Source organism: Nocardioides ganghwensis, from assembly GCF_014779655.1.
Taxonomy (GTDB): Bacteria; Actinomycetota; Actinomycetes; order Propionibacteriales; family Nocardioidaceae; genus Nocardioides; species Nocardioides ganghwensis.
In genome coordinates, this window is the sequence record NZ_JACXYX010000016.1 from 56,413 (window position 1) to 144,476 (window position 88,064).

77 protein-coding genes and 3 tRNA genes (1 of these 80 running past the window's edge) are annotated in these 88,064 nt (G+C 72.0%); 43 read left to right on the forward strand and 37 right to left on the reverse strand.

Annotation, left to right across the window (positions count from 1 at the left end; genetic code table 11):
* Nucleotides 1–535, reverse strand: partial view of a fatty acid desaturase gene (locus IEZ24_RS22430; RefSeq protein ID WP_129455834.1) — the 5' end (the start) only. It extends 950 nt beyond the left edge of the window; the window shows 535 of its 1,485 coding nt (coding positions 1–535); its start codon is at nucleotides 533–535; its stop codon lies beyond the left edge, outside the window.
* Between the two features lie 198 nt (nucleotides 536–733).
* On the opposite strand from IEZ24_RS22430, the gene ppgK reads away from it, so the two are divergent.
* Nucleotides 734–1,489 carry a polyphosphate--glucose phosphotransferase gene (gene ppgK / locus IEZ24_RS17095; protein WP_129455835.1) on the forward strand — a complete coding sequence of 252 codons (756 nt, stop codon included), beginning with the start codon at nucleotides 734–736 and terminating at the stop codon, nucleotides 1,487–1,489.
* Between the two features lie 22 nt (nucleotides 1,490–1,511).
* Here the strand turns inward: ppgK and IEZ24_RS17100 are convergent, their stop codons facing one another.
* Nucleotides 1,512–1,997, reverse strand: coding sequence for a MarR family winged helix-turn-helix transcriptional regulator (locus IEZ24_RS17100; protein ID WP_129455836.1), 486 nt, complete (start codon nucleotides 1,995–1,997; stop codon nucleotides 1,512–1,514).
* Between the two features lie 153 nt (nucleotides 1,998–2,150).
* On the opposite strand from IEZ24_RS17100, the gene IEZ24_RS17105 reads away from it, so the two are divergent.
* Entirely contained in the window at nucleotides 2,151–4,247 is a 2,097-nt protein-coding gene (locus IEZ24_RS17105) for an MMPL family transporter (protein ID WP_242498530.1), read from the forward strand.
* A gap of 162 nt (nucleotides 4,248–4,409) precedes the next feature.
* Here IEZ24_RS17105 and IEZ24_RS17110 read toward each other — a convergent pair whose 3' ends face one another.
* A complete protein-coding gene (locus IEZ24_RS17110) occupies nucleotides 4,410–5,789 on the reverse strand; it encodes an NAD-dependent malic enzyme (RefSeq protein ID WP_129455837.1) in 1,380 nt (459 codons plus the stop codon).
* A 61-nt stretch (nucleotides 5,790–5,850) separates the two neighbouring features.
* Here IEZ24_RS17110 and IEZ24_RS17115 point away from each other — a divergent pair, with 61 nt between their 5' ends.
* From IEZ24_RS17115 to IEZ24_RS17135, 5 genes are all read left to right on the forward strand, one after another.
* Entirely contained in the window at nucleotides 5,851–6,129 is a 279-nt protein-coding gene (locus IEZ24_RS17115; protein WP_129455838.1) for a GNAT family N-acetyltransferase, read from the forward strand.
* A gap of 88 nt (nucleotides 6,130–6,217) precedes the next feature.
* The gene (locus IEZ24_RS17120) at nucleotides 6,218–6,787 is read left to right on the forward strand and encodes a potassium channel family protein (RefSeq protein ID WP_129455839.1); all 570 of its coding nucleotides are present in this window, start codon (nucleotides 6,218–6,220) and stop codon (nucleotides 6,785–6,787) included.
* Nucleotides 6,784–7,170: a hypothetical protein gene (locus tag IEZ24_RS17125; RefSeq protein ID WP_129455840.1), complete on the forward strand. Its 387-nt coding sequence runs from the start codon at nucleotides 6,784–6,786 to the stop codon at nucleotides 7,168–7,170. The genes IEZ24_RS17120 and IEZ24_RS17125 overlap by 4 nt, the downstream gene beginning before the upstream one ends.
* Before the next feature lie 52 nt (nucleotides 7,171–7,222).
* On the forward strand, nucleotides 7,223–7,681 hold the full coding sequence (locus IEZ24_RS17130) for a DUF350 domain-containing protein (RefSeq protein WP_129455841.1): 459 nt from the start codon (nucleotides 7,223–7,225) through the stop codon (nucleotides 7,679–7,681).
* 18 nt (nucleotides 7,682–7,699) lie between these two features.
* Nucleotides 7,700–8,965 (forward strand): glutathionylspermidine synthase family protein, encoded by a 1,266-nt coding sequence (locus tag IEZ24_RS17135; RefSeq protein WP_129455842.1) that lies wholly within the window; start codon nucleotides 7,700–7,702, stop codon nucleotides 8,963–8,965.
* An 18-nt stretch (nucleotides 8,966–8,983) separates the two neighbouring features.
* On the opposite strand, the gene IEZ24_RS17140 is transcribed toward IEZ24_RS17135, so the two are convergent.
* Both IEZ24_RS17140 and IEZ24_RS17145 read right to left on the reverse strand, forming a co-directional pair.
* The gene (locus IEZ24_RS17140) at nucleotides 8,984–9,460 is read right to left on the reverse strand and encodes a glutathione peroxidase (protein ID WP_129455843.1); all 477 of its coding nucleotides are present in this window, start codon (nucleotides 9,458–9,460) and stop codon (nucleotides 8,984–8,986) included.
* A gap of 25 nt (nucleotides 9,461–9,485) precedes the next feature.
* Nucleotides 9,486–10,091 (reverse strand): nitroreductase family protein, encoded by a 606-nt coding sequence (locus tag IEZ24_RS17145; protein ID WP_242498531.1) that lies wholly within the window; start codon nucleotides 10,089–10,091, stop codon nucleotides 9,486–9,488.
* A 743-nt stretch (nucleotides 10,092–10,834) separates the two neighbouring features.
* Between IEZ24_RS17145 and IEZ24_RS17150 the strand changes: the two genes are divergently transcribed.
* A complete protein-coding gene (locus IEZ24_RS17150) occupies nucleotides 10,835–11,323 on the forward strand; it encodes an SAF domain-containing protein (RefSeq protein ID WP_129455844.1) in 489 nt (162 codons plus the stop codon).
* A 101-nt stretch (nucleotides 11,324–11,424) separates the two neighbouring features.
* Here IEZ24_RS17150 and IEZ24_RS17155 read toward each other — a convergent pair whose 3' ends face one another.
* A complete protein-coding gene (locus tag IEZ24_RS17155) occupies nucleotides 11,425–11,718 on the reverse strand; it encodes a biopolymer transporter Tol (RefSeq protein WP_129455845.1) in 294 nt (97 codons plus the stop codon).
* 59 nt (nucleotides 11,719–11,777) lie between these two features.
* Nucleotides 11,778–11,864 (reverse strand) — tRNA-Leu (locus IEZ24_RS17160).
* Between the two features lie 197 nt (nucleotides 11,865–12,061).
* Between IEZ24_RS17160 and IEZ24_RS17165 the strand changes: the two genes are divergently transcribed.
* The 7 genes from IEZ24_RS17165 to pknB are packed head-to-tail and all read left to right on the forward strand — an operon-like array spanning nucleotide 12,062 to nucleotide 20,655.
* Nucleotides 12,062–12,778, forward strand: coding sequence for an FhaA domain-containing protein (locus tag IEZ24_RS17165; RefSeq protein ID WP_129455846.1), 717 nt, complete (start codon nucleotides 12,062–12,064; stop codon nucleotides 12,776–12,778).
* Nucleotides 12,771–13,247: an FHA domain-containing protein FhaB/FipA gene (locus tag IEZ24_RS17170; RefSeq protein WP_129455847.1), complete on the forward strand. Its 477-nt coding sequence runs from the start codon at nucleotides 12,771–12,773 to the stop codon at nucleotides 13,245–13,247. The genes IEZ24_RS17165 and IEZ24_RS17170 overlap by 8 nt, the downstream gene beginning before the upstream one ends.
* Entirely contained in the window at nucleotides 13,247–14,494 is a 1,248-nt protein-coding gene (locus IEZ24_RS17175) for a PP2C family protein-serine/threonine phosphatase (RefSeq protein WP_129455848.1), read from the forward strand. Before IEZ24_RS17170 ends, IEZ24_RS17175 begins: the two co-directional genes overlap by 1 nt.
* Nucleotides 14,495–14,508: 14 nt before the next feature.
* Nucleotides 14,509–15,915, forward strand: a complete 1,407-nt coding sequence (locus IEZ24_RS17180) for an FtsW/RodA/SpoVE family cell cycle protein (RefSeq protein ID WP_129455849.1) — start codon at nucleotides 14,509–14,511, stop codon at nucleotides 15,913–15,915.
* The gene (locus tag IEZ24_RS17185) at nucleotides 15,915–17,375 is read left to right on the forward strand and encodes a peptidoglycan D,D-transpeptidase FtsI family protein (protein ID WP_129455850.1); all 1,461 of its coding nucleotides are present in this window, start codon (nucleotides 15,915–15,917) and stop codon (nucleotides 17,373–17,375) included. The genes IEZ24_RS17180 and IEZ24_RS17185 overlap by 1 nt, the downstream gene beginning before the upstream one ends.
* Nucleotides 17,372–18,850, forward strand: coding sequence for a serine/threonine protein kinase (locus IEZ24_RS22435; protein ID WP_129455851.1), 1,479 nt, complete (start codon nucleotides 17,372–17,374; stop codon nucleotides 18,848–18,850). The genes IEZ24_RS17185 and IEZ24_RS22435 overlap by 4 nt, the downstream gene beginning before the upstream one ends.
* On the forward strand, nucleotides 18,847–20,655 hold the full coding sequence (gene pknB, locus IEZ24_RS17195; protein WP_129455852.1) for a Stk1 family PASTA domain-containing Ser/Thr kinase: 1,809 nt from the start codon (nucleotides 18,847–18,849) through the stop codon (nucleotides 20,653–20,655). Before IEZ24_RS22435 ends, pknB begins: the two co-directional genes overlap by 4 nt.
* Here the strand turns inward: pknB and IEZ24_RS17200 are convergent.
* The gene (locus IEZ24_RS17200; protein ID WP_129455853.1) at nucleotides 20,642–21,394 is read right to left on the reverse strand and encodes a DUF881 domain-containing protein; all 753 of its coding nucleotides are present in this window, start codon (nucleotides 21,392–21,394) and stop codon (nucleotides 20,642–20,644) included. The two genes, pknB and IEZ24_RS17200, sit on opposite strands and share 14 nt — an antisense overlap.
* A 92-nt stretch (nucleotides 21,395–21,486) precedes the next feature.
* Here IEZ24_RS17200 and IEZ24_RS22440 point away from each other — a divergent pair, with 92 nt between their 5' ends.
* The gene (locus IEZ24_RS22440; protein ID WP_129455854.1) at nucleotides 21,487–21,939 is read left to right on the forward strand and encodes a cell division protein CrgA; all 453 of its coding nucleotides are present in this window, start codon (nucleotides 21,487–21,489) and stop codon (nucleotides 21,937–21,939) included.
* A 660-nt stretch (nucleotides 21,940–22,599) separates the two neighbouring features.
* On the opposite strand, the gene IEZ24_RS17210 is transcribed toward IEZ24_RS22440, so the two are convergent.
* Together IEZ24_RS17210 and IEZ24_RS17215 are read right to left on the reverse strand one after the other, a co-directional pair.
* Nucleotides 22,600–23,559, reverse strand: a complete 960-nt coding sequence (locus IEZ24_RS17210; RefSeq protein WP_129455855.1) for a rhomboid family intramembrane serine protease — start codon at nucleotides 23,557–23,559, stop codon at nucleotides 22,600–22,602.
* Nucleotides 23,560–23,591: 32 nt separating this feature from the next.
* The gene (locus tag IEZ24_RS17215; protein WP_129455856.1) at nucleotides 23,592–24,104 is read right to left on the reverse strand and encodes a peptidylprolyl isomerase; all 513 of its coding nucleotides are present in this window, start codon (nucleotides 24,102–24,104) and stop codon (nucleotides 23,592–23,594) included.
* Nucleotides 24,105–24,232: 128 nt separating this feature from the next.
* Here IEZ24_RS17215 and IEZ24_RS17220 point away from each other — a divergent pair, with 128 nt between their 5' ends.
* On the forward strand, nucleotides 24,233–25,048 hold the full coding sequence (locus IEZ24_RS17220; RefSeq protein ID WP_129455857.1) for a hypothetical protein: 816 nt from the start codon (nucleotides 24,233–24,235) through the stop codon (nucleotides 25,046–25,048).
* 95 nt (nucleotides 25,049–25,143) lie between these two features.
* On the opposite strand, the gene IEZ24_RS17225 is transcribed toward IEZ24_RS17220, so the two are convergent.
* From IEZ24_RS17225 to leuE, 5 genes are all read right to left on the reverse strand, one after another.
* The gene (locus IEZ24_RS17225) at nucleotides 25,144–26,154 is read right to left on the reverse strand and encodes a lysophospholipid acyltransferase family protein (RefSeq protein ID WP_129455858.1); all 1,011 of its coding nucleotides are present in this window, start codon (nucleotides 26,152–26,154) and stop codon (nucleotides 25,144–25,146) included.
* Nucleotides 26,151–26,981: a patatin-like phospholipase family protein gene (locus IEZ24_RS17230; protein ID WP_129455859.1), complete on the reverse strand. Its 831-nt coding sequence runs from the start codon at nucleotides 26,979–26,981 to the stop codon at nucleotides 26,151–26,153. Before IEZ24_RS17230 ends, IEZ24_RS17225 begins: the two co-directional genes overlap by 4 nt.
* Before the next feature lie 36 nt (nucleotides 26,982–27,017).
* Entirely contained in the window at nucleotides 27,018–27,398 is a 381-nt protein-coding gene (locus tag IEZ24_RS17235) for a DUF3817 domain-containing protein (RefSeq protein ID WP_129455860.1), read from the reverse strand.
* Between the two features lie 24 nt (nucleotides 27,399–27,422).
* Nucleotides 27,423–28,151, reverse strand: a complete 729-nt coding sequence (locus tag IEZ24_RS17240; RefSeq protein WP_165356123.1) for an SURF1 family protein — start codon at nucleotides 28,149–28,151, stop codon at nucleotides 27,423–27,425.
* 100 nt (nucleotides 28,152–28,251) lie between these two features.
* Complete coding sequence (gene leuE, locus IEZ24_RS17245) at nucleotides 28,252–28,923, reverse strand: leucine efflux protein LeuE (RefSeq protein ID WP_129455862.1); 672 nt, start codon at nucleotides 28,921–28,923, stop codon at nucleotides 28,252–28,254.
* Nucleotides 28,924–29,184: 261 nt separating this feature from the next.
* Between leuE and IEZ24_RS17250 the strand changes: the two genes are divergently transcribed.
* The gene (locus IEZ24_RS17250; protein WP_129455863.1) at nucleotides 29,185–29,661 is read left to right on the forward strand and encodes a hypothetical protein; all 477 of its coding nucleotides are present in this window, start codon (nucleotides 29,185–29,187) and stop codon (nucleotides 29,659–29,661) included.
* Between the two features lie 15 nt (nucleotides 29,662–29,676).
* Here the strand turns inward: IEZ24_RS17250 and IEZ24_RS17255 are convergent, their stop codons facing one another.
* The 12 genes from IEZ24_RS17255 to dnaA form a co-directional block, all read right to left on the reverse strand.
* On the reverse strand, nucleotides 29,677–29,871 hold the full coding sequence (locus tag IEZ24_RS17255; RefSeq protein WP_129455864.1) for a hypothetical protein: 195 nt from the start codon (nucleotides 29,869–29,871) through the stop codon (nucleotides 29,677–29,679).
* Nucleotides 29,872–30,060: 189 nt separating this feature from the next.
* Nucleotides 30,061–30,136 (reverse strand) — tRNA-Ala (locus tag IEZ24_RS17260).
* Nucleotides 30,137–30,167: 31 nt separating this feature from the next.
* Nucleotides 30,168–30,293 (reverse strand): DLW-39 family protein, encoded by a 126-nt coding sequence (locus IEZ24_RS21800; RefSeq protein WP_210428882.1) that lies wholly within the window; start codon nucleotides 30,291–30,293, stop codon nucleotides 30,168–30,170.
* Nucleotides 30,294–30,339: 46 nt separating this feature from the next.
* Nucleotides 30,340–30,413, reverse strand: a tRNA-Ile gene (locus IEZ24_RS17265).
* Nucleotides 30,414–30,482: 69 nt separating this feature from the next.
* Nucleotides 30,483–31,028, reverse strand: coding sequence for a DUF3566 domain-containing protein (locus IEZ24_RS17270; protein ID WP_129455865.1), 546 nt, complete (start codon nucleotides 31,026–31,028; stop codon nucleotides 30,483–30,485).
* A 7-nt stretch (nucleotides 31,029–31,035) separates the two neighbouring features.
* Nucleotides 31,036–33,708: a DNA gyrase subunit A gene (gene gyrA, locus IEZ24_RS17275; protein WP_129455866.1), complete on the reverse strand. Its 2,673-nt coding sequence runs from the start codon at nucleotides 33,706–33,708 to the stop codon at nucleotides 31,036–31,038.
* A gap of 60 nt (nucleotides 33,709–33,768) precedes the next feature.
* On the reverse strand, nucleotides 33,769–35,970 hold the full coding sequence (gene gyrB / locus IEZ24_RS17280) for a DNA topoisomerase (ATP-hydrolyzing) subunit B (protein ID WP_129455908.1): 2,202 nt from the start codon (nucleotides 35,968–35,970) through the stop codon (nucleotides 33,769–33,771).
* Between the two features lie 303 nt (nucleotides 35,971–36,273).
* Complete coding sequence (locus tag IEZ24_RS17285; protein WP_129455867.1) at nucleotides 36,274–36,852, reverse strand: DUF721 domain-containing protein; 579 nt, start codon at nucleotides 36,850–36,852, stop codon at nucleotides 36,274–36,276.
* A complete protein-coding gene (recF, locus tag IEZ24_RS17290) occupies nucleotides 36,842–38,068 on the reverse strand; it encodes a DNA replication/repair protein RecF (protein ID WP_129455868.1) in 1,227 nt (408 codons plus the stop codon). The genes IEZ24_RS17285 and recF overlap by 11 nt, the downstream gene beginning before the upstream one ends.
* Nucleotides 38,069–38,078: 10 nt before the next feature.
* A complete protein-coding gene (gene gnd, locus IEZ24_RS17295) occupies nucleotides 38,079–39,074 on the reverse strand; it encodes a phosphogluconate dehydrogenase (NAD(+)-dependent, decarboxylating) (protein ID WP_275938089.1) in 996 nt (331 codons plus the stop codon).
* 15 nt (nucleotides 39,075–39,089) lie between these two features.
* Complete coding sequence (gene dnaN, locus IEZ24_RS17300) at nucleotides 39,090–40,229, reverse strand: DNA polymerase III subunit beta (RefSeq protein WP_129455870.1); 1,140 nt, start codon at nucleotides 40,227–40,229, stop codon at nucleotides 39,090–39,092.
* A 508-nt stretch (nucleotides 40,230–40,737) separates the two neighbouring features.
* The gene (dnaA, locus tag IEZ24_RS17305) at nucleotides 40,738–42,201 is read right to left on the reverse strand and encodes a chromosomal replication initiator protein DnaA (RefSeq protein WP_129455909.1); all 1,464 of its coding nucleotides are present in this window, start codon (nucleotides 42,199–42,201) and stop codon (nucleotides 40,738–40,740) included.
* Between the two features lie 560 nt (nucleotides 42,202–42,761).
* On the opposite strand from dnaA, the gene rpmH reads away from it, so the two are divergent.
* The 8 genes from rpmH (at nucleotide 42,762) to IEZ24_RS17345 (ending at nucleotide 48,043) form a co-directional block, all read left to right on the forward strand.
* Nucleotides 42,762–42,899 (forward strand): 50S ribosomal protein L34, encoded by a 138-nt coding sequence (gene rpmH, locus IEZ24_RS17310; RefSeq protein WP_011758123.1) that lies wholly within the window; start codon nucleotides 42,762–42,764, stop codon nucleotides 42,897–42,899.
* A gap of 25 nt (nucleotides 42,900–42,924) precedes the next feature.
* Nucleotides 42,925–43,278, forward strand: coding sequence for a ribonuclease P protein component (gene rnpA, locus IEZ24_RS17315; protein WP_129455871.1), 354 nt, complete (start codon nucleotides 42,925–42,927; stop codon nucleotides 43,276–43,278).
* Entirely contained in the window at nucleotides 43,275–43,553 is a 279-nt protein-coding gene (yidD, locus tag IEZ24_RS17320; RefSeq protein WP_129455872.1) for a membrane protein insertion efficiency factor YidD, read from the forward strand. The genes rnpA and yidD overlap by 4 nt, the downstream gene beginning before the upstream one ends.
* Entirely contained in the window at nucleotides 43,554–44,525 is a 972-nt protein-coding gene (gene yidC, locus IEZ24_RS17325) for a membrane protein insertase YidC (protein ID WP_129455873.1), read from the forward strand.
* Nucleotides 44,526–44,589: 64 nt separating this feature from the next.
* Nucleotides 44,590–45,153 (forward strand): Jag family protein, encoded by a 564-nt coding sequence (locus tag IEZ24_RS17330; RefSeq protein WP_165356124.1) that lies wholly within the window; start codon nucleotides 44,590–44,592, stop codon nucleotides 45,151–45,153.
* A gap of 29 nt (nucleotides 45,154–45,182) precedes the next feature.
* Nucleotides 45,183–45,881, forward strand: a complete 699-nt coding sequence (gene rsmG, locus IEZ24_RS17335; protein ID WP_242498532.1) for a 16S rRNA (guanine(527)-N(7))-methyltransferase RsmG — start codon at nucleotides 45,183–45,185, stop codon at nucleotides 45,879–45,881.
* A 294-nt stretch (nucleotides 45,882–46,175) separates the two neighbouring features.
* Nucleotides 46,176–47,030, forward strand: a complete 855-nt coding sequence (locus IEZ24_RS17340; protein ID WP_242498533.1) for a ParA family protein — start codon at nucleotides 46,176–46,178, stop codon at nucleotides 47,028–47,030.
* Nucleotides 47,027–48,043, forward strand: a complete 1,017-nt coding sequence (locus tag IEZ24_RS17345; RefSeq protein WP_129455876.1) for a ParB/RepB/Spo0J family partition protein — start codon at nucleotides 47,027–47,029, stop codon at nucleotides 48,041–48,043. The genes IEZ24_RS17340 and IEZ24_RS17345 overlap by 4 nt, the downstream gene beginning before the upstream one ends.
* A gap of 132 nt (nucleotides 48,044–48,175) precedes the next feature.
* Here the strand turns inward: IEZ24_RS17345 and IEZ24_RS17350 are convergent, their stop codons facing one another.
* Nucleotides 48,176–48,955 carry a lysophospholipid acyltransferase family protein gene (locus IEZ24_RS17350; protein ID WP_129455877.1) on the reverse strand — a complete coding sequence of 260 codons (780 nt, stop codon included), beginning with the start codon at nucleotides 48,953–48,955 and terminating at the stop codon, nucleotides 48,176–48,178.
* A gap of 46 nt (nucleotides 48,956–49,001) precedes the next feature.
* Nucleotides 49,002–50,216, reverse strand: a complete 1,215-nt coding sequence (locus tag IEZ24_RS17355; RefSeq protein ID WP_129455878.1) for a pyridoxal phosphate-dependent aminotransferase — start codon at nucleotides 50,214–50,216, stop codon at nucleotides 49,002–49,004.
* 42 nt (nucleotides 50,217–50,258) lie between these two features.
* On the opposite strand from IEZ24_RS17355, the gene IEZ24_RS17360 reads away from it, so the two are divergent.
* On the forward strand, nucleotides 50,259–50,924 hold the full coding sequence (locus IEZ24_RS17360; RefSeq protein ID WP_129455879.1) for a GNAT family N-acetyltransferase: 666 nt from the start codon (nucleotides 50,259–50,261) through the stop codon (nucleotides 50,922–50,924).
* A 136-nt stretch (nucleotides 50,925–51,060) separates the two neighbouring features.
* On the opposite strand, the gene trxA is transcribed toward IEZ24_RS17360, so the two are convergent.
* Nucleotides 51,061–51,384, reverse strand: a complete 324-nt coding sequence (gene trxA, locus IEZ24_RS17365) for a thioredoxin (RefSeq protein ID WP_056603764.1) — start codon at nucleotides 51,382–51,384, stop codon at nucleotides 51,061–51,063.
* 363 nt (nucleotides 51,385–51,747) lie between these two features.
* Between trxA and IEZ24_RS17370 the strand changes: the two genes are divergently transcribed.
* The 16 genes from IEZ24_RS17370 to IEZ24_RS17445 all read left to right on the forward strand — a co-directional run bounded on the left by IEZ24_RS17370 (nucleotide 51,748) and on the right by IEZ24_RS17445 (nucleotide 78,721).
* Nucleotides 51,748–54,051, forward strand: a complete 2,304-nt coding sequence (locus IEZ24_RS17370; protein ID WP_129455880.1) for a sensor histidine kinase — start codon at nucleotides 51,748–51,750, stop codon at nucleotides 54,049–54,051.
* 34 nt (nucleotides 54,052–54,085) lie between these two features.
* Nucleotides 54,086–54,730: a LuxR C-terminal-related transcriptional regulator gene (locus IEZ24_RS17375; RefSeq protein WP_129455881.1), complete on the forward strand. Its 645-nt coding sequence runs from the start codon at nucleotides 54,086–54,088 to the stop codon at nucleotides 54,728–54,730.
* A gap of 166 nt (nucleotides 54,731–54,896) precedes the next feature.
* Complete coding sequence (locus tag IEZ24_RS17380) at nucleotides 54,897–60,938, forward strand: Ig-like domain-containing protein (protein ID WP_129455882.1); 6,042 nt, start codon at nucleotides 54,897–54,899, stop codon at nucleotides 60,936–60,938.
* Between the two features lie 28 nt (nucleotides 60,939–60,966).
* A complete protein-coding gene (locus tag IEZ24_RS17385; RefSeq protein WP_129455883.1) occupies nucleotides 60,967–61,941 on the forward strand; it encodes an AAA family ATPase in 975 nt (324 codons plus the stop codon).
* A 22-nt stretch (nucleotides 61,942–61,963) separates the two neighbouring features.
* A complete protein-coding gene (locus IEZ24_RS17390) occupies nucleotides 61,964–63,310 on the forward strand; it encodes a DUF58 domain-containing protein (protein ID WP_129455884.1) in 1,347 nt (448 codons plus the stop codon).
* Nucleotides 63,307–65,631 (forward strand): transglutaminase family protein, encoded by a 2,325-nt coding sequence (locus IEZ24_RS17395; protein WP_129455885.1) that lies wholly within the window; start codon nucleotides 63,307–63,309, stop codon nucleotides 65,629–65,631. The genes IEZ24_RS17390 and IEZ24_RS17395 overlap by 4 nt, the downstream gene beginning before the upstream one ends.
* Complete coding sequence (locus IEZ24_RS17400; protein ID WP_129455886.1) at nucleotides 65,628–66,650, forward strand: RDD family protein; 1,023 nt, start codon at nucleotides 65,628–65,630, stop codon at nucleotides 66,648–66,650. The genes IEZ24_RS17395 and IEZ24_RS17400 overlap by 4 nt, the downstream gene beginning before the upstream one ends.
* On the forward strand, nucleotides 66,647–67,513 hold the full coding sequence (locus tag IEZ24_RS17405; protein ID WP_207206858.1) for a PP2C family protein-serine/threonine phosphatase: 867 nt from the start codon (nucleotides 66,647–66,649) through the stop codon (nucleotides 67,511–67,513). Before IEZ24_RS17400 ends, IEZ24_RS17405 begins: the two co-directional genes overlap by 4 nt.
* A complete protein-coding gene (locus IEZ24_RS22445; protein ID WP_191192876.1) occupies nucleotides 67,510–69,003 on the forward strand; it encodes an FHA domain-containing protein in 1,494 nt (497 codons plus the stop codon). The genes IEZ24_RS17405 and IEZ24_RS22445 overlap by 4 nt, the downstream gene beginning before the upstream one ends.
* Nucleotides 69,000–70,583 (forward strand): serine/threonine-protein kinase, encoded by a 1,584-nt coding sequence (locus IEZ24_RS17415; RefSeq protein WP_129455888.1) that lies wholly within the window; start codon nucleotides 69,000–69,002, stop codon nucleotides 70,581–70,583. Before IEZ24_RS22445 ends, IEZ24_RS17415 begins: the two co-directional genes overlap by 4 nt.
* 8 nt (nucleotides 70,584–70,591) lie before the next feature.
* Nucleotides 70,592–71,305 carry an FHA domain-containing protein gene (locus IEZ24_RS17420; protein WP_129455889.1) on the forward strand — a complete coding sequence of 238 codons (714 nt, stop codon included), beginning with the start codon at nucleotides 70,592–70,594 and terminating at the stop codon, nucleotides 71,303–71,305.
* The gene (locus IEZ24_RS17425; protein WP_165356125.1) at nucleotides 71,302–75,714 is read left to right on the forward strand and encodes an FtsK/SpoIIIE domain-containing protein; all 4,413 of its coding nucleotides are present in this window, start codon (nucleotides 71,302–71,304) and stop codon (nucleotides 75,712–75,714) included. Before IEZ24_RS17420 ends, IEZ24_RS17425 begins: the two co-directional genes overlap by 4 nt.
* Nucleotides 75,715–75,805: 91 nt before the next feature.
* A complete protein-coding gene (locus tag IEZ24_RS17430) occupies nucleotides 75,806–76,072 on the forward strand; it encodes a WXG100 family type VII secretion target (protein WP_165356126.1) in 267 nt (88 codons plus the stop codon).
* Between the two features lie 71 nt (nucleotides 76,073–76,143).
* Nucleotides 76,144–77,112, forward strand: a complete 969-nt coding sequence (locus IEZ24_RS17435; protein ID WP_129455892.1) for a WXG100 family type VII secretion target — start codon at nucleotides 76,144–76,146, stop codon at nucleotides 77,110–77,112.
* 11 nt (nucleotides 77,113–77,123) lie between these two features.
* The gene (locus IEZ24_RS17440; protein WP_129455893.1) at nucleotides 77,124–77,747 is read left to right on the forward strand and encodes a hypothetical protein; all 624 of its coding nucleotides are present in this window, start codon (nucleotides 77,124–77,126) and stop codon (nucleotides 77,745–77,747) included.
* Between the two features lie 8 nt (nucleotides 77,748–77,755).
* Nucleotides 77,756–78,721 carry a hypothetical protein gene (locus IEZ24_RS17445; protein WP_129455894.1) on the forward strand — a complete coding sequence of 322 codons (966 nt, stop codon included), beginning with the start codon at nucleotides 77,756–77,758 and terminating at the stop codon, nucleotides 78,719–78,721.
* Between the two features lie 43 nt (nucleotides 78,722–78,764).
* Here IEZ24_RS17445 and IEZ24_RS17450 read toward each other — a convergent pair whose 3' ends face one another.
* The 7 genes from IEZ24_RS17450 to IEZ24_RS17480 form a co-directional block, all read right to left on the reverse strand.
* Nucleotides 78,765–79,274 (reverse strand): hypothetical protein, encoded by a 510-nt coding sequence (locus IEZ24_RS17450; protein WP_129455895.1) that lies wholly within the window; start codon nucleotides 79,272–79,274, stop codon nucleotides 78,765–78,767.
* A gap of 112 nt (nucleotides 79,275–79,386) precedes the next feature.
* Entirely contained in the window at nucleotides 79,387–80,400 is a 1,014-nt protein-coding gene (gene trxB / locus IEZ24_RS17455) for a thioredoxin-disulfide reductase (protein WP_129455896.1), read from the reverse strand.
* A 123-nt stretch (nucleotides 80,401–80,523) separates the two neighbouring features.
* Nucleotides 80,524–81,255, reverse strand: a complete 732-nt coding sequence (locus tag IEZ24_RS17460) for a hypothetical protein (RefSeq protein ID WP_129455897.1) — start codon at nucleotides 81,253–81,255, stop codon at nucleotides 80,524–80,526.
* Nucleotides 81,256–81,322: 67 nt separating this feature from the next.
* Nucleotides 81,323–81,991 (reverse strand): RNA polymerase sigma factor SigM, encoded by a 669-nt coding sequence (gene sigM, locus IEZ24_RS17465; RefSeq protein ID WP_129455898.1) that lies wholly within the window; start codon nucleotides 81,989–81,991, stop codon nucleotides 81,323–81,325.
* Entirely contained in the window at nucleotides 81,988–83,955 is a 1,968-nt protein-coding gene (locus IEZ24_RS17470; protein ID WP_129455899.1) for a protein kinase family protein, read from the reverse strand. Before IEZ24_RS17470 ends, sigM begins: the two co-directional genes overlap by 4 nt.
* 54 nt (nucleotides 83,956–84,009) lie before the next feature.
* Nucleotides 84,010–85,641, reverse strand: a complete 1,632-nt coding sequence (gene murJ / locus IEZ24_RS17475) for a murein biosynthesis integral membrane protein MurJ (RefSeq protein ID WP_129455900.1) — start codon at nucleotides 85,639–85,641, stop codon at nucleotides 84,010–84,012.
* Entirely contained in the window at nucleotides 85,638–87,929 is a 2,292-nt protein-coding gene (locus IEZ24_RS17480; protein ID WP_129455901.1) for a DUF6049 family protein, read from the reverse strand. Before IEZ24_RS17480 ends, murJ begins: the two co-directional genes overlap by 4 nt.
* Nucleotides 87,930–88,064: the final 135 nt, after the last annotated feature.

An 88,064-nucleotide genomic window follows, 5' to 3' on the forward strand; every position in this document is an offset into this window, starting at 1 on the left:
GCGCGAGCGCGATCTTGGACAGCCAGCGCTCGTTGGCCTCCTTCTTGTGGCCGAGCTCGTGGGCGGTGTTGATGCCGATGCCGCCGATGCAGCCGATCGAGACGGCCATGCCGATCTTGTCGAGCGTCGACAACGGCTGGTCGGCGAGCAGCCCGAAGTAGTCCCAGCCGCCGACCACGGCCATCGCGCCGAGGAAGCCGGCGTACTGGATCGGGAGGAAGAGGTAGGTGATCCAGCGGTAGTAGCGGTCCTGCTCCAGCGCCTCGATCACGTCGTCCGGCGGGTTGGAGCGGTCGAGCCCGGCGACCAGGTCGATCGCCGGCACGATGCCGAGGATCACGATCGGACCGATCCAGAACCAGACGCTCCACCCCGTGGCGAGGTAGCCGCCGAAGGCGACGAAGGCCAGGCTCGGCACCACGAGCCCGATGAGCCAGAGGTAGCGCTTGCGGTCCTTCCAGAGCTCCGTCGTGCCGTCGGGCACCGTTCCGCTGGGGGCGAGTCGGCTGGGAACTCGGGTGGGGTAGCCGGGCATCTGCGGACCTCCTGCCGTGGGGTTTACAAGACCATACGATCTGTAAACTCCTTTGACAAGAGGCCGCTTTCTGTCAAGCCAGCCGTGGGGTCGGGCGTCCGTCAGGCGTTCCGGCCGAGCCGCGGCCCCACCGCGGCGCTGTCTCGTCGGGTGTTGCCCCCGTCACATCCTCCGAGTGCTGGCGATAGGTTGTGCGCCATGGAACACCCCTTCGGCATCGACTTCGGCGGCACCGGCATCAAGGGCGCCCCCGTCGACCTCGAGGTCGGCGACTTCGCCGCCGACCGGGTCCGGATCGACACCCCCAAGCCGGCGACCCCGCAAGCGGTGGCCCGCGTCTTCGGCGAGATAGTCGGCAGCTTCCCCGTCTCGACGAAGCCCGTCGGGGTGACGGTGCCGGGCATCGTCCGCCGGGGCGTCGTGCTCTCCGCGGCCAACATCGACAAGTCGTGGATCGGCGAGGACGCCGACGCGATCTTCACCGAGGCGCTCGGCCGGGAGGTCCACGTCGTCAACGACGCGGACGCCGCCGGGCTCGCCGAGGCCGAGTACGGCGCGGCCAAGGGCCGCGGCGGCCTCGTCATGGTCATCACGCTCGGCACCGGCATCGGCTCGGCGATGATCTGGGACGGCCAGCTCGTCCCCAACTCCGAGATGGGCCACCTCGAGCTCGACGGCGCGGTCGCCGAGGTCACCACCGCCACCAGCGCGCGTGAGCGCGAGGGGCTGAGCTGGGAGGCGTGGTCGGAACGGCTCACCGCCTACTTCCGCCACCTCGAGCGGCTGTTCTCCCCCGACCTGTTCGTGGTCGGCGGCGGGGTCAGCAAGTCCTGGGACAAGTTCGGCCACCTGATCAAGGTGGAGACCGAGATGGTGCCCGCGACCCTGCAGAACCGCGCCGGCATCGTCGGCGCCGCGCTCGTCGCCCACCGCAAGGCCGGCAGCCCGGACTGAGTCCCGTACGGCCTCCCGGCGCCTACGGCTCCAGGACCCGCTCGAACGCGGCGGTGGCCCCGCGCAGGTAGCGCTCGACCACGGCCTTCTCCTCCTCGCTGAAGGAGGCGTCGTGGCGGTCGAGCGCGGCGAACATCGGCATCAGGTGGCCGACGACCTCGCCGCGCCCGGAGTCGGTGATGTGGAGGTCGGTGCGCCGGCGGTCGAGCTCGTGCGGGCGGCGCTCGACGTGGCCGCGGGCGACCAGTCGGTCGACGATGCCGGTCGCGGCGGCGGTCGACACCTCGAGGCGTCGCGCCACCTCGGCAGGGCCGATCTGCTCGCGGCTGAGGTGCTCGAGCGTCACCAGCTCGGTCTCGCTGAGTCCCGCCCGGCGCGCCACCACGTGGGTGACCCGGCTCCCCGCTGCGACGAGGTCGCGCAGCGCCAGGAGGGTCGGCGGCTGCGTGCGCTCCTGACCGCGCTCGGCCCACGCGGGAACCGTGTCGGACGGGTGCTGGTCGGTCACGCGAGGGCTCTCCGCTGTCGGGGTCGTCTGGTGCGGCGGTCCAGGGGTGGCGGTGCCGCGGCTTGCCACCGTACCCACTCTACCGTTAACTTGATAAGTAACTTGGTTAGCAATCACCTTCCCTAGCGATCTCCCAGCATCCCGAGGATTCCCGTGTCCCAGCCCCGCCCTCCCGCGCCCGCTCGCGCCATCACCGGTCCTCGCGTCGCGTGGCTCGTGGCCCTCGTGCCCCTCCTGATGGCACTCGCCGTGATCGCCTTCCTGCCCGAGGGCGAGAGGGAGGGATCCCCGGTCGACACCCTGCCCGCGGGCGCCGACAGCACGCTCGCGGTCGAGCTCTCCGAGCAGCTGCCCGAGGACGAGGGACAGGTCGCCATCGTGCTGTGGACGGCCGAGTCCGGCGAGCTCGACGAGTCCGTGCGCGGCGAGCTCACCGAGCAGGGGCTCGCCCTCCTCGCCGCCGCCGGCGGCGAGGGCCAGGGCGGGGCTCCCGACGGGCCGCCCGGAGGAGGCGAGGGCCAGCAGTCCCCCGTCGTCGTGGCCGAGGACGGGACGGCCGCGTTCGTCGCGGTCCCCGTGACCTCCACGTCCGCGACCGACAACATCGACAAGGTCGAGGAGCTGCGCGACCAGCTGCGCGACGACGCCCCCGACGGCGTCGAGGTCCAGGTGACCGGGCCGGCCGGCATCCAGGCCGACATCGGCCAGGTCTTCGACGGCGCGGACATCCGGCTGCTCGCCGCCACTGCCGCGATCGTGGCGCTCCTGCTGATCATCACCTACCGCAGCCCGGTCCTCTGGCTGGTGCCGCTGGCCGTCGTGGGCATCGCGGACCGCTTCGCGGCCATCATCGCCACCAACGTGCTCGAGGTCGCGGGCGTCGCCTGGGACGAGTCGACCGTCGGCATCCTGAGCGTGCTGGTCTTCGGCGCGGGCACCGACTACGCCCTGCTGCTCATCTCCCGCTACCGCGACGAGCTCAAGACCACCGACTCGCGCCACGACGCGATGGCGCGGGCGCTCTCGCGGACCTTCGAGGCCGTGCTCTCCAGCGCGACGACCGTCGTGCTCGGCCTGCTGACCCTGCTGCTCTCCGCGATCCCGACCACCCGCGGACTCGGGCTGGCCTGCGCGGTCGGCGTGGTGATCGCCGCGACCTTCGCGCTCGTGGTGCTCCCGGCCGCGCTCGTGCTGTTCGGCCGGTGGGTGTTCTGGCCGCGGGTGCCGCACGTCGGCGACGCCGTGCTGGTCGACTCGCGCGGCGTGTGGCGCCGCGTCGGCGATGCCGTGGCCCGCCGCCCGCGCACGTTCGTGGCCGGCACGGTGGCCGGTCTCGCCCTGCTCGCCGTCGGCACCACCTCGATCACGACCGGCCTCGACCCGGCCGACCAGTTCCTCCAGCGGCCCGAGGCCATCGCGGCCGCCGAGCGCCTCGGCGAGTCCTTCCCGGCCGGCACCTCCGACCCGGTCCAGGTCGTCAGCCGCGCGGAGCCCGAGCAGGTGCTCGCCGCGGTGGAGGGGGTCGACGGGGTCGACTCCGCCCGGATCTCGACCAGCGCCGACGGCATCGCCCGCATCGACGCCGTCCCCGACGCCGCGCCGGGCAGCGACGCCGCCCAGACGGTCGTGCTCGACGTCCGCGACGCGGTCGCCGACCTCGACGACACCCACGTCGGCGGGGGTGACGCCGAGGCGCTCGACGCCGCCGACTACGCCGCCCAGGACCGGCTGCTGATCCTCCCGCTCATCCTGCTGCTCGTGCTCGGAGCCCTCGTGCTGCTGCTGCGCTCGGTGGTGGCACCGCTCCTACTCGTCGCGACGGTCCTAGCGACGTACGCCGCGAGCATGGGCGCGTCCTGGTGGCTGTTCCAGTGGGTCTTCGACTTCCCGGCGATGGACACCGGGGTGCCGCTCCTGGCGTTCCTGTTCCTCGTCGCGCTCGGCGTCGACTACAACATCTTCCTCGTCACCCGGGCCCGCGAGGAGGCGCGCGAGCACGGCACCCGTACGGGCATGCTCCGCGCGCTGACCGCCACCGGCGGCGTCATCACCAGCGCCGGCATCCTGCTCGCCGCGGTCTTCGCCGTCCTCGGCGTGCTGCCGCTGGTCGTGCTCGCCCAGCTCGGCGCGATCATCTTCGTCGGCGTGCTGCTCGACACGCTCGTCGTCCGCACGGTGCTGGTCCCGGCCCTCGCCCTGACCCTCGGCGAGAAGTTCTGGTGGCCTCGGAAGGTCGGGCCCGCCGCCTGACCCGGGGGCGCGGCCCGGCCTCCCGGGGACTCCCCGCTCGAGCGGGGAGTCCGCCACTTCGAGGCCTTCACAACCCCCACGAAGTGTCGGACTTCCCCACCAGGTGGGACGTCACGCGGGCATCGCGAGGCCCGTACGACGCCGCGCGGGCGCCGGCGTACGTCAGCCCTCGCGGCCGCTGATCGCGGCGGCGACCCGCTTGGTCACGTCGGGGTGGAAGACGCTCGGGATGATGAAGGCGGCGTGCAGCTCCTCGGCGCTGACCGTGTCGGCGATCGCCTGCGCCGCACGCAGCAGCATGTCGGTCGTCACCTCGGAGGCACCCGCGTCGAGCAGTCCGCGGAAGACGCCGGGGAAGGCCAGCACGTTGTTGATCTGGTTGGGGTAGTCGGAGCGGCCCGACGCGACCACGGCGGCGTACTTGTCGGCCTCGGCCGGGTCGACCTCCGGGTCGGGGTTGGCCAGGGCGAAGACGACCGGCTTGGCCGCCATCGTGGGGATCCACTCCGGGTCGAGGATGCGGGGGGCCGAGACGCCGACGAAGACGTCGGCGTCGACGAGCACCTCCTGCAGCGAGCCGCGGACGCGACGCGGGTTGGTCGCGGCGGCCAGCTCGGCGTGCGCGGTCGAGAGCGACTCGTCGCCCGCGGCCAGGGCGCCCTCGCGGTCGACGACCACGACGTCGGCGGCCCCGGCGGCGAGCAGCAGGGTGACGATGGCGGTGCCGGCGGCACCCGCACCGGAGACCACGATGCGTACGTCGGCGAGCTGCTTGTCGACGCAGCGCAGCGCGTTGGTGAGCGCGGCGAGCACGACGATCGCCGTGCCGTGCTGGTCGTCGTGGAAGACGGGGATGTCGAGCGACTCGCGCAGCCGGGCCTCGATCTCGAAGCAGCGGGGCGCGGCGATGTCCTCGAGGTTGATGCCGCCGAAGCCGGGGGCGATCATCTCGACGGCCCTCACGATCTCGTCGGTGTCCTGGCTGGCCAGGCAGATCGGCCACGCGTCGATGTCGGCGAACCGTTTGAACAGCGCGGCCTTGCCCTCCATCACCGGCATCGCGGCACCCGGGCCGATGTTGCCGAGGCCCAGCACGGCCGAGCCGTCGGTGACGACGGCGACGGAGTTGCCCTTGATCGTGAGCTTGCGGACGTCCTCGGGGTTGTCGTGGATCGCCATCGACACCCGGCCGACGCCGGGGGTGTAGGCCATCGACAGGTCGTCACGGGTTCGCAGCGGCACCTTGGACTGGACCCCGATCTTGCCGCCGAGGTGCAGCAGGAACGTCCGGTCGCTGACCTTGTGGACCGTCACGCCCTCGACCTCGGAGACCGCGGCCACCAGCTCCTGGGAGTGCTCCGCGTCGGCGGCCGAGCACGTCACGTCGACGGTGAGGCGGTCGTGGCGCGACTCCGCGACGTCGATCGCGGTGACCACGCCCCCGTTGTGCGCGATGGTGGTCGCGACCGCGCCGACGACGCTGTGGTCGGCCGCGGTGTACAACCGCATGGTGATCGAGTACGACGACGCGGTTGCTGCCATGCCCCAGACCCTCCCCCGCTCGCGGGGTTACGGGCAAGTCACCTCGGTCTAGGCTCGGGTTGTGGACACAGAGTTCATCGACGCCCCCGACCACCACCGCTACGAGCTGCGCTCCGGCGACGAGCTGGTCGGCTTCATCGACTACCGCGTGCACGGCGACCTCATCCGTCTCCTGCACACCGAGGTGCTGCCCGCCTTCAACGGCCAGGGCCACGCCGGCACGCTCGCGCGCTCCGCGCTCGACGACGCCCGCACCCGCGGCCTGTCGGTGGACCCCGTCTGCCCCTACGTCGCGGCCTACATCGACAAGCACCCGGAGTACGCCGACCTCCGCGCCTGAGCACCCTGCGGCTCGCGGGTCTGCCCGGCCGCCCCCGGGGGAAGCCCTATAGTCGCCGCGACAGCGCGGTGAGAGCGGGGGGTACGCCATGGCCGAGGTGGCCGACGAGGTCGACGAGGCGGACGCGGTCGTCGCGCGACGACTCGGGTTCGTGATCCGTCCGTTGCAGGCGCTGGTCAACGCGCCGCACCTGCTCGTGCTGCTCATCGTCGGCATCTGGGTGGCGTGCTCGCTGGTCTACGCCCTCCTCGAGGACAAGGGCCCGATCGAGGGCCTCTGGTGGGGCATCGTCACCGGCTCGACGGTCGGCTACGGCGACTTCTACCCCTCCTCGACCACCGGTCGGGCCGTAGGCGCGGTCCTCATCGTGTCGATGCTGGTGCTCGTGCCGATCGCCATCGGCCACGTCATCGCCAACCTCGTCTTCGACAAGGAGTCGCTCGCCGTGGCGACCGTCCTCGAGGACGTCCACGAGCGCATCGACCGTCTCGAGCACCTGACGCTGGCCTCGCTGGAGGCGCAGCACGGTCGCGAGTGGCTCGAGCAGCGGCTCGCCGAGCACGAGGCCGCGGACGCGGCCACCGTCGACGTCGCCGAGCAGATGCTCGCGATGTTCCAGCCCAAGCACGACCAGGACCCCTCCGGAGGCTCCCGATGACCACGCCCGCCCGTCGCCGCATGCGGTCCTCCAGCATCTCGCTGGGCATCACCGCGCTGATGGCCAGCAGCCTCACGGGGTGCTCCTCCAGCGCCGACTACGCCGCGGTGTGCGTCGACCCCGAGACCCAGGAGCGCGTCGACGACGACCAGTGCGACGACGACTCCGACTACAACGGCGGCGGCTCCGGCTTCTTCTGGTACTACCTGGGCGCCAGCTCGCGGATCCCCGCTGTCGGCCAGACGACCTCGGGCGGCACCTTCAGCGGCAGCACGCTCAACGGCACGGTGCAGCGCGGCGGCCTGCCCACCACCGGCGGCTCCACCGTCAAGTCCGCCACCACCAAGGGCGGGTTCGGCGGCAGCTCGCGCGGCTTCGGCTGAGCCCACCTGCCCCGTCCCGACCACCACGACAGCCCGCTCCCAGGAGACACCCGTGACCGACCTGATCAACGCCCTGCTCCACGCCGTCGCGTACGCCCTCGTCGGCGGCGCGATGCTCGTCGTCGCCTACTACGTCCTCGACCTGGCCACTCCCGGCCATCTCGGCACCCACCTGCGCGGCGTCGACGAGAACGGCAACGAGTCGGTGCACGCCCACTCCAAGGGCGCCGGCGTCGTGACGTCGGCCTGGCTGGTCTCCAACGCGGCGGTGCTGTTCACCGCGATCTGGACCAACGGCGCGACCTCGCTCGGCTGGGCGCTGGGGTGGACGGTGTCCTTCGGCATCGTCGGCATCGCCCTCAACACGCTGATGTTCTTCGCCGTCGAGGCGATCACCCCGGGCAACCTGCGCCAGATCGTCACCGAGCCCGGCCCCGTACGCCCGCTCGCGCACGTCGCGGCGGCCGTCGCCCTCTCCGTCGGCGCCATCGTGTGCGCCAGCATCGCCTGAGCGGGCGGGCACCGACACATGTGGCGGCACCGGTCGCGGGCGCGTGAGGGCTGGCGCGACACCGTCGTGGAGCAGGGGCTGGTCTTCCCCGTCACGAAGATGCCCGACGGATCCGAGCTGCCCTACTGGAACGAGGACGCCTGGTACGAGGTGACCATGGAGGAGGTCGAGGCCCTCGAGGCCGCGACCGAGGAGCTGTGGGCGATGTGCCTGCAGGCGGTCACCCACATGGCCACCACGATGACCGACGAGCGGCTCGGCCTGCCGCCCGGCTCGCTGGAGGTCGTACGCCGCTCCGTCGAGGCGGGCGACCCCGCGCTCTACGCGCGCTTCGACCTGGCGTACGGCGCCGACGGGTCGATCAAGATGCTCGAGATCAACGGCGACACCCCGACCGGCCTCGTGGAGACCGGGATCATCCAGTGGAACTGGATGGAGGACGTGATGCCGGAGATGGACCAGTGGAACTCCGTCCACGACCGCCTCGTCGCGGGTTGGCGCAAGCTGCGCCGCTCCGGCCACTTCGACGGCGACCGCCTGCACTTCCTCTACGACCTCGGCGAGGAGGACTCCTACGACGGCGGCGAGATGGAGATGACGGTCCACTACCTGATGGACACCGCTGTCCAGGCCGGCTGGATCGCCCTCGCCCACCCGGTCGCCGAGGTCGGCTGGAACCCCGACACCCGCGACTTCCGCGACGTCCACGACGAGCCGCTGCGCAACGCGTTCAAGCTGTACGCCTGGGAGGAGATGCTCGCCGAGCCGTTCGGGCGCTTCGTCGTCGACCGGGCCGAGGCGCGGCCCACGAAGTGGATCGAGCCCGCGTGGAAGGTGCTGCTCAGCACCAAGGCGCTGCTGCCCGTGCTGTGGGAGCTCTTCCCCCGCCACCGCCTGCTGCTGCCGGCCTACTTCGACGTGCCCCGCGACCTCGAGCGCTGGGTCGCCAAGCCCCTGCACGGGCGCGAGGGCGACAACATCCGCATCCACCTCGACGACATGCTGGAGGACGTCGTGATGCCCGGCGGCTACGGCGCGGAGGGCTGGGTCTACCAGGCCTACACCGAGCTGCCGAGCTTCGAGGGCAACCGCGTGGTGCTGGGGTCGTGGATCGTCGACGGCGAGGCCGCGGGGATGCTGGTGCGCGAGTCCGACAACATGGTCACCGACTACTTCTCCCGCGTCGCGCCACACGTCATCAGTGACGGGCTCGCGCCGTCGGAGGCGCAGGTGGCGCAGTGGCTCGCCGAGCGGGTCGGTCCCGACGCGCCCACCCTCACCTGACTGACGCAGGTCCGCGCGTCACAGCGCCTTCTCGATGTCCTTGCTGAGCTTCTCCGGCTCGGTGGTCGGCGCGTACCGGTCGATGACCTGGCCGTCGCGGCCGACGAGGAACTTGGTGAAGTTCCACTTGATCTTGGACCCGAGCAGGCCGCCCTTGGCGTCCTTGAGCCACTGGAAGAGCGGGTGCGCCTCGTCTCCGTTGACGTCGACCTTGGAGAACAGCGGGAACGTCACGCCGAAGTTGCGCTCGCAGAACTCCGAGATCTCCGCCTCGCTGCCGGGCTCCTGGTTGCCGAACTGGTCGCACGGGAAGCCGAGCACGACCAGGCCCTGGTCGGCATAGGTGTCGTGGAGCTCCTGGAGTCCCTTGTACTGGCCGGTGAAGCCGCACTGCGAGGCGGTGTTGACGACGAGCACGACCTTGCCGTCGTACTGCGAGAGGTCGGTGTCGGTGCCGTCGATCGCGGTGGCCGAGAAGTCGGAGAGAGTCGTCATGCCCCAGAGTCTGCCAGCGGTGCTGTCACGCCGGCTCGTCGTACCGGCCGTGCCGCACCCACTCCCCGAGCGGCTTGCGCACGCGGTCGCGGTGGTCGCGGGCGGCGGTTCGTTCGTCGACCTGCGCGGGGTCGCCCGGGACCCCGATCGCGATGCCGGTGAGCAGCCGATGGGTGGCGGGTACGCCGAGGGCGTCGGCGAGCGCGTCGTGGTCGAAGCCCGCGAACTGGTGGGCGTGCAGCCCCATCGCGGTGGCCTGGAGGGTGAGGTGGGCCGCGGCCTGGCCGACGTCGTACAGCGCGTAGTCGCTGAACGCCGGCGCCTCCGGTTCGTCGCCGGAGCGCACGTGCGCCGCGGTGACGAACACCACCGAGGCGCGGGGCACCCAGCCGGAGTTGCCCCGGCTGAGCGTCGCGACCAGCCGGTCGTGGTTGGCCGTTCCCGGGACGCACACGAAGAACAGCCACGGCTGGCTGTTGCCCGCGCTCGGCGCCCACTGGGCGGCGTGCAGCAGGGTCTCGATCTCGTCGTCGCCCAACCGGTGCGCGTCGTCGTACACGCTCGCGCTCCAGCGTGACCGCATCGGCTCGGCGAGGTGCTCGGCGGAGGGCTGCGGTGCCTGCGGGGTCACGGCGGCGAGTATGCCGATAACGAGGTCAGGTCCCGCCGGCCGGTGCTTCACTGGCCCGGTGCACGGGGGTACGGCACGGGCGGGCCTGTGCGCGGTGGCGCTGGCGGTGTGCCTGTCGGGGGCGCTGTCCGCGTCCGAGGACGAGGCCCCGCAGTCCGGGACGGCCAGCGAGCCGACCCCGGCCACGCAGGACCCCGACCCCGGTTCCGACGCCGGTTCCGACCCTGGTTCCGACCCCGGTTCCGACCCCGTGCAGCCCGCTGACTACGACGCGTGGCAGCCGACCTACCGCGACGTACGCGCGGCGACGGCGGACGACGTCCTGGAGCTGAGCGATCGGGTGGACGGGCTCGCCGCGACCGCGTACACCGTGCAGGTGCCGGCCATGGGCATCGAGATCGCCCGGAGCCCCGAGCACGTGAGGGTGTCGACAGGGGCCGGGACGCCGGACGTCTACGAGCTGCACCTCGATCCCCGTGCGACGGGCGGCGGCCTGTTCGACATCGGCCCCTTCGTCGTCTGCTCGGTCGCGGACGACTCCTGCACCGCGGTCGGTCAGGAGCAGCCGAGCAACGGAGGTCCGCACCTCTTCAACAACGGCATGGACACCTTCGTCCTCACCGCGGGCACCATCGTGCGGGCTCAGGGATCGGTCGCCGGCGTTCTCCTCGCGACCGACGTCGAGGAGGCGTCGATGGCCACGGTCGACTCCCCGACCGGTCCGTTGGACTGCCTCGTCTCGGGTGGAGCGGCCCACCTCCCCGAGCAGCTCGAAGGACGGGGCGCTCGCGCTCGAGTCCGACCCGCTGCAGCGGGACGACCGCGAGCCGTTGTCGACGACCTGCGTCGACGAGCGCGGCCTGGTGGTGCTCACCCTGCCGTCGCTCCTGGCGCCGGTCGTGCCGTACGCCTCGTTCGAGGACGGGGTGCCGGACGACTTCGACCAGCACGCCGACCCCGTCCCGTACGGCGCCTCACCGTCACCGACGCCGACGCCGACGGAGCCCGCGACGTCGGACGCCGAGGGCATGCAGGAGGTCCTCGTGGCGGCGGGGCCGATCGGCGCGGGTGAGTCGCTGGCCGAGGCCCAGGCGGCCGGCAGGTTCGAGCTGACCTTCTTGCTGGGCAGCGAGCTGCTGCCGGGCGCGGTCTCGTCGACGTCCGGGCTCGACGGGGTCGCGCTGCGCGACATCGGCGAGGGCGAGCAGATCACCGCCGACCTCTTCGGGTGAGGCGCCAACTGACGAGTTGGCGTGCCAACTGGTGAGTTGGCGACTTGGGGGCCGAATTGACCCCCGCAACGTCACCCAGTTCGCCAACCGACGAGTAGCCCTCACTCGTCGAGGGCGTCCAGCGCCACCAGCGCCGACTCCCAGCGCTCCCGGCGCTCGGCGACCGTCTGCTCCCACCACGGCGTGCCCCGCTCGCCGAGTCCGACCTTGGCCAGCTGGGTCCGGTGCCGGGTGGCCGCGAGCTCGGCCTCGTCGCGCGCCGTGCGTACGCCCGACCGGCCGCGGCCGAGGTGGGACTTCAGCCGCGCGAGCTCGTCGGCCGGGATCGCGGGATCCGTACGCCGCCACCGCCGGCCGTCGACGACGAGCCACTTCTCCTCGTCGGTGGGCTCCATCCCCCGAGCATGCCCGAGCACGACGAAGGCCCCGGACCTGGGTCCGGGGCCTTCGATGGTGGTGCGCGAGGGGGGAGTTGAACCCCCACGTCCTTTCGGACACACGGACCTGAACCGTGCGCGTCTGCCTATTCCGCCACTCGCGCGAGAAGCGGGCTCAGGCTACCCCACGCCTGACGCGGCCTCCCAATCGGCCAGACCTCACCGCCGACCACCCCTTCGACGGGGCGGCACCCGCACTCACCGACGCCCGGCCGGTACGCTCGGCCGCACCGGCCGGGCGGTCTGTGAAGCCTGCCCACCACGACGGTGCGAACCCAGCGCGACGAGAGGAGGCCTGACGATGAACCCGCTGCAGCGATTCGAGCACCGGCTGGAGACCGTCATCTCCGGCGTCTTCGCCCGCGCCTTCCGCAGCGCCGTGCAGCCGGTCGAGATCGCCGCGGCGCTCCAGCGCGAGTGCGACAACAACGCCCAGGTCCTCAGCCGCCAGCGCCGCCTGGTGCCCAACGACTTCCACGTCGAGCTGTCCAGCACCGACCTCGACCGCATCGTCGGCCTCGGCCGCGCGCTCGAGCAGGACCTCGTGGACCAGCTCCAGGACCACGCCGACGCGCAGGGCTACGTCTTCACCGGTCCGGTGAGCATCGCGTTCGAGTCCGCCGACGACCTCACGACCGGCCGCTTCCGGATCCGTTCCAAGGCGCAGGCGAGCGTGACCGACAACGACCAGCGCACCCGTACGCGCTCCTCACATGCCACCCTCGAGGTCAACGGCACCCGGCACCCGCTCCGACCGCCGGGCCTGGTGATCGGGCGCGGCACCGAGGCCGACCTGCGGATCAACGACCCGGGCGTCAGCCGGCGCCACCTCGAGCTCGAGGTCAGCATCGACGGCGTCGAGGCGGTCGACCTCGGCTCCACCAACGGCATCCTGGTCGACGGCACCAAGGTGCCCCGCGCGCGGCTGCGCGACGGCTCGACCATCAAGATCGGCCACACGGAGATGACGGTGCGCATCGACGGCGGACGAGACGAGGCCGGGGGCTGGAATGTCTGAGCTCACCCTGTTCCTGATCCGGGTGGCCTTCCTGGCCATCCTCTGGATCTTCGTGCTGTCGGCGATCTCGGTGATCCGCTCCGACATGTTCGGCGCGCGCGTCCCCGAGACCGCCCGCGGCGGCGCCCCCGCTCCGCAGCGCAAGGGCAACGGCAAGCCCCGGAAGCCGCGCCGCGGCGCCCCCACCCACCTGCTCGTCGTCGAAGGCGCCGAGGCCGGCACCCGTGCCGAGCTCGCCGACGCCCCGCTGCTCATCGGCCGTGGCAGCGACGCCGCCATCAAGCTCGACGACGACTACGTCTCCACCCGCCACGCGCGGGTCGCGGCCAGCGGCGACGAGTGGTTCGTGGAGGACCTCGGCTCCACCAACGGCACCTACGTCGGCCCGGTCCGCATCACCCAGCCCACCACCATCGGCCTCGGCGTCCAGGTCCGCGTCGGCAAGACCATCCTGGAGCTGCGGAAGTGATGTACCTCCACTACTCCGCGATCTCCGACGTCGGGCGCGTGCGCCGCGAGAACCAGGACAGCGGCTACGCCGGGCCCTGGCTGCTCACGGTGTGCGACGGCGTCGGCGGTGCGGTGCGCGGCGACCTCGCCTCGAGCACCGCCGTGCAGGCACTGCGCAAGCTCGACCAGGAGCCCGACGACGACATCCTCGGCCAGGTCGCGGGTGCGGTGCACCGCGCCGACGACCGCATCGCCGAGCTCGTCGAGGAGGACCCCGACCTCAACGGCACCTCCACCACCGCGACGGTCGCGCTCTTCGACGGCACCCGCTTCGGCATCGGCCACATCGGCGACAGCCGGGCCTACCTCTACCGCCGCGGCGAGCTGCGCCAGCTCACCCACGACCACACCTTCGTCCAGTCGCTCATCGACGAGGGCCGCATCACCGAGGAGCAGTCGCGGACCCACCCGCACCGCAACCTCATCCTCAAGGCCCTCGACGGCGTACGTCACGAGGAGCCCGACCTCTTCGAGTTCCCCGCCGAGGCCGGCGACCGCATCTTCGTGTGCAGCGACGGTGCCTGCGGCACCCTCAGCCACGAGCAGATGGCCGACATCCTCTCCGGCGGCACCCCCGACTTCGCGGCCGTCGAGCTCGTACGTGCCAGCCTCGAGGCCGGCAGCACCGACAACGTCACCTGCATCGTCGCCGACGTCTCCGACGAGGCACCGCCCGAGGACCTGCAGCCGCTGCTCGTGGGCGCGGCCGCCGACCTGCCCCGGCGGATGCCGCTCGGCGGCGCGGTGGGCGGGCTCTTCCGCGGTCACCGCTCCGGCGACACCGGCGAGATCCCCCCGGTCCCCGACGACGTGCCGCCCGGCGCCTACGTCGCCGACCCGATCGACCCCGAGGCCGCCCGCTACGCGCCGCGCGAGCCCAGCCGCCACCCGGTGCTGCGCCGACTGCTGATCGCAGCCGTGCTCCTCGGCCTGGCGTGGGTGGTCCTCGCCGCTGGCTGGTCGTGGAGCCAGCAGCAGTTCTACGTCGACGAGCACGACGGCCGGGTCACGATCTTCCGCGGTGTCGACGCCGACCTGCCCGGCCTCTCGCTCTCCCACCCCTACGAGACCACCGACGTCGAGCTCGACCGGCTCAGCGACATCGACGCCGAGGCGGTGCGCGAGGGCATCGAGGCCGACGACCTGGACGAGGCCCGCCTGACCGTCGACAACTACGCCGCGCGCCAGGACGTCAGCCCAGAGTGAGGGGTGGCGAGACGATGAGCCAGACCGGGTCCCTGATGGGCTTCGTGCACCGGCGGCGCCGGGGCGCGGAGCTGTTCCTGCTCGTGCTCGCCCTGATGGTCGGCATCGGCGCCTACGCCGCCGTCGGCCTCGGGGTCGAGGGCGTCGTGCCCGCCGACCTCGTCGGCTACGGCGGGTGGCTGACGGCCCTGATCGTCGGTGCGCACGTCACGGTGCGCCTCGTCGCGCCGTACGCCGACCCGGTGCTGCTGCCCCTCGTGGCCGCCCTCAACGGCCTGGGCCTGGCCGTGCTGCGCCGCCTCGACCTCACCTACGAGGCCAACGGCCTCGACCAGCACACCTTCGCCCGTCAGCAGCTGATCTGGATGACGCTCGGCGTGGTGCTGTTCATCGCCGCGCTCGTCCTGCTCCGCGACCACCGCGTGCTCCAGCGGTTCACCTACACCGCCGGCCTGACCGGCATCCTGCTGCTGATCCTGCCCTTCCTCCCGTTCATCGGTCGCGAGATCAACGGCGCGCGCATCTGGATCAACGTCGCCGGCTTCAGCTTCCAGCCGGGCGAGGTCGCCAAGGTGATGCTGGTGATCGCGTTCGCCGGCTACCTCGTGCTCCACCGCGACGCGCTCGCGCTCGCGGGTCGCCGCGTGGTGTTCGTCGACCTCCCGCGCGGGCGCGACCTCGGCCCGATCATGGCGATGTTCGGCGTCTCGATGATGATCCTGGTCCTGCAGAACGACCTGGGCTCCTCGCTCCTCTTCTTCGGCCTGTTCCTGGTGATGCTCTACGTCGCCACCGAGCGTCCCGGTTGGCTCGTCGTCGGTGGCCTGCTGTTCGGCGCGGGCGCGCTGGCGGCGTACACCTTCGTCGGCAACGTGCAGAACCGCTTCAACTTCTGGTTGCGCCCGATGGACTACTACGACCAGTCGCCCGGCAGCTTCCAGCTCGTCGAGGCGCTGTTCGGCCAGGGCTGGGGCGGCCTGATCGGCCGCGGCTTCGGCAACGGCTTCCCCGAGCGGGTCCCGTTCGCCTACTCCGACTTCATCGTGTCCACCATCGGCGAGGAGCTCGGCCTGACCGCGGTGATGGCGATCATCCTCTGCTACGGCCTCATCGTGGAGCGGGCGCTGCGCATCGCGCTGATCTCGCGCGACGGCTTCGGCAAGCTCCTCGCGGTCGGCCTCGGTGCGATCGTCGCCCTCCAGGTCTTCGTCGTCATCGGCGGCGTCACCGGGCTCATCCCGCTGACCGGCCTGACCACCCCGTTCCTGTCCTACGGCGGCTCGTCGCTCGTGGCCAACTGGGTCGTGGTCGCGCTGCTGCTGCGCGTCTCCGACCAGGCCCGCCGCCCCGCCCCACGGCTCGAGCCGGTCGACGACTCCGGCGCCGACAGCGAGAGCACCCAGGTGGTGAAGCTCAAGTAATGAACAAACCGATCAGAGTCGTCTCGGTCTTCTGCCTCGTGCTCTTCATGGCACTGCTCGTCAACTCGACCTACCTGATGTACGTCCGGGCGGACAGCCTGTCCGACGACCCCCGCAACCGCCGGATCATCACCGCCACCTTCTCCCGCGAGCGCGGCGCGATCCTGGTCGGCAAGGAGGCGATCGCGCGCAGCGTGCCGTCCGACGACCAGTACAAGTTCCAGCGCACCTACTCGCAGCCGTTCAAGTACGCCCCGGTCACCGGCTACTTCTCGTGGTTCAGCCAGACCGGGGTCGAGCGCTCCCAGAACGAGGTGCTCGCCGGCGACGACTCGCGCCTGTTCGTCACCCGCCTGGTCGACCTGCTGAGCAACTCCGACCCCAAGGGCGGCAACGTGCTGCTGACGATCGACGCGGCCGCGCAGGACGCCGCGTGGGCGGGCCTCGAGGCCCTGCCCGGTGACGCGCAGGGAGCGGTCGTCGCCCTCGAGCCCACGACCGGTCGGGTGCTGGCGATGGCGTCGACGCCGACCTTCGACCCCAACAACTTCGCCTCCCACGACTTCGGTGCCGTGGCGGACCTCGACGAGCAGCTCAACAACGACCCCCGCGAGCCCCTCATCAACCGCGCGATCGGTACGACCCTCCCGCCGGGGTCGACGTTCAAGCTGGTCACCGCGGCCGCGGCGATCGAGTCCGGCAACTACGACGCCGAGTCGATGGTCCCGGGCGGCTTCCGCTACCAGCTGCCGCAGTCGACGACGACCATCGGCAACTACGACGACGGCAACTGCGGCGGTCGGCGGATCACGATGACGCAGGCCCTCCAGGTCTCGTGCAACGTGACCTTCCTCAGCCTGGCCAACGAGCTCGGCACCGAGGCGATGGCCGACCAGGCCGAGGCGTTCGGCTTCAACTCCACCTCGCTGGAGGACCTCCCCGGTCAGGCGACGTCGCTCTACCCCCGGGACATGGACGCGCCGCAGACCGCCATGTCGGGCATCGGCCAGTCGAGCGTCACCGCGACGCCGCTGCAGATGGCGATGGTGGCCGCGGCGATCGCCAACGGCGGTGACGTGATGCGCCCCTACGTCGTCGAGGAGGTGCGGGCGCCCAACCTGTCGGTGCTCGACCGCACCGACCCGCAGAGCATCAGCAAGGCGATCTCGAGCAGCACCGCCGACGAGCTCACCGAGATGATGGTCGCCACCGTCGCCGACGGCACGGCCTCACCGGCCCAGATCCCCGGGATGGACGTCGCCGGCAAGACCGGCACCGCCGAGTCGACCGGGGACCGGCCGCCGTACGCCTGGTTCGTCTCCTTCGCTCCCGCCGACGACCCCCAGGTCGCCGTCGCCGTCCTCGTGCAGTCGAGCGACACCTCTCCCGACGAGATCGGCGGCGGGCGCCTCGGCGGCCCGATCGCCAAGTCGGTCATGGAGGCGGTGATCAACCGGTGACCGCCCTCGCCCCGGGCGGCCACGTCGACGAGGCGCGCCGCTACGTCCTCGAGTCCCGCATCGCCACCGGCGGCATGGGCGAGGTGTGGTCCGCGCGCGACACCGTCCTCGACCGACCGGTCGCGGTCAAGGTGCTGAAGAGCGAGTACGCCGACGACGCGCTCTTCCGCACCCGGTTCGAGACCGAGGCCCGGCACGCCGCCGCGCTGCACCACCCCGGCATCGCCGCCGTCTTCGACTACGGCCAGGGCTCCCTCGACGACGGCTCGGGCACGCCGCGGCCCTACCTGGTGATGGAGCTCGTCGAGGGACAGCCGCTGTCCGCGCTGCTGCGCCCGGGCGCACCGCTGGACCCCGCGGCCACGCAGGAGCTGCTCGCCCAGGCCGCCGTCGCGCTCGGTGTCGCCCACGCGGCCGGCATCGTGCACCGCGACGTCAAGCCCGCCAACCTGCTCGTCACCCCGGACCGCCGGGTCAAGGTCACCGACTTCGGCATCGCCCGCGCGGCCGAGGGGATGGCGCTGACGCAGACCGGCGAGGTCATGGGCACCCCCGCCTACATCTCCCCGGAGCAGGCCGAGGGCGGCACGGCCACGGCCGCCTCCGACGTCTACTCCCTCGCGGTCGTGGCGTTCGAGTGCCTGGCCGGGCGCAAGCCCTTCGTCGCCGACACGCCCGTCGCGACCGCCGTCGCCCACCTGCGCAACCCCGTGCCCGAGCTGCCCGACACGGTGCCCGCGGACCTCGCGGCCGTCGTACGCCGGGCGCTGGCCAAGGCGCCCGAGGAGCGCTTCGCCGACGGTGCGGCGTTCGCCCGCGCGTTGCGCGACCCGGCGTCGGTCGCCGGAGCCGCGGCCACCGTCGCGGCGCCCGCCGTCGCGGCGGCCGGGAGCTCCACGCAGGTCATGCCGGCGACCCGGCCGGACCCGACCCCCGCGCCCCCGCCCGCACCCACTCCGGCCTCGGCCTCGCGCAGCCGTACGACGCCGTGGCCGCTGCTGCTCGGCATCGCGGCGGTGCTGGTCGCGGTCCTGCTGGCGATCTGGCTCGGCACCCGGGACGACGAGCCCACCGGATCGACCGACGGCGCGACCACCTCACCGAGCGGGTCGCCGTCCGAGACCCCCAGCGAGACCCCGACCGAGACGCCGTCCGAGACCCCCACCGAGACCCCCACCGAGACGCCCACCGAGACCCCGACCGAGACCCCGACCGAGCCGGAGGCCGCCACGGTGGAGGTCGACCCGGCGGCCTACGTGGGTCGCGACCGCAAGGACGTGGAGAAGGAGCTGCGCGACCTCGGCCTCGAGCCCACGTCCGTCGAGCTGGAGAACCCCGGCGACCAGCCGGAGGGGATCGTGGCGTCGGTCGAGCCGAGTGGCACCCTGCAGGAGGGCGACACGGTGACGGTCAGCTACTGGGCGAAGATCCCGCCCGGCCAGGAGAAGGACGACGAAGGGAGCGACGAGGGATGACGCAGCCGGAGCCGACACTGATCGGCGGCCGCTACGAGCTCGGCGAGCTCCTCGGACGCGGCGGCATGGCCGAGGTCCGCAAGGGCAAGGACCAGCGCCTGGGCCGTACGGTCGCGGTCAAGCGGTTGCGCACCGACCTCGCCAGCGACGCCACCTTCCAGGCCCGGTTCCGTCGCGAGGCCCAGTCCTCGGCGTCCCTCAACCACCCCGCCATCGTGTCGACCTACGACACCGGCGAGGAGATGGCCACCGACGGCTCCGGCGTCGCGCAGCCCTACATCGTGATGGAGTGCGTCGAGGGACGTACGCTCCGCGACATCCTCCGCGAGGGCCGCAAGATCCTGCCCGAGCGGGCGCTCGAGATCACCGCGGGCGTGCTGTCGGCGCTCGACTACAGCCACCGCGCCGGCATCATCCACCGCGACATCAAGCCCGGCAACGTGATGCTCACGCCGTCGGGCGACGTGAAGGTGATGGACTTCGGCATCGCCCGGGCCATCTCCGACGCGTCCTCCACGATGACCCAGACCGCGGCCGTCGTCGGGACCGCCCAGTACCTCTCGCCCGAGCAGGCGCGCGGCGAGACGGTCGACTCGCGCTCCGACGTCTACTCCACCGGCTGCCTGCTCTACGAGCTCCTCACCGGTCGTCCGCCGTTCGTCGGCGACAGCCCCGTGGCCGTGGCCTACCAGCACGTGCGCGAGCAGGCCTCCCCGCCGTCCGACCTCGACGACCAGCTCGACCCCGAGATCGACGCGATCGTGATGAAGTCGCTGGCCAAGCGCGTCGAGGACCGCTACCAGAGCGCCGCGGCGATGAAGGCCGACATCGAGCGCTACCTGTCGGGCCACCCGATCCAGGCGCCGGCGGTCGTGCCGCCGCCCGCGGACACCCAGTACGTACCCCCGGTGCCGCCGGCCGACGCGACCTCGACGATGGCGGCGGCCCCGCCCCCGCGGCGCGACGAGCCCTCCCGCGGCCGCACGGGGCTGTGGATCCTCGGCGGCCTCCTGCTCCTCGCGCTCCTCGCCGGCGGCGCCTACCTGCTCAACGGAATGCTCTTCGAGGACGCCCCGGAGCGCGACGCCGTGCCCAACGTCGTCGGCCTCACCGAGGAGGAGGCACGCCTCGCGATCGTCGAGGAGGGCTTCCGGGTCGGCCGGATCGACCGCGAGACCTCGGAGACGGTCGAGGCGGACACGGTCATCTCGCAGGACCCCGCCCGCGACACCTTCGTCGACCCCGGCAGCTCGATCGACTTCGTGCTCTCCGTCGGCCGCCCGGAGGTCGAGGTCCCGTTCGTCGTCGGCACGCTCCGCAAGGAGGCCCGCGCCGCGATGCTCGACCAGGGGCTGAAAGTGCGCTTCCAGGAGGAGGACTCCGACGAGCCGCGCTTCCAGGTGCTGAGCACCGCCCCCGCCGCCGGGACCTCGGTGGCCGAGGGCACCACGGTGACCATCGTGTTCTCCGACGGGCCCGAGCAGGTTCCCGACGTCCGCGGGCTCCGGCAGGGCGAGGCCGAGCGGGCGATCCGCGAGGCGGGCTTCGTGCCCGACGTGCGCATCGATGCGGCGTCCACCGAGCCCAAGGGCACGGTCGTGGACCAGATCATCCCGCCCGGCGGCACGGCCGACCAGGGCGCGACGATCACCATCTTCGTCTCCGCCTACGAGGAGCCGGCGGAGCCGGAGGTGCCCGAGGTCCCCACGGAGACGCCGCCGACCGAGACCCCTCCGACCGAGACACCCCCCACCGAGACGCCGACCGAGACGCCGGTGCCCCGCCAGCCGGTCAGTCGGCCATAGGGGTGGCGTACGTGAGGTCGAGCAGGCCGGTGTACGCCGGGGCGACGGCCGACTCGAGCCCGACCATGTCCCACGAGACGCCGCCGCCGGCGATCTGCGTGTAGTCGCGGTAGGTCGCGAGGATCGGGTCGGTGGTCAGCTCGGCCTCGAGGCGGGCCGGGTCGCCGATGCCGACGATGACGTAGGGCGGTGAGTAGGGCAGGCCGTGGAGGGTGACCTGGTTGCCCTCGCACTTGATGCCGGTCGTGGAGATGAGCCGTTGGCCCTGGATGGTGACGGCCACCGCGCCGGCGTTCCACATCGCGTTGGCGACCGCCTGGATGTCCTGCTGGTGCACGACGAGGTCGTTGGGGTTGCCCTCGTAGGCCAGCCGCGCCTCCTCGGAGGCGTCGTCGAGGGTGACCTGGACGGCCGGGCCGGACTTCTCGGTCAGCCCGGCCGGGTCGACGAGGGTCGCGATCTCCTCCTGGACCCGCCCGACCGAGCGGTCGCCGAGCTGGGTGCTGAGCGCCTCCACCTCGGCGTTGAGCGTCGCGACCTGCTCGGTGAGGTCGCCCGCCTCGTCACGCTCGGCACGGACGACGGAGGCGAGGTCGGTGAGCCTGCCGCCGCGCAGGTCGAGGCCGTCGCTCTGCTCCGCGCTCACCGCGAAGAGCACCCCGATCAGCAGCACGACGACGGGCGTCGCGAACCGCCACGCGCGGCGACGCGCGGGGGACGAGTGGGACGGGGGCGGCATGACGACTACGCTAACCCCCCGGCGGTCGCTGCGGCGCCCGCGGCCGGCGCCGTGACTCGCCGGGACCGATCAGCCGAGCCACAGGAGCAGCAGTGTCGAAGTCCAAGACGATCACCACCGAGGAGAAGAGCAGCCTCTTCACCCCCAGGTTCCTGATCGCCCTGCTCCTCATCGTGGCCGGCATCGCCTGGCTCGTCTTCTACTACGCGCAGGCCCGCGGCAACCCGCTGGCGTTCCCGCCCGTCGAGGGCAGCCCGAAGGCCGTCGCCGACCTGGGTCGCTGGAACTACGTGATCGGCTTCGGCCTCCTCATGGTCGGCCTGATGGTCTCCGCCCACCCCTCGACCCCGCTGGGCCGCGGTCGCGGTGTCGTGGCCGGCATGCTGGGCTGCTTCCTGGTCGGTCTGATCTGGATCTGCACCTTCTACGTCTTCTCCGACGACCTCTCCCGGCTGTGGATCCTCAACGACCTCGGCCAGTGGAACCTGGTCGTCGGCATCGCCTTCATGGCGGTCGGCTTCAGCTTCGCCACCAAGTGGGAGTAGGTTCTCCCTCAGCTCCATGAGCTCGGTCCGGTGGTCCGGGCCGGATCCATTCGTCGCCTCGAGCGGTGAGTGAGGCGCCTTCCTGGGGAAGGGAAGGCGTCTCTCTCACCGCTCGAGTCGATTTCGGGCGTCCGCGGGTGCTCTCGACGGCTCCGTCGCCCCCGCGCCCGATCGACCACACGCTCGATTTCCACACTGGGGATAACTCCTGTGGAGAATTACACGGGTGTAGTTATCCACAGCTGTGTGCACACCTGTGGGAATCCGGCGGGCGGGCTGCGTCATACCGACCCGACGCCATACGTGCGAGTTCGCATGACGCTGGGCGGGGGCGGGCGGCTGGGTCATACCGACCCGATGCCATACGTGCGAGTTCGCATGACGCTGGGCGGGGGCGGGCGGCTGGGTCATACCGATCCGGCGCCATAGGTGCGGGTTCGCATGACGCTGGGCGGGGCGGCGGCGCGCGCACGACACAGCCCCCGCCCGCAGGTCGTACGACGGGGGCGGGGGCTGCGGGAGATCCGACCCGCTGCGTCATACGGATCCGCCCACATGGGTGCGGGTTCGTATGACGCGGGGGCGGGCGGTCAGGCGTGCGCGGTCAGGGGTGCGCGGTCAGGGGTGCGCGGTCAGGGGTGCGCGGTCAGGGGTGCGCGGTCAGGCGAGGGCCGCGGCGCGCACCAGCGCGAGGACGACCAGGACGACCGCGAGGACGCCCAGCCCCACCCATTGCACGAGGGAGCGGCGGGCCTGCGGGGCGTACGCGACGACCGCCGCGGCCAGCGCGCCGCCGACGAGGCCGCCGAGGTGCCCCTGCCAGGAGATGAAGCGCCAGCCGACCACGGTGATGACCACACCGAGGACGAGGTTCTGCACGAGCCACTGGGAGTTGACGCGGGCCTTGCGTGCCACGACCAGCAGCGCGCCGAGCAGACCGAAGATCGCGCCGGAGGCGCCGACCGTCGAGCTGAACTCGGAGCTGAGCCACATCACCAGGGCCGACGAGGCCAGCCCGCTGATGAGGTAGACCGCGAGGAACCGGGTGCGACCGACGATGCCCTCGAGCATGGGCCCGAGGATGAACACGGCGAGCATGTTGAGCGCCAGGTGCCAGATCTCGACGTGCGTGAACACGCTCGTCATCAGCTGCCACCAGGCACCGTCGGCCACGCCCGCGTGCCACTGGGTGAAGGGGAGGGTCGAGCACGTCGCCTCGTCCGGAACGCCCGGGTAGAAGCGGCCCGACCCGTCGGTCAGCTCGCACCGCCCGGTCGGCGTCAGCGAGAACAGGTTGGCGAGTCGTGACGACCCGCCCCCGGTCGCGGTGATGGCCAGCCAGACGAGCGCGTTGATGCCGATGAGGACGAAGGTCGTCAGCCGCGGGTCGGCGCTGCGCTCCCCGCCGTAGAGCGCACGGTTCTGGCGGGAGCCCTTGTTGGCCTGCTTGACGCAGTCGGGGCACTGGAAGCCCACCGCGGCGTCGCGCATGCAGTCGGGGCAGATCGACTTGTCGCAGCGCTGGCAGCGGATCCAGGTCTCGCGGTCGGGGTGCCGGTAGCAGGTCGGCACCCCGGCCGCGGCCTGGTCCTCAGTCGGCCTCTCGGGCGGCTGGGTCATCGGGTCGTCGGGTCGGTCAGGTCGGACAGGTGTCAGCGCTCGATGGTGACCGACTCGATGACGACCGGCTCCTGCGGGCGGTCCATCGCACCGGTGGGGGTCGTGGCGATCGCGTCGACGACGTCGCGGCTGGCCTGGTCGGCGACCTCGCCGAAGATGGTGTGCTTGCGGTTGAGCCACGGGGTCGCGCCGACGGTGATGAAGAACTGCGAGCCGTTGGTGCCGGGGCCGGCGTTGGCCATCGCGAGCAGGTAGGGCTTGTCGAAGACGAGCTCGGGGTGGATCTCGTCCTTGAAGGTGTAGCCCGGGCCGCCGGTGCCGGTGCCCAGCGGGCAGCCGCCCTGGATCATGAAGCCGTCGATGACACGGTGGAAGCCGAGGCCGTCGTAGTACTTCTCGCCCGACCGGCCCGCGTCGTCGCGGTAGTCCTTGGTGCCCTCGGCGAGGCCGACGAAGTTGTCGACGGTCTCGGGCGCGTGGTGGGGGAACAGGTCGATGACGATGTCGCCCCGGTTGGTCTTCAGGGTCGCCTTCAGGTCGGCCATGGGATGTGCCTCTCGAGTGATGTCTGTGTGCGACCCGATCCTGCCACGCGCCGCCCACACCCTGACGGGGCTGGTCGCGTCAGGTGGGCCGTGGTGAGATGGGGACACACTGACTGAGGAGGTCACGCATGCCTTTCGGCCGCAAGAAGTCCCTGATGGACCGGGCCCACGACTACGTCGAGCAGGTCACGGAGACCGTCACCGACACCGTCATCCCCCAGCTGGAGTCTGCGTGGGAGCAGGCCGTCGACAAGGCCGGACCCGCCATCTCCGACGCTCGCGAGAAGGCGCAGCCCCTGATCGAGGAGGGCCGTACGCGCGCCGCCGGAGCGGCCACCGCCGGTGCCGCGGTGGCGGCCGCCAAGTCGGCCGAGGCCCGGGAGAAGGCCGCCCCGCTGCTGGCGGAGGTTCGTGCCAACGCCGCCGAGAAGGCGGCCGTCGCGGCCGCACTCGCCTCCGAGCGTGCCGCTGAGGGGCGCGACCTCGCGGCGGCCAAGGTCAACGAGCTGCGCGGCGTCGAGCCCGAGCCCAAGGGCGGCAAGCTCAAGAAGTTCCTGCTCGTGACCGGCCTGCTCGCCGTCGGCGGCTTCGTGTTCAGCAAGCTCAAGGGCAAGCAGGACGCGGAGGCCAACTGGCAGTCGACCTACGTGCCCCCGGCGCCCCCGAAGCCGTCCACGCCCACGACGTCCACCACCCCGCCGCCGACGCCCGCCTCGCCGGCGACCACCTCCGCGGCCCCCGGCGGCGATCCGCTCACCGACCCGCTGCCCGACGAGGTCACCGCGGACGACGTGGTGACCGTCGACCCGCCGGCCTCCGACGACACCGGCGGCGGCGAGCCGGGCGAGGCGATCAGCGACTCGGTCGAGGAGGCGCACGAGGCCACCACGCCCGATGCGCCGGCCGACGTCATCGACATCGACGACGTGCCGAAGAAGAACTAGCTCCGACAGGCCGTACGCCGCACCGGGCGGTGTCCCACCCACGATCCGCGCGACGCGGAGGTGGGTGGGGCACCGCCCGAGTCGTGTCCGGGGTCTCAGGCGGGGCGGTTCTCCTCGACCCACGCGTCGATCCGCTCCCACCACCCGTAGAGCCAGTCGATGCGCTCGTCGCGGTCGGCGGGGATCTCGTCGCGCGCGACCCGCCACCAGCGCATGGTGATCTGCTTGTCCATCGGCAGCTCGCGCCAGAGGTCGCCGACGGTGAGCAGGTGGTCGAGCCCGGTGTGGGCCACCATCAGCACGTCGGCGTCGGGGGCGGCCTCGAGCGCTGCCAGTACGCCGCCCGGCCGCGGCGCGAGCACGTGCACCATCTCCTCGGCGCGCACCGCCATCCGGTCCAGGCCGAGCTTGTGGAGCCGGGCGATGGCCCGGTCACGGCGCTGCGGGGTGAAGTTGCCACCCTCGGGGAAGATCACGAAGGCGTCGTTGGCGTCGAGGCCGGTCGCCAGGGACGCGATCTGCGACTCGAGGTCCTCGCCCGCCGCCGGGTTCGGCGAGATGAACCGCGCCGGGACGCGGTTGAGGATCACGTCGATGGCGGGATCCCAGGCGAGGGTGTTCTTCAGGACCACGCGCGGCTCGCGGTGGTACCAGTGCAGCAGGGCGTACATCAGCATGAACGAGTCGCCCGGGCCGGCGTGGCGGCACATCACGATCACCGGGCCGTCCGCCACCCGCGACGGGTGGGGGCCGTCGGTGCGGATGCGCAGGGCCAGCACCCGCCGGGCCTCGCGGACGAAGACGATGAGCGTGCCCTGCACGAGGTCGTAGTGGATGCCGGCGAAGTACGGCGACCGGATCCGCCAGCCGAAGCCGCTCGCCAGCCACAGCCCGAGCAGGACCGCGAGCAGCAGGGTCTCCAGGGTGGCGTAGAGCAGCACCAGCCACAGCACGCGCAGCGCCCGCCAGCGGCCCGGCAGCACGGGCGCCAGCGCCGCCGCCACCAGCAGCCAGCCCGGGAGGGTCACCCACATCAGCGCCGTCAGCGCGACCACGGCCGGTGCGACGACCAGCCGGCGGAACGCCCACACGACGGGGTGGCTCATGGTCGGCCCAGGTGCTCGTCGAGGTAGGCCCGGGAGGAGGCGTACGTCGCGTCGATGCGGGCCTGCACGCGAGAGAAGTCCCGGTGGGCACGCAGCGAGTCGTCGCGCGGCGACGTGCCGGCGGCCGGGAGCACGTGGGCCTCGACGTCGGCCGGGATCGACGCCATCTCCCGCATGAAGCGGTGCCGTCGCGCGACCTCGAAGCTCACCCGGGCGACCTGCCACGGGCGCGTCGGCGCCTTCAGCGGCCGGTCGATGCGACCGACCTGGAGCACGAAGACGCGCGTCGCGCCGAGCTCGACCGCACGTCCGACCGGGATCGAGTTGACCAGGCCGCCGTCGAGGAAGTGCTCGCCGTCGACCTCGGCGGGCGGGAGGAGGCCTGGCACCGCGGCGCTGGCCAGCACCGCCGGGACGATCGGACCGCTGGTGAACCAGTGCTCCGCGGCCCGCTCGATGCTCGCGGCGCAGACCTCGAGGCGCACCGGGAGGTCCTCGAACCGGGTCTCGCCGAACTCCTCCTCCAGCCGGGTGCGCAGCGGCTGGGAGGAGTAGATGTGGGTGCCGGTCGACACCGCGCGCCGGACCGTACGCAGGGGGCGGTCGCCGTAGACGTCGCGGCTCTCGGCCGTCGCGGTCCACAGCTCGGTGAGCCGCTCCACGACCCCGAGGTCGGGCTGGCGCGCCACCATCGCGCCGTTGAGCGCGCCGACGCTGGTGCCGAGGACCAGGTCCGGGACGAGGTCGCGCTCGAGCAGCGCACGCAGCATGCCGACCTCGACGGCGCCGAGGACACCGCCGCCGCCGAGGACGAACGCGGTGACCATGGCGTCGACTCTAGGGGGCGGAGCCTCGGGGGCGGCTCAGGCGAGCTGGGGGTGCTCGGCCCGTACGCGCCGGGTCGCGCGACGCTCGGCCCAGAACGACAGCAGCGGGATCGTTCCGCACACCAGCGTCACCAGCGTGAACGGCAGGTCCCAGCCGGCACGACGCGAGAGCAGGAACGCGCTGAACAGGAAGATCATGTAGAGCCAGCCGTGCGCGACGCCGAGATAGGTCGTGATCAGCTCGCCCACGTGCTGGGCGTCGGAGCCGGTGGCGAACCAGGTCGGCGTGCTGTCGAAGACGCCCCACATCGGGGATCCGTCGAAGTTGGCCAGCGGGACGCCGACCAGGCAGAGCACCACGAGCAGGACGCCGACGATCGCGGCCATCACGCGGTAGGCGGTGAGGTTGCGGGACACGGCGCCCAAGGTATCCGGCGCCGCCTACCCGGCCGCCGGGGAGGGCAGCTGCGGCGCGGTGGCGTCGCGCCGCCAGCGCCACCAGATGAAGGCGGCGAAGGCACCGAAGACCCACCACTCCACCGCGTAGAGCAGGTTGCGGATCCCGGTCGTGCGGCTCGGGGTCGGCAGCGCCTCGAGCTCGGCCTCCTGCAGGCCCGGCGCGGGCTCCTGGCTGATCAGGTAGGCGGAGTAGAGGTCGACGTCCACGCGCTGCACGGCGTCGGCGACGCGGATCTCGGGGAAGACGTCGTCGGTGGGGTCGTCGTCGGTGACCAGGGTGCCCTCGGGCGCCTGGAGCCAGCCGGTGACGTCGGCGGCGCCGCTCACGGCGAGGAGGTCGGCGTCGGGCTGCGGCGCCCACCCGCGTACGACGAGGACGGCCGCGTCACCGGTCTGCAGCGGCGCGACCGCCCAGTAGCCCGGCTCGTCCCCGCGGTCGCGGTCGGAGACCCAGAAGCCACCGTCCAGCCACTCGCCGGCGACCTCGACGGGGCGGCCGAGGTCGGGGGCGGGGAACGGGTCGTCGTTGCCCATCACGTCGCCGAGCGGCACGGGGGCGATCCCGGTGAGGTCGCGCGCCTCGGCCTCGCGCGAGGCCTGCCACGCGTCGTACTGCCACTTCCCGAGCATCCCCGCGATGCCGACCAGCACGAGCGCCAGGGCCGCCGCGCCGAGGTCGGTCAGCAGGCCGGGTCGGCGGGGCGCGGTCACGGGCTCGATTGTCCCAGCCCGGCGGTGACCGGCCTGCGGTGGCCGTACGGACGTGGGCGTGCGCGTGACCCGCGCCATGTGCGCGCCGGGCAGGCAGCCCTCACGCGGAGGCGACGGCGAGCTTGACCGCGAACCCGACGAACACCGCGCCGACCGCCGACGTCGCGCCCGCCGACAGCGCCTTGCGCCTGCGGAAGGCGGCCGCGAGGTGGGTGCCGCCGAAGATCAGGAGGCTGAGGTACGCCGCGCTGGCGAGGGTCGCCAGCGTGCCGAGCACCAGGAAGGACAGCACCGGGTGGGCGTACGCCGGGTCCACGAACTGCACGAAGAACGCGACGAAGAACAGGATCGCCTTGGGGTTGAGCAGGCTGATCACCAGCGCGCGGCGGTACGGCCGCTCGCCGCGTGCCTGCGGTTCGACGCCGGCCTCGACGGCGGCGTCGGCGAGCTGGTCGGCGACCGGGACGCGCGAGCGCCACATCCCCCAGGCAGCCCGGAGCATGCCGATCGCGAGCCAGAGCAGGTACGACGCGCCGGCCCACTTCACGGCGGCGAACGCCGCGGGATTGGCCTGGAGCAGCGACGCCACGCCGGCCGCGGACAGCGTCATGAGCACCGCGTCCCCCGTCCACACGCCCGCCGCCCCGGCGTACCCGCTGCGGACCCCGCGGCGCGCGGCGACGGAGAGGACGTAGAGCGAGTTCGGGCCCGGCAGCAGGATGATCAGGACCAGGCCGACGAGGTAGGTCGGGAGGTCGGTGATGCCCAGCATGGGACCAGTGTGGGGCCGGCCAGGGGGCACCGCGTGCCGATTTCGAGGGGTGGGCCCGACGTCACAGCCGGGGCTCCGCGGCAAGGAGCCGGCCCGCACCGGCCCACCTGCGATGTGAGACGGCGAGCAGGTCGTTCGCCGGGAGTGGCGTGGGATGTGTGCCGGACCTCGCCCGGATGCGCGAAGATCGTGCATGCGGCGACGGGACGACCACCCCATCCGCACAATGTCCTGTAGGGCCGCACTCACATGGGAGAAGACATGACGAGCTTTGACCAGCAGTCGGGCGAGAGCACCACCTCGCCGACAGACCACGACGGGGCCACGCCCGGACGCGACGGCGGTGACGGGTCCGCTTCGACCAACCCGTCACGCATGCTGGAGGTCGCCGCACGCACCGCGGACGAGCTCGTCGCCAACGCGAGGACGGAGGCCGAGTCGCTGGTGGCGTCGGCACAGGCCGCTGCCCAGCAGATCGGGGAGGCCAGCCGCGACGAGGCGGCGACGATGGCGGCCGAGCTGTCCCGCACCAGGGCGGAGCAGGTCGCGGAGCTCGAGAGCGAGCGCGCAGCGGCCCTCGGTCAGCTGGCCGACGAGAAGGCGAACCTCGAGGCCGAGATCGCCACGCTCCGCGAGATGGAGGCCGACCAGCGCAGCCACATGAGACGCCTCCTCAGCGAGCAGCTCTCGCAGCTCGACGCAGCACCCCCTGGCTCGCCCACCGACGACCACGAGTGACGCCGGGGCGGCGGGTCATCCCCGCCGCTCGTCGTCGTCCGTGTCCGGCGCCGCCTCCGCACGCTCGCGGTACTGCTCGGTGCTGAGGTAGTGCTTCAGCGCCGCCGCGACCTCGTCGGTGCGGCTGCCGGGGTGTCGCTGCGCAGACCCGACGGCGTCACGAGCCTCGCGGGCCGCCGCGGCCTTCTCGATCCTGTCGCCGTTGTTCACCGGTGCCACCTCCCTGGAGAGCTCCTCGACCACGCGCGTGCGTGACCACGACCTGGTCCTGCTACCAGCCTCTGCGTACGCAGGCGATCGCGCCAGTGCCGAAGGGCCCGGTCCACAGGTCCTTCGGCGGTTCGCGTGGGCGGCGGGAGGTCTCGCCGCCCTGTCGTCACGACACGGCGGTCGGAGCGGTGGTGGAGCCTAGGGGACTCGAACCCCTAACCCCCTGCTTGCAAAGCAGGTGCGCTACCAATTGCGCCAAGGCCCCGTGAGCGCCGAACGCTCGGTGGAGGAGAGCGTCAGGCCTTCTCGACGGTGTCGGTGGCCTCGGCCCAGAGGGCCTGCTCGTTCTTGCCCTCGTCCAGCTTCTTCTTCGCGAGCACAGCGCCGGCTGCGGCGAGGACGACCAGCAGGAGCTTCTTCATGGACTCTCCTCGGTGGCGGGGCGAAGGGTGGGACGAAGATGTGGAGTGGGCCTAACAGGACTTGAACCTGTGACCTCTTCCTTATCAGGGAAGCGCTCTAACCGTCTGAGCTATAGGCCCGCACTCGCCGCAAGCGGCGACGCCGAAGATTACCTGACCGCGGTCAGGCGGTGCCAATCGGGGATCGACTCACTTCTCGTCCTCGGCGAGGGTCACCTCGATGCCGCCGAGCAGGGCGGCCGCGAGGTTGTAGAGGAACGCCGTCAGCGTGGCGATCGCCGTGATCAGGATGACGTCGAGCACGGAGACCAGGAGCGTGAAGCCGAGCACCCGGGACATCCCGACGTAGTCGGTGACGTCGAAGGTCGAGTTGCCGCTGTCACCCTCGACGATGCTCGCAACCGCGGAGTTGATCGAGTCCCACACACCGGCGGCACCGAGGACCGACCAGACCATGAAGATCGCGACGAAGGTGACGACACCGAAGGCGACCGAGAGCAGGAACGACGTCTTCATCACCGACCACGGGTCGATGCGGGTCAGCCGCAGGCGGGCCCGGCGCGGCTGCCGGCCCGGCACTCGGCGGGCGCGGCTGCCCCTCGCCTCGCGGGGTCCGGCGTTCGCCCGGTGCTCCTCGGCGGCGCTGGAGAAGGTGTCCTGCAGCCGGTCGGTCAGGGACCGCTTGGCGGGCTCGTCCCCGGACGTACGTCGGGGAGTCGCGGTGCGTTCCGACATGGATCACTCACTCCTCGGTGGTGTCGGCAGGGGCGTCCTGACCGTCGATTGTTGCACCGTCGGCCACAACGGGCGATTCCTCGTCCTCCTCGGTCGCCTCCACCGAGCGAGCCACGACGGCGACGGTGTCGCCCTTCTTGGGCGTCACGAACTTCACGCCCTGGCTGTCGCGACCGGTGGCCCGGAAGTTGGCGTCGATGGGGCTGCGTACGACCTGGCCGCCGCTGGTGATCGACAGGACCGCGTCGCCCTCCTCCACGATGAACGCGCCGACCAGGCCGCCGCGGTCCTCGTTGCTGAGCCTGACGGCACGGATGCCGACGCCGCCGCGGTTGGTGATGCGGTAGTCGGTGATCCGCGTGCGCTTGGCGTAGCCGCCGTCAGTGATCGTGAAGACGTACTGCTCCTTCACGTCCGGCAGGTCGCCGGGCGCGATGTCCGCCGGCGCCTCGCCGTCCTCGACGAGACGTGCCTCGGCGGCCTCCTCAGCCGCGACCTGCGCGGCCCGGATCACCGAGAGGGAGAGCACGGAGTCCTCGTCGTGCTTGAACTTCATGCCCCGTACGCCGCCGGTGGCGCGGCCCATCGGGCGCAGCTGGTCGTCGCTGGCCTGGAAGCGGATCGCCTGGCCCTTGCGGGACACCAGCAGGATGTCGTCGTCGCCGTTGACCAGCTCGGCGCCGATCAGCTCGTCGTCCTCCTCGCGGAAGTTGATCGCGATGACGCCGGCCTGGCGCGGGCTGTTGTAGTCGCCCAGCTTGGTCTTCTTCACCAGGCCGTTGCGGGTGGCGAGCACCAGGTAGGGGGCCTGCTCGTAGTCGCGGATCGCCAGCACCTGCGCGATGTCCTCGTCGGGCTGGAAGCTCAGCAGGCCGGCGACGTGGCCGCCCTTCGCGTCGCGCGCCGCCTCGGGCAGGTTGTAGGCCTTGGTGCGGTAGACGCGACCGGCCGTGGTGAAGAACAGCAGCCAGTGGTGGTTGGTGGTCGCGATGAAGTGCTGGACGACGTCGTCGCCGCGCAGCGTGGCACCACGTACGCCCTTGCCGCCGCGCTTCTGCAGGCGGTACTGGTCGGCGCGGGTGCGCTTGGCGTAGCCGCCGCGGGTGATGGAGACGACCAGGTCCTCGTCGGGGATCAGGTCCTCCATCGAGAGGTCGCCGTCGGCGGCGATGATCTGCGAGCGCCGGTCGTTGCCGTACTTGTCGACGATCTCGGTGAGCTCGTCGGAGACGATCTGCCGCTGGCGGGCCTCGTTGGCGAGGATGTCCTCGAGGTCGGCGATCACGCGCTCGAGCTCGGCGAGGCGGTCCATGATCTTCTGGCGCTCGAGGGCGGCGAGGCGACGCAGCTGCATCTCGAGGATCGCGTTGGCCTGGACCTCGTCGATGTCCAGGAGGTCGATGAGGCCGGTGCGGGCCTCCTCGACGTCGGGGCTGCGGCGGATCAGCGCGATGACCTCGTCCAGGGCGTCGAGCGCCTTGGCGAGCCCGCGGTAGATGTGGGCCTGGCGCTCGGCCTCCGCGAGGCGGAAGCGCGTACGCCGCTGGATGACCTCGATCTGGTGGGTCACCCAGTGGGAGATGAACTGGTCGATCGGCAGCGTGCGCGGCACGCCGTCGACCAGCGCCAGCATGTTGGCGGAGAAGTTGGTCTGGAGCTCGGTGTGCTTGAACAGGTTGTTGAGCACGACCCGGGCGACGGCGTCGCGCTTGAGGATGATGACCAGCCGCTGGCCGGTGCGCGAGCTGGTGTCGTCGCGGACGTCGGAGATGCCCTGGATCTTGCCGGAGTCGGCGAGCTCGGCGATCTTCAGCGCGAGGTTGTCCGGGTTGACCATGTAGGGGAGCTCGCTGATGACCAGCATGACGCGGCCCTTGGCGTCCTCGTCGATCTCCACGACCGCGCGCTGGGTGATCGAGCCGCGCCCGGTGCGGTAGGCCTGCTCGATGCCCTGGCGCCCCACGATGAGCGCGCCGTTGGGGAAGTCGGGGCCCTTGATGCGCTCGACGAGCGCGTCCTGCAGCTCCTCCTTGGTGGCGTCGGGGTGCTCGAGCGCCCACACGGCGCCCTCGGCGACCTCGCGCAGGTTGTGCGGCGGGATGCTGGTCGCCATGCCGACCGCGATGCCGGCCGAGCCGTTGACCAGGAGGTTGGGGAACCGCGAGGGGAGGATGGTCGGCTCCTGCGAGCGACCGTCGTAGTTGGGGCGGAAGTCGACGGTGTCCTCGTCGATGTCGCGCACCATCTCCATCGCCAGCGGCGCCATGCGGCACTCGGTGTACCGCATGGCGGCGGCGGAGTCGTTGCCCGGCGAGCCGAAGTTGCCCTGGCCGTTGATCAGCGGTGCGCGCAGCACCCACGGCTGCGCGAGGCGGACCATGGTGTCGTAGATCGCGGTGTCGCCGTGGGGGTGGTACTGGCCCATCACGTCGCCGACGACGCGCGAGCACTTCGAGAAGCCGCGGTCGGGTCGGTAGCCGCCGTCGTACATCGCGTAGAGGATGCGGCGGTGCACCGGCTTGAGCCCGTCGCGTACGTCGGGCAGCGCGCGCCCGACGATCACGGTCATCGCGTAGTCGATGTAGGACTGCTGCATCAGCGTCTGGAGCTCGATCGGCTGGATGCGGTCGTCGCCGAACCCGAAGCCGCCTGCTCCGGTGCCGGTGGGGGTCTCAGTCATCTCTGTCCTTCTCCTGCGTTCTATCGATGTCTAGGGCTGGTCGTAGATCCGGCTAGCGACCTAGATATCGAGGAAGCGGACGTCCTTGGCGTTGCGCTGGATGAACGAGCGGCGCTGCTCGACGTCCTCGCCCATGAGGATCGAGAAGATCTCGTCGGCCTGGGCGGCGTCCTCGAGCGTGACCTGCTTCATCAGGCGGGCGTCGGGGTCCATCGTGGTCTCCCACAGCTCGTCGGCGTTCATCTCGCCGAGACCCTTGTAGCGCTGGACCGGGTTCTCCTTGGGGAGCTTCTTGCCCTGCGCCTGGCCGTCGGCGAGCAGCGCGTCGCGCTCGGCGTCGGAGTAGACGAACTCGTGCTCGGCGGGCTTGTTCCAGCGCAGGCGGTAGAGCGGGGGCTGGGCCATGTAGACGTAGCCGTGCTCGATCAGCGGCTTCATGAAGCGGAACAGCAGCGTGAGCAGCAGGGTGTTGATGTGGTGGCCGTCGACGTCGGCGTCGGCCATCATCACGACCTTGTGGTAGCGCAGCTTCTCGAGGTTGAACTCCTCGTGGATGCCGGTGCCGAGCGCGGAGATGATCGCCTGGACCTCGGAGTTGGCGAGCACCTTGTCGATGCGGGCCTTCTCGACGTTGAGGATCTTGCCGCGGATCGGGAGGATCGCCTGGATGCGCGGGTCGCGGCCCTGGCGGGCCGAGCCGCCGGCCGAGTCGCCCTCGACGATGAAGACCTCGCACTCGGCGGGGTTGGTCGACTGGCAGTCGCTGAGCTTGCCGGGCAGTCCGCCGCCGCCGAGCAGCCCCTTGCGGTTGCGGGCGAGCTCGCGGGCCTTGCGTGCTGCGATGCGGGCGCTCGCCGCGGCCTGCGACTTGCGGACGATCTCGCGACCCTCGGCGGGGTTCTGCTCGAGCCACGCGCCGAGCTGGTCGTTCATGATCCGCTGGGTGAAGCCCTTGGCCTCGGTGTTGCCGAGCTTGGTCTTGGTCTGGCCCTCGAACTGCGGCTCGCCGAGCTTGATCGAGATGATCGCGGTCAGGCCCTCGCGGATGTCGTCGCCCGAGACGCGGTCCTCCTTCTTCTTGATCAGGCCCCACTCCTCGCCCCAGTTGTTGACCAGGGAGGTCAGCGCGGCGCGGAAGCCCTCCTCGTGGGTGCCGCCCTCGTGGGTGTTGATGTTGTTGGCGAAGGTGTGGACCGACTCGGTGTAGGAGGTGTTCCACTGCATCGCGACCTCGAGGCTCATGTGCTGCCCCGCGGCTCCCTCGGCGGTCTCGGCCTCGAAGGAGATGACGCTCGGGTTGGCCGCGGTCTTGCGACGGTTGAGGTGCTCGACGTAGTCGACGAGGCCGCGGTCGTACTTGAAGACCTGCTCGAGGCCGCCGGTCTCGGCGCGCTTGATCGCGTCGTGGCCGGCGTTGTCGACCTCGTTCTCGATGGTGTCGTCCTGGACGGCGTCGACGCGCGCCTCGGCGTCGGGGCGCTCGTCGCGCACGATGAACTCGACGCCCTTGTTGAGGAAGGCCATCTCGCGCAGCCGGGAGGTGATGGTCTCGAGGTTGTAGTTGGTGTGCTCGAAGATCTCCTCCGAGGCGTACCAGGTGACGGTGGTGCCGGTCTGCTCGCCGTCCTCCATCGGGCGGACCTGCTCGAGGTCGGCGTCGGGCACGCCGAGCTGGAAGGTCTGGCGCCACAGGTGGCCCCGGTTCTTCACCTCGGCGACGAGCCGGGTGGACAGCGCGTTGACCACGGACACGCCGACGCCGTGGAGGCCGCCGGAGACCTTGTAGCCGCCGCCGCCGAACTTGCCGCCGGCGTGGAGCATGGTCAGCGCCATCGTGAGCGCGGGCATGTCCTGGCCGGGGGCGGTGTCGGTGGGGATGCCGCGGCCGTTGTCCTCGACGCGCACGCCGCCGTCGGCCTGGAGGGTGAGCACGATCCGGGTCGCGTAGCCGGCGAGGGCCTCGTCGACGCCGTTGTCCACGATCTCCCAGATCAGGTGGTGCAGGCCTCGCTCGCCGGTGGAGCCGATGTACATGCCGGGGCGCTTGCGGACCGCCTCGAGGCCCTCGAGTACCTGGATCGCGGAGGCGTCGTACTCGACGCTGCCGTCGACGGCGGTGGTGGAGCGCTTCTCCTCGACGGCCTCGACCGCCTCCTCGACGGCAGCGGCGAGCGCCTCGGCGCGCTCGCTCTCGCTGGGCGATCCGTCGGAGGGAGGGGAGGGCTGTGGAGTGGGGTCAGAATCGGGGGTGGTGGCCGGGATGGACTCGTGATTCTGTTCGCTCAAGGCACAGCCTTCTGCTCATCGCCGCGGAACTCGTCCGAGGGCGTTCGACATGAGTCGAGTCGCTGCGGTTGCGCCTGCAACACGACGTGCGACTCGTACGCTCATATTACCTGTCAGGAGCCCTGAACCGAAGCGCACACCCCGGACTGGGGATGGATCAGCGCGAAAAAGTGCCCCCAGCGGCCCCGTGGGAGCCGTTCAGCCGCTCGAACAGGGGGGTCGGTGGGGCCCCATGTGGTCGTACGGCTCCCAGATCGGCAGAACGAGGCTCTCGCGCGATCACCCGTAGGTGTCGCGCGGGCCGCGCCCGTCACGGCTCGAGAACCGGCCCTTCGTCCAGCTCGGCAGGTGCGGCCCGAGCACCTCGATCACGGTGACGGTGCCGTGGCCGAGCTCCTCGTTGAGCCGGCGCACGATGCTCGGCGCGAGCAGCTTGAGCTGCGTGGCCCAGGCCGTGGAGTCCGTGCGGACGACGAGCCGTCCCTCGTCGAACGACTCCGGCGTGCAGTGGTCCGCCACCTCCGACCCGACGAGCTCGGCCCACCGGCCGAAGACCCCCTGCACCCGGAGGTCGACCTCCCAGCCATGGTTGGCGATCAGCCGGCCCATCGCCTGCTCGAGCAGCTGGGGGTCGCGGTCGTCGGGTCGCGCCCCGGACGCCTTGGGCATGGTCCGTCGTCGGAAGGAGGACGTACGCCGCCGCGCGGGTGCCGCGCCCGGGTTGGCCGCCGCGGCGCGCGCGGCCGCCCGCGCGAGGTCGAGGCCGTCGGGCCGGTGCGCCTCGACGACAGGCTTCTCCGGGGCGGGCTCGGCGCCCGAGGCCTCGGCCGCGTCGTTTCCCGGCGCCTCACCCGTCACGGGTCACCGTCCCGTCCGCGACGAGGAAGCGCACGCCCTGGAGCGAGGCGGGCACGTCCGCGGCCACGGCGGCCGTGACGAGGACCTGCTCGGCGCCCGCCACGAGCTGGGCGAGCTGGTTGCGGCGCTCGGAGTCGAGCTCGGCGAAGACGTCGTCGAGCACGAGGATCGGGTCGTCGCCGTCGGCTCGCAACAGGTCGTACGACGCCAGGCGCAGCGCCAGCGCGAACGACCACGACTCGCCGTGGGAGGCGTACCCCTTGACCGGCAGCCGCAGCTGCGGGTCGCCAAGGGTGAGCAGCAGCTCGTCGCGGTGCGGGCCGACGAGGGAGATCCCGCGGTCGAGCTCCTCCTTGCGACGCGAGGCGATCGCGTCGAGGAGCGCTGTCTGGAGGGGGGCCTTGGTTTCGACACGGGCTCGTTCCTCGCCCTGCTCAACCAGCGGCGTGTCAGTCGCTGGTTGAGCAGGTTGCGCAGCAACCGTGTCGAAACCGAGACCAGACAGGTCGATGCTGGCCTTGTACTCGAGGTCGGCGTCGTCACGGCTCGCGCCGCGGGCCACCGCCTCGTAGGCCTTGCCCAGGTAGGGCCGCAGGTCCTCGACGAGCTGCAGCCGCGCACCCAGGATCTCCGCGCCGACCCTGGCGAGGTTGTCGTCCCAGATCTCCAGCGTCGCCATCGCCGCGTCCCGGGAGGAGCCGCGTGCGAGTCCGGCCGTCTTGAGCAGGCTGTTGCGCTGCTTGAGGATCCGGTCGTAGTCCGACCGCACGCCCGCGAGGCGCGGCGTACGGAGCATGAGCAGGTCGTCGAGGAACTTCCTGCGGTCGGACGGGTCGCCCTTGACCAGGGTGAGGTCGTCGGGCGCGAAGACCACCGTCCGCACCAGGCCGATGATCTCGCGCGGCCGGGGGAGGGGGGAGCGGTTGATCCGGGCCCGGTTGGCGCGTCCGGGGTTGAGCTCGACCTCCAGGAGCGCCGTACGTCCCTCCTTGACCACCGACGCGCGCACGATCGCCTGGTCGGCGCCCGCGCGCACCAGCGGCGCATCGGTCGCGACCCGGTGCGAGGACAGTCGGGAGAGGTAGTCGATCGCCTCGACGAGGTTGGTCTTGCCCTGCCCGTTGCGGCCGATGAAGGCCGTCGCCCCCGGCTCCAGGGCGACGTCGATGTCGCCGTAGGAACGGAAGTCGTGGAGGCTCAGGTGGGCGACGTGCAACGGGTCAGGCCTAGCTCTCCCCGGTCTCCCGGTCGCTGCCGGCGCCGGCCTTCTGCGCGGACTCGGACTGCTCGGCACCGGTGGCGCCCTCGGCGTCGCCGCCCTTGGGCGCGGAGGAGCGCACGGCGTGGCCGCCGAACTGGTTGCGCATCGCGGCGATCGCCTTCATCGTCGGGGCGTCGTCCTGGCGGGACACGAAGCGGGCGTAGAGCGCGGCGGTGATCGCAGGGGTGGCCACAGCGTTCTCGATGCCGGCCTCGACGGTCCAGCGACCCTCGCCGGAGTCCTCGGCGTAGCCGGCGACCTGGCTGAGCCCGGGGTCCTCGTCGAGGGCGTTGACCATCAGGTCGAGCAGCCACGAGCGGATGACGGTGCCCTCGCGCCACGAACGGAAGACCTCGGTCACGTTGTCGGTGAGCTCGGCCTTCTCCAGCAGCTCCCAGCCCTCGGCGTACGCCTGCATGATCGCGTACTCGATGCCGTTGTGGACCATCTTGGAGAAGTGCCCGGCGCCGACCTTGCCGGCGTGCACGGACCCGAACTCGCCCTCGGGCTTGAGGGCGTCGAAGGCCGGCTGCACCTTGGCGATGTCGTCGGCGTCGCCGCCGTACATCAGGGCGTAGCCGTTCTCGAGGCCCCACACGCCTCCGGAGACGCCGCAGTCGACGTAGCCGATGCCCTTGCCGGCGAGCAGCTCGGCGTTGGCGAGGTCGTCGGTCCAGCGCGAGTTGCCACCGTCGACCACCACGTCGCCCTCGCCCAGGAGGTCGGCGAGCTCGGCGACGGTGGCCCGTGTCGGGTCGCCGGCAGGCACCATGACCCAGACGACCTTGGGGCTGGGCAGTGCCTCGACGAGTGCGGCGAGCGAGTCGACGTCGCTGACGTCGGGGTTGCGGTCGTAGCCCACGACCGTGAGTCCCGCGCGACGCATGCGCTCGCGCATGTTGCCGCCCATCTTGCCGAGCCCGATGAGTCCGATGTCCATGTCGGTGAGCCTAGTCCCCACCCCTCGGAGGTCGACCTACGAGAGCAGGCGCCGGGGCATCAGCAGGTAGCGGAACGAGCTGGCGTCGTCGTCCGCGGCGTCGGTGCCCGAGATGACCACGGGCTTGGTCGCCTGGGTGAAGGCGAGGTCGACGAACTCCCCGTCGATGGCCGTGAGGCCGTCGAGGAGGAACTGCGGGTTGAAGCCGGTCGTCAGGTCGTCGCCGTCGATCTCGGCGTCCACGGCCTCGGTCGCCATCGCCTCGTCGCCGGACCCGGCGTCGAGCACGATCTGGTTGTCGCCGAACTTCATCTGCACGGCCGTGTTGCGCTCGGCGACGAGCGCGACGCGCTTGACGGTCTCGATGAGCTCGGCCTTGTTGACCTTCGCCACCGTGAGGTGCTCGGCCGGGAAGAGCGAGCGGACCTTCGGGAACTCGCCGTCGAGCAGGCGGGTCGTCGTGCGGCGTACGCCGCCGAGGCCGGTGCCCTCGAACCCGATGAGGCCCTCGCCGGTGCCGCTGGTGCTCAGCGCGATGGTGATCTCGGCCCCGGACGTGAGCGACTTGGCGGTGTCGCCGAGCACCTTGGCGGGCACCAGGGCGGCCACGGACACGTCGGGGGACTGCGGGTTCCAGGTCAGCTCGCGGTGCGAGAGCCGGAAGCGGTCGGTGGCGAGCAGCGCCATCGTGGACCCGTCGATCTCGATCCGTACGCCCGTGAGGACCGGCAGCATGTCGTCGCGGCCCGCGGCGGTGACCGCCTGGGCGACGGCGTGCGCGAAGTCGGCGCTGGAGACCGTCCCGGTGGCGGACGGCATCTCGGGCAGCGTCGGATAGTCCGAGACAGGCATGGTCTGGAGGCTGAAGCGCGCGGACCCGCAGGTGAGCGAGACGCGCGGGCCCTCGAGGGTGAGCTCCACCGGCTTGGCCGGCAGGCTGCGGCAGATGTCGGCGAGCAGGCGGCCACTGACCAGGGCCCGGCCCTCGTCGTTGACCTCGGCGGAGAGGGTGGCGCGCGCCGAGGTCTCGTAGTCGAAGGTGGAGAGCACCAGACCGGCGTCGCTCGCCTCGATCAGCAGGCCGGCCAGGACCGGGGAGCTGGGACGGACGGGCAGGCTGCGGGCAGCCCAGGCAACGGCATCGGCGAAGACGTCGCGTTCGACGCGGAACTTCACAAGGGTCTCCTCGAGGAGAGGTGGGGCGAGCAACGGGCAGGCAGACGGGAACCACACACGTGCGCGTGGGAAGTGCATCCTGCCACGCGCCGGCGAGGCTTCGGCAGGGTTCTCCCCAGAGGGAGGTCGGTCAGGCGTTGGTGGGTTGTCGGACCAGTCTTGAGGTTCACAGTCGTCGTAGGGTCCGTGGAAACTGTGGATGACGGGCGTTCGTGCATGTCAGGGCCCGAAATGGTTGTGGATGAGGGTTGTGGAGGCAGTCGGACGCCCAGGCGTTCGGTGTGGACGCAGCGCGAGCACGTGTGGTTCGTCCCGAGGTGTCCACAGGGGCTGGGGACGAAGCGCCGGACGGAACCACATGTTCTCCACACCCGGCGGCGGCCCCGGTCGGCGAGCGGTAACGGGTCGGTGGAGACGGTCCCGCCCGCACCGGTGGGGGCGGGAGTGCACGTACGGGGCAGTTACCGGAGGTGCAGGCGCGGGCGAGGCGGACGGCGCGCGAGGCGCGTCAGGCCTGGCGGGCCTGCATCTTGACGCGGTTGGTGAGCTCGCTGACCTGGTTGAAGACCGCGCGGCGCTCGGCGAGGAGCTGGCGGATCTTGCGGTCGGCGTACATCACGGTGGTGTGGTCGCGGCCGCCGAACTCGCGACCGATCTGCGGCAGTGACATCGAGGTCAGCTCGCGGCAGAGGTACATGCCGATCTGGCGAGCCATCACCAGGTGCCGTCCCCGTGAGGGGCCGGTGAGGTCCTCGAGCGAGACGCCGAAGTAGGCGGCGGTCTGGGCGATGATCAGCGCGTGGGTGATCTCGGGCTCGCCGCCCTCGGGGATCAGGTCCTTGAGGACGATCTCGGCCAGGGTCATGTCGACCTCCTGGCGGTTGAGGTTGGCGAAGGCCGTGACCCGGATCAGCGCGCCCTCGAGCTCGCGGATGTTGGTCTGGATCTTGGAGGCGATGAACTCCAGCACGTCCGGCGGCGCCGTGAGCCGGTCCATCGCGGCCTTCTTGCGGAGGATGGCGATGCGGGTCTCGAGGTCCGGCGGCTGGACGTCGGTGATCAGGCCCCACTCGAACCGGTTGCGCAGGCGGTCCTCGAGCGCCTCGAGGCGCTTGGGCGCGCGGTCGGAGGTGAGGACGATCTGCTTGTTGGCGTTGTGGAGGGTGTTGAACGTGTGGAAGAACTCCTCCTGCGTCTGGGTCTTGCCCTCGAGGAACTGGATGTCGTCGATGAGCAGGACGTCGACGTCGCGGTAGCGCCGCTTGAACCGGTCCTGGCGGTCGTCGCGGATCGCGTTGATGAACTCGTTGGTGAACTCCTCGCTGGAGACGTAGCGCACCTTGGCGTTGCTGTAGAGGCTGCGCACGTAGTGGCCGATCGCGTGGAGCAGGTGCGTCTTGCCCAGGCCGGACTCGCCGTAGACGAGGAGCGGGTTGTACGCCTTGCCGGGCGCCTCGGCCACGGCCACGGCCGCCGCGTGCGGGAACCGGTTGGACGAGCCGATGACGAAGGTCTCGAAGGTGTACTTGGGGTTGAGCCGGGTCTCCAGCGCGGAGGGGCGACGCTCGCCGGTGGTCGGCGTGGGGTCGAGGTGGTCCATCTGCTCCGGGACCGACGCCTCGTAGGGCTGGTGGTCATTTGTCGACATGGAGACAGATCGATCTGTCGATTCGTCGACCGGGATGGGCTCGGCGTCCTCCAGGGCGGGGTTGACCGTGACGAGCATGCGGATCTCGCGGCCGAACCCCTCGCTGAGCGCGTCCTCGATGTGGTTGCGCAGCCGGCCCTCGAGCTGGTTGCGGGTGAAGTCGTTGGGGACGGCGATGATCGCGGTGTTCTCGTGGAGCGTCATCGGGACGCTGGGCCGCAGCCACGCCCGCTGGTTGGGCTGGAGGTCCGCGACGATCTGCTGCCACGCCGTTCCGAGATCTACCTGCTGGTCGTCCACCGGACCGCCTTCGCTTCCACCAATGTCGTCGTGCTCAGCCGTGCCTGTCGCACCTCGCCGGGCACGTCGATCCGTGCCCGTCCCGGTCTGTCGGGTGTGTTCTGCGCGACCCTGACCGGTTGTGCTTCCACAGAGTTGTCCACAAGCTGTGCACTGTTTGTCCCGACCGGGGTGGCCGAGCTCTCCGCGCTGCGCCGGTAAGCGATCCTTCCAGCGTTTCCGCAGGTCAGAGGCCTGTTCGGAGGCCGTGTGACCCGGATCACACCGAGTCGTGCACCCCGGGAGGACCGTGGTCCGACGCGACCGCGGAGAAGTTGAACGTAACAACCGGGCCGCGTACGGAGCAAGACGTCATCCACAGGCTGGCCCCAGGGGTGGGCTCGAGGGTTTGACCCCCACTTTCTCCTCCGCGTACCGTTGGCCGGTCGCTCCCTGTCGACGGGTGCCGCATGTCCACGATCCGCCACACGGCGGCCGCGTGGGTGGGCGGTGCCGGCCGAAGTTCCTGAGCTTTGGGCCTGAACCTGGGCCAGCATCGATCCTCGCTCGGAGTGGACATCCCTCGAAACCTTCGGAGAAATGCCGTGAGCAAGCGTACGTACCAGCCGAACAACCGTCGCCGTCACAAGGTGCACGGCTTCCGCCTCCGCATGCGGACCCGTGCCGGGCGCGCGATCCTGTCGAGCCGTCGCCGCAAGGGCCGCAAGAGCCTGGCCGTCTGAGGCCCAGGGCTCACGGCAACCCGCCGTGCTCTCCGCTGACCATCGCCTCACCGACAGTGACGGCTTCCGCCGCACGGTCCGCAACGGGCGACGCGCCGGGTGCTCGACGCTCGTCGTCCACATGTGGGTGGACCAGGCTTCGGCCCCGGGTCCGGCACAGGTGGGCTTCACGGTGGGCAAGTCCGTGGGGAATGCCGTCACACGCAACCGCGTGAAGAGGCGACTTCGGCACCTGACCCGGGAGCACCTCCCCGCACTGGAGGAGCTCCCGGGTCGTGCTGCACTCGTGGTGCGGGCACTGCCGGCCGCGGCCGACGCGTCGTACGCCCGGCTCGGCGCCGACCTGGCGCGTACGCTCGATCGGGTGAGCGCGTCGTGAAGTACCTCCTCATCGGCTTCATCCGCGCGTGGCGCTTCGCCATCAGCCCGCTCTACGGCCAGGTCTGCCGCTACCACCCGAGCTGCTCGGCGTACGCCCTCGAAGCCGTCACCGTGCACGGCTCGCTGCGCGGCACCTGGCTCGGCGCACGCCGCCTCGTCCGCTGCCACCCGTGGTCCGACGGCGGGTACGACCCGGTCCCGCCCCGTGATCAACCCCGCGTTCCCCCCCACGCCACAGGCGTGGGCTCCACCACCCCGAGCCAGGGAGCTTGAGTGATCGACTTCTTCACCTCCATCGGCAGCGCCATCATGACGCCGCTCTACTACGCGATCTCCTTCGTGCTGGTGGGCTTCCACAACGTCTTCGGGGACCTGTTCGGGCCCACGTCCGGTCTTGCCTGGGTGCTGTCGATCATCGGGCTCACGCTCGTGGTCCGCGCTGCGCTCATCCCGCTCTTCGTCAAGCAGATCAAGTCCAGCCGCAACATGCAGCTCATCCAGCCCAAGGTGCGTGAGCTGCAGAAGAAGTACGGTCACGACCGTGAGCGGCTCGCCCAGGAGACGATGAAGCTCTACAAGGACTCGGGGACCAACCCGTTCTCCTCGTGCCTGCCGATCCTGCTGCAGATGCCGATCTTCCTCGCGCTGTTCCGCATCCTCGACCAGGCCGCCCGCAACCCGCAGAAGAAGCGCGGCCTGATGACTCCGGAGCTGAACGAGCAGCTCCGCTCCGCGGTGTTCGCCGGCGGCAGGATCTCGGACACGTTCCTCAACGCCGACGGCGTCGAGGTCCGGGTCCTCGCCGCGGTGCTCGTGCTCGCGATGACGGCGACCACCTTCCTCACCCAGCGCCAGCTGATGAGCAAGAACATGCCGCCCGACGCCCTGTCCGGTCCGTACGCGCAGCAGCAGAAGATGCTGCTCTACGTGCTCCCCGTCGTCTTCGCCGTGGGTGGCATCGCCTTCCCTGTCGGCGTCCTCTTCTACTGGACGACGTCGAACCTGTGGACGATGGGCCAGCAGTTCTACGTGATCCGCAACAACCCGGCGCCCGGCACTCCCGCAGCGGACGCCAAGGAGGAGCGCGACCGCGCCAAGGCAGCGCGCAAGGGGATCAAGACCCCGGCGCAGCTCGAGGAGGAGCGGCTCGCGGCCGAGGCGGAGGCGCGACGCGCAGAGAAGTCCCAGACGCGTCAGCAGCCGCAGCGCCAGACCAAGGCCCAGCGCAGCAAGAAGAAGCGCTGACCCAGACATCCGCGATCGTCGCCCCGGCGGCGTCGCACCTGATCGAGAAGCAGGAGACACCACTGTGAGTGAGCAGCTGACGGACGGCGAAGCCGTCGACAACGTGGAGCACGACGGCGAGGACCTGGCCGCAGACGCGCCGGCGGACGGCTCGAAGCCCCGCCCCTCCAAGGTGGAGCGCCTCGAGCACGAGGGCGACATCGCGGCGGACTACCTCGAGGAGCTGCTGGACATCGCGGACCTCGACGGCGACCTGGACATGGACGTCGAGGGCGACCGTGCGAGCGTGCAGATCGGCGGCGCCGACCTCAGCCTGCTCGTGGGTCGCAACGGCGAGGTCCTGGAGGCGCTCCAGGAGCTCACCCGGCTCGCGGTCTACCGTGAGACGGGCGAGCGCTCGCGCCTGATGCTCGACGTCGGTGGCCACCGTGCCCAGCAGCGCACCCGGCTCGTGGCGATCGCCGAGAAGTCCATCGCAGCCGTGCGTGAGTCGGGCGAGTCCGTCTCCCTGGAGCCGATGAGCGCCTTCGAGCGGAAGGTCGTGCACGACGCGGTTGCCGCCGCGGGGCTCACGTCCGAGTCCGAGGGCGCCGAGCCCAAGCGCTACGTGGTGATCCTCCCCGCGTGAGCGACGAGGTTTCACGTGAAACGCCCTCCGTGCCTCCCGAGGCCCGGAGGGTTTTCGCGTCCGAGCAACTACCTCTCGCGGAGCGTTACGCGCACCTGCTCGCGACAGAAGGTGTGGTCCGCGGGCTGATCGGGCCGCGGGAGACGCCGCGTCTGTGGGATCGTCACCTGCTGAACTCTGCCGTGCTGTCCGAGGCGGTCCCGCAGGGTGCGGCAGTCTGCGACATCGGCAGCGGGGCCGGCCTGCCCGGCCTCGTCCTCGCGATCGCGCGACCCGACGTGCGGGTCACCCTGGTGGAGCCGCTGCTCCGACGCACCACGTTCCTCGAGGAGGTCGTGGAGGACCTCGGGCTCGACCGCGTCACGGTCGTGCGGGGGCGAGCCGACGACCTGCACGGCCAGGAGACGTTCGACGTCGTCACCTCCCGGGCTGTCGCACCCCTGGAGCGGCTCCTGGGATGGTCGATGCCGCTGGTGGCGCCCGAGGGCGCACTCGTGGCGATGAAGGGGCAGTCGGTGCACGAGGAGATCGAGTCCGCTCGGTCGTTCCTCGCGACCTGGAGGTGCGGCGAACCCGAGGTGATGGAACTCGGCCTGGAGGTGGTTTTTCCACCGACCACCGTGGTGCGGGTGCCGTGGGCGGACCCTGCCCGGATAGGTTGGCCCCTTGCCCGGGAACGAAAGCGGCGTTCGCCGCGACATGACCGACGTGCAGCGCGCGAGAGGTGAGCTGAGTTGACGACCGAGGGTTCTCCCCACGACGCGGGGTGGCGTGCTCGCGAGGATGCGCCGTATCCGTTTTCCACCGGTTCAGACACCCCTGCTGAGCGCGGCTATCCACAGACTGGTGATGTTCATCCACAGGCTGCGGATGGCGCTGATGTTTCACGTGAAACCCCGCCGGTGGACGTTTCACGTGAAACGCGCCCCGCGTGGCAGGTCCGTACCGCTGGTGATCTCGCGGCACGCGAGGCCGAGTTCACCGACCACGGCACCCCTCTCGCCCAGGCTGCCCAGCACTCCGTGCTCGCTCGTTCGGGCGGCCTGCGCCGGCAGGGTGTTCCGCGGCCCGACCAGACCCGGGTCGTGGTGGTCGCCAACCAGAAGGGTGGCGTCGGCAAGACGACCTCGACCGTCAACGTCGCGGCCGGTCTCGCGCAGCTGGGCCAGAAGGTGCTCGTCATCGACCTCGACCCGCAGGGCAACGCCTCGACCGCGCTCGGGGTGGAGCACCACCGGGGCACCCCCTCGACCTACGACATGCTCGTCGAGGGACAGCCGCTGGCCGACGTCATGACCGAGTGCGCCGACCTCCCCGGGCTGTGGGCCGTCCCTGCCACGATCGACCTGGCGGGTGCCGAGATCGAGCTCGTCAGCGTGGTGGCGCGCGAGCAGCGCCTCGCCCGGGCCATCGCCGCCCATCCGCTCGTGGGCTCGGCGGCCGAGGTCGGGGACGAGCGGCTCGACTACGTGTTCGTCGACTGCCCGCCCTCGCTGGGCCTCCTCACCCTCAACGCTCTCGTCGCCGGCCGCGAGATGTTCATCCCGATCCAGGCGGAGTACTACGCGCTCGAGGGTCTGGGCATGCTGCTCGAGACCGTGGAGATGGTGCGACAGCACCTCAACCCGCGACTCACCATCTCCACGATCCTCCTGACCATGTACGACGCGCGCACGCGGCTGGCCGCCGGCGTCGCCGACGAGGTGCGCAGCCACTTCGGCGACCAGGTGCTGAAGACCGCCGTGCCCCGCTCGGTGCGGGTCTCCGAAGCGCCGTCCTACGGTCAGACGGTGATGACCTACGATCCTGCGTCGGCGGGAGCACTCTCCTACCTGGAGGCCGCCCGCGAGATCGCCAGCAAGGGAGCGCCCGCATGAACGCCAACCCCCCTCGTCGTGGGCTCGGGCGCGGCCTGGGCTCGCTGATCCCGACGACCCCCAGCCAGCCGGCACCGGCACCCTCGACCGTCCAGGAGGCCTCGCCCGCGGCGAGCACGAGCAACGGAGCAGTTGCCGGCGGCCGACCCGAGTCGCGCAACGGCGTCGAGCCCCGTGACGCCGTCGCCGGTGGCCAGGTCGCAGGCGCCTACTTCGCCGAGCTGCCGATCATGCAGGTGCGCCCCAACGCCCGGCAGCCGCGCCAGGTCTTCGAGGAGGAGGCCCTCGCCGAGCTCGTCCACTCGATCCGCGAGGTCGGCCTGCTCCAGCCGGTCGTCGTCCGCCGGACGGGCGAGGACGCGTACGAGCTCATCATGGGCGAGCGTCGCTGGCGGGCCTCCCAGGAGGCCGGCCGCGACACGATCCCCGCGATCGTGCGCGAGACCGACGACAACGACATGCTGCGCGACGCGCTCCTGGAGAACCTCCACCGCTCGCAGCTGAACCCGCTCGAGGAGGCCGCCGCCTACGGCCAGCTGCTCGAGGACTTCGGGTGCACCCACGACGAGCTCGCCCAGCGCATCGGGCGGTCGCGACCGCAGATCTCGAACACGCTGCGCCTGCTTAAGCTCTCGCCCGCCGTCCAGCGCCGGGTCGCAGCTGGCGTCCTGTCCGCGGGCCACGCCCGGGCGCTGCTCTCGGTCGAGGACGCCGGACTCCAGGACAAGCTCGCGGCCCGCGTGACCGCCGAGGGCATCTCGGTGCGCGGGCTGGAGGAGATCGTCTCGGTCGGTGTCGAGCAGGACGACGCGCCTCGTGCGTTGCGGGCCAAGCCCGTGGCGCCCGGACTGTCCGAGCTGGCCGACCGGCTCTCCGACCGGTTCGAGACGCGGGTCAAGGTGGACCTCGGCAAGGCCAAGGGGAAGATCACCGTGGAGTTCGCCAGCCTCGACGACCTCCGCCGCATCGTCGACATCATGGATCCGCGCAACCGCGACGACCGACCGATCTGATGTGACGGACAGCGGCCTGCGACGACGGAGCAGGCCGCGTGGCTCCGGAGTGACGCTGCGCCCGGCCGCTCCACCGCCGGGAGGGGATTTGTCGACAAAGCGACGTAGCGACAGATCTACAGGGCGACAGGTCTACTTACCGCTTTGTCGCTTTGCCCGCTTCTCCGCACGCTTGCGGGCGCGCTCGCGCTTCTCCGCGGCGTCGAGTCGAGCGGCCTCCTCGAGCGTGGGGGCGGAGCCACCCATGGAGGCGGGCACCCACCAGGAACCGGGAGGCTGCTCGTCGGCGGGATAGGCGGCGACGGTGTCGGCGAGCATCCGCGACATCTGTGCGTGGAGCCGGGCCGTGTCGCCGACCGGGTCGGCCCCCGTGGGGTGCATCGGCTCACCGACCGTGATCGCGATGGTCTTCCCGCGTGAGAAGTCGCGCGGGTGGTCCTTCGTCATCATCCTCTGGGTGCCCCACATGATGACGGGGACGAGGGGCACGCCGGCCTCGGCCGCGATGCGTACGGCGCCGGTCTTGAACTCCTTGAGCTCCATCGCGCGCGAGATGGTCGCCTCCGGGAAGATCCCGACCGCCTCGCCCCGGCGCAGGTAGTCGACGGCCGTGTGGAAGCTCTGGAGGCCCTCACCGCGGTCGACCTCGATGTGGTTCAGGGAGCGCATGAGCGGGCCGACCCACCGGTGGTCGAAGAGCTCGCGCTTGGCCATGAACCGCACCAGTCGCCCGGAGGGGTTGGCGGCGAGGCCGCCGTAGACGAAGTCCACGTAGCCGACGTGGTTGTAGGCGAGCAGCACCCCGCCCTCGCGCGGCACGTTCTCCGTACCGGTCAGCACGATGCGCTGGCCCAGCGCCTTGAAGGCCGCCTTGGCGGTGACGATGATCGGGGGGTAGGTCACATCGCGCATGGCGAGGAGCCTAGGGTCCCCCGGTGCGGACCGCGACCCTTCGTGATCAGCGTCGCGTGGCGAGGAAGTCGGCGATCCGGCCGATGGCCTCCTCGAGCACGCTCGCCTCGGGCAGCGTGACCAGGCGGAAGTGGTCCGGCTCGGGCCAGTTGAAGCCCGTTCCGTGGGTGACGAGGATCTTCTTGGCGCGCAGCAGGTCGATGACGAACTCCTGGTCGTCGTCGATCGGGTAGACCTGTGGGTCGAGCCGGGGGAAGCAGTAGAGCGCGCCGCGCGGCTTGACGTTGCTGACACCGGGGATCTCGTTGAGGAGGCGGTGCGCGAGCATCGACTGCTCGTAGAAGCGGCCGCCGGGACCGATGAGCTCCTCGATCGACTGGTAGCCGCCCAGGGCGGTCTGGATCGCGTGCTGGGCGGGCACGTTGGCGCACATCCGCATGTTGGCGATGAGGGTGAGGCCCTCGAGGAAGTCGGTCGCGACCTCCTTGGGGCCGGAGATCATCACCCAGCCGGCGCGGTAGCCGCAGACCCGGTAGGCCTTGGAGAGCCCGGAGAACGTCAGGCACAGCACGTCGTTGCCGCCGTAGGTGGCCGCGTGGTGGTGCTCGGCGTCCTCGAACAGGATCTTCTCGTAGATCTCGTCGGCCATCACGACGAGCTGGTGCCGTCGCGCGATGTCGACGAGCGCCTTGACCGTCTCCTCGCTGTAGACGGCACCGGTGGGGTTGTTGGGGTTGATGATGACGATCGCGTGCGTGTTCTCGGTGATCTTCGACTCGATGTCGGCGAGGTCGGGGTTCCAGTCGTTCTCCTCGTCGCACCGGTAGTGCACCGGGATCCCGCCGGCGAGCGTTACGGCACCCGTCCAGAGCGGGTAGTCCGGCGCCGGCACGAGGATCTCGTTGCCGTCGTCGACGAAGGCCTGCAGCACCATCGAGATCAGCTCGGAGACGCCGTTGCCGATGAAGATGTCCTCGACGCCGACGTCACGCAGCCCGCGGGACTGGTAGTAGTGCATGACCGCGGTCCGTGCCGACCAGATGCCCTGGCTGTCGGCGTACCCCTGCGACTGCGGCAGGTGGTGGATCATGTCGGCGAGGATCTGCTCGGGAGCCTCGAAGCCGAACGGCGCGGTGTTGCCGATGTTGAGCTTGAGGATGCGGTGCCCCTCTGCCTCGAGCCGCTGTGCCTCGACCAGGATCGGCCCGCGCACGTCGTAGCGGACACCTTGCAGCTTCTTGCTCTGTCGGATCGGGCGCACGACTCATCCTCTCAGGCGCCGTACGCCGCTAGCATCGGAGTTGTGTCCCGCAAGACCGAGCGACTGACGGTCGACCACCTCGCGGAGCTGGCCGACCCGGTCCGCTCGTGCCTGTTCTGGGAGCTCGGGCCCGTCGACCGAGCGCGACTCGACGAGCAGGAGCGCATCGCGGAGAAGGAGAGCTGGCTCTCCTCGACGCTGCGCGACTGGGGCTCGTGCGGGCGGGTCGTACGCATCGACGGCCGCACGGTCGGCCACATCGTGTACGCCCCGGCGGCGCGGCTGCCCGGTGCCGCCACGCTGCCGACCGCGCCCGGGTCGCCGGACGCCATCATCGCGGCGACCGCCTGGATCGAGCCCGCCCTGCGGCGCGGCGGGCTCGGCCGGCTGCTGGTGCAGGCCATGGCGGCGGACCTGGTCGGGCGCGGGCACACCGCCATCGAGGCGTACGGCGACACCCGCGGGCGTACGGAGGGGTGCGTGCTGCCGGCGGAGTTCCTCGGCAGCGTCGGCTTCAAGACCCAGCGGGCCCACCCGACGACGCCGCGGATGCGGATGGAGCTGCGCACCGCCCTGTCCTGGAAGGACGAGGTCGAGCTCGCGCTCGAGAAGGTGTGGGGCGTCGTGCGCCCCACGCACAAGGCGACCCGCCCGATCGGATCGGTGCGGGCCGCCTCTGGCAACCAGGTGTTCTCGTTGGCCGAGTAGCCGCGAGGGACCCCCGGCGTATCGAGACCGGGGTCTCGACACGGCCTGGTGGCGACTTCGTTCCTCAGCCGCGGGCCTACTCGACCCGGCGAGCCCACGCCGCCCGCTTGTTCCTCGCGGGCGGCTGCTCGTCACATCAGATGATGCCCTCGAGCTCCTTGAGGAGCGCGGCCTTGGGCTTGGCGCCCACGATGGACTTCACGACCTCGCCGCCCTGGTAGACGTTGATGGTCGGGATGCCGGTCACGCGGTAGGACGAGGGGGTGACCGGGTTCTCGTCGACGTTCATCTTGAGGAAGGTGAGCTTCTCACCGTGCTCGGCGTTGAGCTCGTCGAGGATCGGAGCGACCTGGCGGCACGGACCGCACCACTCCGCCCAGAAGTCCACCAGGACGGGCTTGTCGGACTTGAGGACCTGCGCCTCGAACTCGGCGTCGGTCACGGCGGCGATGTTGGCCACGGCACTTGCCCCTTTCACATGAGGTCTCTGCGTCGGGTGTCGGTCCCCGACGGGGATGTCCAGTCAACACCACCCCGGTGACAGTTGTTCCCGACCTCCGCGCGCCCTGTTGGTCCACGTGGGAGCTGCGACCGACCCGGCCACGACGAGACGGAGGACCGCGACACCCCCGTGCTCGCGGTCCTCCTCACCCCCACGGGCGTGCCTCGAGCCTAGGTGCGGCGCGCAGCCGCCGTCCGCCCCCGGAACCGGGGGGACGGCCAAAGCAAAACTTGTCGTGAGGGCTGAGACGGGCGTAGTGCACGAACGTGCTCCGACCTAGCATCGAGAGGTTCGAAGCCAGCCGACCCCGGGGGTGTCTGCGTGCGTTGGCCCCTGTGGGCGGTCGTCACGACGCCGCCGCCCGTGCCCCGGACGAGGTCGGGCAGCGCCTACCGGATGTACCGGAGCATCCTGGGTGCGCACGCGTGCATCCTGCTCAGCCTGTGCCTGTTCGCCTCTCTGCCGTGGATGGGCCACCTCGCGTGGGACGAGCCCACGGCGCCGAGCAGGGCGCTGATCGGAGCGGTGCTGCTCGGCACGGCCGTGAGCGTCTTCTCCCGTGGTGAGCGGATGCACAACCTGTGGATCCTGGGGGCCACGTTCCTCCTGGCGACTCCCCAGATCGGCACCAACCCGGTGCCCAACGACGCCACGGTGGGGATGGTGCTGTCCGCCGTCGGGGTGATGGCGGCCCGGTTGCTGCCGCTCCTCAACGCCCTCGGGCTCGTCGCCGTGCTCAGCGCTGTGCACGTGGCGACGCTGGAGGCCTTCGACCTCCCGGCGTCGGGTCTCTCGCTCGACTCGATGGTGCTCTCGCTCGGGACAGCGGCCGCGGCGGTGGGCTTCGTCAACGCCATGCAGGCCAGTGCGATCGCCACCGAACGGGTCACGGAGGGCAACCGGCAGCGCGAGCTGGACCTCGCGCGCGGCGAGGCGGAGCTGCGGGCCCGTACGACGAGCCGTCGCGTGCTGCACGACGACGTGCTGGGCACCCTGCACCTCGTCTCCGACGCGGTTGCTCCCGCCGACAGGGTGCGGGCGCAGGCCCGGGCGACCGCCGTGGCCATCCGACGGATGGTGGGGGAGGAGGCCGACGCAGCCGTCCGCCTCGAGGAGCGCGCGCCGGGCTCGGTGGACGAGCTGCCGGAGGCCTACGCCTGCCTCGTCGACGACCTGCGCCAGCGGGTGCCCGCGACCGTCGCGGTCGAGGTCGTCGGGCGGGCCCAGCGCCTGCCGCCCCTCTCGTCCGAGCAGCGCGCCGCCGCGTTGCGCGCGCTGTCGGAGGGGGTGCGCAACTCGGTGCGGCACGGGCGCGTCGACGAGGTCGTCCTCCGGATCTCCGCCGACCGCCGCGACCTGCGGCTGGAGGTGCTCGACCGCGGTCGGGGGCTCGACGCCCCCACCCGCTCGGGGTTCGGCCTCGCGGAGTCCGTCGGGCGTCCGATCGCCGAGATCGGCGGGACCTCCGCGCTCCTGCCCCGGCCGGGCGGGGGCGCGGTGCTCGTCCTGGACCTGCCTCGCAACCCTGAGGGCGGAGGCCGCCTCCACCACGCCCACGGCCTCACCACCGGTGGACTCGGCTCGGTGCGGACGCTGTCGCGAGCCGTGGCCATCCCGCTCGGCGCGGCGTGGTGCATCATCGCGGTCCACTCGGTCGTGAAGGCTCCCGAGTCCTGGCCCTCGCTCCTCGTCGGGCTGGCGTGGCTCGCGCTGACGCTGGTCATCGTGCGGCAGTCCGAGAGGGGCAGCCCGCGCCCGGCCTGGGTCACCACGGTCGCGGCGGCGAGCATCGTCCTCCAGGTGGTCGGCATCGCCCTGATGCCGAGCGGCGCGATGCTCGACTTCCGCTCGTGGTCCATCGGCATGAGCGCCCTGCCCCTGGTCGTCTTCGTCCTGAGCCTGCCGTTCCCCGTGGCCGCCGGCGTGGTCGTCGCCCACATCCTCGTCGTGCTCGGTGCGGCACAGGTCAGCCCGGACCTCACGCGTGGGTTGGTTCCCTGGGGCTCACTCAACGCGGTCGTCACGTGCCCCGTCCCGTCCATGGTGCTCGGATCGCTGATCCGTCGACAGGGCCGATCCCTGCGCCAGCAGCAGAAGCGCGAGTTCGCCCTCGAGCACCGTCGCGCCGCGGAGGAGTGGCAGGCCGCCATGACGGACCTCTACTTCGCGCACGTGCGACACGAGGTGCTGCCGTGGCTCGACGACGTGGCGTCGGGCGTGCGCGACCCCCGGTCCGAGGAGACGATCGCGCAGGCCCGCCTGCTCGCGGTCGCAGCGCGTGACGACCTGTACGCCCCCGGCTTCTTCGACGACGACCTGCGCGCCGACGTCGCCCACTTCCGCTCGCGCGGCGGTGCGGTCGAGCTGCGGGCAGGACTGGTGCCCGGCGGCTTCGACCGGCCGGTCGGACGGGTGCTGCGCGGGCTCCTGCCGGTGTCCGCGGGCCGCCGGATCATCGTGTCCCCGCCCGTCGCGCCCGAGCAGCAGGTCCGGATCGCAGTGGTGCCGGCACCCCACACCGGCGACCTCGAGCGCCTCCGGGACGTGATGGCGGACGGGTTCGCCGCCGACGTGGACGCCTTCCGCGCCGTGCTCCTCGTCGACGACCTCCCCGTTTCGGGGTAGAGACAGCAGCTGGCGCGCCTTGTATTCACTCCCCATGACAACTCGACCGGCACGACGCGCGACAGTGGCCGTCCTGGACAACCAGGAAGTCGTCCGCGACGGCGTGGCCGCGGCCGTCGGCCGGCACCCCGACGACCTCGTGATGGCGGGTGTGTACGCCGCTGTGTCCGAGGTGGACCTCGCCACGGCCGGCCCGGACGTGCTCGTGCTCGACCTCTACCTCGGGCGCGACGACGAGGTGGTGCTCGAGCACATCCCCGCCCTCACGTCGTGGGCCGGGGCCGTCGTGCTGCACACGGCCGAGGAGAAGCCGGTGCCCCTACGCCGCGCCCTGGCCCTCGGCGTGCACGGGGTGGTGCTGAAGAACGACGGCACCGAGGCGCTCATCGAGGTCGTACGCCGCTCGCTGGCGGGCGAGTTCGTCTGCAGCAGCCTCCTGGCCGAGGCCCTGATCGGCGACGTCGAGCTCACCCCTCGCCTGACGGCGCGGGAGGTGGAGGTGCTCAGCAACCTCCGTGACGGCCTGACCCAGCGGCAGGTGGGGTCACGGCTGAAGGTCGCCGAGGAGACCGTGCGGGCCCACCTGAAGTCGATCCGCTCGAAGTACATGGACGCCGAGCGCGACGTCACCAACACCGGGAGCCTGGTGCGCGAGGCCGGCCGCGACGGCTGGATCTGAACGGCCCCGATCTCCCTGCATTGTCACCGCTGATGCCCTCCGGGTCCGGCATTCGGCGAATTCGACCCGGTCCCCACTTGTGGGGAGCGACAGGCCGGTGCCGGGCGGGTGATCCTCTGGTCGGCTCGTTCGTGGGGGACGGGCCGCCAAGCCTGATGGGGTGGACATGCGACTTCTCGGACACAACCGGGGCCAGGCCGCGCTCGCGTCCCTGACCCTCGGCATCGGTCTGATGGCGACCCTCTACGACGGAGTCCCGACCTCCGACCTCGAGCTGCACGACGGCGGGGTCTGGGTCACCAACCTCGAGACGCGCGCGGTCGCGCACCTGAACTACCCCTCCATGACGCTCGACGCGGCGATGACCGCCACGTCGGCGGACTTCGACGTGCTCCAGGACGCCACCGAGGTGGCGCTCGACGACCGGGGCAGCGGCACCCTGTCGCCCGTCGACTCCTCGGTCCCCGCGCTCGGGTCCGCGGCCGCGGTCCCGGCCGGGTTCGACGTCCGGCAGGGCGGCCGTACGGTCGTCGTGTCCGATCCCGTCGGCGGCGAGCTGTGGGCGATGGACGTCGCCGAGGTCGACGGATTCAGCGAGGAGCAGGAGCCGACGCTGGCCGACGTGGCCGGCGCGAGTGCCGCCGTCGGCAAGGACGGCACCGCCTACGTCGTCGCCGCGTCCGGTGACCTCACCTCCGTCGCCCCCGCCACCGACGGCTGGACCACCACCGAGCTGGGGAGCCTTGGCGACCTCACGTCCGGCGAGTTCGAGCTCACGGTCGTCGGATCCACGCCGGTCGTGCTCGACCGGGCCGCCGGCGAGGTCCGCACCCTCGAGGAGTCGGTCGACGTCCGGGACGCGACCGACGTCGTCCTCCAGGCGCCGGGCGACGAGGCCGACGACGTCGCCCTGGCCGCACCGGACGGGCTCCTCCTCGCGCCGCTCTCCGGCGGCGACGTCCGGACCGCCGGCGACGGACCGACGAGTGCCGGCGACCCCGCACCGCCCGTACGGCTGGGGACCTGCACGTACGCCGCGTGGGGCGGCAGCGGGCACTACCAACGAGTGTGCGACGACAGCGCCGACGACCAGTTCCAGGTCGTGGACCGGCTGGTCCAGACCACCCGACCCGTCTTCCGGGTGAACCGCGACGTGGTGGTGCTCAACAACCAGGACAACGGTGACGTCTTCCTCGTCAACGAGAACATGACCCTCGTCGCCAACTGGGACGACGTGCTCGGCCGGGTCGAGGACGAGAAGAAGGAGAAGGAGGAGTCCGAGGAGCAGGACCAGCAGCTCAACGCCGACCGGACCGACCAGAACCACCCGCCCAAGGCGAACCCCGACTCCTACGGCGTACGGCCGGGCCGGTCCACCACGCTCCCCGTGCTCGACAACGACACCGACCAGGACGGCGACGTGCTCACGGCCTCGACCGAGGACGAGCCGCGCATCGGCACCGTCCTCCCGGTCCGCGGTGGCGAGGCACTGCAGATCGTCACCGGTCCGGGCGCAGCCGGGGCGGACACCTTCGAGTACGCCGCAGGCGACGGCCGCGGCAAGCCGGCGACGGCACGGGTGCAGGTCGAGGTGCACCCGTGGTCGGTCAACGCCGCACCGCAACCCAAGGACCGCGCGTCGGTGGTGGTCGTGGCCGGCGGCGCCGAGGTGAAGTACAACCTGCTCCAGGACTGGATCGACCCGGACGGCGACCCGATCTACCTCGAGTCCGTCCAGGGCACGGAGGACATCGCGGCGCAGAGCCGTGAGGACGGCACGGTCACGATCACCGACCTCGGGCGCGCCGAGCCCGGCCTTCACCAGGTCGAGGTACGCGTCTCCGACGGTCGGGAGGTCGCCACCGGCACCCTCGACATCGACCTCCGCAGCGACGACAACGTCGCACCGGTCGCCAATGCCGACCACGTCATCGCCGTCGTCGACGAGGAGACCACCGTCAGCCCGCTGGCCAACGACACCGACGCCAACGGCGACGAGCTGCGCCTGGCGCAGGTCGGCAACCCCGGGGGCGGTGCCAAGGTGCTGCTCGACCCGGCTGCCGGGACGTTCAGCTTCCTGGCCAAGAGGGCAGGAACCGTCTACGTCGAGTACACGGTCTCGGACGGTCCGGCCATCTCGAAGAACATCGTGCGCGTCGACGTCGTCGACGGCACCGGCGACGCACCTCCGGTCGCCGACAACGACCTCGCGCTGCTCCCGGCGGGTCAGTCGGTCCTCGTGCCGGTCCTCGCCAACGACTACGACCCGGCCGGCGGCGTGCTCGTCGTGCAGTCGGTGTCGGCCCCGCCCGAGGCGGGTCTCCAGCTCGACATCGTCAACCACGAGCTCGTGCGGGTGCGGGCCGTCGGGTCGCTGCGCGCCCCCGTGGCGTTCACCTACACCATCTCCAACGGTGCCGCTCCGGCCACTGCCCAGGTCACCGTGGTCAACGTCCCGGACCCCGGCTCCGACAAGGCGCCGGTCGTCGAGGACGACGCCGCCACCGTGCGCGCGGGCGACATCGTGACGATCCCGGCACTCGCCAACGACCGGTCGCCGGCCGACCTCGAGCTGCGGATCGACCCCGAGCTGCGGATGCTGCCGAGGTCCTTCGCGGGGACCGCCTTCGTCTCGGGGCGCGACGTGCGGTTCAAGGCGGGCAGGGAGGCCGGTCGCGTCCGCCTGACCTACACCGTCTTCGACTCGGCCGAGAACTACTCCTCCGGGACGATCGTGGTGACCGTCGTCCCCGAGGACGCCACGAACACGCCGCCGACGCCCCGCCCCCTCGTGGCGCGCGTCCTGGCCGGAGGCACGGTCACCATCCCGGTGCCGACCGACGGCGTCGACCCCGAGGGTGACTCGGTGACGCTCCTGGGCGTGGCCCGCCCGGCCCCGACCAAGGGCGTCGTCAGCGTGGTGGGCGGCTCCCTCAAGTACGTCGCTCCGGTCTCCGCCTCCGGCACGGACAGGTTCCGCTACCTCGTCGAGGACGCGGGCGGGGCGCAGGCGACGGGCAGCATCCGGGTCGGCATCGCGCCGCCGTCGGCGACCAACCAGCTGCCGACGGCCGTGACCGACGTGGTCAAGGTGCGTCCGGGCCGCAAGCTCGCGGTCCCGGTCACCGCCAACGACACCGACCCGGACGGCGACACCCCGATCCTGGTGCCCGACTCGGTGAAGGCGGCGGACGCCTCGACCAAGGTCGCGGCGAGGACGGAGGGTGCGCAGGTCCTGCTCACCACGCCGTCGAAGAACGCCGACCTCACCTACTACTACCGGATCACCGACTCCCCGGGGGGCCAGCGCGTCGACGGCGTGCTGACGGTTCAGGTGCGGGAGAAGGCGCCGCTGCGCGCACCGATCGCACGCGACGACGTGGTGACGGCGGCCGAGACGCTCGGACGCAACACCGCGAGCGTCGACGTCCTGGCCAACGACGCCGACCCCGACGGCGTCGCCGAGGACCTGGACGTCAGCTCGTCCGACCGCGGCGTACGGATCAGCGGGAGCAAGCTCGACATCGACCTCGACAAGACCCGTCGGGTCGTTCTCTACACCGTGACCGACGTCGACGGACTCACCTCGAGCGCCGTCGTGACGGTCCCCGGCACGGCCGACCGCCGCCCGGTCGTCGACCCCGGCGCCCCGGCCGTCGAGGTGGTGGCCGGCAAGACCGTCGAGGTCGCCCTGGCCGACCACGTCGTGGTGAGGGAGGGGCGTACGCCGAGCCTGACCTTCGGCAACACCGTCCAGGCCGGCCCCGGCGGGGTCGCGAAGGCCGTGTCCCAGAGGATCGTGTCGTTCACCGCGGACAAGAGCTTCTCCGGACCGTCGGCGATCACGTTCGAGGTCACCGACGGGACGGACGCGGACGACGCGACGGGCCTCGTCGCCACGTTGTCGGTCCCGATCGAGGTGCTGCCGGCCACGAAGGACGAGGAGACCGAGACCGCGCGCACCCAGCCGCGCTTCACCCCGACCGAGCTCCGGGTCGCGCCCGGTGAGGACGCCGTGGAGGCAGACCTCCGCGCCATGGTCACCGACCCCGATCCCGGCGACCTCGACCGCCTGAGGTTCTCGCTCCGCAGCGTCGAGGGCGACGCCGGGCGGGTGGAGGTGACCCTCTCGGGGTCGACCCTGCGGGCCGAGGCGTCGGCCGACACCCCGGCCGGCACCTCGTTGCTCGCGTCCGTCACGGTGACCGACGGATCGACCGACCCGGTCGCGGCCAAGGTGCCGGTCACGGTGGTGTCCTCGACCCGACCGCTCATCCAGGTGCAGCCGATCGAGATCACCGACGCCGACGCGGGTGTGGCCGAGGTCGTGGACATCGCCGACCACGTCACCAACCCGTTCGCGGCCGAGGGCGAGCCGATCACCGTGCTCAGCGCAGACCCGGCCGGCGGGGACGCGACCGGCAAGGTCACGCTCTCCGGGACGAGGGTGACGATCACCCCGGACGCCGCCACCAGCGGCCAGCTCACGGTCCGCTTCTCGGTCGGCGACGCCACCGGCGACCCGGCCCGCCAGGTCGACGGGTTGATCCGCGTCACGGTCCGCGACCGCCCCGACGCGCCCAGCGGGGTCAGGGCGGTGAGCCAGGAGTCCGCCACGGTGACCCTGAGCTGGACCGCTCCGTCCAACAACGGCACGGTCATCACCGGCTACGAGGCCCAGTGGAGCGGCGGGACCCAGCCGTGCGGGCAGACGACGTCCTGCGTCATCACCGGTCTCAAGAACGCGGTCGAGTACCGCTTCACGGTCACCGCCACCAACGAGGTCGGCACCTCCGAGAAGTCGGCGGTGTCCAACACCGTCACGCCCGACCAGCGTCCCGACCCGCCGGGCGCGGTCTCGGGTGAGTTCGGCGACAGGTCGGCGAAGCTCCGGTGGAACCAGCCGGTCGGCGACTTCAGCGCAGTGACGTCCTACAGCATCCTGATCAGCCCGGGCGATGCCGCCGGCCGTACGCAGATCGACGGGATCGCCGGCACGAGCGCGACGGTCGACAACCTCGTCAACGGCACGGCGTACACGTTCCAGGTGCTGGCCCACAACGACCACCCGGACCCGAGCGACCCGTCCCCGGCCTCCGCGCCGATCGTGCCGGCGGGCGTGCCGTTCGCCGCAGCCGCGCCGACCGTCGCCAAGCGGGCTCCGGACGCGACCCAGCCGTCCGCGACGGTCTCGTGGAACGCGCCCGACGGCAACGGCGACAACAACCTCGTCTACACGCTCAACGCCAGCAACGGCCGCAGCTGGGACAACCTCACCGGCACCAGCCAGGAGGTGCTGATGGACGCGTCCACCACGGACGTGACCTTCACCGTCCGGGCGACCAACAAGGCCGGGCGGGGCGAGGCGTCGCCGGCGTCCGCACCGCAGCGGTTCTTCCAGAAGCCGGGTCCGGTGACGAACCTCAAGGCGGAGGAGACGGGCGCCAACAACACGGTGCGGATCACCTTCGGCGCGGCCGAGGGCAACGGCGCGACCCCGGGCGAGATCACCTACCGCTGGCGCGCCAACGGCGGCACCGGCACGCTGCCCGCCGGGGGTGGCACCGTCACCAACGGCGCCCTCGTCAACGGCCGGGACGTCACGGTCGAGGTCTGGGCGACCAGCACCGTCGCCGGCGAGACCGCCGTAGGCGACGCGAGGTCGGACGGCGCGAACGCCTACGGGCCGCCCACGGCGCCCGCTGTCTCCCACTCGGACGGCTTCCAGTCGGTGACCTTCAGCTGGAACGCGTCGACCACGGGCAACGGGCGCCCGGTCACCGGCACGCAGATCAGCATCAACGGCGGCGGCTGGCAGTCGGTCGGGGTCGTCGACTCCCGGCGCGTGGACGTGGCGCCCGGGACCAGGGTCGACGTCAGGGTCCGGTCGCAGAACCAGGCCGGATGGGGTGCGGAGGCAGCTGACGCCGGCACGTCGTGGGCTGCCGCCAGTGACCTCTGGCGCAAGACGGGCACCGTCGCCCCGAACGGCTGGTACTACGTCGAGCTCCGGCTCGAGCGCTTCCGGCCCGACTCCAACGTCTACTGCTGGGTCGGCGGCATGGGAGCGCCCGACTGGTACGCCACCATCCGCGTCGACGGCGCGGGGAACTGGGGGTGGAGCGTACCGAGCGGTCCGCCGGGCCGCCCGTCAGCGAGCGGCAGCTTCCCCGTCGGCAACGACTACGGCACGTGCGAACAGCGATGACCTCCACCTCAACGAGAGACGAGCACCCATGACCATCACCACCGACCAGGCCGCCTGGTTCGCGGACTCGTTCGTGACGCTGACCGACAACGTGGGCCAGGCGCTGCTGGGCAAGGCCCCCGTGATCCGGCTGGCGCTGACCTGCCTGCTGGCCGAGGGCCACCTCCTCCTCGAGGACGCGCCGGGCACCGGCAAGACCGCGCTGGCCCGTGCGATGGCGGCGACGGTGCAGGGCAGCCACAGCCGCATCCAGTTCACGCCGGACCTGCTGCCGTCCGACATCACCGGCACGACGGTCTACGACCAGGCGCAGGCCCGGTGGGAGTTCCACAAGGGCCCCATCTTCGCCTCGATCGTCCTCGCCGACGAGATCAACCGGGCCTCGCCCAAGACCCAGTCCGCGCTGCTCGAGGTGATGGAGGAGGGCCACGTCACCGTCGACGGCACGTCGTACGACGCCGGGCGCCCGTTCATGGTCATCGCCACGCAGAACCCGATCGAGCAGGCCGGGACCTACCGGCTCCCGGAGGCGCAGCTGGACCGCTTCCTCATGAAGACCTCGGTCGGCTACCCCGACCGCGCCTCCGCCGTGCAGGTGCTCGCGGGCTCGGCGTCGCCGGACCGTGCGCGCAGCCTCCAGCCGATGATCTCCACCTCGGCCGTCGCCGAGATGGCGGACCTGGTCAAGGCCAACCACGTCGACGACGCCGTCCTCGACTACGTCCAGCGCCTCACCGAGGCGACCCGCGACGACAGCGACACCACGCTCGGCGTCTCCACCCGCGGCTCGATCTCGATGGTGCGCGCCGCCCGCGTCTGGGCCGCCGCCCGCGGACGCAACTACGTCCTCCCCGACGACATCAAGGAGCTCGCCCTCCCGGTCTGGGGCCACCGCATCATCATGTCGCCCGAGGCCGAGTTCGCCGGCGCGACCACCGCTGCGGTCGTCGCCCGGGTCCTCGACCGTGTCGAGGCGCCGATGCTCCGCGGAGCCGGGGTCTGATGCACCACTGGGGAGCAGCCGCATGAGCGCGGTCAGCCCGGCCGCGCCGACGCGCCGCCGGCTGCCGCGCCCCGACGTCGCGGGGTGGGCCACCGGTCCGGCCCCAGGCCTGGCCTCGGGTGTCGGCGACCGCCTCGCCGCGTCACCGCGCTGGCAGTCGGTCCGCGAGCACGGCGAGCGGGCGTGGAGCCGTACGACGCCCGCGCGGCAGCGCGCCGCGGCCGCCGGCGCGTTCGTCACCCCGCTGGGCTGGGTCGCGCTCGCCGGCCTGGCGCTCACCCTGTGGGTGGGGCTGGACAGGTCCTGGACCGAGCTCACAGTCGTGGCCTCGGCCCTCGCGGTCGTCCTCCTCGCGGCGCTCGCCTGGGTGCTGGGCAAGACGGCGTACGACGTCGACATCGCGCTCGACGACCAGCGGGTCCAGGTGGGCGCGGAGGCGCTGGGTCGCCTGCTGATCCGCAACCGCGGCACGCGCTCGCTGCTCCCCACCCGCATCGAGCTCCCGGTCGCCCGTGCCGTCGCGTCCTTCGACCTGCCCGCCCTCGGCAAGCAGGAGGCGCACGAGGAGTTCTTCGCCGTCCCGACCCGTCGACGCGGCGTGATCCCCGTCGGACCCGTGCTCTCCGTCCGCGCCGACCCGCTGCACCTGCTGCGCCGGGCCCAGCGCTGGACCGAGCAGGTCGAGCTCTTCGTCCACCCCCGCACCCTGGTCATCGACTCGGGCCACGCCGGCTTCCTCAAGGACGTCGAGGGCGTCACCACCCAGGACCTCTCGAGCTCGGACGTCTCCTTCCACGCCCTGCGCGACTACGTCCCGGGGGACGACCGGCGCGCCATCCACTGGAAGACGACGGCCCGCACCGGGCGCTTCATGGTGCGTGTCTTCGAGGAGACCCGCCGCTCCCACCTGCTGCTCCTGCTCTCGGTCCGCCCCGAGGACTACGCGAGCCCGGAGGACTTCGAGGTCGCGGTCTCGAGCGTCGCCTCGCTCGGTCTCCAGTGCCTGCGCGAGGACCGCGACCTCTCCGTGGTCACCCAGGCGGGGCGCCTGCGGTTCCCGAGTGCGCGCGGGCTGCTCGACGAGCTCTCCCGCGTCGAGCTGCGGCCCGACTGCGCGCCGCTGCAGACCCTCGCCGAGGAGGGCGTCGCCCTCGTGCCCGGCGCCTCCGTCGTCGCCGTCGTCACCGGCTCCGCGACCGACGCCGCCGCGCTCCGTGCCGCCGACCGGGTCGCCCCCATGGACGCCTTCACCTTCGCCGTGCGCTGCGCGGAGGGGCAGGAGGTCGCACGCCGCCGCATCGGGAGGCTTACGGTCCTGGACCTGTCCGCCCTCGACGACCTGCCCCGCGCGGTGAGGACGATGCGATGAGCACCGACAGCCAGGGCCGGACCCGGCCCCAGCTCACCGAGCCCGGCACGACCCAGCTCACCCCCGGTCGGCGGCGCCGGGCGTTGCCGGTCCCGCAGGCCGTCGACGTCGTCGCGATGCTGGTCCTGCTGGCGACCGGTGTGGTCGCCTTCGGGCCGGTGTTCGCCGACGCCTCGGGGTACGCCGCCGCCGGTGGGGGCGTGCTCCTCGGCACCGCGGTGGCCGCCGTCGGCGCCTGGCGCAGGTGGTCCGCCTTCGCCGTCGCCGCTGCGACGCTGGCGGTGTTCGTCGCCTTCGGCGGTCCCCTCGCCCTGCCCAGCACGACCCTCGGCGGCGTCGTACCGACCCCGGAGACCGTCAACCGGCTCGTCGTGCTGACCTGGCAGGCGTGGCGCGACCTGCTCACGGTGAGCGTTCCCGCCTCCTCGTTCACCGGACCGGCAGTCGTGCCCTACCTCTCCGGCCTGGTGTGCGCGGTGCTCGCCGTGGGGCTCGCGCTCCGGGGGCGCCGGCACCTCTGGGCCCTCGCACCCGCAGCCACGCTCCTGGTGGTCGGGATCCTCTGGGGCACGAAGACCGCTCCGTCGGCGGCCGTGCAGGGCGCGGTCTTCTGCGTGACCGCGCTCGCGTGGGCGGGCTGGCGCACGGCGCTGCAGCAGCACCGCGACAACGCGCACCTCCTGACCAGCCGGCGGACCAACACCAGTGCGCAACGGCAGCGCATCGTCGCGGCTGCGGTCGTCCTGGCCGTCGCGGGCGGCTCCTCCGCGTTCCTCGGCTCCGGCATGGTGTCGGCGTCGGACCGCTACGTCCTGCGCGACGACGTCGTCCCCCCTCTCGACCTGCGCGACTACGCGAGCCCGTTGACGCGCTACCGCTACTACGAGCGCGACCAGAAGGAGAAGACGCTCTTCACCGTCACCGGCCTGCCCGAGGGCTCCCGCTTCAGGGTGGCGGCCATGGACGGCTACGACGGCCACGTCTTCAGCGTCGACGCCGCGAGCGCCCAGTTCCGGCGCGTCGGCAGTCGCATCGGCGTGACCACGCCCGATGGTGCGCGCACGCTCGACGTCGAGGTCGGTGACTACGAAGGGGTGTGGATCCCCGGCGGTGGCGACGTCGGCGGGGTGAGCTTCGAGGGATCCCGGGCCGAGTCGCTCGGTGCCGGGCTCTACTACAACGCCGACTCCGGTACGCTCCTGAGCACGGCCGGCCTCCAGGGAGGCGAGCGCTACACGGTGACGGTCGCCCCGGCCCCGGCGCCGACCGACGAGCAGCTCGCGAAGGACTCCATCGTCACCGGCGCGGGTGATGCCGAGGTCGACGTGCCGGACGCGATCGCCGGGATCACCTCGGACTTCGCCGAGCCCGGAGAGAGCCAGATCGACCAGCTCCGCAAGCTGGAGTCGAAGTTCCGCGAGGTGGGGTTCTACTCCAACGACGACACGGTCTCGACCGCCGGCCACTTCGACGGGCGGCTCACCGCCCTGTTCAGCGGCGCCCGGATGATCGGGGACGACGAGCAGTACGCCACGTCGATGGCGTTGATGGTGCGACAGCTCGGCTACCCGGCCCGGGTGGTCCTCGGCTTCTACCCCGAGGAGAGCACGCCCGGAGAGCCGGTCGCCCTCACGGGCAACGACGCCCACGTGTGGGTGGAGGTCCCGTTCGAGAAGGCGGGCTGGGTCGCCTTCGACCCCACCCCGGACCGCGACAAGACCCCCGACACCAAGGTCCCGAAGCCGGACGAGGTCCCGCAGCCGCAGGTGCTCCCCCCGCCGGTGCCGCCGGAGGAGCCGGTGGACCCGCCGGAGGACCGGACCGACGACAGCTCGACCACGAAGCGGGACGAGAAGGGTCTCGAGGTCCCGCCCGCGGTCCGGATCGCCGCGTACGTCGCGGGCGCCGGCGCGCTGCTCGCGTCGCCCTTCGCCGCCATCGTCCTGCTCAAGCGGCGTCGTCGGGCACGCCGCCGCCGCGACGGCCGTACGGCCGACAGGATCTCCGGCGGCTGGGACGAGATCGTCGACGCCGCCGCCGACCTCGGCGTACGCACGCCTGCGCGCCTGACCCGTCAGGAGTCCGCTCGCGACTTCGCCGAGACGTTCCCGACGGTCGGCCCCGTCGCTGTCGCCGAGCGGATGGACGCACACGTCTTCGGCCGGGGCGAGCCCAGCCAGGCGGACGTCGACGAGATGTGGCGGCAGGTCCACTCGCTCCGGCACGGGATGTCGCGCTCCGTGCACCCCGTGCGCCGGCTGCGTGCCGTCGTCTCACCCCGTTCGCTGCTGATCAACCGACGCCCGAGGAGGACGACGTGACCACCCATCCCAGCGGCAGCCCCGCCAGCATGGGCAGGCGCGTGGCCGCGCGTGCGCTCGACATGTCGCTCAGCCTCGCGCTCCTCGTCGTCCTCAACGGCGTGACCGTGGCTGCCCTCCTGGGCGGCGGTGGGATGGAGCTGGCGGTCGTCGTCCTGGCCCTGACCGCCGTCTGGTCAGCGTTCGCGCTGTGGGCCGTGCTCGCACGGGCTGCGCTGCCGGGCCAGCTCATGCTGGGTCTGCACCACGTCGACGCCGTCACCGGTCAGCGGGCCGGCGGCCGGACGTTCCTGAAGTACCTGGTGCAGGGGTGCACCTTCGGCCTCGCGCTGCTGATCACCCCCCTGACGATCCAGTCGCCCAACCGCTCCTGGTTCGACCGGCTGACCGGTGTGACCCTCGTCGACGGCAAGGCGGCCGGCGTCGCGCCGGCCGCCACCTCGCAGGTCGCGGCTCCGCCGGCCGGGTGGGACGCCGAGGAGTCCCACCTGACGCAGGTGGGACTGCCCGCACCGGCGTCCGGCCCGTCCCCCGCGCCGCAGCCGGGCGGCATGATCGAAGCGGTCCCCTTCGGTGCCGCTCAGTCGCTCACGAGCAGCGCCCCGCCGGCGGTCGAGCGGCCCGTCGCCCTGCCCGTGGCGCCGCCTGTCGCGCAGCCTGCGCAGGTGGTCCAGCCCGCGCCCGCGGTCGGCGCTCCGCGCCCGGTCGTCGTGCTCGACGACGGGCAGCGCATCCCGGTCGACGGAACCGTCGTCCTCGGCCGCGACCCCCGCCCGAGCGACGCGCTGGGCGAGGCCGCCCTGGTCGTGGTCCCCGACCAGTCCGTCTCGGCGAACCACCTCGCGGTCGGCCTCGGTCCGACCGGCCCCTGGGTCATGGACCTCCGCTCGACCAACGGCTCGTCGGTCGAGCAGGACGGAGCGCCGGGGAGCCGCCTCGCGCCCATGGTGCGCGTCCCCGTGTCACCCGGCGCGGTCGTCACCCTGGGCAAGCGACGGATGACGGTGGTGGCCTCGTGAGCGCACCCTCGACCGCTGCCCCCCGGATGGTCGTACGCGCCGGCGCAGCCACCGACCAGGGCGTCCGTGACCGCAACGAGGACGCCTACGTGGTCGCCAGTCCGGTCTTCGCCGTGGCCGACGGCATGGGCGGCCACACGGGTGGGGCCGAGGCCTCGGCGCTGGTGGTGGAGGAGCTCGGCGCCCTCGGCCGCGGCGAGTGGCTCGAGGCGAGCGAGGTCCTCGCGGCGGTGGAGCGTGCCGCCCACCGGGTGGCCGGTCTCGCCGACGGCCCGTCCGCCGCTCCGGGCTCGACCCTGAGCGGAGTGGCGCTCGCGGAGCAGGACGGCATGCCCTGCTGGCTGGTCTTCAACGTGGGCGACTCGAGGACCTATCGCGTCCAGCACGGTCGCCTCGAGCAGGTGACGGTGGACCACACCCGGGTCCAGGAGATGGTCGAGTCCGGCCGCATCACCGCCGACGAGGCCCGTACGCACGCCCAGCGCAACGTGATCACCCGCGCGATCGGCGCGGGCAGCGCCGGACCGACCCGGATGGACTGGTCCCTGCTGGTCGCGGGGGCCGACGACCGGCTGCTGATCTGCTCGGACGGTCTCACCGGCGAGCTGAGCGAGCAGCTCATCGCCGCATCGCTCCTCGAGATCGCCGACCCACAGACGGCGGCCGACGTCCTGGTCCGCGAGGCGGTCGAGGCCGGCGGGCACGACAACGTGACCGCGGTGGTCGTCGACGTGGTCGAGCTGCACGGGCCCCTCCGGACGGACTCCGGTCACGGCACGCACCCCGATCTGGACACGGCGCTCGGCAACGGCGGGGACACCCTGCCGGACGCGCTGGAGCCCGGTCAGGACGGATGGTCGTGAGGCGGGTCGAGTGGTCGGCCGGACGTCAGCACGCGCTCGTGCTGGGCGACGCGGTTCTCCTGCTGGGTCACGACGTGCCTCGCGAGCACCTCGTCGCGATCTGGGACCGCCTCACCGCGACCGAGGTCGCCGGTCTCGGCACGCTCCTGGAGATCCTCGCGGAGGTGACGGGCGCGGCGCTGTCGTCGCTGCCCGACTTCGCGATGGTGGTCCTCGACGACAAGGGCCTGCACGTCGCGGCGCGGGGCGGCTGCCACGTGCGGGTCGCGCACACCGACGGCACCGAGCTGGACCTGCGCGGTGCGGAGGTGTCGACCTGGCTCGAGCGCAACGTCGACACGACGTCGGCGGCACAGGTCTCCCTCGGCGCGGGCGTCGGCGGCGAGAGCTGGCTGCCCGTGGTCGGAGGCGTCGTCCCGGCGGGGGCCGTACGCCTCCTGGTGGCGGACCACGCCCTGCTCGACGAGCGGGGCGAGCCCTCCCGCCCGGTCGAGATCCCGGCCGCGGTCGCCGTGCCGTCGGCAGAGACGCTGGCGGAGCCCGAGCCCGAGCCGGCGCCCGAGGTCGAGGTCGAGGTCGAGGTCGAGGAGCCTGCCGACGCTGCGCCCGGACCTCCGGTCGCGGACGCACCGCCGAGCCGCCTGGCCCACATGTACACGCCGCACACGGTGCTGCACGACATCGAGGACGCCGCGGTCCGCGCGGAGGACGACTACGACATCGACGGCCGCCGTGACGAGCCGGCGGAGCCCGTGGCGCCGGTGCAAGCGGTGGTGGTGGAACCAGTGGTGGTGGAAGCCGTGGCGCCGGTGGAAGTCGTGGCGGTGGCGCCTCGGCCGGCGCCGTCCCCCGAGCCGGCTGGTCCGGCAGCGTTCATCTCCGGCGTGCCGTCGGCTGCACCTGCGCGACCCGCTGTCGCGGAGCCGAGCAGCACTGCCGGGTCTGACGGGGAGCACCACGACGGCCACACCCTTCTCGAGGCTCCGGACAGCACGGAGATCGACGTCTACCTGGCGTCGGGCGGCGAGGCGCCGGACGGACAGGAGACCGTCCTGGGCGTGCTGTGCCCGAGCGGCCACGCCAACCCGACCCACCGACCCGCGTGCCGCGTCTGCGGACTGCGCCTCGCGGGCGAGGGCGTCCGCATGCCCCGCCCCGGGCTGGGCTGGCTCGTCACGTCGGCCGGTGAGCAGATCGAGCTCGTGCGCAACGTCCTGGCCGGCCGGAACCCCCAGGCCTCGCGCATCCAGGGCCCCGTTCTGCCCCGCCTCCTGCCGCTGCCGCACAGCCACGTCTCGGGCACGCACCTGGAGATCCGGCTGGAGGGGTGGAGCGTGATGGTCGTCGACCTCGACTCCACCAACGGCACCTTCCTCCAGCGCCCGGGCCAGCCGACCGTTCGGATCTCCCGGTCCCCGCAGCTGCTGACCTCCGCCGACGTCGTCCAGCTCGGTCACGGCGTCGACCTGCGGTTCGAGGCCCTCCCGTGAGCCGCCGCGAGGCGGCCGCGCCTCCCGAGATCCCGGGCCTCCGGTTCATCGAGGTCCTCGGGGTCGGCGGCTTCGCCGACGTCCACCGCTACGAGCAGCTCGGGCGCACCGTCGCTGTGAAGGTCCTCACCGCCGACCTGACGCACAACTCGCAGCAGGCGTTCGAGGCCGAGGCCAACCAGATGGCGCGGCTGTCCAACCACCCCTCGATCGTCAGCATCTACCACGCAGGCGCGGCGCCCGACGGCCGTTCGTACCTCGTGATGGAGGTCTGCCAGCCGCAGACCCTGGAGAGCCGGATCAGGGCCCGTCCGTTGACGGTGGCGAAGGCGCTGGAGATCACCATCCAGATCGCCGGCGCCGTCGAGTCGGCGCACCGGATGGGCGTGCTGCACCGCGACATCAAGCCGGCCAACATCCTGTTCACCGAGTTCGGCCGGGCCGCCCTGACCGACTTCGGCATCTCGGTGTCCACCCAGGACGGCCAGCAGGGGGTGGGGGTCGGCGTCTCGCCGGCCTGGGCGCCGCCGGAGCAGGTCACCAAGGGCCAGCCCATGGTGCCTGCGAGCGACGTCTACTCCCTCGCTGCGACCTGCTGGGCGATGCTGGGCGGTCGCAGCCCGATGATCGTGCCCGGCGGCGACAACTCCAACCTGGCGCTCATGGCGCGTGCCCGGAACGAACCGGTGCCCCCGCTCCGGCGCGAGGACGTGCCCGAGCAGCTCGAGCGCGTGCTGGTCACCGCCATGGCCAAGAGGGCCGACCAGCGCTTCGGATCGGCGCTCGAGCTCGGCCGCGCCCTCCAGGCGATCCAGGTCGCGCTCCACCTGCCGATGACACCGATCGAGGTCGGTGAGGACACCCAGGACGACCTGGTGTCCGACGACCCCGCGAGCGAGGAGGTCGGCTCCACGCGCATCTCGACCTTCAAGGTGATCGACCCCGAGGGCGCACCCCCAGCAACCCCCGGGCCCCCCGCACCTGCCGCACCGACAGCTCCTCCTGCGTACGCCGCCCCGGCGCCGGTGCGCGATCGTGCGTCGCGCGACTTCACCGGCCCCGCCATCCCGGCGCCGGTGGAGGACGCCACCGTCGTGGGTCACGGGCCGGACCCGGCCGTCGTGCCTGCCTCCCAGCCGGACGACCGGTCCGAGCCCGCACCGCCTGCAGCCCGGACGGCCCGGACGGCGGTGCTCGCGGTCGTCGGGCTGGTGCTCGTCGGAGGCGTGGTCGCCTGGCAGGTGCTGGGCGGCACGACGGAGGGCACCACCCAGGACGCCGAGCCGACCACGAGCAGCGGGCCCGCGGACGCCATCGGTGAGTCGGTGCCGAGCCCGAGCCGCCTGGCACTCGTGCGCCGCGGCGACGAGGTGGTCGTGCGATGGCGCAACCCTGCCCCGGAGGAAGGCGACTCGTTCCTCTACCGGGTCGCCGACCCGTCGCAGCAGCGCCCGCTCGAGGGGCCGGTCGACTCCGGCCCCGTGACGGTGCCGGCCGAGCAGGGACGCACGTGCGTCGAGGTGATGCTGCGGCGCAGCAACGGCCAGACGTCCGCGGGAGCCACGGAGTGCACGAGGTGAGCCCGCACGTGAGCACCCTCACGATCGACTTCGCGGGCGAGCTCACCCGGCTGGAGCCCGGGGAGACCTTCACCATCGGACGCGACGGCGACCTGAGGCTGGACGACAACCCCTACCTCCACCGGAGCTTCCTGGTGATCACCTTCCACGACGGGCTGTGGTGGGTGCACAACTCGGGCTCGCGGCTCGCCGCGGGCCTGACCGACGAGGCCGGCCTCATGCGGAGCACACTGTCGCCCGGCGCGAGCCTGCCCGTCGTGTTCGGACGCACCAGCCTGACCTTCGCAGCGGGCACGACCAGCTACGAGGTGCTGCTCGAGTGCGCGCAGGAGTCCTACCGCCCCGTCGGTGGCGCCGCCCACGACGACGGCGAGACGACGATCGCGCCGACGACCTTCACCGAGTCCCAGCTGCTGGTCGTGCTCGCCCTCGCGGAGCCGGTGCTGCGTCGGGTCGGTTCCGGCTCCTCGAGCGTGCCGAGCGCAGTCGAGGCCGCGCGCCGGCTCGGGTGGGCGCAGACCCGGTTCACCCGCAAGCTCGACAACGTCTGCGCCAAGCTCAGCCGCGCCGGCGTCAGCGGGCTCCACGGTGGTGGGGCCGGATCCGCGGCCAACCGTCGCGTCCGCCTCGTCGAGTACGCCGTCTCGTCCCTCTTGGTCACCGCCGCGGACCTGCCGCTGCTGGACGCCACCCGTACGACAGCGCCAGGAGGCGTCTCGTGAAGCTCAAGCTCACCCTCCGCCAGCCGGGGTCGCAGTCGCCGGAGCGCCACCTGCTGGTGACGGCCGACGCGACCACCACGGCGGGCACGCTCGCCCGGACGCTGGCCGGGGCCAAGGAGTTCGAGGGCCACGTGCCCGGCGGCGAACTGACGCTGCGTGCAGCGCTCGGCCCCCGCGAGGTGGTCCTGGACCCCGGTCTCGCGCTCATCGACTCCGGACTGCGGTCAGGCGCCCGGGTCGAGCTCGCCTCCGCCGTCCACGGCGGCACGGCCGGCCCCGCGGCGGCCGTCCTCACGGTCACGTCCGGCCCCGACGCCGGACTCCGGGTCGACCTGCCCACCGGGAGCGTGAGCGTGGGCCGTGCCGCGGACTGCGACGTCCGGCTGACCGACACGATGGTGTCCAAGCACCACGCGCGCCTCAACATCGGCTCCCACGTCGAGATCCTCGACGAGAACTCCGCCAACGGTGTCCTGGTAGGCGGCATCCGTGTCGCCCGCAGCGCCCTGGGGCACGGCGACGTGGCCCGGCTCGGCGCCACCGAGATCACCATCTCGATCGACGCCGCGGGCCTGGCCTCCGGTGCCAGCACCGACATCGCCTTCACCCGGTCACCCCGGGTCCTGCGGCGACCGCAGGAGCGGCAGCGCGAGGTCCCGCCCGCCCCGAGCGAGCCGGATCCGGCCCACTTCCCGGTGCTGGCACTCGTGGCACCGCTCGTCATGGGTGCCGCCCTGTTCGCCTTCACCCGCTCGGCCGTCGCCGTGCTGTTCGTGGCGCTCAGCCCGCTGCTGATGATCGGCTCCTATCTCGACCAGCGCCGGCAGACCCGCAAGAAGCTCGCCGCGGTGCGGGCGGCGTACGAAGCCTCCCTGGACCGCCTCGACGAGGAGATGGAACAGGTCCGCACGGCCGACCGCGCCTCCCTGGAGGAGCTGTACCCGACACTGGCGCGCTGCGTGGACGCGGCGGACCGGCGCACCGACCTCCTGTGGTCGCGGCGTCCGGAGCACCCCGAGTTCCTGTCGGTGCGACTCGGCACCGGTGACGTCGCGCCCTTCGTCCGGTTCGACGACCGCGATCCTTCCGGCGAGGCGATCGCGGACCTGGTCGCGCGCGGCCAGGAGCTGCGCGCCAGGCACGCCGTCATCCCGGACGCGGCCGTGACCTGCCACCTCCCTTCGGTCGGGAACCTGGGCGTCTGCGGCGGCGGCGCCGCGACGCGCGGGATCGCAGCCGGCATCGTCGCCCAGCTCGCGATCCTGCACGCACCCTCCGAGATGGTCGTGGCCGCGCTGGCGTCGCCCGGGTCGCGCGCGGCCTGGGAGTGGCTGGAGTGGCTGCCCCACGCCAGCTCGCCGCACAGCCCGCTGGCCGGCAGCCACCTGGCTGCGGACCCCGCGTCCGGTGCTGCGCTCCTCGACCGTCTCGAGCAGCTCGTCGACGCTCGCAGCGCACAGCGCTCGGAGGACGCGCCCGGCCGCGGGCCGGTCGACGGCGAGCCGCTGGACCACCGCGCCCTGGTGCCCTCCGTCGTCGTCGTGGTCGACGAGCCGTCGACCGACCTGGCCCGGCTGACGCGGGTGACCGAGCTCGGTCCGGACGTCGGGGTGCACGTCGTGTGGTGCGCCGCGCGGCGCCAGGAGCTGCCGGCCAGCTGCCGGACCTTCGTCGACCTCGCCGACAGTGCGTCGCCGCACGCCGGGATGGTCCGCAGGGGGACGAGCGTCACGCCGTTGCGCGTCGAGAGCATGGCCCGCGACGACGCCGGGCACCTCGCGCGGATCCTCACGCCCGTCGTCGACGCGGGGACCCCCGTCGACGACGAGTCGGACCTGCCGCGTTCGGTCGCCGTGGTCTCGCTGCTCGGCCGGGAGGCCAGCGACGATGCCGCCGTGGTGGTCAACCGCTGGCGTGAGAACGGATCGCTCACCGACCGCTCCGCCCCGCCCGCGCGGCGTGACCAGCCGGTCAGCCTCCGCGCTCTCGTCGGCCACGCGGGAAGCGAGCCGTTCGCCCTCGACCTCCGGCTCCAGGGGCCCCACGCCCTGGTCGGCGGCACGACCGGCGCCGGCAAGAGCGAGTTCCTCCAGGCGTGGGTCCTCGGGCTCGCCCACGCCCTCAGCCCGGACCGCGTCACCTTCCTGTTCGTCGACTACAAGGGCGGCGCGGCGTTCGCGCAGTGCGTCGAGCTCCCGCACTGCGTCGGTCTGGTGACCGACCTGTCGCCGCACCTCGTGCGCCGCGCGCTGCGCAGCCTCCGCGCCGAGCTGCACCGTCGCGAACGACTGCTGCGCAACAAGCGCGCCAAGGACCTGATCGAGCTGGAGAAGACCGGCGACCCGGACTGCCCGCCGAGCCTGGTGATCGTCATCGACGAGTTCGCGGCGCTGAAGTCCGAGGTCCCCGAGTTCGTCGACGGGGTCATCGACATCGCCCAGCGCGGTCGAAGCCTGGGCCTCCACCTGATCATGGCCACGCAGCGTCCCGCCGGCGTGATCAGTGACAGCCTGCGCGCCAACACCAACCTGCGCGTGGCCCTGCGGATGGCCGACGAGGTCGACTCCGCGGACGTCCTGGACACGCCGATGGCCGCGCACTTCGATCCCTCGATCCCTGGCCGCGGTGCCGCCAAGACCGGCCCCGGACGGGTCGCGAGCTTCCAGTCCGGGTTCCCGGGCGCGCGTACGCCGGCCGTGGTGCCGCCCGCGCAGGTGCTCGTGGAGGAGCTGGACTTCGGCCGGGGTCGGTCGTGGTCCACCCCGGAGCCCGCGGTCTCCCTGGACGGGGTCGACACCGACATCACCCGTCTCGTCCGCACGCTGCGCGAGGCGTGCCGCCAGGGCGCCGTGCCCACTCCCCGCAAGCCGTGGCTGGACTCGCTGGCTCCGGTCTACGACCTGCTCAGCATGCGGCAGCGCTCCGACGGCGAGCTGCTGCTCGGCGTGCTGGACGACCCCGACAACCAGCGCCAGGTCTACGAGTACTTCCGGCCCGACACGGAGGGCAACATCCTCTTCGTCGGCACCGGGGGGTGCGGCAAGACCACCGCCCTGCGCACCCTCGCAGTGGTCGCGGGCATCTCCCCGCGGGGCGGGGACGCGCACGTCTACGGGCTCGACTTCGCCGGTGGCGGCCTGCGCCTGATCGAGCCGATGCCCCACGTCGCGCCGATCGTCGCGGGCGAGGACGAGGAGCGCGTCGTACGCCTGCTGGAGCGGCTCGTGCGCGAGGTCGACGACCGGTCGGACCGCTACCGAGCCGCCAACGCGGCGACGCTCGCCGAGTACCGCGAGCTCACCGGACGGGGGGAGGAGCCGCGCATCCTGCTGCTCATCGACGGCTTCGCGCTCATGCGGGAGACGTACGAGGCCGCGAGCCGTCACCAGCGCACCTGGATGAACTTCCAGCGCGTGCTCGCGGACGGCAGGTCGGTCGGCGTGCACGTGGCGATGACCGCCGATCGGGAGGGTGCCGTCCCGATGGCGATCCAGGCGTCGTTCCAGCGGCGCATCGTGATGCGCCAGCCGGACGAGGACAGCTACCTCGCGCTCAACGTCCCGCGCGACGTGCTAGGCCCCGACAGCCCGCCGGGGCGGAGTGTCCAGCCTGACAACCACCAGGAGCTCCAGCTGGCGGTCCTGGGCAAGGACGTGACCGTCGCCGCGCAGGCGCGACTCATCGAGGAGATCGCCCCCGAGCTCGCCGAGCGGGTGCGCTCGCGACCCGCACCTGTGGAGGTGCTGCCCGACCACATCCCCGAGGAGACGGTGCCGACGACCGTGGCGGGACGTCCCGTGGTCGGTGTCGCGTACGACGACCTCCGGCCGGTCGGGCTCGACCTCGCCACCGTCATGGTCCTCGCCGGCCCGCCCGGCTCGGGGCGAACGACCGCGGTCAGGTGGTTGGCCGGGTCGGTACGCCGCGGCTGCCCGCAGGTGCGGCGCGCGTTCCTCACCCCCCGCCGGGCCGTCCTGGCAGTGCCGGGCGGGTGGGACTGGTCGGCCTCGGGCGTCGACGAGGTGGCCGAGGTGATCGAGCTGCTGAGACCGCTGGTCGAGGCCGACGGGTCGGTCGCACCGGTGATGGTCGTGGTCGAGGCGATGCCCGAGCTCTTCGGAACCGTGGCGGACCAGGGCCTCGAGGAGCTCGTCACCGCGGCCCGGCGCAACGGGCACCTGGTCGTGGCCGAGGGGGAGACTGCGTCCTGGAGCTCCTCCTACAGCGGTGCCGGGGACGCCGTGAAGGCGGCTCGGACGGCGCTCCTGCTGCGACCGGACGGCAACGACGGCGACACCCTCGCCAAGACCTCCCTGCCCCATGTCCGACAGGCCGACTTCGTCGTCGGCCGCGGCTACTGGGTCCGCGGCGGTGCCGTGACCCAGGTGCAGGTGCCCTACCCGGCCTGACCCCATGGGTCGGTCAACCCATCGACGCCCGCACGTCGGGCGACCACGATTCCAGCAACACCGAACACCACACACCAGAAGGAGAACCACCATGGCCGGCATGATCGGAATGAACGTCGAGGAAGTCCGGACGCTGTCGCGGCAGCTCCAGCAGGCCTCGGAGCAGGTCAAGCAGCTGCAGTCCCAGCTCACCTCGAAGCTCAGCGGCACGACCTGGGTCGGCCAGGACCAGGCGCGCTTCAAGAGCGAGTGGGACGGCACCCACTCCACCAACCTCCGCAACGTCGCCGAGGCGCTGGCGCAGGCCTCGCAGGCCGCTCAGCAGAACGCCAACGAGCAGGAGCAGATCTCCCGCTGACGTCGTCGCCGGTGCGTGGTGGCTCGGGCCACGCACCGCGGAGACCGGAGATCCGGAACTGAGGAGGACCCATGAGCCGCATGGTCGGAGCCGACCCCGACGCACTCGACCGTCTCGCCGCGGACTTCGACCGCAGCGCCGGCGCGCTCGAGTCGACCGCGGTCCGCGTGCGCGCGTCCGTCCACGCGAACCCGTGGGCCGGGGCGAGGGCGACCCGGTTCCGCAACGACTGGGACCAGCGCCACGGCCCGACGCTGAAGCGGACCGCGCTGGCACTGCGGACCGCGGCCAAGCAGCTCCGGCTCCAGGCCCAGGAGCAGCGGCAGGCGAGCAGTGCGGGCGGGGGTGCGATTGCAGGCGTGCGGGGCGGCGGTGGGAGCCACCGCCCTGGAGGGCGTCTCACCCTGGACGGCCTTGTCGACGCAGTGCAGGTGCTCGGCATCAGCGCCGGGGTCACGGCCGCGCTGGGACGGTGGAACATGCACCAGAACTACCCGTCCGGCTACCGCCGGCTCTTCGCCTACCTCGACCGCTCTCCGACGGTGGGCGGGTTGATCCGCGACGGTCAGGTGCCCGACCTCATGCGCTTCAACAAGTCCCCCGTGCTGCAGATGCTGGCGCGCGACGGCATCACCAGCACCCTCAAGCCCGCTGCGGGCGTGCTCAGCAACGTGGCCAAGGGGGCTGGTGTCCTGGGCGCCGCCGCCGGAGTGGGCGAGAACGTCGCCAAGGCGCTGGAGGCGGACCGCGGTGACTCCTTGGCCGCCAAGATCACAGCAGGCACGTACGCCCTCGACGCCGCGTCGGACGCTGCGATGGCGTCGAAGGGGGGCGTGTTGTACGGCGCCGCCGGCAAGGCAGTCGCGATGGCGGTTCGTGAAGGAGCGAAGGCCGACTTCTCGGCAGAGGGTCGCTCGCTCGTCATGGGCGAGATCGCCCGCAACCCCGGAGTCATCGGCGAGGAGCTGGGCAAGGCGACCCTTCAGGTCGGCCAGACCGTCGTCAGCTGGTTCGCCCCGATCCCCGCCGCACTCAAGTGAGGAAGTAGACCATGCGATTCACCGACGACGAGATCCTGGCAATGGCAGCCGACGCCGAGGCGCCGGTACCCGTCATCCTCACCACTGTCGACACCGACGACCCGGATGCGGTGCTCGCAGCGGCACTGCGTGGTCAGCGCAGCCTCGCCGTCCGTGGTCTGGTCGCGCCCGACCGGGTCGATCCCGTCGTTGCGCAGCTGCAGCGCGGGATGGCAGCGCCGGCGCGCTTCAGTGCATTCGCGGGAAACGACCAGCTGGATCGGGCGACCGCGCTCCCCGCCACGACATGGTTGCCGCTTGCGCAGGGACTGGTACGGCTCGAAGAGGAGGCGATGGGATCGTTCACGGTGCGCGATGACACGGTCGACGACGCTCGTGACGAGATCACCGCGTGGTTCGACGCGGCACGCGATGCCACCCCTGAAAGCGATGGCGGAGGTCCGGAGCTCTGGATATGTCTGGCAGCGGTCACCGCGGCTGGCGTCGCCGGCATCGCTGCTCGGACCGGTGCGTTGCGCGCCACGACTGTCAACACGGACGGAGCGGCGTCGACCGAATCGCGCGACTACGCGGTGGCGCACGACTTGGTCGCCTCGTTGCTCCGCAGCGCTGTCCGTTCTCGGGGGACAACGTGATGGCCGGCATGGTCGGCGCTGACGTGGCGCAGCTGCGCGCGCTGGCTGGCTCTTTCGAGCGTGCCGCCGAGCAGCTGCGGCAGACCAGCACCAAGGTCCGCAGCGGCGTCCAGATCTCCGCGTGGGCGGGGCCGTTCGCGGTCCGCTTCCGGAAGACATGGGACTCGGAGCACTCCGTGAAGCTCACCAGGGTCGCCGCCGCGCTGGCAGCCCAGGCGCGACAGCTGAGGCTCGAAGCGGATCAGCAGGAGCGCACCAGCGCGGTGTCGGTGCGCCTGGTGTCCACCAGGTCCCTGCTCGACCTGGACCGACTCGACGCCGACGGCGACGGAGTCGTCATCACCGAGGTCGTCGGCGTCGATGGCAAGGTTCGCTACGTCGTCACGATCACCGGCACCCGTCCCTTCGCGGCACCGGGCGAGCACTTCGACGCACTCGAGAACGCAGCGGTTCTCGGGATCGAGACGCAGACGATGTCGTACGTGGAACAGCTGATGGGCGAGCGCGGGATCACGTCCGAGGACGAGGTGTTGTTGGTCGGGTACTCGCAGGGGGGCCTGATCGCCCAGAACATCGCCCACAGTGGTCGATGGGGAGACCCGCTGGTCGTGACGTGGGCCTCGCCACAGGTGATCGGCGGAGTGGAGGCACGCGACATCATCAGGTTCGAGGTCACCGGAGACGTCATCACAGACGGAGTCGCCGCCTCCAGCCTGTCCGTGCCTGACCAGGCCGGCGACAACTACCTCGTCCGCGGTGACGCTGGTGCTGGTAGGTCAGGGGCACGCGTGGGCATCCCGAACGCCGTCGACATCGCTGTGGGGCTGGGTGCCGGGGCGGCGATCCACATGGAGGGTCGGCCGTTCTACGGCAACCTCGCCGACGAATTCGACGAGCGCGACGACCTCTACGCGACACGGTTGCAGGCGCGCATGGAGCCGTTCCTCGGAGGAAGTGTCGTCAGCAACCAGTGACTGTGAGACAAGGAGCGGCACAGAGTGCAGCCCGGACGCAGCGTCAGTCCCGAGCGACCTGGAACGTGCCGAAATGGTCGCTCTTGTCGTAGTCGCGGCCCCACTGGGCGTAGAAGTAGTTGGAGTCGTACGGCCCGTACGTCGCGCACGACCAGGTGAACGTGGCGGTCACCCGGTCCTTGCCGGTGCTCCACGTGGCGCGCGTGCCGGGGCACGGGCTCATCGTCATGCCCTCGTAGTTCTCGTTGTAGAACCGGGCGCTCACCACACCCTTGGCGCGACGCACCCGCACGCCTCCGCCGTACTCGCCGTCGATGGGGTCGACGAAGCTGAGGAAGACCACACCCTTGCGCGGCAGCTTCGCGACGCTCAGGCCCATCGTCGTCCGGATCGTGCCGTTGTCGACCCGGAACGAGCGGAAGTCGACGCCGGACATGCCGTCTCCCCGCGGGTCCTGCTTGCTCGCGGTCGCCGCGTCTGCGGGACCGGGAACCAACGCGAGCGCCGCCACCAGACCAGCCACGGACGTACGTGCGATGGATCGTGCGGTCATCGATCTCCCCTTCGGCGCAGCGCTGCTCGTCGAGCCTTCTGGCGAAACTAGCGAGAGCCCGACCGAGGAAGAATCCCCAGATCCGGGGGGCGCGAAGGAGGTCGTACGCGCCTCAGGCGCGCGCGGTCTCCTTCTGCTCCTCGATCGCCTCGACGGTCGCGGCTGCGTCGCCGGCGGTCGAGGCCTCGTGGTCGAGGGCGGCGATGAACCGCTCGGCGTCGAGGGCCGCGGCGCAGCCGGTGCCGGCGGCGGTGATGGCCTGGCGGTAGTGGTGGTCGACCAGGTCGCCCGCAGCGAACACGCCGGGCAGGTTGGTGGCCGTCGACGGGTGCTTGACCAGTACGTAGCCGTCGTCGTCGAGGTCGACCTGGCCGGTGAGGAGCTCCGAGCGCGGGTCGTGGCCGATCGCGATGAACAGGCCGGTGACGTCGAGCCGGCGCTCCTCACCGGTGACCGTGTCGCGCAGCTGGATCGACTCGAGCTTGTCGGCGCCGTTGATCGCGGCGACCTCGGAGTTCCAGACCATCTCGAGCTTGGGGTCGGCGAAGGCCCGCTCCTGCATGATCTTGGAGGCGCGCAGCTCGTCGCGGCGGTGGACCAGGTAGACCTTCGAGGCGAAGCGGGTGAGGAAGGTCGCCTCCTCGACGGCGGAGTCGCCGCCGCCGATGACGGCGATCGCCTGCTCGCGGAAGAAGAAGCCGTCGCAGGTAGCGCACCACGACACACCGCGGCCGGAGAGCTCCTCCTCGCGGGGCAGGCCGAGCTTGCGGTAGCCCGAGCCGGTCGCGAGAACCACCGAGCGCGCGGTGTAGGTGTCGGTGGCGGTCTTCACGACCTTCACGTCACCGGTGAGGTCCACCTCGACGACGTCGTCGGAGACCAGCTCGGCGCCGAACCGCTCCGCCTGGGCGCGCATCTCGTCCATCAGGGCCGGGCCCATGATGCCGTCGCGGAAGCCGGGGAAGTTCTCCACCTCGGTGGTGTTCATCAGCGCACCGCCGGCGGTGACCGAGCCCTCGAAGACCAGGGGGTGGAGCGAGGCACGGGCGGCGTAGACGGCGGCGGTGTAGCCCGAGGGCCCCGAGCCGATGATGATGACGTTGCGCGTCTCGGTGCTGGTGCTCATGGGTGGATCGGACTCCTGGTGATCGGGGTGAGGTGACCGGGGAGGTGCGGGTCTGCCTCGGTGGGCGGTACGCCTTGCTCAACCGATCGTAGGCGACGGTTGTTCCGCCGCCCGCCCCAGCGCTCAGGGCTCGGGCAGCGTGAGCGTACGCACCGGGTCGGGCGTGCCGCAGACGTAGAGCTCGGCCTGCTGGGTCCCGCCGACGGGGCGGCGGAACACCACGACACCGAGCTGCCCGTCGACCTGCGCGAGCAGCCGGCGGCCCTGGCCGAGGCCCGGCAGGGTGCAGCTGCTCAGGGCGTCGACCGAGCCGAGGTCCTGCGACCGCGCGACGGCCTCGGTCCGCAGGTCGACCAGCCGCTGCTCGAGCGCCGGGTCGCTCGCGGAGATGGTGGGGACGCCGGCGAACGGCGTGGCCGAGGGGCTCTTGAGCAGCTCGGGTGCCTGCTCGGAGCTGCCCGCGCCGGAGTCGTCGGACTCACCCTCCTGCTGCGCCTCGGTCTGGGAGTCGGCGAGGGAGGAGTCCGAGCCGGCGCTCGAGCCTTCGTCGCTGGCGCCGCGAGGCAGGACCTGGCCGATGGCCACGCCCGCGACGACCACCGACGCGGCCGCCAGCAGGCCCACGCCGGCCAGGCGCCGACGACGGGCGGAGAGGTCGACGACGGGAGCCGTACGCTCCGGCGACGTGGCCGGTGCGTCGGCGAGCGGAGCGGATCCGCGGTCGGCGACGAGCGCGGCCAGCGTCTCGTCGAGGCGGGCCACGACCTCGGGAGGCGGCGGCCCGTCGTGACGGGCGCCGGCCAGCAGGCGGCGTACGGCCTCCTGCTCGGGCGGCAGGTCGGACGCATCGGTCATCGTGGGTCACCTCCTCTGGGTCGGTCGGGGTGGGAGCTGGGGAGAGCGGGCGAGAGCGGGTGCGGGCTCAGGGCGCCGGCGGTCCGCGGGGCCGCACGGTCGGTTGGACGGGACCGTCCGGAGGCGGGTTCCCGTGAGGCGGGTCACCCGCCGGGTGGTGCAGGTCGCCCAGCAGCCCGGCGAGCCGCGTGCGCCCACGCGAGCAGCGTGACTTCACGGTGCCCTCGGCGCAGCCGAGCATCTCGGCGACCTCGGCCACCGGATAGCCCTCCATGTCGACGAGGACGAGCGCGGCGCGCTGCTCCGGCGGGAGGGTGGCGAGGGCGGCCAGGACCCGGCGACGACGTTCGGCGACCTCGGCCGCCTCGTCCGGCCGGTCGTCGCGGGCGGCGGTAGCGACCACGGTCCCGCGGTCGTCGACGTCGTCGGGCAGCGCCTCGAAGCGGCGGATCTTCGCGGCCCGCAGCCGGTCGAGGCAGGCGTTGACCACGACCCGGTGCAGCCACGTGGTGACGGCCGCCTCGCCGCGGAACGAGCCGGCCCGGCGGAACGCCGCGACCATCCCGTCCTGCAGGCCGTCGGCGGCGTCGTCGGGGTTGCCCATGGTGCGCAGCGCCACGGCCCACAGGCGGTCGCGGTGGCGTGCGAACAGCTCGCCGAAGGCGTCCGGGTCGCCGTCGACGTGGGCCCGGAGCAGCTCCTGGTCGGAGCGCTCGTCGCTCGTCGCCCTGGTCATCCCAGCACCTGCACCTCGGTGATCGTCCCGCGGAACCCGCCCTCGACAGGCGGCAGCAGGGTGAGCCACACGGTGACGTAGCGGCCCGAGACGGCCTCGTCGAGGTCGATCTCCAGCTCACCCGCGCCGGAGGCGGTGCCGATCGGGGTGAGCCCGGCGATGCCGGTGGGCGGCTCGGAGGTGACGTAGGCCGCGAGCGAGGTCTGACCGCCCTCGGTCGAGACCAGCACCCGGCGGACCGCCTGGGTGGAGCCGAGGTCCACGACGAGGCCGACGCCGGTCTTGAGGCCGGCGGGACCGAAGTTCTGCAGGTACGTCGAGGTGTTCCACGACGTCGCCGGGTCGCCGTCGAGGACGTTGGGCACCGACTCGGGGCTCTCCACGCCGCCGTCCGTGCCCTGGGGGTCGAAGTCGTCGGCGCTCAGGCCCTCGAACGGCGTCGGCTCCACCACGGTCGGCGAGGGCGACGTCGTCGGGTCGTCCGTGAAGTCGGGCGTGGGCGGCTTGAGGCCGAGCTGATAGGCCGCGACCGCGGCCACGCCGACCAGCAGGCACGCGCCCACGATCATCGCGAGCCTGATCCAGCTGCGTCCGGGCACCTGCTCCCCGGTGTCGTCGAAGCCGTCCCCAGTGCCCCACCGGTCACCGGACCAGGAGCCCGAGCCCCACGAGCCGGTGTCGCGGCCCGCCGGCTGTCCGCCCGGGACGCGGCCGGAGTCCTGGCTGGACTCCCAGGGCCAGTAGTCGGGGTTGGCCGACGCCGCGCGGCTGCCCGGGCGCGGGCGGCGTACGGGCTCCCCCTCCGGCGGGTCGGGCGCGAACAGGGGCTTGGGCGCGGGCTCGTGGAGCGGCGGCGGGGGCGCAGGCTTCTCGGCGCGGGCGCGCAGCCAGTCGACCTCGTCGTCGTCGTGGAAGACGGGCATCCCGGCCTGGGTGGGCAGCTCGGTGACCGGGGTGGCGCCGGGCTCGATCGCGGTGGGTGCGTCGGGCTCGGGCTCGGGCTCGGGCCGTGCCTCCGGCTCCGCGGCAGCTTCCGGTTCCGGTTCCGGCTCTTCGGCGGCCTCCGGCTCCGGTGCTGCGTCGCCGGCGGGCACCACGGGTACGACCGTGGTGGGCGTGGCAGAGGAGGCCGGGTCGGCCGGGAGCGTGGCGGGCTGCTCGGCGGCGGTCGGTCGTACGCCCGGGACCGGCACGTGGGTGCCGGTCATCTCGCCGACGTAGTCGAGCAGCAGGTCGCGGATGGTGTGCGCCGAGGGGTGGCCCTGGGTGGCCGCGTCGTGCGGGTTGAGGACCTGGTCGCAGAGCGCGTCGAGCACGCGGGGGATGCCGGCGCGCACCCGACGGGGACGGAGCACCTGGCCGTGCACCTCGGGCGCGGGCGGCACGGCCGACTCGGACACGCCGGCCCACTTGCCGGTGAGCGTGCAGTAGAGCAGGCCGGCGAGGTCGATCTCGTCGACGTTGGTCCGGCCGGGCGGGAGGCCGCGCAGCGCCGCCTCGACACCGAAGCCGATCAGGCGGACCTGGCCGTGCTGGTCGACGAGCACGTTCTCCGGCGTCAGGGACCCGTGCGCGAGGCCGGCGTCGTGGGCCTCGGCGAGGCTGTCGGCCACCTCGGCGACGAGCCAGGCGGCGCGCCGGGGCGCGAGCGGACCCTCGCGGGTGAGCAGGATGTCGACGGAGTCGCCCTGGCCCCACTCGTGGACGACGAAGCACAGCCCGTCGGCCGACTCGGCGTCCAGCACCCGCAGCAGTCGCCGGTTGACCACCGGGCCGGTGCGGCGGGCGGCGTCGAGCATCGGCTGGGCGCGTTCGTCGTCGGCGGAGAGGATGTGCACCGCCACCGGCCGGTGCAGCACGAGGTCGTGGGCGCGCCAGAACCTGCCCGACCCGGCCTCGGCCAGGAGGTCGTCGAGGCGGTAGCGCCCGGCGAGCACGTCACCGGCCTGCTTCGACGTCGGCACCGCTCACCCCACCTCCCTCACGATTCCCACTGCTTGCCGCCACTCTAGGGAGTCTCACGTCCTCCGCAGCCGCGCCGCGACGGTGTCGACCAGGCCGGTGACCTCGCGCACCCTCAGCAGCCGCGCGCCGAGGAGCACGACCAGCATCCCGGCGGCCGCGCTGAGCCCGCCGCGGAGCAGCGACCCGAGGGGGCCGGGGTACTCCCCGAGGCCCGCCATCGACAGCTCCACCAGCCAGGCGGCAGCGCCCGCAGCCGTGAGCACCACGGCCATCCGGACGAGGAACCGCACCAGCTGCGGCGTCTCGAGACCGCCCACGGTGCGCCGGAGCAGCACGTAGCTGGCGACGGCACCCACGGCGTACGACGCCAGGTAGGCCACGACGAGCAGCGGCGCGGTGTCCTCCGGGCTTCCTCGCGGCACGAGGACGGTCGCGACGGCGATGTTGGTGAGGGAGACCGCGAGCTGGATGAAGAACACCAGCCTGGTCATCTCCATCGCGTAGAAGCCGCGCAGCATGAAGTAGTGGACGGTGAAGAAGACCAGCGCCGGCCCGAAGACGGCGAGGGTCGGCGCGAAGGTCGCGGCCTCCTCGGCGCTCGCCCAGCCGAACGCGAAGCCGGCGACGTCTCCGGCGGTGATCGGCAGCAGCACCGCGAACGGAAGCACGAGCGCGAGGGACGTCCGCAGGGTCGAGCCGACGGTGCTGCCGAGGTCGGCCAGCCGGCCGTCGTGGGCGTAGGAGGAGAGCCGCGGCAGGATCGCCGTCGCGAGCGACACCGTGACGATCGCGTGCGGCACCATCATGATCAGCAGGCTGTTGGAGTAGACGAGGTAGCCGGTGCCGTCGTCGACCGCGCCGCCCGAGGCGAGCTTGACCACGACGAGGTACGCCGTCTGCGTGGCGACGACGAACAGCACGGTCCAGATGCCGAGGGACAGGGTGCGCTTGAGCTCGGGGTCGCGGAAGTCGAAGCGCGGTCGGTAGGTGAAGCCGGAGGCGCGCAGGTAGGGCACCAGCACCAGGAACTGGACGACGATGCCGAGCGTCGAGCCCACACCCAGCAGGACCTCCGGCCCGGTGCCGAGCGCGTCGGCTCGCTCCGGCCCGCGCCCGGTGGCTCCGTGGAGGACCAGGTAGACGACCAGCATCAGCACCGAGAGCAGGTTGTTGGCGATCGGCGCCCACATCATCGGACCGAAGCTGCCTCGTGCGTTGAGCACCTGGCCGACCAGGACGTACATGCCGTAGAAGAAGACCTGTGGCAGGCACCAGCGGGTCAGGTCGATGATCGACTCGAGGTGGGCGGCCCGGTCGGGGTCGAGGTACCCGTCGGCGAGGTAGATCCGCAGCACCAGCGGGGCCACAAGGACCAGGAGCACCGTGACCGCGCCGAGGAAGAGGGCCGACAGCGTGATGACCCGACTGGCGTACGCGTCACCACCGTCCGCGTCGTCCTTGATCCGCCGCACGAGCTGGGGCACGAGGACGGCGTTGAAGATGCCGCCCGCCAGCAGGATGTAGACCATGTTGGGCAGCGTGTTGGCGATCGCGAAGAGGTCACCGCGCAGGCCGGAGCCGAGCGCCACGACGAGCAGGGTCGCCCGGATGTAGCCCGACGCCCGCGAGACCACGGTGCCCGCGGCCATCACTGCGGACGAGGCCAGGATGCGCTGCTCGGTCATGGCCGCTCCGCGGTCGCGCCCTCGGGCACGGGGTCGGGCTCGGGGCCGGGCCCGGGAGTGGGATCGGGGTTGGGACCGTGGTCGGGCTCGGGAGTGGGATCGGGGTCGGGTTCGCCGTCGGCGGCCGCCAGCTCGGCCCGGCGTTGCCGGATCTGGCCCGGCAGGCGGTAGCCGATCATCCCGAACAGCACGAGGGCGCTCACGACCATGACGATCCAGATCAGCGCGCTCACCCGTGCCGCCCGGATCGGCAGCTCGGCCGAGGACCCCAGCGGCGCCCCGTCGAGGCTGGTGACGAAGAGCCGCACGTTGTGCACGCCCGTCTGGGTGGTCGTGGCCTCGAACCGCACCACGCTGCGTGTCTGGGGCGCGAGCCGGCGTACGCCACCCCCGGTCAGGGTGAGCTCGCCGTCCGTACGGACCTGCACCTGCACCTCGACCGGCTGGTCGAGGCCGTTGACGAGGGTGGCGCCCAGTGGTCCGGAGTCGCTGGACAGCGTGACGGCGGTGGGTGCCTCGATCTCGATCTTGCCGAGGTCCTCGCGCAGCGACTCCTCGATCCGGCGCGCGGCGGCACGGGCGAGGCCGGGACGGGCGCGGTGCTGCTCCGACAGCGTCACCAGGACCTCGTCGCGCACCAGTGCCTCGACCCGGGTGACGGAGGAGAGCACCTGCTCCAGGAGGGTCGCGTCGTCGGTGGCGCGGGTCGCGGCGGCGAAGGCGGACGCGTCGAGCTCGGCCTCCGCGTCGGCCTCGGTGTAGGAGAGGCTGGAGGCCTGCACGCCGACCGCCTGCCGGGTCGCGACCTCGCCGACGGGCACCACCTCGAGCCAGGACTGCTCGAGGTCGGTGAAGAACGAGGCGGCGTCCTCGCCGCGCCAGACCGTGGGCAGGGTGACGACGAGCGGCGCGGTGTCACCGTCGACGAGCCGGAGCGCGGCCTCGCTCAGCAGCCGCTGACGCAGCGCGAGCGGGTCGTGGGCGGCGGTCGGCGCCGGGCCGCCCGCCTCGGCGCCGGTGCTGGTCACCAGGACCTTGTGGCCGAGAAGCCGTACGACGGAGTTCGGGGTGCGCGGCGGGATCGTGAAGGCGTTGTCGCCGAGCAGGACCACCGTCTCGGGGGGGACCTGCGCCAGTGCCTCCGGGCTGAGCACGTCGTTGCCGGGTGCGACGGCCTGCTGGGCGGGCAGCGTGAGCGCGGCCATGATCTCGGCGCCGCGGGCCACGGCCTGGTCGAAGCGGGCCCGGTCGTGGCGCATCGCGGCGGACACGTCGATGTCGCCGTAGGGCAGCGTCAGCACGGGGGTGGTGCCCACCAGGGCGGAGAAGCGCGCCAGCCAGGCCGACGCGGCGGCCGCGAGCTCGGCGTCCGCGTCGCTCGGCTCCTCGGTGGGCAGCGCCTCGGTCGGGGTGAGCGTGTCCGGGGTCGCCGTGGTCGTCCCGCCGTCGGTCGGCGTCTCGGTCGGGGTCTCGGTGGGCGTGATCTCCTGCCCGGGCACGGTCGGGTCGGGTGCCAGGCTGCGGGGGGCGTTGCCGTCGGCGAGGCGGACGAGCGCGAGCAGCACGGCGGGGTCGACCAGCCAGCTGTACGGAGTGGTGCCGGCCGACTCGGCCATGTCGAGCACGCCGTCGAGGCTGCCGCCCTCGGCGAGGCGCCGCGCCCAGCGCTCGGCGCCCGCGACCGCGCCGTCCTGGTCGTACCAGACGCGGTTGCGGATGGGGAGGATGACCGACGCCTCCTGGGTCTCGTCGCCGGTCGGACGCATCGGGATGAACGTCCGGGCCCGTCCGTCGGCGACCCCGTCGCGCGGCACCTCCTCGGTGTCGCCGAGGGCGTGGACGCCGATCCAGTAGACGCCCTGGTCCCCGGAGGTCTCGAGGAGCTCCACGGGCACGGAGTCGGAGAACGAGGCGGTCTGTCCCGGGGCGAGCTCGTCGACGGTGTCGAACGTGCCGGGCACCGTCACCCGCTGGCCGACGTACTCGCCGGGGTCGATGGTGACCGACTCGGCGAGTGCCGTGGAGGTGGGGATCGGCGCCTGCGACGAGAAGGCGTGCAGGTTGATCCGGGTGAAGGTCTCGTCGCTGACGTTGGTCACCGTGCCGGTGATCTCCACGTCGCCGTTGCGGGGCAGCTCGGGGCTGATCGTGTCGATGTGCACGACCAGGGGGTCGGTGTCCTCCGCGGCGGACGCCGCCGCGGTCGGGGCGCCCGCGAGGCCGGCGCTCGCGCTGCCGAGGGTCAGGAGCCCCGCCAGGGCAGCACGGAACACGGACGGGCGGGGCACGCACCGATGCTAGACGGTATGGAGTGACCGCTCAGGACTACTGGGGGTTGCAGGCCGGGGCCCCACTCACAAATGGTCGTGGGTTACCGAGTAGGGCTGGCCTGCTCGGCCTATCCAACAGTTGTGGGAGGCCCC

Coding starts and splice junctions, on each gene's coding strand:
- IEZ24_RS17375 (WP_129455881.1), top strand. CDS start 54,086: ATGACAACTCGACCGGCACGACGCGCGACAGTGGCCGTCCTGGACAAC.
- sigM (WP_129455898.1), bottom strand. CDS start 81,991: ATGACCAGGGCGACGAGCGACGAGCGCTCCGACCAGGAGCTGCTCCGG.
- IEZ24_RS17125 (WP_129455840.1), top strand. CDS start 6,784: ATGACCACGCCCGCCCGTCGCCGCATGCGGTCCTCCAGCATCTCGCTG.
- IEZ24_RS17380 (WP_129455882.1), top strand. CDS start 54,897: ATGCGACTTCTCGGACACAACCGGGGCCAGGCCGCGCTCGCGTCCCTG.
- IEZ24_RS17440 (WP_129455893.1), top strand. CDS start 77,124: ATGCGATTCACCGACGACGAGATCCTGGCAATGGCAGCCGACGCCGAG.
- IEZ24_RS17270 (WP_129455865.1), bottom strand. CDS start 31,028: ATGTCGGAACGCACCGCGACTCCCCGACGTACGTCCGGGGACGAGCCC.
- IEZ24_RS17165 (WP_129455846.1), top strand. CDS start 12,062: ATGAACCCGCTGCAGCGATTCGAGCACCGGCTGGAGACCGTCATCTCC.
- IEZ24_RS17430 (WP_165356126.1), top strand. CDS start 75,806: ATGGCCGGCATGATCGGAATGAACGTCGAGGAAGTCCGGACGCTGTCG.
- IEZ24_RS17390 (WP_129455884.1), top strand. CDS start 61,964: ATGAGCGCGGTCAGCCCGGCCGCGCCGACGCGCCGCCGGCTGCCGCGC.
- IEZ24_RS17175 (WP_129455848.1), top strand. CDS start 13,247: ATGTACCTCCACTACTCCGCGATCTCCGACGTCGGGCGCGTGCGCCGC.
- murJ (WP_129455900.1), bottom strand. CDS start 85,641: ATGACCGAGCAGCGCATCCTGGCCTCGTCCGCAGTGATGGCCGCGGGC.
- IEZ24_RS17120 (WP_129455839.1), top strand. CDS start 6,218: ATGGCCGAGGTGGCCGACGAGGTCGACGAGGCGGACGCGGTCGTCGCG.
- IEZ24_RS17110 (WP_129455837.1), bottom strand. CDS start 5,789: ATGGCAGCAACCGCGTCGTCGTACTCGATCACCATGCGGTTGTACACC.
- gyrA (WP_129455866.1), bottom strand. CDS start 33,708: ATGACTGAGACCCCCACCGGCACCGGAGCAGGCGGCTTCGGGTTCGGC.
- IEZ24_RS17210 (WP_129455855.1), bottom strand. CDS start 23,559: ATGACCCAGCCGCCCGAGAGGCCGACTGAGGACCAGGCCGCGGCCGGG.
- IEZ24_RS17135 (WP_129455842.1), top strand. CDS start 7,700: ATGTGGCGGCACCGGTCGCGGGCGCGTGAGGGCTGGCGCGACACCGTC.
- IEZ24_RS17155 (WP_129455845.1), bottom strand. CDS start 11,718: ATGGAGCCCACCGACGAGGAGAAGTGGCTCGTCGTCGACGGCCGGCGG.
- IEZ24_RS17395 (WP_129455885.1), top strand. CDS start 63,307: ATGAGCACCGACAGCCAGGGCCGGACCCGGCCCCAGCTCACCGAGCCC.
- IEZ24_RS17185 (WP_129455850.1), top strand. CDS start 15,915: ATGAACAAACCGATCAGAGTCGTCTCGGTCTTCTGCCTCGTGCTCTTC.
- IEZ24_RS17215 (WP_129455856.1), bottom strand. CDS start 24,104: ATGGCCGACCTGAAGGCGACCCTGAAGACCAACCGGGGCGACATCGTC.
- ppgK (WP_129455835.1), top strand. CDS start 734: ATGGAACACCCCTTCGGCATCGACTTCGGCGGCACCGGCATCAAGGGC.
- IEZ24_RS17345 (WP_129455876.1), top strand. CDS start 47,027: ATGAACGCCAACCCCCCTCGTCGTGGGCTCGGGCGCGGCCTGGGCTCG.
- leuE (WP_129455862.1), bottom strand. CDS start 28,923: ATGCTGGGCATCACCGACCTCCCGACCTACCTCGTCGGCCTGGTCCTG.
- IEZ24_RS17435 (WP_129455892.1), top strand. CDS start 76,144: ATGAGCCGCATGGTCGGAGCCGACCCCGACGCACTCGACCGTCTCGCC.
- pknB (WP_129455852.1), top strand. CDS start 18,847: ATGACGCAGCCGGAGCCGACACTGATCGGCGGCCGCTACGAGCTCGGC.
- IEZ24_RS17230 (WP_129455859.1), bottom strand. CDS start 26,981: ATGGTCACCGCGTTCGTCCTCGGCGGCGGCGGTGTCCTCGGCGCCGTC.
- IEZ24_RS17180 (WP_129455849.1), top strand. CDS start 14,509: ATGAGCCAGACCGGGTCCCTGATGGGCTTCGTGCACCGGCGGCGCCGG.
- IEZ24_RS17170 (WP_129455847.1), top strand. CDS start 12,771: ATGTCTGAGCTCACCCTGTTCCTGATCCGGGTGGCCTTCCTGGCCATC.
- trxB (WP_129455896.1), bottom strand. CDS start 80,400: ATGAGCACCAGCACCGAGACGCGCAACGTCATCATCATCGGCTCGGGG.
- IEZ24_RS17200 (WP_129455853.1), bottom strand. CDS start 21,394: ATGCCGCCCCCGTCCCACTCGTCCCCCGCGCGTCGCCGCGCGTGGCGG.
- IEZ24_RS17445 (WP_129455894.1), top strand. CDS start 77,756: ATGGTCGGCGCTGACGTGGCGCAGCTGCGCGCGCTGGCTGGCTCTTTC.
- IEZ24_RS17350 (WP_129455877.1), bottom strand. CDS start 48,955: ATGCGCGATGTGACCTACCCCCCGATCATCGTCACCGCCAAGGCGGCC.
- IEZ24_RS17225 (WP_129455858.1), bottom strand. CDS start 26,154: ATGAGCCACCCCGTCGTGTGGGCGTTCCGCCGGCTGGTCGTCGCACCG.
- IEZ24_RS17385 (WP_129455883.1), top strand. CDS start 60,967: ATGACCATCACCACCGACCAGGCCGCCTGGTTCGCGGACTCGTTCGTG.
- IEZ24_RS17250 (WP_129455863.1), top strand. CDS start 29,185: ATGACGAGCTTTGACCAGCAGTCGGGCGAGAGCACCACCTCGCCGACA.
- IEZ24_RS17140 (WP_129455843.1), bottom strand. CDS start 9,460: ATGACGACTCTCTCCGACTTCTCGGCCACCGCGATCGACGGCACCGAC.
- IEZ24_RS17450 (WP_129455895.1), bottom strand. CDS start 79,274: ATGACCGCACGATCCATCGCACGTACGTCCGTGGCTGGTCTGGTGGCG.
- IEZ24_RS17460 (WP_129455897.1), bottom strand. CDS start 81,255: ATGACCGATGCGTCCGACCTGCCGCCCGAGCAGGAGGCCGTACGCCGC.
- IEZ24_RS21800 (WP_210428882.1), bottom strand. CDS start 30,293: ATGAAGAAGCTCCTGCTGGTCGTCCTCGCCGCAGCCGGCGCTGTGCTC.
- IEZ24_RS17220 (WP_129455857.1), top strand. CDS start 24,233: ATGCCTTTCGGCCGCAAGAAGTCCCTGATGGACCGGGCCCACGACTAC.